This is a genomic window from Psychrobacter sp. ANT_H3, assembly GCF_027919975.1.
GTDB lineage: Bacteria > Pseudomonadota > Gammaproteobacteria > Pseudomonadales > Moraxellaceae > Psychrobacter > Psychrobacter maritimus.
In genome coordinates this window covers 57,672-145,925 of the sequence record NZ_JAQISM010000005.1, presented here as the reverse complement: position 1 = coordinate 145,925, position 88,254 = coordinate 57,672, and the positions used below count along the sequence as shown (strand labels likewise).

The window sequence follows — 88,254 nt, the reverse complement described above, 5'->3', positions numbered from 1 at the left end:
GTTTGAGTAGCTTATCTATGTTTGGCATGGTTCCTAAAAAGTTATGAGCGTCTTCTTATTTTAATTCCCTTTGCTACTTTTGCAAGAGGTCTATTGTCTTTAGACTTTTGAGGATAGTGATCCGTCAAGAACAAGATAAAATAAGTTGGACACCCAGTATCATCCGCCTAGATAAACCAAAATGCTTACCTTATTTTGCTATCACTATACTAGGGTTACGCGCTTTTATTTCTTGGTAAAATAATCGTTTGTCTTTTAACGATATTAATACCTTTTTATTTTTATAGTCTACCTCAAGTCTATCTAACGACAGAGCTGGTGCAGAAACCATATTTCGGGTTGGAGCAATATAAGTAATGTCTGTAAGCTCAATACGCTGCGTAGAAAAACCATTATTTATAAGAAGATGACCGTCTGATAACGTATATTTCGTACCAAAAAACGGCATAAGCATTAATACTATAAAAGGTAAGAAAATAAATGCCAAAAAAATAGCTTTAGCTAACGAGCCGTTTTCACTTTTCTTCCATTGCCAAAATGGAATGCCAATCATCATAAAACTACCTCCCAAGAGCGTAAATCCAATCCAGAAATCAATTTTAGATGTAAATACAATGTCTGTCATAAAATACTCTATAGTTAGCTAAAGCGGATTTAAGTCTAGCAATAATAATCAATCTTATCTTTAACTAAGATAAATTTTAAATGAATCCCTAGCTGCAAACCTGCCCTTTTCTCGTTACAATACCTGCCATAGTATATTAACCTTCTATTTATTAAATAATCCGAGAATCCCATGAGCCATAGACCCCCTGCTGACCTGTTAAAAAGCGCCGAACACTGGCGTGAAGATATCAACTTTCGCCAAGATGTGCTGGGCAAGCCGTTTGATTTTGCGACCACATGGGGTATATTCTCGCCGCAAAAGCTCGATGATGGCAGTTTGATGCTGCTTGATTATGTGGATTTTCAAGCGGATGATGATTCGATAGATTTGGGCTGTGGCTATGGCGTGCTTGGTATGACGGCGGCGCGTGAATGTCCGAATGGACTGCATACCTTGATTGATAAAGATTTTATGGCGGTAGAATATGCGCGCCGTAATTGCGAGAAAAACGGTCTGAAAAATGTTGATGTGCATTTGTCTAACGGCTTTAATCATGTGGCAAAAGACAAAGACTTTAGCCTTGTGATGTCGAACTTGCCAGCCAAAGTAGGTAAAGAGCAGCATTATTTATACTTCCTTGATGCCTATGCGCGCATGCGTCAAGGTGGGCGTTTTTATGTGGTGACGATTAATGGCTTGCGTCAATTTATGAAGCGCTCATTTACCGAAGTGTTTGGTAATAGCGAAAAGGTTAAACAAGGTAAAACTTATACCATTACCATGGCGACCAAAGACTAAGCTTAAGCAACTTAAAAACTGAGCAAACAAAAATCCCGCTAACAAGATGATGTCTTAGCGGGATTTTTTATGGCTAAATTTTTAGAACTAAATTTTTAGAACTATATTTTTAAAGTTATATTTTTACAATTACATTTTTAAGGTTACATTTGCCGCTTCAACAAATAACCACCCAATATCGCACTGGCGATAATCGGTAATAACACCATTAATAATGGCGAGAATCCAGTCGCGAGCGAAACAAAGCCAACCAAGTCTTGCACATAACTAAACAGCAAGCCAAATAGCAATGCCACCACGATGCGTAAGCCCAAGCTATGCGTACGTAGTGAGCCAAAAACGAATGAGCAAGCGACAATTACCAGCGATAAAATCGATAATGGTGACAGCAGCTTTTGCCAAAAGGCCAGCTCATGACTTAACGAGCGCGTGCCTTGCTGGCGCATAAATTGGCGATGCTCGTATAACTGGGTCAATGATAAATCTTCGGCCTTACGAGTGAGTAAATACACCGACTCAGGGGCAAAAGGCAAACTCAAGGTATCTGACGGTGCGATAGCTTGGCTACTCTCAAAGCCCTGACCAATCATCAGCTTGGTCATATTATTCAGCTGCCACTCGTAACGGTATTGCTCGCTCGGCTTGCTGCTATCGGTATCTATCGGTTCGCGGCCGATATATTTGCCGCCCTCAGCATGAATAGCAGATTGCAGATTGCCATTATTATCCAAATGCCAACGTTTAACTTCGCCGATATTGCCTTGCACATCGGCATAATCGATATATAAAATATCGCTGCCATCTGGCTTGGCACTGCCGTCTTTTGCACTCTCAAAGCGTGGCTGTACCGTCCAATAACCGCGTACCGAGGTGACAAGCGAGCTGTTATCTTCATCGTTAATCTCTTGCGCCAACTGATTCGAATGCGGTAGGACAAACTGATTAATCACCAATGCCAATAGCACAAAAATCAAGGCAGGCTGCAACACCCAGCCGACGATACGATAAACACTGACGCCAGCAGCGCGCATGACGACCAGCTCGCTTTTATTGGCCAATAAACCCAAACCGACCACGGCGCCAAGTAACGCGCCCGTTGGGATAAATTGCTCTAAAAAGTAAGGCGAGCGATAAAAGATATATTTAATCGCCTCGCCCATCGTATAGTTATCATCTAACGAATCTAGCTCAGACAAATAAGAAAATACCAGCTGCAATGCCCACAAGCCTATAACCGCGCCGATGATGGCAAGCAAAGCGTTTAGTTTAACGTAACGGCTCAGCACTTTTAGATTGGTTGGTTTAGGCGCAAATTTCAGTTTGGCTTTTGGCGAATTTGGCTTTGATGAATTAGACGATGATGATTTAGAGAATAAAGCGCTCATTAGGATTGTCCTCCTTGTGAGCCATTGCTTTTTTGGTCAATATTGCCTTGATGCTCGCTAACGGTTAACAGCTCATCTGGTTTGCGAAAGCGCAAACGATGTTGGACGCGGCTGCCCCAATTCATATAGAGCGCCAATGCCATAAAGCCTAATACCAACCATGCATACGCCCAAACGCTAACACTGCCTTTACTCACCGCATTTTTGAGGGAAATAATACCCAGCGCACAGCTGACAAATAATAAAATCGATGGGAACAAGCGCAGCCAGCGACCTTGACGCGGACGTACTTGCGCCAGTGGCACGGCCAGCATCGGTGCAATAATCATCAGCCAAGGCAAAGCAAGACGATAGCCAAGCTCCCCTTGTGCCGCTCGTAATGCTTTTTCGCTATTCACTGCTGTACTGCCTGTTGCGGCTTGCCATAATGGACCAATCGCTTGGGTTTCGATATTGGCTTCGGTGATGACTTCTTTAGAGGATTCGGTCAAGGTGATACGGTAGCGATCAAAGCCCACTTGATTGTATTTTAAACTGCCCGCGCCGACTTCATAGCGGCGACCTTGGAATAAGTCCAATTGGGTGACGCCGCTACTGCCGGTATCTACTTGCTGAGCGCGTTTGGCAAGGGTAATGGTATCTTTACTGATACTATTCTTGCCTATAAGGGCTTTTGGTAGCTCTGGAATATTGAGCTGCTCAGCAGTTTCTGGGTCGATATTATTATTTACATCAGCGGCCGCGTTTTTTGCTGCATTGCCTTTAGGCTTAGGCTCAGATTGTATCAATATCACATCTTGCAATTGCTTTTTATCATCACTCAAGCTGCCGACGTACAAATGATAATTGCCACTACTGATAAACTGATTGGGGCGAATCAAATCAAAAGCGCTGGTCAATGCCTGTTGCTGCCAAACACTTTCCGATGAGCGTACGCCCCACGGTTTTCCAACAATAGATAAGGCCGCCTCTCCAACAAATAATGCCAATATCAATGGCGTCATCAAACGTCCAAGCTTACCGCGCGACACGCCGCTGGCATTAATCACCGCCATTTCTTGGTCAACATACAAGCGCCCAAATACCAGCATTAAGGCAATAAAAAATGCCAATGGCAGGATAAGCTCTAAAAAGTAAGGCAAATTATAACCAATGATGGTAAATAATAAGCTGATGTCCAGATTGCCTTCTGCGGCAATGCCAAAGTAACGGATTAAGCGGCCGCCAAGCATCATCACCACTAAAAACCCCAAGACCAAGGCGGTCGTTGAGGCAACTTGTTGAGTCATATAGCGGCGTAATATCACAATAGGCACTCTTTAGAAAAAGGTTGGTATGCGCACAATTTATCGCCGTTTGACTGACGATACTCTATAAATAGTAGCGATAAAGATAACCGTTAATCCTAGCATATTTTGCTCAAAAATGGCTGTGAAATGTGTTGGAAAACATTGCCTCTATCTTGCTATAACGCTAGATTATTTAGTGGATAATAGCTAAAACCAAAAAGGCGTATAGTGTATATGAGTTATAAGCCTCACTTAATATCAGAGCAACTCTATTAAGTATTTGTCCTATATTTTTACTTTATGTCATTTAGAAAAGTTTGTTTGTCCTTGGTATCCTTGTTCGCCTATCTTTAAATTTCATTGCTAGACTGAATACCTGCAAATTTATACTTATAACGCTCAACGGAGAATACTAATGACAAACAAACTCAACTCTACACCTTCTACTTTACTTGAACTTGCTGGTGGTCAATTTGATGCACTTGATTGGTCAAATTGCGCTATCGTCTTTATTGACTATCAAAACGAATACGTCGATGGGGCGATGCCATTGGGGCAAGCTGGTGCTAACGCCATTAAAAATGCGCGTCTGTTATTAGATAAAGCCCGCGCGCAAGACATTCCTATTGTCCATATCGCCCATCACGGCGCCGATAATGATAAAGTTTTTGATCCTTTATCATCAAATGTCGATATTGTCGCTGAATTACAACCAAAGACGGGTGAAACCGTCATCGTCAAAAAACATCCTAATGCCTTTTATGATACCAAGCTACAAACGCTAATAGCAGGCACGCAAAAGCAGCAAATTATTTTCGCAGGTTTTATGAGTCATATGTGTGTCAGCTCAAGCGTCAGAGCTGCGTTTGATTTGGGCTTTGACAGTTTTGTCTGCCATGATGCCTGTGCCACTCGTGCCTTGCCGAATGATAAAAAAGAAGCCATAAGTGCAGAAGTGATGCACGAGACTGCGATGGCCGCATTACAAGATAGATTTGCCGCTTTAGTCACGACCGCTGAATTGGTTGGTGAGTAAATTACTACTCTATAAAGACATAAAACAATTACTTAAATAATTATCGCAAAATTGTGCAAATATATTACCTAAGCCTTGCTCACTGCTCACTGCTCACTGCGCACTCGCCTTGCAATATGCTACACTATTGCGATGGCTCATTAGCCCAAACGATTTAACAGGTATAAGCAATTTAAATAAAACCTGCCGTTTTTATCATGCTAATTTCATAACTCTAATAAGGATAATTATATGAATATTAAATTAACCCAAACCCTACCAAAGACGCATACGCAAAAAATTCTTAAAAAAGAAGCCAAAAGTAAAGACGCGGCCTGCCTTGTGGTGCTTATCGATGATAAGAAAAACATCTTAGCTGAAGCCGCATTAAGCGATTATCAAACGCGCATTAAGCAGTTGATGGAAGTATCACATTTTAATGGTAAAGCCTGCGAGACTGTCGCTGATTATGCCTTAGCTGGTGATAAAAAAACGGCGAAAGAAAATCCAGTACAGCTGTTATTGGTCGGTGTTGGTAATATTGATAAGCTTGGTCATAGCGTATTGCAAAAAATTGCCAATACCATTTATCAAAGCACGCAAAAACGCGTCGATTCTATTACCGTCGCCCTAGGTGATGCATTAGAAAAAAATCACTTCGGTCAGTTTGCTTTGAATTTACTAGCAGCAAGCTACCGTTTCGATAAATATAAATCTGAGCAAACCACGCCAGTTTTAACCGATATCTATTTATTGGCTGACGAGTCATTAAAAGCTGCATTAACATTTGCTGAAGCGGTATTCGCCGGTCAAAGCTTAACCCGTGATGTCGCTAATGAGCCGGGTAACATCTGCTTCCCCGCTTATATGGCTGAACAAGCACAAGAATTGGCCACAACCTATCCTGACCTATTAAAAGTCACCGTATTGGGTGAAGATGAGATGTCGGCGCTTGGCATGGGTTGCTTCTTAGCCGTTGCACAGGGTTCTGCTAAAGAAGGCAAATTGGTACTCATGGAATACCGTGGTAAATCAAACTTCAGCGCTAACGCTAATAAAGGCAGCACTAACAGCGCCAAAGTCGCGGGCGGTCTAAAAGCCTTGGCGGATAAACTACCAACCAAACTGCCTAAGAAATCATCTAAAAACGCTGATACAAATAACGACTTACAAGTTGCCAATGATGACGCGCCTATCGTCTTAGTCGGTAAAGGCGTCACCTTTGATTCAGGTGGTATCTCAATCAAACCGGGTGCGGCAATGGATGAGATGAAGTTTGATATGGGCGGTTCAGCATCGGTACTCGGTACGATTAAAGCTTTATGTGAAGCGCGTCTACCGATTAACGTCGTTGGTGCCCTTGCTTGTGCAGAAAACATGCCATCAGGTGATGCTACGCGCCCTGGTGATATCGTGAAAGCCATGAACGGCAAATCGGTTGAAATTTTAAATACCGATGCGGAAGGTCGTTTGGTATTGGCTGATACCTTATGCTACGTACAACGCTATAATCCAAAAGCGATTATCGATGTGGCAACTTTGACCGGCGCTTGTGTGGTTGCCTTAGGTCACGTACGCTCAGCGGTATTTAGTAATGATGAAGACGTCTTGTTTGAATTAGAAAACGCCAGTCACTTATCGGGCGATTTAATCTGGCATATGCCAATGGATGACGACTATCAAGCGCAGCTTGACTCGCCTATTGCTGATATGCAAAACATCGGTGGTAAAGGCGCTGGTGCTGTGACTGCGGCTTGCTTCTTATCGCGCTTCGTCGAAGAAGGTCAAGCATGGGCGCATTTGGATATCGCTGGTACGGCATGGAATTCAGGTAAAGACAAAGCGGCAACTGGTCGTCCTGTACCATTGTTTATGCAATACCTCAAAAACAGCGCAAACATGGCTTAATCAGTTGTGAATAATTCATTGATGAAGACCAGTTTATGAAAGTTAGTTTTTATGTGTTAAGTGAGAGTAAAGCCCAAGATTTCTTGGGCTTTATTTGTCAGTTGACCCAAACGGCGCTTAATAAAAGCAGCCAGTCGTTACTGATTCTTATCGACAAACAAGATGCATTGCTATCGACGCTTGATGAAGCGCTATGGGCACATGATGCCACAAGCTTTATACCGCATCAGCGGCTTTTAGATTCTAATATTGGTGACGGTGCTGATACTGATACTAGCTATAGCAAAAATACGGCTATTAACCCTATCAACAGTCAACCGTTAGCACCCGTTTTATTGGCCAGCTATATGCCAGCCGATTTTAAAGGTATTGTCCTGAATACCACCATCCATCCTGTTAATGACTTTATGGCAGCAACCAATAATGCCCAGCCTACTCGGGTACTTGAGCTGATAAAACCTGATGCCAATAGCGTGCAAGAAGGTCGTCATAAGTATAAGAGTTATAAACAATTAGGCTATGAGCTCACGCACTTTAAAGTTTAATTTATTGATTTTTATCTTTATTTTCTCACCTTGCTAGCGCCCTTTATTTACCTACCGTGCCACGCTTTTTTGCTACCCTATAACCCCATGTCTACGTGGGTGAGAGGTAGGCGCTTATCGCAAAAAATGCTACCATCCTTCGATTACTTTTCCGTTCTATTATAAATTTTATATTTATTGACAAAGTCGAGGGTGTATAGATGCGTTCATTGATTGCGATGTATCAGCGTATAGGGCTGGTGCCGCTCATTATTATTGGTTTAATATTGGGGGTTTTGATTGGCTGGCTGGCACCAAATATTGGTATGGCGTTAGGATTACTAGGGACGCTATTTGTCGGGGCGCTAAAAGCGGTCGCGCCGATACTGGTATTTATCTTGGTCATGGCAGCCATTAGCCAACACCGTAGCGGCAATGAAGTGTATGTCAAACCCGTGCTTATTATGTATATGTTCGGCACTTTTTTGGCTGCATTAACGGCGGTTGCGGCAAGTTTTTTATTCCCGACAGAGCTGATATTGGTCAATGCCACCATTGAGCAAGTACCACCTGCCAACCTTCAGGAAGTATTGACCAACTTGCTGATGAATTTGGTCGCCAACCCCGTTCAGGCCATCGCTGAAGCCAATTATATTGGTATCTTAGCATGGGCAATTATCATTGGTTTTGCCCTACGTCAAGCAAGCGATACCGCGCGTACCGTGGTCAGCGATTTTTCTGACGCCATCTCACAAGTGGTCAAATGGGTCATCGCCCTAGCGCCTTTTGGTATTTTAGGCTTGGTTGCCAATACCGTTGCTGAGACAGGCTTTGCTGCGTTGGCGGGCTATGCTCATATCTTGATGGTATTGGTCGGTTGTATGCTATTTATCGCTTTAATCGTCAACCCGCTGATTGTATTGGTTAAAACCGGTAAAAATCCTTATCCGTTGGTATTTGCCTGCTTACGTGAGTCAGGGATTACGGCATTCTTTACCCGTAGTTCAGCGGCCAATATTCCCGTCAATATGAACCTTGCGCGCAAATTGGGTCTACACGAAGACACTTATTCGGTTACCATTCCACTCGGTGCAACCATTAACATGGCAGGCGCTGCTATCACGATTAACGTCTTAACCCTTGCTGCAGCGCATACGCTTGGCATCGAAGTGTCGTTTGCATCAGCGCTATTATTAAGTTTGGTCGCGACGATTAGTGCTTGCGGCGCCTCAGGTGTTGCTGGTGGCTCATTACTCTTGATTCCATTAGCAGCAAGCCTATTTAGTATTCCAAACGATATTGCTATGCAAGTGGTGGCACTTGGCTTTATCATCGGTGTGGTACAGGACTCTGCAGAAACTGCCTTGAACTCATCAACCGACGTTTTATTCACTGCCGCTGCTGATCCAAAATATGCGCGCTAGTTTTTAAAACGATACTTGCAAATAATAAAGGGTCTCATAATAGAGACCCTTTTTTTATATGTTAAATAATCAATTACCTATTATTTTAAATGATCGACATCTACTTCAATCACTGGTGTCTGCATGTCTAGCTGGCGTTTAAATTGACGCAATTGTTCCACCTCATCTAATAGCTCAAGTATCAGTCCAATTGCCGGTACGCTCGCTTCAAAGTCGCGGCTAAGGCGTGAGGCACGGCGCACGGTGGTCAACTGATAACCGGTAAATTGCTGACGCTCTGGCACATCATATTCGATGATATTTTCTTCAATCAATTCGACGACCCATTGGCGCTCTTGACCACAGGCAGATACAAGCTCATCTAAGCTCAAGATAATGTCGGTAAATTCAGGCGAGTGTTTCATGGCGATTATCCTCGTTTGCTCTTTATTTTATCGTTATCGTATGGTCTTCATCTCTGCTGTTTTCTTTGTTATATTGCTGCTACTTGCGTAGCTTTTGGCATTTTTAAACGTATTTTTTAACGGCTGATATTGGTCTCAGCAAAGGCTTCTTTAAGCTGCTCGTAGGCTTTGGTAGCGGACTCACTGCTGATATCAGGGTTAACGATGTTTAAGGTTAAATATAAATCGCCCGCTTGCTTAGCAGGAATACCTTTACCCCTTAAACGTAAATTGCTCCCCGATTTACTGTTTTTAGGAATCGTCACGCCAAGCGTTCCTGCTGGGGTACTGACGTTAATTTTTTCGCCCAGTGCCGCTTCCCATGGCGCTACATTGACCGTCTGATAGACATCAGCGCCTTCGATACGGATATTATCCGCATGACGGATTTTCACCTTTAAAAACAAATCACCGTTTTTACCGCCACCAATACCGGCCGCACCTTGCCCTGCTAAACGAATTTGCTTGCCATCAGTAATGCCTTTTGGAATTTTAATCTTCAGGGTTTTATTTTCGTAATCGACGCTGCCATTTGGCTGGCGAACGGGAACGTTTAATTTAATACTGTAGTCATCGCCACTGTACACCGAGGACAAATCAACGGTAATCTCTGCATGTTGGTCTTGACCTTGGCTACTTTGCGACCTAAAACCACCTTGCTGCGATTGTCCGCGCGCGCCGCCGCCACCAAAAGCAGAGAAAATATCATCGAAGCGAAAACCGCCATCGCCATAAGCTTGACCTTCGCCAAACTGATCTTTGATATCTTCCCAGCGGAAACCACCCTGACCACCGCTCGCTGATTGCCCACCGAAGCCACCTGCACCGCCCTGACCGGCAAAGGGATTGTTGAGCATGGCATCGTATTCCGCCCGCTTATCTTTATCTCTAATGGTTTCGTAAGCGTTGTTAATTTCCGCGATTTTATTATCAGCGTCTGGATCGTCGCTGACATCAGGGTGGTATTGCCGCACAAGCTTACGATATTTCTTTTTAATCTCAGCATCTGTGGCGTCTTTTTTGACCCCTAAAATGTCATAGTAATTTTTCTCTGCCATGTTATTTTTCCTTCTTATAGTATTTAATTACTGATCATTTACTTAATACATAATATGGGGGCAATGAATAAATATTTCATTTTTAGCATACGGCTGTCATCATCAAAGTTTGAACAGTAATGATGCCAAACGATACTAGCATTTATATTATCTGCATTGCTTAAAGCATCGTTATTAGCGTGCGTCACTGTAGTAGCGTGCGTCACTATATCAGCGTGCGTTACTCTGATTCTGGCATCATTATTCTTTGACAGCTGTTGCCGTAATGTCATTTTAGTACAAACAATAGAAGCACAGACAGTCTTCTCGTTTAGCGGCAACATGAGATAACTCAGCACTTTGTTTGTCACGCTTAGCGCAAACCAAACTTGATGGCTTTATTTGTATGTTTATCTGTATGTCTATCTGCATATTGTTCTTGATTCATAAACCGTCACATTTACCATAGCATAGCTAAGTATGTGCTTGCTAAACTTTGCGCGCGCCTGCCTAAACATAAGAGCTATAACAATCTTCTAAATGGTTAACTATTTACAAACCTATTACTCCAACAAAACGCCAAATACTGCGGTTTCTTCAGAAATAGTAAGAATATAGCAAGATTTTATTACATTATTTTCAATTTTATCTCATTTTACTTTTTTAAATATTAAAATTATTAAATATAAGCCTTTAGCCCTTATATAGTGCATCTTTCCAATAATCCTAACTACATAGGCAGAATTAGTTTTTACATTTACTGAAGCACTATGACTAACTTTTTTGATGTAAAAACCACTTTATCAGCACTGGCAGTGTTTATCTATTCACTTAGCCTACTAAACAAGTTTCACAGAACTGCTCATATATACCAAGGTCTACAGGATTGGTAGCAAGACTCACTGATGATTATAAAAACGTCTTTTACGTCTCTATTATGAAGGATTTGAACTGGGGCGTTTTTTACAGAGCCGTAAGAACAAAGTAAGCTCCTTATTGTAAAATACCCATATTATTCAAGCTGATAGGGGCATGGATAACATAGGCAAGAGTATCTGTCTATCTCATCAATAGAAAAAAGGTATTAAATGTCTTATTTAATCAAGTCTTTAGTCATCACTTTATCGCTGCTGCTCAGTACCACTGTTTTTGCCGGCAACACCAGTTACTATGGTAGTAAGTTTCACGGCAAACGTACCGCAAGTGGCAGTATCTTCAATATGAACTCCCTCACCGCCGCGCATAAGACGCTGCCGTTTGGTACGAAGGTGCAAGTGACCAATAAAAAGACAAAGCAGAGCGTGATCGTAAAAATTACCGATAGAGGACCTTTTATTAGAGGTCGCATTTTGGATTTATCGAAAGCCGCTGCTGGTAAAATAAACTGTGAACTTTGTACCACCACTATGAAGATACTATCTTATGGTGATGGTAAATACCGTATGGAATAATGTAATAAAAAAGGGAGAGCTCACGCTCTCCCTTTTTTATGCTCGATGATTTTAAAACACTGGTTTGTATCGCTGAATAATTCTTCAATAGCTTATATAGTCAGTTTAAAATAAAAAGTTACGGCAGAAATAGTATTCTGCTGGTATAAACTTTCCTCGCTTGCTGTGTGCTTTGCACTCCAGAGGCTACGGAAAATTCATACCAGCAGTGTGTCCTTTTAAAGTGAATCTACTACTTCAAAATAATTAATATTTGCCAACTGACTGCCGCCTATTTAACAGCCGCTTCCATTTCTTCTAGCGTCGTCATCGCGAGCAACAACTTCTCTTCATTATCGCTATGCTGCTGTTGTAGTGCCGTCTGTTCATTGAGCAACACCAGCAAATCAGCCTTACGGCTTTCTTCATATAGCTCAGTATCAGCAAGCTTGGCCTCTAAACTGGCCAATTTATCAGTAATCTTAGCCAAGGCTTTTTCTGTGTCTTCAATCTCACGGCGAACAGGTGCGGTAAGTTTGCGTTGCTCAGCGGCCAATTTGCGTTGTTCTTCTTTGCTAAGCGCAGGCTGAGCAGCTTTTGCTGGGGCAGTAGCAGCTTTACTACTAATTTGATTACTAGCTAAACTGGTATTTGTTTCACGTGAAACAAACTTCTTATTGTCCTTTTTGCTCTTTTTCTTACTATTGCTTTTATCGGGCGTATTTTCTTGCTTACGCTTTTCAGCAAGCCACTTACCATAGTCGCTGATATCACCGTCGAACTCTTCGATTATACCGTCATGGACCAAAAACAGCTCGTCACAGACGTTGGCAATCAGCTCGCGGTCATGCGATACCAGTACCACTGCTCCTTCAAAACCTTGCAAAGCGATGGTCAAAGCTTGACGCATTTGTAAGTCTAAATGGTTGGTTGGCTCATCGAGTACCAGCACGTTTGGACGCTGCCAGACGATTAATGCCAAAGTTAAACGTGCACGCTCGCCACCAGAAAATAGCTCACTTGGCGTGTCGATGCGCTCACCGCGAAAGTCAAAACTGCCGAGGAACGAGCGCAACTCTGCATCAGAAGTCTTGCCCGCTAGGCGGCGTAGCATTTGCATCGGCGTTGCTGCTGCATCCAAAGCATCCATTTGATGCTGGTTAAAGTAGCCAAGCTTTAGGGTATCAGAAACGCGATAGCTGCCTGATAAAATACCAAGCTCGCCAACCAAGGCTTTAATCAAGGTCGATTTACCAGCGCCATTCATCCCAAGCAAACCGATGCGCGTATCCGGCGTCACTTGGATATTGGCATTATGCAGTAGCGCGGTATCGGTATAACCAATATCGGCATTGCTCAGCTCAATCAATGGTGAGCTCATATTTGCTGGCTCATAAAAGCGGAATGAGAACGGGTTGTCCGCCATCATCGGTGACAGCTCTGCCATACGCTCAAGCTGCTTAATACGGCTCTGTGCCTGTTTGGCTTTACTGGCCTTGGCACGGAAACGACGAATAAAGTCATCCAAATGCGCTTTGGTCGCTTGCTGCTTTTCAAACGCTTGCTGCTGCTGCGCCATGCGCTCATGACGGGTACGAATAAACTGCTGATAGTTACCGGTATAAAGGGTGATTTTTTGTTGTTCGACGTGCAAGATATGCCCGACGGTGGCGTCCAAAAACGCTTGGTCATGCGAGATGACGATAACCAAACCGCTAAAAGCATTAATCCACGTTTCAAGCCAAAGAATGGCATCCAAATCCAAATGGTTGGTTGGCTCATCAAGCAGCATTAAATCTGCGCGGCTCATCAAGGTTTTGGCGAGGTTTAAACGCATACGCCAACCACCCGAAAAGCCTTCTACGGGTAGCTCATGCTGGCTGGTATTAAAACCAAGACCCGCCATGATTTGTGCCGCTTTGGTCGGAGTACGATAGCCATCAATCTCATCAAACTGCTGATGCAATACGCCAATTTGGTCGTCACTGACGCTGCTCAAATCATTTAACGCCGCATTAATCTCATACCACTGCTCATCGCCACTTAAGACATAATCAATCGCCGTTTGGGTACTGGCGCCCACTTCCTGCGCCATATGCGCCACATGCCAGCTATCAGGAATACTGATTTCGCCTTTATCAAGCGTCACTTCGGTATCACCGGTGCCCATACGCGTCAATAATAAGGCAAACAAGGTTGATTTGCCTGTGCCGTTATTGCCCGTTAAGCCAACTTTATGGCCCGGATGTAGCTGGAAGCTTGCCCCTGCAAACAACTCACGACCATCACGGCGAACACCAACGTCTTTAAATTCGATCATATAATTTCTTCATCTCAACAATAATGTAAAACATAAGGCAATAAAAAACACACGTCTGGCATGTTTACTGGCGGCTATTATTTCAAACGCTTGGCGCATAGGCAAACAATTAAATAAGTATTTTAAATTCAAACCTTTATACTGCTAAAAACCGCTTGTTATGATAATGACAGGTAGACTATTTAAAAGTTTGCAGTTTCAATCACTTTTTTAGTCGTGAACGCTGTTGTTACCCTTGACAAATCAATCATTAGCCCAATTATGCTATACTAGTAAAACACTATTGACATCATGAACTTAAGTGGTAATAGCCATGATAGTATGGGCTTCAGCGTATGCCACTATGACAGCTCGATATGAGCGTCTAAAGTCTTAAGCCAAATATGCATACCCCAAACTATGAGTGTCTATATGAAAGTCAAATAGTGACCCAATCTCATTAATGTTACCGTAGCCTATGCGTATCAGCCGCTACGGATCAGTCGCCCTATCCAGTATAAATAGACGACCTCGCATCAATAAAAAACAATATCATTTGATTTTAGCAACTGAGGTAGATATGAACGAATCAACCAACCAATTTAACCCAAGCGCCAGCCAGCCCGTCGACCCGACTGCCTTGAGCTTAACTGACAGTGCTGCACAAAAAGTACGTCGTCTGCGTGAAGAAGAAGGTGACAGCGAGCTTATGCTACGCGTCTATGTGACCGGCGGCGGCTGTTCTGGCTTCTCTTACGGATTTAGATTTGACAGTGACTTAGGCGAAGACGATGCCAACTTTGATAATGGTGATGTGACTTTAGTGGTCGATTCGCTGAGCTATCAGTATCTACAAGGCTCTACGGTTGACTATACCGAAGGCTTAGAAGGTGCGCGCTTTGTGGTCGCCAACCCCAATGCCACCACTTCTTGTGGTTGTGGTTCATCGTTTTCTATCTAAATCACTGTTTTTTAAATCAATGATTTTTCTTCATTTTATTAAGGCACCTATCTTATCGTTAGGTGCTTTTTAGTCTACCGCTTTATGAGTAATAGATAATATTAGATAGTTTGATATTGATAAAGCGGTCATGACGCACCATACAAGCTATAAGAAAGTAAAGCCCAAGAAGTACAACCGACCCTCTTTATCTTAAGTTTTTGCGGCTATTTTATCGCCAGTTTTTGCATCAAAACTGCTCGAATTGAACACCGGCAAAGCTTACTGTATTTGTAATTGCACGTGGTTTTTAGGGTCGCTTTGGGCTAAACTGACCTGATTCTCTAACCCCTTTTTGCGGTCGGACCGCCTGTGTTTCGACCGAACATAACTAATAACAACAGATGACTATTATGAGTAATTTTGCGAGCAGCTTTGTCGATTTTGAAATTCCAAACTGGTTTGACAGTCAGCACCTAGCGGGTATGCTCCGCGGTATCGAAAAAGAAGGGCTGCGTGTTAAACCTGATGGTTATTTGGCACAAACGCCGCATCCTACTAAGCTTGGCTCCAAACTTACCCATCCGTTTATCACCACGGATTATTCAGAAAGCCTGCTTGAGCTTATCACTGACCCCAAGACCTCGCCAAAAGAAACCTTAAATATGCTGCGCCAATTGCATTTATTGGTCTATCAAGGTATGCCTGAAGGTGAGCTGATGTGGCCACTATCGATGCCGTGTATGCTGTCATCCAATGATGAAGATATCCCACTGGCCGATTATGGCAGCTCTAATACCGGTAAGCTGAAAACGCTATATCGTAGTGGACTTGGTATTCGTTATGGTCGCCGTATGCAGACGATTGCTGGTTTACATTATAACCTATCGTTTGGCGATGATTTATTTGCCGCGTGGCAAGCGCAAACGCCAAACGCACAAGACCTGACCCTGACAGAATTTAGAAACGATAAGTATCTGGGATTGATTCGTAACTTTAAACGTCTGACCAGTTTGGTGCTGTATTTATTGGGCGCCAGTCCCAGTGTTTGCCCTTGCTTTGTGTCAGGGGTTGAGCATGACCTTGAGCTGCTCAATGATTCGACCTATTATAAGCCGACTGCAACCAGCCTGCGCATGGGCAAGCTTGGTTATACCAACAGCGTGCAAGAATATCTCGATATCCGCTATAACAATTTACCCGAGTATATCAAGGGGCTACGCCGCGCGATTCAAACCCCGCATGCCAGCTTTGAGAAACTGGGTTTAAATGATGCCGATGGCAACCCGATTCAAATCAATGATCATATTCTACAAATAGAAAATGAATACTATAGCCCTATCCGCCCAAAACAAATCGCTGAAAGTGGCGAGAGCCCAACCGAAGCGCTTGAGCGTCGCGGCATTGCTTACGTTGAGTTTCGCGCCATTGACCTTGACCCTTATAGCGATATTGGTATTCGCTTATCTAGCGCCTGCTTTTTAGAAGTGATGGCGCTATATTGCTTGCTGAGTGATTCGCCAGAGCTGCTGCCTGCAGAGGAAGAAGCCTTGGCTGTTAATCTTGAGCGCGTGGTCAATGAAGGTCGCCGTGAAAACTTACAGATTATCAATAACGGCGCTGAGCAAACCCTAGAAAGCTGGATGCTCACCCATTTAAGCCGGATGCAACCATTGGCAGCACTGCTTGATGCACATTATGGTGGTAATGACTATCGGGCGGCGGTTGCATTGATGCAAGGTAAAGCAGGACACTCTGAGTCAACCATCTCAGCGCAGGTTAATTCTGATAGTAAGCGTTTGGGCAGTTTATGGCAGCTTGGCTTTACTTTAGCGCAGCAGCATCGTGAGTCGTTATTACAGCAGACTTTGAGTCCAAACACGCAAGCCAAATATGAAGTACTTGCCGAAAAATCTATCTTGCAGCAAGCTGAGCTTGAAGCCGCTGAAACCGAAGATTTTATGGATTTCTTACAGCAATATCGCTAAATTTTTATAATTTCACCCTTCATCAATAAGCACTTTATAAGAGTATGCGCCCCATGCGACAGCTGACCACTTACCATAATCTGCAAGTGTTTTTAGTGATAATGACCGTAATAGGTATGAGTTTTGCGTTGTTTTTTCTACAGCGTTATATGGGGTTTTCGCCTTGTCCGCTGTGTATCTTTCAGCGTATTGGGCTGATGGTGATGGGCGGCTTTGCGCTCATCGCGGCGGTATTTAATCCAAAATCAATGGTGACACGCTTGCTACTATGGCTGGGTAGCTTGGCAGGTATTGGCTGGGCCGCGACAGTAGCAGGGCGTCATGTCTGGCTACAGCATCTACCGGCTGACCAAGTGCCGTCATGTGGCCCAGGTTTAGATTACTGGCTCGATACCCTCCCTATGCAGCAAGTATTAAAAGAAGTGTTTGCTGGTTCTGGTGAATGTGCTTCTATCGACTGGACGTTTATGGGGCTAAGTATTCCAGAGCAATCTTTGATTTTATTTAGTATTCTGATATTAACGCATGTGCTGATATTGTGGCGCATTGTTCGTCCTGCGCGTCCTGTGCGCTAGAGTACTCATGAGCCATTTTGCTTTAGCTATTTGCTTTAATGAATAACCAACTAAAACCGTCATGCTTAATCACGCTGACGGTTTTTATTTTTGCGCTTTTTTATATCTTATTTTACAGCTGATAAAGGCATTTATTCGCCCTTATGATTATAGAGTTTACCTAAAGAGCCTCCTTAGTCACTTTTACACTTTGATATCTTTGCAGGGTTTATTTACCCTATTGGAATAAGAGACGGCTTTATAACGCTTTAATCGTATATAGAAAGTATTTATCGTACGGTTTTTGTGGCGCCTAAATGCGCTACTATTTATCTACTCGCTTACTCTTCTCACATAAATTAACGAAGTCAAGGTCGCACACTTTAGCTATTGCCGTTAAGCTTGTTGTTCTTATCTTCTTTGATTTCTCTCAAAGCTTTAGCTCATTTATCATACTGATAGCGTCTGACCATACTATTTAAAAAACTGTTTTTGGTAATACTATGATAACTTTTTGGTCTACTTCCTTCTCTGCTATTACGGCTATCAGACGCTGTATGCGCCCATTATTGGCGTTACCCGTCTGTTTGCTGCTGATAAGCTGTAACAGTGCGTCCTCATCTACCAATAATAAAACGACGCAAGGTGCGCCGATTAACGCTACGCAGCAAGCTGAGGTGCCAAACGATGAGTCTCAAAAGAGTAGTGCGAACAAGGTAGCAGATAAGGCAAATAGCGAAGAAGGCAACTCGCTTATTGCGGCGGCCAATATAAATGATAATGCTCGTCGTACGCCGATGATTTCTGCATCAAATAACGAAAGCACGCTACAGGCAACCTTAATGGGTGATTATGGCGGCATCGTGCCATGCGAATCTTGCGCTAATATCGACATTACCCTAAATCTGTTTTCTGATGGCTCCGTACTAAAAACCAGTATCTTTAATCACGCAGAACCTGCGCGCGCGCCTTTGCTAGAATCTGGCGTCTATCGCCAAGATGACGATATGATTACGATTGTTTATGAGAGAAAAAATATCGAAACCTACCATATCAAAGACAACCTTTTGATTAAGTTGGACGCAGATAAAAACCCTGATGATGACTATAGCTTGGCGCGCAAATAAACGCGTCAATGGATAAGCACATAACGCCTACTTGCTAGGCGTTTTTTATTGGTCATCTTCTGGTGTTTACTTTACAATAAGCCTTTGTCTATTGAGCTGTCTACCGAACTGTCTGCTGCACTAATATGTGTTGCCTGATATTCAAGCTCAATTCCCTTTTTCAAGCTCGTACGGAACGTCTATGCATATTCATATTCTTGGTATTTGTGGTACTTTTATGGGCTCGCTGGCATTATTGGCGCGTGCGCTCGGGCATACGGTCACGGGCTCTGATGCCAATGTCTATCCGCCGATGTCCACCCAACTTGAAAATGCAGGCGTCACGATTGCCGAAGGCTATTTGGTCGAACATTTGCAGCCAGCGCCTGATTTGGTGGTGGTTGGTAATGCGATGAAACGTGGCATGGATGTCATTGAGTATATGCTAGATAGCGGCCTGCGCTACACCTCAGGCCCACAATTTTTATCTGAGCAAGTGCTGCAATCGCGCCACGTCATCGCGGTGGCAGGTACGCATGGTAAGACCACAACGACGACCATGCTGGCATGGATACTACATTATGCAGGTATTGATGCAGGGTTCTTGATTGGCGGCGTGCCATTGGTCGATACCACTGATGCGCACTTACAGCAAGTCTTTGCCCATAGCAGCTACTTGGGTGCTGAAAAAAACAATGATGACGCAGAAAAAACGGGTTACTTTGTTATCGAAGCCGATGAATACGATTCAGCGTTTTTTGATAAGCGCTCAAAGTTCGTCCATTATCGTCCGCGTACGGCGATTTTGAATAACCTTGAATTTGATCATGCTGATATCTTCGCCGACCTAAACGCCATCCAAACCCAGTTTCACCATATGGTGCGCATGATTCCAAGCACGGGCAAAATTATCATGCCAGCGGCGACTATCAGTTTAGAAGACACCTTGGCAAAAGGCGTTTGGACACCGATTTGGCGGACAGCTGTGCTGGATTCAGCGGCACATAATACCAATACAGAAGAGCAGGCGTTAAAAAATAACAGCGACTGGCAAGCTGAGCTTATCAGCGCCGATGGCGGTCAATTCAATATTAGTTTCACGGCTGATAAAGAAGCAACAGGAGTCGTCAATTGGTCAATGAGCGGCATTCATAACGTCAATAATGCCTTGGTTGCGGTCGCCGCCGCTTATAATGTTGGTGTTGACGTCAAAACCGCCTGCGCTGCATTGTCAGCCTTTGCCGGTATCAAACGCCGTATGGAGCTGATTGGCGATGTAAATGACATATTAGTATTTGATGATTTTGCCCATCATCCGACCGCCATTACCACCACCTTAGATGGTGCAAAAAAGAAACTGGCAGACAGACGCATTTGGGCGATTATTGAGCCGCGCAGCAACACCATGAAAATGGGCATCCATCAAGACAGCTTGGCTGAGTCCGCTGCCCTCGCCGACCATACGTTATGGTATGAGCCTACGGGACTTGAATGGGGCTTAAGAGAAGTCATCGAAAATGCCAATATAGTAAATCCAAATATGGGTAACCAACAGGTACTTTCTAGCGTCGATACTATTATCGAGCATATCAGCACCCATGCCAAAGCGGGTGATGCTATTGTGATTATGTCCAATGGTGGTTTTGAGGGTATCCATCAGCGTCTATTAACAGCTTTACGCACCCAATAAGACTTTGTCGAAAAACTAAACATATTAACAATGCTTAAAAGCGCGGTTCGTTAAACGAGCGGCGCTTTTTTTATATCTGATTATCTCCAATAAAAATCCTACCTCGCGTCTATCACTTCTATCGCTTAATTTTCCCTAACTTGTCCCCCTAACTTGCCTATGTTACTGCGTTCCATTAAATAAAACCTCCCTCTTAGAACGCTGTACATTAGCACTACTAACTATTAAGTCTGTTAGCGACTTTACTACCTTTGTAACCTACTGTTTACCTATCTCATCTGCTTAATAGCAAATATGGCTTTTTCCTCACATAGCCCGTACACAGATAACATTTTGTCCTTACTTTTTGGTTTCAGGAATGACTACAATGAATTCATTAAAAGAAAGCAATATAAATAAGTAACACATTATAAATGACAACATAAATGGCAACATATTAGGAGAATAAAATGAGCTTTATTTGGATGATTATTGTAGGTCTGGTCGCAGGTTTATTGGCACGTGCTATCAAGCCAGGTAGCGACCCTATGGGTTGGATTATGACCATCGTTTTGGGTATCGTTGGTGCGATGCTAGGTGGTTTCGTTGCAGGCTTAATCGGTATCAATGCTGATGGCGGCTTTATCGGTCTTATCTTCTCAGTAATCGGCGCGATTATCTTACTGTTTATCTATGAGATGATTATGAGTAAGCGCAACGTATAATATTATTTTAGTTTTGATGTATTTCAATTTAAATGGATTTTAATTTAGATGTCAGCTGACTTAGCTATCAATTTAATTGAGCATTTAACAAGCTCCATCATAAAGAAATAATAAATAAAAGGTCTTGCTCGATGCAGGACCTTTTTTATGGCGCGGGTTTTATTTTTACATTCTGTCTTAACGATTAATCATAAGTTTTGCTTATGTTATCAACCAAAGATATAAAGCGTCGTGTATTGATAAGCATTACTTTTGTCCCCATTTATCTTATAATATCAGACCTATTTTATCTTTATCATTGAGGTGAGCCCTATGGCGTTACTCCCTATTTTAAGTTATCCCGACCCGCGCTTGCGCACGATTGCCAAGCCTGTCAAGGAAGTCACGGCTGAAATCAAAACCTTAATCGCCGATATGATTGAGACGATGTATGATGCCCAAGGTATTGGTTTGGCAGCAAGCCAAGTCGATCGCCATATTCAGCTTATCGTGATGGATTTATCTGAAGATAAAGACAGCCCAAGGGTATTTATTAATCCTAAAGTCACGCCATTGGTAGAAGAAAAGCAGCCGTACGAAGAGGGTTGTTTGTCGGTACCTGAAGTCTATGATAAGGTTGAGCGTCCTAATAAGGTGCGTATCGAAGCCTTAGATGAGAATGGCAATAAGATTGATGAAGAAGTCGAAGGCTTACTTGCCGTTTGCATTCAACATGAAATGGACCACTTAAATGGGGTCATCTTCGTCGATTATTTATCGCGTCTTAAGCAAACTCGTGCGCGTGATAAAGTCCGTAAAGTGCTTAAAATACGTGAAAAACAGGGTGAACAAATCGCGGATAAACAGCCGCAAACGATTAGCTCTTAATTTATTCATTTTTTAAGCCGTGTTTGCTGTTATTTTATTATCATTAAGAAATATCGTTAATAAAGTACGATGGTCGTTAAGCGTCATTAATAACAAGACTTACGATAATAAGCTTATGACGTTGATATTGGCTTTTACTCTCTGACGTTTTTATCCTCTGACATCTAGTGTCTTCATTAAAGGTTTCCAACCATGACCATGATCAAAATTGACCAATATTTTGACCCTGCCGGCTGGCAGAAATTCACCAAAGCTGCCGAAGGTCGCGAAACCCCGTTTTTGGTCGTCGACCTTAGCCGTATTAAAACCAAATATGCGGAAATGGTCGGTTTTTTCCCGAAGGCGAAAATTCATTATGCAATGAAGGCAAGCCCTGCGGTTGAAGTCATTAACTTGCTTGCTGAGCTTGGTTCAAACTTTGACTGTGCGTCAATCTACGAGCTTGACCGTGTGCTCGATTGCGGCGTTGAGCCATCACGTATCTCTTATGGCAATACCATTAAAAAAGCGCAGCATGTGAAGTATGCTTTTGAGAAAGGTATTGATTTATATGCGACCGACTCAGAAGCGGATTTAAAAAATATCGCTAAGCACGCGCCTGGTTCAAGAATATTTGTGCGCATCTTAGTACAAGGGTCTGAAACCGCTGAATGGCCGCTGTCACGCAAATTTGGTTGCCATCCAAATATGGCAATTGACCTATTGATTCAAGCGCGCGATTTAGGCTTGGTGCCGTATGGCATCTCGTTCCACGTCGGTAGCCAGCAAAAAGACGTTGCTGCTTGGGATGATGCGCTTGCCAAGGTCAAATATATGTTTGACTGGATGAAGAACGAAGAAGGCATTAAGCTGCAAATGATTAATTTGGGCGGCGGCTTTCCAGCGAACTATATCAGCGAAGTCAATCCGGTAAAAGTTTATGCGGAAGAGATTACCCGTTATCTGACCGATGATTATAATGAAGATGAAATGCCTGATATTATTTTAGAACCCGGTCGCTCATTGGTTGGTGGTTCGGGTGTATTGGTCAGTGATGTGGTACTTATCTCACGTAAATCGGATACGGATTTGACACGCTGGGTCTATACCGATGTAGGCTTATTCCAAGGCTTAATCGAGACTTTGGGTGAAGCCATCAAATATCCTGTTTATACGCCTAAAATGGAAACGTCAACCAGCGAAGGCACGGTTGTATTAGCCGGTCCAACTTGCGACTCAACCGATATCATGTATGAAGAAGCCGGCTATCAGTTGCCAGAAGAGCTTGAGATTGGCGATAAGATCTTTTGGTTGACTACGGGTGCATATACCAACTCGTATTCGTCGGTTGAGTTCAATGGTTTCCCGCCGTTAGAAGTGATTTATATTGATTAGTTTTTAAACAATCAATGTCAATAAAAAAGCGCGGTACTGTGATAAACAGTGCCGCGCTTTTTTATGTCTATTTTAATATGTCCAGCGAGGTGGCATTAGTAAGAACCAGCTACTGTACCAATAGCGAGATAGGCACACTATTGCTGCTATTTATCGCGCGGTTACTGCCATAACCCGAGCTTTGGCTTTGGCCTTGATTGTTTTGTGAAATTTGTCCAATATTAACCCATTGCCCGCGTGGCACGATGATGGTGCTATGTAATCTTTGCCCTTGCACGCTATTATTATAACCATAGCGATTATAAGAAGGATTAGCGCGCACGAGCTGCTCTTCTACTTGGGCTAATGTTACTTCTACTTGCCCATTTGGCAATAGCCTTGGCGTAACGGCAATCCCTTGGGTCGTTGGTAATAATACTTGCTGCTGAATAATAATTTGCCCCGACGGGCCATGATAAATCGGATAGGCTGGATAATTTGAATAACTATTAGCAATATAGGTTTGATTCAGCGAATACAGCGTGCCTGTACTGATACTTGCAGCACTGCCAGACAACGTTTGTACTTGATATAAATTATTGCCTTGTTGCTGACTGCTACGTTGGTTAATTACACCTGTGCCCTGAATACCGCGATTGCTAATAATGACCTGACCTTGCTGGATATTACCTTGGGACTGACTACTATTACCCACACGTACTGCAACGGTCAACGCTTGTGGTTGACCATCAATTTGGCTAAGTAATTGTTTTACGGCTTGATAATTAGCAGTAGTGATATGCAATACTAATTTATCTTGATAAGTCGATACCGTGCCGCCGTCGCGACTGGCATTTAACTGCTGACGAACGGCTGGTAATAACGCCTCACCGCCATAGGTATGAATGACATAGGTTTGATAAACAGCTGCTTGCACGACTATTGGCACTACGGTCAAACTTAGGGTAAATGCTATCGGGCGCGCATAACTGATGGTTTTGGCCGTTTTGATATTTTTAATAGTGTTAAGTATAGCCACTGTGCGACCAAAACACGCTATTAGATTTTCACTAAACTTATTCATAACTGACCTCTAGCAATAGTTAAACGCTATTAAAAGCCATGTCAAGCAGCCATTAGGCAACAAGCAAAAAAACTTAGTAATTCAAATCTTTCTGGTTTAAAACCTTCATTTAGAAACTAGTCATTTAATCCTAAAACATCTTGCATATTATATTGACCAACTTCCTGCTTAATAACCCAAGTTGCCGCACGTACCGCACCAGCGGCAAAGGTCATACGTGCACGCGCACGGTGGGTAATTTCAACGACTTCACCATCAGCGATAAACATCACGGTATGATCACCGATGATTTCACCACCACGTATCGCATGAATACCAATGCTACCGGCTTTACGCTCGCCGGTCTGCCCTTCACGGCCATAAACGGCAACGTCCTTTAGGTTTTGCCCACGCGCCTCTGCGACCGCTTCTGCCATCATGTAAGCGGTACCCGATGGCGCATCGATTTTATGCTTATGATGGGCTTCGATGACTTCTACATCAGCATCATTGCCAAAGGCTTTCGCTGCCATACCGAGCAATTTTAAGGACAGATTGACGCCTGTTGAATAATTACCGGCATAGACGATAGCGATTTGCTTACTTGCTTCTGCCAGCACCTGCTCTTGCTGCTCATTAAAGCCTGTGGTGCCAATCACCATCGCAACCTTATTCGCCGCGCAGATTTGCATATTTTGTTCGGTCGCATCAGGCAAGCTAAAATCAATCAGCACATCAATGTCATTAATAACGGCTTTTAAATCATCGACAATCTGCACATCTAGACGACCAATTGCTGCAACTTCGCCAGCATCGGCGCCAACGAGACTTGAACCTTGACGTTCAATCGCCGCGTTTAGTGTTGTTTGCGGGTTTTCCTGTACCGCCTCGATAAGCATACGTCCCATACGACCACCAGCACCAATAACGCCGACGTTAATACTTTGTTTATTTTCTTGCTGACTCATATAACTACCCTAGATATTTTATTTTTGATAGATTGGTTTTTAAATTTATGAGGTTAAGTTTAGCAAATATAATGTATAAATGGTTTTTTATAGCATCAACAAAAAGGCCTATTGTTTCACGTGAAACAATAGGCCTTAAATTACGTAAACAGTCGAGCTTAGCTATCAATCAAATAAATCGCCAATCTTTTTAAAGAATGATTTTTTATGTGGTGACTGCTGATGCTTGCTGTCGCCATCAAGTGTATCTTGGAATTGACGCAACAGGTCTTTTTGCTCGCGCGTCAAATTCACTGGGGTTTCAATGACCACGCGGCAAATCAAATCACCTTTCATCGTCGTACGTACTGGCGTCACCCCTTTACCGCGTACACGCAACAATTTACCACTTTGCGTCCCTTCGGCAACCTTGATTTTGACCTTGCCATCTAGGGTTGGGATTTCAACTTCTTTACCGAGTGCCGCATCGGTGATGCTCACTGGCACGTCCATATAAAGGTCGGCGCCTTGACGGGTAAAGACATCATGCGGTTTCACGCGTACTTCGACGTATAAATCGCCGTTCTGTACACCAGCGCCACCTGCCTCGCCTTCACCTGCTAGGCGGACGCGGTCACCATCATCGACGCCCGCTGGAATAGACACTTCAAGCGTACGTGATTTGTCCTTAACGCCATTACCATGACAGTCAGAGCAAGGATTTTTAATCTGTTTACCAGAGCCGCCACAATGTGGGCACGCTTGCTGTACGGCAAAGAAGCCTTGCTGCATACGTACTTGACCTTGACCATGACAGGTCTGACAAGTGACGATATCAGAGGCATCTTTGGCGCCCTTACCATCACAGGTATCGCAAGGCGCAGGAGCCGTAAAGCTGATTTCTTTTTTGCAGCCACGTACCGCTTCTTCTAGCGTCAGCTCAATGACATAACGCAGGTCTGAGCCGCGACGTGAACGTCCACCGCCGCCACGCGACTGACCAAAGATATCGCCAAAGTTGCCAAAGATATCGCCAAAAATATCTTGGAAATTGCCACCACCGCCGCCGAAACCACCACCGCCCATGCCGTTTTCAAACGCGGCATGACCCATACGGTCATAAGCTGAGCGTTTTTCTTCGTTGCTCAGTACTTCATAAGCCATTGATGCTTCTTTGAACTTATCTTCAGCATCAGGATCTTCAGAGTTACGGTCTGGATGGTATTTCATGGCCAGCTTGCGGTAGGCTCGCTTAATTTCCTTGCTATCAGCAGTCTTACTGACACCTAATACTTCATAAAAATCGCGCTTACTCATGGGCTCTCCTATCGTCTTCACAGTCCACCGGTCGGTCGATTCATCAACCCGAGTCAATCACCCTACTTATCATTCTACCTACACTCGCACTAAAAGGTTTCACATGAAACATAGCAAAATACGTGGCGGCAAAGAGGATGATTTATGAATCTTGCAAGCGAATACGGCGGGATGCTGCTTAGCCAAATCAATTTATTAAAAGTTTGCGCTATTTATGGAGATGCCAACACGATTTATCAAGCGCTTGGATGCTGAAATTCTCACTTATGAGGTTTTAAGCCTGCTAAAAAAGGTTTTATTAAGAATTGAGCAAAGGTTTTTATACCTTTATAAAGGCCGGCCATGCTAATATTTAGCGCCATATTGATGGGGTTTTAAATCCTATTTTTGAGATTTACCGCCATTCCGTTTGCGCTAAGGTAGCAATTTTTATGAAAAAGCTGATTGTTTTATTGATTGTCATTGCAGTCGCTGTCTATGGCGGCTCGCCTTACTATAGCGCCTATCAGCTGAAAAATGCCTATGATGCTAAAGATGGCGCGACTATCGCGGCGGCGATTGATTATGAACAGGTACGTCCAAGTATCCAAAATCAGCTGACCAGCCAGTTTGCGCTAACCATGACCAAATATCCATTGGTTGCGGAACTTGGCGGCGCGCCATTAACGGATGCAGCCAACGGTTTTATCACCCAAGCAGTCGATGGTGCTATTACGCCGCAAAATATCGAAAAACTGATTAATACCCAAGGTCAGGCCAATACCGCGACCAAGGAGCTTGCCGCCGCATGGGCAATCGCCAGTAATCAAGTCGATTTAAAAAACCTGATTCAAAACTTAATCATCAATCGCGGCGACGTTAATGCAGTCGTCAAAAACCAGATGCAGCAAATCATGCAAAAGCAAGCGGCGGAACTGGAACAACAAGCAGCGCAAGGTACGGATAGCGATAAGCCAACACTGAGCTATTGCGGTATTAATTGCTTTACTATCAGCGGTCAGGTTAAAGGTTATCCGCTTACTATAGAGATGCAGCGAGATGGTTTGATAAATTGGCAAATCGTTGATATCGTCTTGCCGAAATAGCTGTTGCCACAATAGGTTGGCTAGAACCAATTATTAATTGCAATAAGAAAAACTGCCCTATGAACATAGCTCATAGGGCAGTTTTTTAATATTTATTTATCATGCAATAGAATTTTTAATAATCAGAATTCTTAATAATTTACTCTACGCCCAAAAATTCTAAAAACTCAGGGCTCTCAAAGCTTGCTTGATACAGCACACCATCTTCACGATAAATAGCAGGCGTTGCCATTACCGCAAGCCCTGCCGCTTTTTCACGATTAGGAGTCACATAATCGACGTTACAACTTGCTGGTGCAGCGGTCATCTCTCCCTTTAACATTGCCTTATCAAAAGCGCTGCGACGTCTGTCTTCATTGCCCTGACACCAGATAGCGCGCATTTGCTTAGGCGACTGCTCATATATCGGATAACCGATGGTTTTTACCGTCACACCTTTGGCATTGAGCATGGGCAGCTGTTGATGCAAGCGGCGGCAGTAAGGACAATTGACATCATTGGCCACATAAATGACCGCTTTTTCAGGGCCGGTCGCTGGATAATTAATCAGCTGGCTTTCATCTAAGGTCGCAAATACCGACTGATTTTTACGCTTTTCAAACTCTTGATCGAGCCCGATAAACTGACCGTTTTCAATCACGGATATCTCACCATCAGTAATATACTGCGCATCATCTGATAATAAAAAAGGCACGCCCTCCAGCGTTGCGCCCCAAATGACACCCGGTACGGCGGTATAAAAGAACGGCGTCTTGGCACTCATGTTTTTTAGCGCATCCATATTGGCGAGGATGGCAGATTTGACGCTGGCACTAACCGGTTTACCAACTTGTGCACTGCTGCTACGCGCTGGCGTTTTGGTCACTACGCGTTTGCTTGGGTTCTTTTGCAGCTCGCCTTGAATGACATATTTGCCATCTTCGGTAATATGTAGCGGCGGCTGTCCTGCCAAATTCACCTGATACATATTGGGCAATTTAGATACTACGATAGAATTGATTTGCGTTTTGATACCAGCTTTAGTCAGCAGTTGGCGTAATTGACTATCGACAGCTTTGGTTATGCTGCCAGCCGCTTGGGCGGTCTGAGGCGCTTGGCTGGTATTTTTCTTGATAGCATCAGTGGCGCTTGGCTGCGCACAAGCGGTGGTCGTCAGCAATATGGCGCTGATTAAGCTGGCAGATTTTAATACAGGTAATTTCACAGAGACAGTCCTATTGGTTTTTAATAATAGTTGCGTAGTAATCTAAAAAGAAGAACCGCTATATTTAATAATAAGGATTTTCAAATTCACCTTATTAATAAAGACAACCATATTATGTAAAAACATAGATTAAAAATAATAAACAGACTGTAGCACATGGGATGATTTTGCAAAGCCTTAAGCTGTCAATTTTGCAAAACTGCTACTGAGCTTTAAGAGATAGGCAACACAGACAGCTAGCAGAAATAACCATGGCAAACGACAAGCAGCAAAAAGCAGCACACTTTTCAGTGGCTGCTCTTTTTAGAAAAATATTTTAATAATTCATTTTAATGATTTAACAAAGCTTAAATTTAGAATTTAGCCACTTCTTCTGGCGTTAGGAAGCGACTGTCGCCTTTATCCAAACCGTCTAAAGTGATATGACCAATACTGGCGCGATGCAGCTCGGTGACTCTGTTGCCAAAGTAACCCATCATACGTTTTACTTGGTGATATTTACCCTGCTCTAAGGTTAAACGCGCATGGGTTTCATCGATGAACTCAAGAATCGCAGGCTTGGTTTCTTCGTGCTCGCCTTCTAATAAGATACCTTCAGACACTTCTTTAACAGCATTGGCTTGAGCGTCGCTGTCCATCGCTTCAGCTAGTGTCAGCTCATAAATTTTGGCATGCTCATGTTTAGGGCTGGTGACACGGTGCAACCATTTGCCATCATCACTGATTAACAACGCACCCGTGGTATCGACATCGAGGCGACCCGCAATACGTAAGCTGCCAAGCTCTGGTACGGCAATCAGCTCAGTGACGATAGGATGTTCTTTAACCTTTAAGGTACATTCAAAGCCTTCAGGCTTATGCAGGAGGATATAACGATTGCCAGCCGCAACTGACAATGGCTCGCCTGCCCACATCACTTCATCATTGACGATATCGACGTGCAACCCCGGGTCTTTGACCACAGTATCATTTACCGTCACTTCACCGGCGTGCAGAATCTTTTTTGATTCTTTACGCGACAGCTCAGTGGCTTTACTCAGAAATTTATCTAGACGCATACTATTTACTACCATCCGTTTTATGTGACCCACCCTAAATCAGAAGCCAACGTCATTAGCATTCAAGCGTGACCTGCTCGTTATCTTCACTGGTTAGAAATGGTACTATAATAAAAAATTAATGAACACTGTGCCAAATACGGACCACAGTGAAAGTCAGACCAGTTTACCATATCCAACCTAAGCCTGATGAAATATGAGCTATCAAACGCTAAAACATGCCGTCACTACTCGTTTGGAAATTAAAAAATCCGACTTTATTACTTATGCTTATCCTGTGACCTCGCGTGAGCAGGCGATGTTTCACGTGGAACAACTACGTCAGCAATATGCCGATGCCCGCCATCACTGCTGGGCGTATATCATCGGTGACCCTAATAATACCACCAGTGCCGGCTTTGACGACGATGGCGAGCCCAATGGCACCGCAGGAAGACCGATATTAAATGTCTTACAGCATAAATCTATCGGTAACGTCATTATCATCGTGGTGCGTTATTTTGGTGGTATCAAACTCGGTGCCGGCGGCCTAACCCGTGCTTATGCCGGCTCAGCGCAAGCGGCCGTCGATGAGATGGTTTTGCTGCCTTATGTGCCGATGATACAAGTACAAATATTGGCAGAATTTGCCACCGAAGCCCAGTGCCGCTATGTAGTAGAAAGTTTAAATGGCAGTATCGATGATGTGACTTATAGTAAGCAAGTGACATTAACCGTGAAACTTGCTGAGGCAGATATTGACAGTTTAAAAGAACGTCTTGCCATGGATGGGCGTGTCTTGGATAAGCCATAAGAAATGCATATTTTGAATTAACTGTTTTTAACGAACTATTTTGAGTGGCATTGTTTTGAATAATATTGTTTTGAGTAACCATGCGTTCACTGAAAATCATTGGTTTTAACCTTGGCAGTCGGTATGATAAGTCACTGTTTTTTATAACAACTCATATAAGACTGTCCTATGCCAATCTCAAAACCAACCAAACCTTTCTCGCCCGCGCCGTTTAAACCACCCTTTTGGCTGAGCAACCCGCATTTGCAAAGCATCTTGCCGAAGTTTTTTGCGCCTAAGACGCCAAGCTACCGCCGTGTGATTAAGCAAGATTCATTGTGTGAAACTGATATCGCTTATGACTTTTATGATGGCCATCCTGTTCAAGTTTTAGAATATTCAGAAAACGGCAAACGTGAGCAAACACCATTAATCGTGTTATTTCATGGTATGGAAGGCAGCAGCGACAGTCATTATGCGCGCGCTTTGGCGTATCAGATGCATGCGCAAGGCTGGCATTTTGTCGTGGCGCACTTTCGCAGTTGTGGCGGCATTCCTGCTAACGGTCGTGTATTTTATAACGCTGGCGACACGGGCGAGGTGCATCATATGTTAGAGAACTTGCGCGAAAATTACGCGCATATTTATGCGGTAGGCGTGTCACTTGGCGGCAATGCGTTGGCAAAATATATGGGTGAATATGGCGATAACGCGCTATGCGAGGGTGCAGTCGTGATTTCTGCGCCGGTCGATATGTCGTCCGCTGCGATTACCATGCATAGCTTTTTGAGCCACCGGATTTATACGCCGTATTTGCTCAATCCCATCATCAAAAAAGCACTGGCTAATGATTTAAGCCAAGACGAAATTAACTCTATCAAAGCGGCCAATCGCATCAGTGATTTTGACGATATTTTCACCGCCCCGCGTCATGGCTATCGCTCTAAAAACGACTATTATCACTCATCCTCTGCCTTGCCATATCTAAGGAATGTCACGCGCCCGCTACTACTCATTAGCGCCAAAGATGACCCCTTTATTGGTTTTACTGCCACGCCAAATGATGTCTCGGATAGTGTCACTATTTTAGATACCGAACACGGTGGTCATATCGGTTATTTGCGTTATCGTTCAGACAGTCAGGCAAAAAACGCCCAATCAACTAATGCCCGATCAACTAATGATAATGCTAAAACCAAGCAAGCGGGCAGCAATGGTAAAAAAGCAAAAACCTCAAAATTCGATATCAATTGGATACCCGAAACCGTCAGTGCTTATTTTAAGCATATTGGTGTAGCCTCTAAGACTTATAATAACGATTGATAATCTGGCAAACTGCAATTCTATTATTTAAACTTTAACCCTTTGAGACTGTGCTATGTATCCATTTATCCGTTATGCCAGCACCATCGCCCATGCCGCGCTGCAAGTAAAAAAAGGCAATACCTTAACGTTTAAAGATACCAGCGAGATTACTTTTCGCTGTCGTTTGACGGACATTGATAATTTTTTAGAGATGAATAATGGACGCGTGCTGACCCTTTATGATTTGGGGCGTACCGACTTTGCGGTACGGAGCGGGCTTGGTAGCCAACTGCTCAAGCAGCGTTGGGGTTTGGTCGTTGCTGGTAGCACCATCCAATATCGCAAACGCATTCGCGCCTTGGATAAAGTAACGATGAAAACTCATATCGTCGGTTTCGATGAGCGCTGGATATATATCGAGCAGTCGATGTGGGTAAAGGGCAAGCCTTGCTCATCGGCCCTACTGCGTACCGGCGTCACTGAAGGCGGCAAAGTCATTGAGACCTCGCGTATCTTAGCGGCGTTAGATCAAGCGGATTGGCAGCTACCGCCGAGCGGCTATGTGGCAGAATGGATAGTCAGTGATGCCGACCGCCCGTGGCCACCACAAGGTTAGAGCCAATTTTGTAATGATACTTATAAATCACAAGCAGCTCGTCACAACTAAGTAACCTTATAACTACTGTATAGCTACTATTTTCTAACAAGACATTATATAAATACATATAGTATATGTTAGGATAGTAGTGAGTTCCCTACTCAACTGAATACTTTTTAATTAAAAAACAGTCTAATAAGGAAAATAACATGGTTAATAATACGGATTATGTCGGCACGCTCTTTGATAATAGTGACTTAAACCCAAGTAAAATCACCTTAGCCTTTACCATGGCAGGTGTCGCGCTTAAAAAAGGTCACTCTGCCTCAGTAATATTGATGGTAGACGCGGTACATTTGGCATTACCCAACGCTTTAGATAACGTCAATATTGGCGCGCCATTTGAACCTGCGGGCGAGTTGCTAGAAGCTTTTATTGAAAAAGGTGGTCAAGTATTGGTCTGCGGCGCGTGTATGAAACACAATGGCGTAGAAGAATCTGCCATTGATAAACGCTTTACGGTCATCAGTGGTGATGATGTGGTTGAGCTGCTGATGAATGCGAAAGGCTCTTTACAGTTGAATTAAACTGTAGCTTTATAAAAATGGGTTAGTTTTCTTAATCATCTTAATAAGGGTTATCAACATCAAACTGATAACCTTTGTTGGTTTATTCTGCTGTCAACTCACTTGGTAAGTGTTTCAGTAAATGCTGATGACTATCTTGATTAAACTGTAAGTAATTAATAGCTCTATCTTGAAAGTTACCTATATTAAAGTTTCTATTAGCTATTACTTTTAAGCCTTTATCATTGATAACGCGTAATGCTCTGTCGTAATCCTTACTACTTATAATATCTTGTAGTTCAGATTCACGAGTATCATGCCACTCATCGATATTTATATTGTCTGTAAAATTAGCATAATGAGTTTTAACATTTTCTCGTGTATTTCCTTTAGAGACATGAGAGCTTTTAAAATAGTAATTTATTTTGGCAGATATATAGTTTGCGACTTGTAGTTCTTTAATATTATCTAGTTTAGCTATTACCTCACTTTTTATAGTAGAAACTACATCTTCATCACACATCATCTGCTTACTAAAACCCTTCAAAAAACCTTCATCAAATAGCAAGTTTTCAACTTCTGACACGTTCAAGGAAAACACATTTTGAGCTTTTAGGCTTAATAGCCTATCAGTTTCATGATGGTCTGAATCAATCAAGCCAAATGCTTCCGTTGTCGTATTAGGCAACTCGTTAAACGCTTTCGTATAATTAATAACATCAAAGCATGTTTTAACTGGCGTAATAGTAAAGTCCGGTAATAAAAGATTGTAAATCTTCTCGTCAATTTTACCGCTTTCACCTTCACAGAATAGGATACGCTTGCGACTGCCTAAAAGTTTTAAAAGCAAAGCTTCAGGAAGCACATTACTCGGTATATCTTCTATCTCCCATTTGTCAGGATGATTGAAAGACTTTATCCATACTTTTTTAGCAGTATTTCGGCTGGTGGCAAACTCTAAATCATGAGTAAGATAGATAAATATACAATCCTCTCGCTCTGTTTCTAAAATATCCCATAACTTACTTAAAAGTGTTTTATGGAGATACATTTCTGGTTCATCAACAATAATAAAACCATCTTGAGGCGCTTGTAATACATGAGCTATGTAATATAGAACAACTTTTTCACCATCACTCATCTGATAAGCAGGATAAATACTTTCGTCACCTTTAGTCTTCAAGGTGATATTAATACCATCAGAACATTCTAAGATTCTATGCTCAATAAGTGAATTCCATATTTCTATAGCTTTAAATAGCTTAGACTCTGGAACATTGCATTTTTCTCCATTCCTCACCGAATGAACATATTTGTTATTTAGAGTATTATTTTCCGATAATAAATTACTTAATAGAACTTTAAACTCGTGTTTGATTAAATCAGTTTCTGGAGAATAATTAGAATCTGATACTGACTTAAATCTAGTAGATTTTTCATGAGATTGTGACTCTTGTAAGTCTTTTATAGTGTCAATAGGATTAGTGACATTCTTAAAAACAGGAATAATAAGTAATTTTTGAGCCGAAATTATCATTGCCGAATCTGGTAAATAATCTCTTAATTTTGCTGATAAAGTAGATTTGCCACTACCATTTGCTCCTATAGCTACAATATTATTGTTAAAAAAGTTAAATTTATTAAATAGTTCTAAGTTGAAACTTCCTATCTCTAAAGCCCTATCAAGGTTAATAAGTTGACTAAGATAGTGCTCTTTAACAAATAGCTTTTGCCCCTCTTCAATAATATTTATATCTAGACCAAGCACTGGTTCAAAAGACTCTATAATCCCTACATAATCATTAATAACTTGATTTCTATAATTTATTTTCGATGAACCAAGTTCGGTTATTAAACTCTTTATCTTAATAAAATACTGTTCAACCTCATTAAATAGCATAGACTCTACACCACAGTAAGAAGCTAATTTTTCATGTTCTAAGATTTTTAAATGTAATTTATTAAATACTTCAAGTAATGCATTGGCATCAGACATTTTTAGTTCCTAAACTATATGTACCAACACTTTATCAGCTTCAAAAGAATAGTAAAATACATAATTCTTTTAACTACAAAACCGTAGTCAAATCTCTTAACTACAATTTTGTAGTCAAAGCCACCCTTCCTATTCAGCAACTAAATACACATTATCTCACACGTAATCCCTTCAGCTTTGCTAAAGTAAGTCATGCCAACTTTCTCATAAAACAACAAGGACGCCGGTCATGACCTTACTAAGTACCTTTGATTTAACCTATCCTATCGTGCAAGCGCCGATGGCAGGTGCCACCACGCCTGAGCTGGCAGCAACAGTCAGTAACTTTGGTGGACTAGGGTCATTGGGAAGTGGCACGACGGCGCCAGATGTTTTAAATGAACATATTAATACTCTCAAATCGCTCACCAACCGCCCTTTTATGATTAATCTGATGGTGTTATCCGAGCATGACTCTAATACCTTGGACAGTCCAATCCCTGCTTGGCTAACTAAGTACTATCAAGAACAAAATATCGAAATGGCGTTACCTAAACGTCCTGCGCTAAGCTTTGTAGAACAACTACAGGTGCTGTATGACAATCCGGTTCCTGTCGCTAGCTTCACCTTTGGTATTATCAGCGCCGAGCAAGTTCAGGGCTTAAAGGATTTAGGCACGCGCGTCATTGGTACTGCCAATCATCCATTAGAAGCAAAAGCATGGGCGGAGATTGGCGTCGATGCGGTATGTGTACAAGGCTCGGAAGCTGGCGGCCATCGCGGTGGCTGGTTGCCACAAAGCGCAAACGATCCAATGGGATTATTGACACTGATTAGTCAAACGCGGGCTTGTACCGATATTCCGTTAATCGCGGCTGGCGGAATTATGACTGGGCAAGCTATCAAGGCAATTCAAACAGCAGGTGCTGAGCTGGCGCAAATAGGCACGGCATTTTTAACCACAGATAAATGTGGCATCAATGATATTTATAAACAAGCGCTACTCGATGCCAGTCAAGATAAGCGCAGTAGCGAGACACGTTTAACGCGGCTGTTTTCAGGTAAGCAAGCACGCGGACTATTAAACGATTATCTGCGTGACTTTGGCCAGTTTGAAAGCGAGCATGAGCTACCGCCCTACCCGCAATTAAATGCCATGACCAAAGACTTGCGTGCTCATGCGAAAAACAACCTTGATGCAGAACACCAGTCTTTATGGGCAGGACAAGGGGTAGCTTTGGTCAGGCAAGAGAGCACGATTGAATTACTAGAGCGACTGGTAAAAGATTTATAATTTAATTAAGGTAGGCTAAGTTTCTAACCTACCTTAATTAAACCAACTTATTCAATCGAGATTATTACTTATTAAGCTTTTCACGAAACGCTTTATAGTCATCCGCAGTCTTATCAAGTGCTTCGACCATCGGTACATGACCGACTTCTGGCATCATAATCACTTCTGATTGCGGGATGATTTCTTTTATCAGATTGACCGTTTCGGGCTTGATGATCTGATCTTTTTCGCCCCATACCACTAGCGTCGGAATCTTATATTGTGCGATGATTTTGGCGCGCTCTTCGACATTATCGGTGACGATTTGCTCGAGGATTTTGGCGTGCAGTTCTTTATTAGCGATACGTTCTTGGGCAAATACCGCTTTGACCGACTTAGGCAGATATGGCGGCTTATACATGACAAAATCGTACATTTTATAGAAGTCTTCATTACTATTAATCAATAGCGGATTGTTCTCTAACGTTGCGCCTGCCAGTGCTTCGTGAACACCTGCTGACCAAAATCCTGCGCTATCGACCAGCCATAAGCTTTTGACCTCACTAGGATACTTCGCGGCGTAAGCAACACTGATAGCGCCGCCCATCGAGTTGCCACCGACATGAATATCTGATGCTAAGCCTTTAGCTTGTAGCAGCTCATGCAAGCGCGTTGCTTGGGCCTCCGAGCGATAATCGGCGCTCATCGGTTTGCTCGACTCACCAAAACCAAGCAAATCAGGAATGATCAGATGATAGCCTCCTAACTGACGCGCAATACGGGTAAAGTTGTCTTTATTACCGCCGAAGCCATGAATCAGTAATAAAGGCTCGCCAGTAACGTTGCTGTTTTCTGCATAGACCATCTTATCGCCAGAGGCTAGCGTTAGCGATTTGATTCCTAAATCAGACTTTGAGCGCTCATATTGAATAATCTTTTGGGTGGTATTAACCGCTAAGGTATTGGGCGCGGTGGTACAACCGACCATAGAAAAACTAAAAAGCGCGGCAAGGGCTAGGCGTTTTAATAGCATCGAAACATCCTTGTGATAATTGGTAGATAAAAAAGGGCTAATGGCTTAAAAAACATCAATCCAAAACCACTTATTTTAAGTGTAAGCAATCATAGCAATTATCCTCATCTCTAAACTGTATGACAATCATATAAAAAATGACAGTTAAATAATCATAGAGTTTGCCGAGGGTTTACAGCTCTCATACAGCTCTAGTAAAGAAGGCACAAGCTTTCTGGTTTATGATAAGCATTTTCGTTCAGTCAGCCCTAAATAACGCAAAAGGATCAACTTTGAGTAAAACAACTACCTCCACTGGTAAACAGCGCGACCTCACCGAAGGGTCAATTGCCAAAACGATACTGCTGTTTGCCTTGCCAACACTTGGATCATCAGCCCTCCAGTCGTTAAACGGCTCGATTAATGCCGTCTGGGTGGGCCGGTTTTTAGGTGAAGAGGCGTTGGCCGCGACGGCGAACGGCAATATCTTGATGTTTATCCTGATCTCCTTCGTTTTTGGTTTCGGTATGGCCTCTACTATTTTGATTGGGCAGGCCATGGGCAGTCGTGACGATGCCATCGTCAAGAAAACCATGGGAACGGCGCTGGGTAGCATTATTCCGATAAGTATATTGGTGTCGGCAGGAGGATGGATATTTGCCCCGCTGCTTCTTGATCTGCTTGGTACGCCGCCAAGTGCGCTAGACCTTGCCCTGACCTATCTGCGGATGATTTTCATTGCCATGCCCGTCACCCTGACCTTTACGCTGATAATGATGGCACTGCGCGGGACGGGCGATTCTACAACGCCGCTTTGGTTTATCATTATATCGGTGATTATTGACCTGATTTTGACGCCGGTACTGATTTTGGGTATAGGCCCGTTTCCCGAATGGGGCATATTTGGCTCGGCATTCGCAACCGCCGTCGCCAACACGCTAGCGCTGATTGGCATGGTCGTTACTATGTACCTGCGGGGCTCTGTGCTGACACTTAAGTTGCCAGAGCTGCGCTTTTTGCGTGCAGACAGAGATATCCTAAAGTCAATGTTTTCAAAGGGTTTGCCAATGGGTCTACAGATGATCGTCATCTCATCAGCAGCGTTGACGATGCTATCGTTAATCAACCGCGAAGGTGTGCAAACGACGGCGGCTTATAGCGCGACCCAGCAGCTTTGGACCTACGTGCAGATGCCTGCAATGGCGCTAAGTGCCGCGGCCAGTGCGATGGTCGCACAGAACATCGGTGCCAATCAATGGCATAGGGTTGCAGGTATCACGCGTTGGGGGCTTATTTTTAACGTGATATTGACGGGCGCTATGATTGGAGTGCTGAGCATTTTTGATGAAACTATATTGGGGCTTTTCCTCGGTAGTGACAGCGCAGCGGTGCCGATTGGGCGACATATCCAATTAATGGCGACATGGGGCTTTGTCTTTTTTGGCATAGCGCAAGTGCTGTTCGGTACCATGCGTGCCAACGGCTATGTAATTTGGCCGCTGATCGTTATGGTGATTTCAATGTATCCGGTGCGTCTTGGCTTTGCGTTCGGGCTTTATTCCCTACTCGGCACCGATGCGCTTTGGCTGTCATTTCCAGCAGGTATGGTAGCAACCGCTGTGATGGGAGCGGGACTATATCTGTATGGCGGCTGGCGCAAAGGCAAACACTTGGCCGCAGAGGAAGCCGCGCAAAGGTCTGAGGAGTTTCGCGCACATACCGGCACCAGTGCATCGTTTCGTGATATCTTACCGACCACGGTGTGGAAACTGGCACCTATACGCCGTATCACAAGGTTGCATCGTCGACTACAAAAACGCCTGCAAAAACACCGTATGAGAAGAAAGCATAAACGCTCATCGCGTGGTTTATAGATAGTAAATTCAATTGGTTTAAGCTCAAGTGTTTTAAAATCAATGACTGAGTAAAAAATCCACCGCCGCCGCCGCATGAATAGCGGTGGTATCAAATACGGCTATTGGGCTGTCTGCTTGCTGAATAAGCAGTCCAATTTCGGTACAACCTAAAATGACGCCTTCTGCACCTTTATTGGCTAAGTCTTTAATGACTTGGCTATAATAATGGCGTGAGCTATCAAGAAATTGCCCTTGGCACAGCTCATCATAGATAATCCGATGCACCTCTGCCCGCGCATCATTTTCTGGTATCAAAACTTGCAAACCAGCGTCAATAAGGCGCTGCTTATAAAAGTCTTGCGTCATGGTGAACTGCGTACCCAAGAGCGCAATCTTAGTCAAACCTTGCGCTTGAATAGCTTTAGCTGTGGCATCTGCAATATGAATAATCGGCAGATTGGTCGCGGCTTGGACGTCATCGATGACTTTATGCATGGTGTTAGTGGCAATTAATAAGCCTTGCGCGCCAGCAGCTTGCAGACGTTTGCCACTATTGGCTAATATCGCGCCCATCTCATCCCACGCGCCTTGTGCTTGCAGCTCGCCAATCGGCGCAAAGTCGACGCTATGAATCAGCAAATCCGCTGAATGCAGGTTACCCAGCTCAGCCTTGATGCCCTCATTAATCAGTCGATAATAACTTTCAGTGCTCTCCCAACTCATCCCGCCGATGATACCTAACGTTCGCTGTTTTTTAGCTGCCATTTCATTGTCCCATTTATTTTTTAATCTTATTTATCGTAGCAAAACCAAACCTCTTTAGTTTGCTGTTTTTCGAATATTATTCTTTTTAAAAACAGCAGAGTCGTCGTTAAGATATAACGAATCTTATTATTTATAATAACCATTTTACCTCGCCCCCATCACGCGATATCATAGTCGCTGACAAGCACTAGCAATGCTACACTTCATCCTTTCTCATCGCAACACATCACGTTTACAATACTATTTAAGCGTGGCTCTCATCATGCAGGACAACAGAACGTTATGGCAAAATTCCCAACCGTCAGAATACGCACGCGGCGCAAATACTATCGGCTGATTTTCACCTTTTTAATGGCGCTGATGATGTCGACAATTATCTCGACGGCGTTGCTACTGATTAACGTAGGATTTGTCGAAGGTTTCTTTACTACGCTGTTTCATTCATGGAAGTATGCCTTTATGGTTGCTTGGCCGAGCGCTTATATCTGTGCCTACTTAATCCAAGAGCACCTGCTAAGCCGCATTGAATTTTATTAACGCCTTTATAAAGGTTAGTAAGTTATAAAAGATGCTAAGTTATAAACTTTAGTACATTATGCCAGCGTAAAAACAGCTAAGATAAGCGACAAACTGTTTTTATTCAGAGGCGACTATGAGCCAAGCACGGCGTACTATCGAGCAGTTACTACATCAAGGTCTTCTTCCCCTTAAAAATACCGAGGCGGCAGCAACGCACCTAGAAGTCTATCCTAGCAAACGTACTTGGCTGATGTTTTTTGATAAAGCGCTGCTGATTATTGGGACGGTAGCGCTGGTACTATCCCTTGTGTTTTTTATCGCCTATAACTGGCAAAATATCGGCAAGATGGGTAAATTTGCGTTGGTTGAAGGGGCACTGGTGATTACCATCGCGCTTTACGTAGCACTGTCTTTTAGGCAACTTAGACAACGATTTCAGCTGATTCGGCAGTTATTATTGCTCATTGCTAGCATTATCACCGGTAGCTTATTGGCGCTATTTGGGCAAGTTTATCAAACGGGCGCTGATACCTGGCAGCTGTTTTTTGGCTGGGCGCTATTGATTACGCCTTGGGTTTTGATTGCACGTTTCGCTGCGCTTTGGCTGCTGTGGTTAGGGTTAGTCAATGCCTGTTTGCTACTCTATTTGGATGTCGCAAATCTGCAATTTATCAACCATCGCCTGCAAAACGTCTCTCAAGTAGCCATCCTTGCGCTATTTAATTTTATTGCCTTTTATAGTTGGCTTATTAGCTATGATAATAAAAAACCTTTCTCTGCTAGCAAGTTCTTCAATCGTATTAATCCTAAAAAGTCCACTGCTGATATAACCGATAATGACAAACATCCTCTAAATAACTCTAAAACAAACAGCTCACCAACCAAATCCAGCTTGCACTGGAGTACTTATGTCGTCGGTTTATTAAGTACGTTTTTTATGACGTATCTGGCGATTGTCACGGTCTTTGATAATGGCAATATCTGGGCAACACTCATCGCTATCATAGTGTGGTTAGGTTGGTGCGGCTTTATGTTTTGGCAATTTTATCAGCGCCGTATTGATTTACTGATGCTGACTTATTTGTCATTTTCTATCATTACTGTGGTGATGTTTTGGGTCGGTAAATGGCTGTTGGATGGTTTTGACGCAGGTGGGTTTTTGATATTAGCCTTGCTACTTATTGGCATGAGCTCGTCGGCAGTTATGTGGCTACGTAAAATTACCCGTATCAACAACGTTGACACTGCTCCTCATACTATAATAAAGGGGAACAGCGATGAATAATAACATCAACCATAACGAGCAAAATCGTGACCTTTTGCTATTACAACAGCAGGGACTCATCGACGTGCAAAACGTCAATTATAAGCTTTTAAATAGTGCAGCATCTGAAGCGCGCAGCCCGTGGTTTATCAGCTTACTTTTTGGTATGAGTGGTATTTTAGCCAGTCTGTTTTTTATAGGGTTTTTAACCTTGTTATTAGATAACACCGGTTTGCTGGATAGTACGCTAGCGGTATTTATTATTGGCGCACTACTAACTGTCATTGGCGGGTTTCTATTTTATAACGCGCGCATACGCCATAGCCCTTTTTGGAATAGCTTAGCCTTTGCAATTACGCTAGCAGGTCAAGGTTATATCGCCTATGCTTTACTGGCGAGTGAGATTGCAGAGCCACTCAATATAGGGCTATTGCTCCTTGTGCAACTGTTGATGACTGTTGCTATACCCAATTTTATCTATCGTTTATTGAGCGCCACCTTAGCCTTAAGCTGCCTGTTTTACTTATTAAATTATTATCATTTATCCGAAGTAAGCTTAGGATTATTGGCATTAATCACTAGCGTGACTCATTTACAACGCTATAGTCTAACTGCTTTTATCCCGACCAAATGGCGAATGAACGCTCTAGAAATTACCAATGCTATTGGCTATGCGAGCGCCTATGTTTTGCTCAGTGTTTCCGTCTATTTTATCGCTGCTGAATATGGCAATAGCTTTGATAGCCTTGATAGTTACGGTGAAGCCTTTAGCTATAACTACTACCTAGCACAAGGGCTACTAACGCTTGCCAGCCTTTATGCCGCTTATCTCATTTTAAAGCGCTATCACATCAAATTATTATCAGCAGCAGGACTACTCATTAGCGCTGCGATTGTACTACTTGGGATAATGTCTATTTATGTCGCAGGCTTATTGGCCACCAGTTTGATTATCATTATCGCCACTGCCAATAGCCAACGCGTGCTCTTAGGACTGGGCGTTATCGCCTTGGTCGGTTATATATTTTGGTATTACTATCAGCTCGATACTTCTTTATTGGTCAAATCCGCTTCCATGCTGGTCATCGGTATCGCGCTATTACTGCTGCGCTGGGTGCTTATCAAAGGCTATTTTGCGCATATAAAGCCGAGTGCTAACGACAATCAGGAGCGGCTGTCATGAATAATAAAATTTTGACCAAGCGCTTGATTAAGGACACATCAAAAACGCATTGGCTACAAAAACCGGCAGTTACGATTATTATTGCCCTTCTTGGATTGGCGCTCGTATTGGTGGTGATGACGAGGAATATCGCAAAGTATGAAAACCATCTTGCGACTGGCGATACGGTCTTATTAGCGCTTGCACCCGTTGACCCGCGCGGCTTTATGCAGGGCGACTATATGACGCTTAGCTATGCGCTAGAGCGTGACGTATTTGCCGCCTTAAATAGAGACCCCGGTAGCTATCCTACTAATGAAGATGGCTATGTCATTGTTGCCTTAGATAACAATAAAGTCGCACAGTTTGTGCACTTAGCGGCTAATCAGCCTAAAAATCTAGCGACTAATGAGATGGCGATTCACTATCGTATCCGTAATGGCGCAATGCAGCTTGCGACCAATGCTTTTTTCTTCCAAGAAGGTCATGGCGAGGCTTTTGAGGCGGCAGAATATGGGCTATTTCGGGTTAATGATAAAGGCGAGCCGCTACTGACCAATTTAGTCAACGATGATTTTGCAGTGATTAGTCCAAAAAATGATTAGTCCAAAAAGGGATTAGTCCAAAAAGGGATTAGTCCAAAAAGGGATTAATCTAAAGTAGCCTAATATAGTTGATTCAAGTCAAAAAGAATACAGGGCTGTTTTTAACGTGCCTTTTTTATATTGAACTAACCATACAGCGCAAACTGCTAATAACTCAAAATCAATTCTGCTGTAAACGCATCCGATTGTCTCACTGAAAACTTTATAACTGTCAATCGATGACAACCCTGCTTTACCAAAGTGATATTGCGATAAGTCAGCAGGGTTTGTTACTGTTGATGGCTGCAAATTCACTAGCTTATTAAAAAACATTTGAAAAAACTTAAAAATTAAAAAAGGATTTATCATGCGTAGTGCAACTTATAACGAATTTGGCAAACCCACAGAAGTACTAAGCCTCGGCGACCGCCCTATCCCAGAGCCCAAGGCTAATGAAGTGCGCGTCAAAACCATTCTCGCCTCCATTCATAACCATGATCTGCTTACCATTCGTGGTAAATATGGCTTTAAGCCTGAGATGCCGGCTATCGGCGGTAGCGAAGCGTTAGGTATCATCGATGCCGTTGGTAGCGACGTTAAAGACTTAAAAGTCGGACAGCGCGTGGCTGCTGCCAGTGTGCAAGCAACGTGGGCAGAGTACTTTGTCGCATCCGCCGATATGGTCTTTGCTGTCCCTGATAGTTTAAAAGATGAAATGGCCGCGCAGCTGATTGCTATGCCGCTCAGTGCTTTAATGCTGCTGGAATTCTTAGAAGTAGAAAGCGGTCAATGGGTTATCCATAATGCCGCCAATGGTGCCGTTGGTAAATCACTTGCGATGCTGGCTGCCGCGCGCGGCGTTAATACCATTAATCTGGTACGCAGTAGCGATGCGATTAAAGAGTTAGACGCCCTTGGTATCAAAAATAACATCAATGTCGAAGATGACGATTGGAAAGAACAAGTCCGTCAAATCATCGGTGATGATAGCATTAGCGCAGCGGTCGACTCTGTCGGCGGAGAAGCAAGCGGTGACTTATTATCGTTGCTCGGTCATGGTGGCACTTTGGCATCTTTTGGCATCATGTCAGGTCAGCCAATGGTACTTAATCCGACGCATCTAATCTTTAAACAAGCCATCGTGAAAGGCTTTTGGGGCAGTAAAATTAGCCAAGAGATGAGTGTCGAAAATAAACAGCGCTTAATCGATGAGCTTATCGAACGGGCAACCAGTGACAAATTGCATTTGCCTGTCGAAGCCGTATTTGATTTAGCTGATATCACCAAAGCTGTCGATGGCAAATTGCAGTCAGGCAAAAAAGGTAAGGTATTACTAAAACCTTAAATTATTATTCATTTATCATTTAGCCAGCCTTCGTTTTATTGATAATGGCAGCGTTCTTTCTAATAAGAACGCTGCCATTTTTTATGGCTTATTTTGCGGTTATAACTCTGCACCTTCTTCAGCTTGCACTTTTTTATAACATTTTACCGTTCTAAACAGCGGGCAACGTTCATTTACCAAAGTCAGGTTGCGGGCATGAAGGCCAGCTTGTTAAGGTTGATGAGTGATTAATCATCATCGTTTCAAAATGAACAATCAACGATATTTATCTAACAATAAAAAAGGATATAAAGATGCGCAGCGTAACCTATAACGAATTTGGCAAACCGTCAGACGTACTCACCATCACTGATAGCCCGATGCCAGAGCCAAAGGACAACGAAGTCCGTATCAAAACCATTCTATCTTCTATCCATAACCACGACCTCATCACTATTCAAGGCCAATATGGCACCAAGCCAAAACTGCCCTCACTCGCTGGCAGCGAAGCCGTGGGTACTATTGAGGCTATCGGCGCTGGCGTCAAAGGTATGGAAGCGGGTCAGCGTGTGGTGGTCACCGGTGTCGAAGGCACGTGGGCCGAGTACTTCACCGCCCCTGCTAGCAGCGTCATCCCTATACCGGACGCCATCGACGATGAAATGGCCGCGCAGCTTATCGCCATGCCGATGAGCGCCTTGATGCTCATTGAGTTTTTAGAGCTAGAAAAAGGGCAATGGGTCATCCAAAACGCCGCCAATGGCGCAGTTGGCGAATCGCTTGCGATGTTGGCTGCTGAGCGCGGCATCCATACCATCAATGTCGTGCGTAGTAAAGAGTCAGCAAACGAGCTGACCGAGATTGGTATCACCGAAAACAACGTGGTGAGCGATGATGACGACTGGAAAGATCAAGTCCGTCAAATTATCGGTGATGCAAAAATCAGCGGCGCAGTCGACTCTGTCGGCGGTCAATCTGGCGGCGACTTACTAAGCTTACTCGGTCATGGCGGTATTATGGCAGCGGTAGGCGGGATGTCTGGTCAGCCACTCGCGCTCAATCCGACTCATCTCATCTTTAAGCAAGCGACACTCAAGGGGTTTTGGGGCGGTGCATTGATGCAAAAGATGAATTCGGATAATAAAAGCCGTTTAATAAAAGAGCTTATCGAGCGCGCTGCCAGTGGTAAATTAAAGCTACCAACAGGCGGCATCTATACGCTGGACAATATCAAAGAAGCAGTATCCGGTAAGGTGCAATCTGGCAAAAAAGGCAAAGTATTGTTAAAACCTTAATATAGTTCGTTATAAATCCACTCAAATAAAAGAGCAATACAAAAGGATTGAGATAATGTCGAATAACAAAACCTTTAAAGCCTTAATAGTCGAAGAAACCAGCGACGGTAAGTTCGATAAAAGCATCCAAACGCGTAACGTCAGTGATTTGCCTAAAAATGATTTATTAATCGAAGTGCATTACTCATCGTTAAACTTCAAAGATGCCATGTCAGCCTCGGGAAATAAAAGAATCACCAAAAATTATCCGCACACTCCTGGCATTGATGCCGCAGGCGTGGTGGTAAGCGATAAGTCTGGCACGTTTTCTGAAGGCCAAGAAGTCGTGGTCTTTGGCTATGATTTGGGCATGGATACCGATGGCGGTCTCAGCCAGATGATATCTATCCCTGCCGATTGGGCGGTCGAATGTCCGTCATCGCTCACACTAAAAGAAGCGATGATATATGGTACGGGCGGCTTGACCGCCGCATTAAGTGTGCAAAAATTAGAGAAAATGGGCGCAAAACCTAAAGACGGTCCAGTTGCGGTCACGGGTGCAACGGGCGGCGTCGGTAGTATCAGTATCGCGATATTAAGTCAGCTTGGCTATGAGGTCATCGCCTTCTCCGGTAAGCCTGAGCAAAGCGACTATCTAAAAGAGCTTGGCGCAAGCGAAGTCCGTCATCGCGATACCATTAACGAGGTCGGCGATAAACCCGTCGGTCGTGAGCTATGGGCAAACGCTATTGATACCATCGGCGGCGACTATTTGGCAAACTTACTCAAACAAACCAAAGCGGGCGGCGCGGTCACCAGTTGTGGCTTAGCGGGCGGTGCTGAGTTTACGATGACGGTATTGCCGTTTATCACCCGCGCAGTGTCCCTACTCGGTATCGATTCGGTCTATATTCCACTGGCTGATAAAAAGGCTATTTGGCAGCGTGTCGCTACCGATATGAAATTGCCTAATTTAGAGAATTACTGCGAAGAGATTACGCTTGAGCAGACGCCGGAATACTTAGATCGCTTTATGGCGAGTCAAACGGTTGGTCGTTATGTGGTGAATGTGCGGGGTTAGAGTTTTGCTTTAAAAAATTAGGATTGATAGAAAAGCAGCGCTCCTTTCGGGGTGCTGCTTTTTGTTCCCTTTAAAATAAATGGATTTTATGGTAAACCCCAAGTGCAGAAGAAAAAATATCTACGGCTTGAGCGAGCTTGCAGAAACTTTAAACGTCTCACACTGATTTAAAAGAAAAATTTAATGACGACACTAACCAATCTAGGGTAAGTATCGTCATTAAGTACGTTGTACTTATCCTTCTGATAGGCAAGGCGTAGGTGACAGCCCTCGACCTCTATTAGCATCAATTTTGGATCGAACCTGAGATTCGGAAATTACAACATGCATAGATATGTCTCGGACTGAGTAATCATTATCATATAGATGTTGAAGATATTTTTTCTTATCTCCATCAGGCATCTGATTGTAATGAAAATTATTTGTGTAATCCTGCATAGTGGAAATTGGTTTAGGGAATTTTTTAAAAAAATTACTCATAATATCTCTCCTTGACTCTCATTCTTCTAGAGTCGGTTGATTTCAGAAAAAGGAAGAGCGATTCCACCGATATTGTTTGCTCTCGCGTTCAGCTTCAATTCTTTGCATTATCGTTTCTTCACTATAGATGTTAAAACAATAACAGTATGAAAACTTGGGGATAATCTTGGTAATGAAATTAACCGATACCGCACAGGCTAAAAATTTAGAGCAGCTACGCTCACTTAAGCGAAAAAAACTGGTGGAGCGTCATAAGGGCGTATACGTTGCAACTTGCTATCCAGAAAACCACCTACTTCCATTTGAAAGCAAGCTGCGTTCCCTAGAAAAAACATCAGGAGAGTTCACCAACTGCTCAGAATTTGATTTTCTGTACCAAGGGAAGCCAGAAACCCCGTTATCAAAGAAGGGACTTAGGGGAGCTTGTGAAGCCCTTTATACAGACAGTGATAAGGGAGAGGATTATTTCTCTTACGCCAAGGAGACTATTTCTAAACATATAAAAACTATCACGGGTAAATCACTTGCTGAGTGGCTTGAGGATAAAGAGTTTGATCAAGATGCATTTAAGACTGCCTACTTGCTTTATGATTTGCACCTTGCAACTCCTAGTGGGTTGGAAATGCTGACCAAAAAAGCTGACCCGCGATTTGCAGAGGTAGAGTTGTTTACAGGTCATCATCAGCCTAAAAATCGCAATACCAAATCAGAAGAGGATCAAGTCATAGTACTCAGTGCTTGGTTGAAGGAATTTTTTTCAAAAACACTGTTCCACCGAAGTGAAATAGAACGCGGCATGGCCAAAAACTTAGATATGATCTTTACTGGCTATCACAGCGTCTATCAATACGTTGACGGGTGTAACGAGCAACTTCGAGCGAAATTGCATTCAGCGGTCTTTGATGAGCAGATATTGGCCAGAAAGTTGAAACCGAGAGAGCCATTAAGCACCGAGCTCATGCGTGCGTGGCAGGGCAATGTCAAGTATCACAACTTAAGTAATTGTGCTCAGATTGAAATTCAGAATTGTTTTTTGAAAGCCGGTAAACAAAAAGAAAAACAGCGCACAATAACTGCTAAAGTAGATGATGTGCTGTTGTTAGGCGCGCGATTATTTAGTTGGTTATTTCTACAAGACACAGTGAAAGTGACTTTCCATCAACTTAGCGATTCAAATTATCAACAGCTCCTAAATATTACGACGAGAAGAGAGAAGCTTATCTACGCGCACTTCACTAATGATTACCAGAACGGCGTAAAACTTAGTGTTAAGGGGATTGGGGAAGACAGTAAGAGAACGTCACTGTTTAACTCGCTAGAAGGATTTGTAGATAGCAATCGAAGCCTGCTAACAGTCAACATGGATCCGTTTGCTATAATTAAACTCGATAACAACTGCGAAACCCATCACAACTACCTTCGTTTGCGAGCCATATTTGCCTGTCAAGAAGAAAGTATTTCTGCTCAAGAATTCTTGTCTCGCAACCAGCGAGTAAGCATTCAATACAACAACACAGTTGTTGAGTACGTAGAAAATTACATCAACTCTATGACTCTGGATGAACTCAACTCTGATATCAATAGGATTAATAAAGTACTTTCTAAGCACATTGGATCAGAATTTATGTTGTTGCCAACTGCGAGCGAAAAAGAGCTCCTAAATCAGGGCTTTTCGTAAAAGCATGTGACTTCACAAAAAATAGGATCAAGCAACATGGTATCAGCTACTACTCATGGCTTTATATCTCGATAACACCGCTTTGGATACCACACTCAAACGGTGCTTCCCGCTGCCATTAGTTGGCAAACACTATCAGACACAAAAAAGCCCACGCTATCGTGGGCTTTTTTTATGACTAACAGCGCTACTTAAGGAAGAATTATTCCCACTCAATAGTAGCAGGTGGCTTGCTCGACACATCATAAGTCACGCGTGAAACTTCAGCGATTTCATTCATAATGCGATTCGATACCGTCTCAATCAAATCATACGGCAGATGCGCAAAGCGCGCGGTCATAAAGTCTACCGTCTCAACCGCACGTAGCGCAATCACCCACGCATAGCGGCGACCATCGCCAACCACGCCGACTGATTTGATTGGTTGGAATACCGCAAACGCTTGCGCAGTCTTGTCATACCAGCCTGATTTTTCTAACTCTGCCATAAAGATTGCATCGGCTTGACGTAAGATATCAGCATATTCCTTTTTCACTTCACCCAAGATACGCACGCCCAAACCTGGACCTGGGAACGGATGACGATAAATCATTTTTGCTGGTAGACCCAAGGTGATACCGAGTTTACGCACTTCATCTTTGAACAAATCGCGTAATGGCTCGACCAACTCAAACGCCAAATCATCTGGCAGACCGCCGACGTTATGATGGCTCTTAATCACGTGTGCCTTGCCTTGATGCGACTTCGCTGATTCGATGACATCAGGATAAATCGTACCTTGTGCCAAGAACTCAATGACTTTACCATCGCTTTGCTCGCTGATTTCACGGGCGCTATTGGCAAACACATCGATAAAGGTTTTACCGATGATTTTACGCTTGGCTTCTGGATCAGACTCGCCTGCTAAGGCGTTTAAGAATAAATCTTCGGCATCGACACGGATGACTTTTACGCCCATGTTTTCAGCAAAGATTTGCATCACTTGATCGCCTTCATGCAGACGCAGCAGACCATTATCAACGAACACACACGTTAGCTGATCACCAATCGCTTTATGCAATAGCGCGGCAACCACTGAGCTATCGACGCCGCCTGATAGACCAAGCAATACTTGCTTGTCACCGATTTGCTCTTTTAACTGTGCCACACGCATATCGACGATATTGTCTGGCGTCCAATCACCCGCACAGTCGCAAATTTGATGTACGAAACGACCCAATAACGCTTGACCTTGTAAGGTGTGCGTCACTTCAGGATGGAACTGTAGACCATAGTACTGTTTGGCATCATCGGCCATAATCGCAATCGGACAGCTTGGTGTACTGGCGATAATATCGAAACCTTGTGGCGCTTCAATGACCTTGTCGCCATGACTCATCCACACATCTAGCTTAGCGGTGTTGTTTTCCGTCACGCTATCTTCAATACCATCAGTGAGCTGCGACTGACCATTAACTTCAATCGTCGCTGCGCCAAACTCATGGATATCACTGGCATGAACCTGCCCACCGAAACGATCCGCCATCGCCTGCATACCGTAGCAAATGCCCAGTACTGGTACACCAAGCTCAAATACCGCATCGTTGATACGTGGGCTATTCTCAGCATGAACGCTCTCAGGGCCGCCCGATAGGATGACACCTTTGGCACCAAAATCATGGATACGCTGAGTATCGATATCATAAGGGAACATCTCACAGAAAACGCCAGAATCGCGCACACGGCGAGCGATTAACTGGCTGTACTGCGAGCCAAAATCGAGAATGAGGATGCGGTCTTCTTTGATAGTAGGCATAGTAGGTAATGCAGAAGTGGCAGCGGCAGTGGTCATAAATCGATGTCCATCAAGAAAAAATTAGTGCCCTATTTTAACAAGTTTGTGCCCATTAATGGCTATTAGATGGTTAATTATTCACGTTTTTTGCGAGATAGTACGCCTTGATAAGAATAATACGCCAGAGCGAACCCTAATATTGCCGCTACTAAATAAAAACCATGAATTTTTATTATACAAATGACGAGTCTATATGAAATATTTGTTTATATTGTGCTATGCTCAAACGATAAATAGGTTCGCTTTAGAATTACCTGCTTGGCATAAGCGCTTAATATTGTATGGTTTTTACGATAACACTGAGCTAATCATTCACCTATGCTGAGCAGACAAGCTAAACCTCCCTTAACCGAATCCTTTAGTATAAAAACCGTAATAACGAATCGACAGGTATGTCCCTATGAGCAAAATCAAATCTCTTATTCGTAAAACCACTAGCCTTTCTGCTACCAAAAACAACGATAATAATAATTTAGACCCTATTCAAAAAAATAATACACCCGCCAGCACCCCTATTGAGCAGACGCGCTGGAACGGTTGGGGCAATGTCAGTATCAATAAAAAAGTCTCGCCGCATGGCGCAAAACTGATCAAATCACATATCGGCAAAACCAAAAAACTCTCCTCTGTTAGCTTACAACAGGTACTCAAAACTGTGCCAAAATCGCGCTTACCTGCTGCTATAACTAGTCTGGATACGGTATCTATCGATAAAGAAGTGAGACTCAGACACGCGCGCGGTCAAAGCTTCCCAGATTGGATAGCCATGCACAGCGGCGCTTTTGAAGTGTTCCCTGACGGTGTTGCTTTTCCCGAATCGACCGCTGACGTCGAGAATTTATTAACACTAGCCAGTGAGCACGACCTAATTGTCATTCCGTTTGGTGGCGGCACCTCAGTCGTTGGACATATCAATCCGCAAAAGGGCTCACGCCCGGTACTCACCATTGCCATGAGCAAGATGGATCAGCTTCTCGACTTAGATACCGAGAGCCAAATTGCTACCTTTGGCGCGGGTACACAAGGGCCAGCGGTTGAAGCACAGTTGGACGCACAGGGTTACCGCTTAGGGCATTATCCGCAGTCTTGGGAGCTATCAACGCTTGGCGGTTGGATTGCCGCGCGCTCTAGTGGTCAGCAGTCATTGGGCTACGGGCGTATCGAGCAGATGTTTGCGGGCGGTACGCTGGTCACTCCGCAGGGTGTACTTAATATCGCTGATATTCCGGCGTCATCAGCAGGGCCTGATTTGCGCGAGATGATGATGGGCACCGAAGGTCGTGCTGGTATTTTTACCGAAGTCAAAATGCGCGTACAGCCGCAGCCTGAGGAAGAACTGTTTAAAGTGGCTTTCCTGCCCAATTGGGAAGCTGGTAAAGAAGTCCTTAGACAAGCCGTGCAAAAAAATGTTCGCTTGTCCATGCTACGTTTAAGTAATGCGGTCGAGACCGATGCGCATCTACATTTAGGCACGTCACCAAGCCAATTTTTAGCCATTAACACCTATCTAAAAGCTCGCGGGCTGAGCTCAGATAAGGTTATGCTCACTTACGGCGTATCAGGTGATAAGGCGCAGAATAAATTGGCGCTAACGCAGTTTAATAAGCTGTTGAAGCAGCACGGTAGTGTCACTGGTAAAATCACCGATATTATGGGTAGCGTGTGGGCGCATGGACGCTTTAAATTCCCTTACTTGCGTGGCACCTTATGGGACAAAGGCATCATGGTCGATACCTTTGAGACGGCAACCAACTGGAACAACATCGACGAGCAGATGCAGCAGATGCAAGAAGCGGTGAGAACTTCTTTAACAGATGAAGGCGAGGAGGTCATGGCCTTTACCCATATCTCGCACGTCTATAAGCAAGGTGCCAGCCTTTATACTACCTATTTCTTTAGAGCAGCTAAAGACCACGCTACAACCTTAAAACGCTGGCAAAAAATCAAACAGGCGGCCAGTTTAAGTTTGGCCAATGGTACAGCGACGATATCGCATCAGCATGGCGTTGGCCGTGATCATGCACCTTATCTAGCGGCTGAAAAAGGGAAGCTTGGCATTCAAGTGACTCATGATATGCTCAAAAGCCTAGACCCTGAACAGCGTATGAATCCGGGCGTTTTAATCGAAGATTAAAAGGTAGCCTTAGTACCATTAAATGACTTACGCATTTTATGTCATTGATTCTTTTAAATGTCATGTGAGATAGACCGTTTATGAACCCTACTAAGCAACATCAGCAACATCAGCAACGTCAGCAAGCACTAGCGCCTTTATCTCATCGCTCGTCTCAAGTAGAAACGTGGGATATGCTGATTATCGGTGGCGGTATCACAGGTGCTGGCATTGCGCGCGAAGCGGCACGGCGCGGTTTAGCAGTATTATTAATTGAGCAAAAAGACTTTGCTTGGGGCACGTCCAGCCGCTCTAGTAAAATGGTACATGGCGGATTGCGCTATATTGCCTCGGGTGATTACAAAACCACATTACTTAGCGTACGCGAGCGTGAACGTATGCTCAGTGAAGCAAGCGGCCTTGTGAATGAGATGCACTATGTCATGCCGCATTATAAAGGCAAGTTTCCACCGCCATGGATATTTAATACCTTGCTACGAGTTTACGATAGGCTTGCTGGTAAGCGTTATTTTACCTACTTTAAAAGAGAGGCTTTTTTAAGCCTAAATCCGCATATCAAGAAAGATAAGTTTTTGGGAGCCAGTCAATTTAGTGATGCGGTGACCGATGACTCGCGGCTGGTGATGCGCGTACTTGATGAGGCAATTAACGACGGCGCGCAGGCAATTAATTACCTAAAAGCAGAATCGTTGATTACCAATGAGCAAGGATTGGTGGTAGGCGCAACACTCAAAGATACTTCTTCTGAAGACAATGCTCATGGTAATGCTCAAAATTACGATGTTTACGCCAAAGTGGTAGTCAGTGCGACTGGCGCTTGGGCGGATACCTTGAGGATGCAGGCCAGCAAGCAAACTGAACAAAGCTTTCATAAGCAAATCCGTCCGTCACGCGGTAGTCACTTGGTCGTAAGCAAAGAGCGTTTGCCAATTAAGCAAGCCTATACCTTTTTACATCCTGTCGATAAAAGAGCGGTCTTTGTCTTCCCATGGGAAAACCGTACCGTCCTTGGCACCACCGATTTGGATCATCCACCCTTGGACGATAGTGAAGTTGGTATTACTAACGAAGAAGTCGATTATCTATTAACTGCAACCAACACGCTGTTTAACGATGCTCATCTAAACCGAGAGGATGTCATTAGTACGTGGGCAGGCGTGCGTCCGCTGATATCTGACGGCGGCGATGGCAAGCGCGTGAGCCCTAGCAAAGAAAAGCGCGACCATAGCGTGTGGCTCGATAATAATCTCGTCACCGTCAGCGGCGGCAAATTAACAACCTTTCGCCTTATTGCTTTAGATGTCCTTGAAAAGTGTCAAGAAGTGCTCGCGCTCGATAAATCTGTCATTCAAAACCAAACCATAGATGGCGATCACGTCTTTAGCGATACCACGCCAACCAATCCCAAGTTTTCAACCCTAACGCCACCCTTGCAGCAACGTTTACAAGGGTTTTACGGCTTACAGCTCGATACCTTACTTGAACTAGCGCATGACGAAGATTTAGCTTATATCACCGACAGCAACACCATTTGGGCAGAGATTCGTTTTGCCGCGCGCCATGAGCAGGTCATTCATTTAGATGATTTACTACTGCGACGTACACGCTTGGGTTTAATCCTGCCGCATGGCGCAATGACGCCGCTTATCAGCACAAGACTAAAGCAAATATGTCAGCAAGAGCTCGGCTGGGATGAGCAAAAATGGCAACAAGAAGTTGTTCGCTATCAGGACTTGTGGCAGCGCTACTATCATTTGCCTGCAGCTTAATTTTTATGATTACATAGTTAAGGACGACTATGACCACTACCTTTGATGCACCTATTTATTTCTTAGCCATTGATAATGGTACGCAAAGTGTCAGAGCGCTTATCTTTGATCAGTTTGGCACTGAGATAGCCAAAGCTCGTGTCCCTATTGAACCCTATTTTTCTACTCAGCCCAATTTTGCCGAGCAACATGCCGATTATTATTGGCAAAAGCTAAGCGAGGCTTGTCAGCAACTGTGGCGCACCAGCGCTATAAGCCCTGAGCAAATCGCAGGCGTCAGTCTCGCCACCCAGCGCTATACTATGATTTGCCTCGATAAAAACAAGCAGCCACTTCGCCCTGCTATTGTATGGATGGATTTGCGCCGCGGCGAAACCAACGATATTGGTTTGCTAAGCCCATTAACTAAAATTATCGGTATGGGCGAACTGGTACAAGAGGCACAGCAAAAAGCCCGCTGTAATTGGCTTGCATACCATGAACCAGAGCTGTGGGCAAAAACCGCTCATTACGTCAATCTATCTGCTTACCTGACCTATCAGCTCACAGGCGAATTAGCCGATTCCAATGGTCATGCCCTAGGCTATCTGCCTTATGACTATAAGGCGCAAACATGGCTAAAACCTAAAGATTTTAAATGGCGCTTATTCAGCTGCCGACCTGAGCAAATGCCTAAGATTGTACCGCCAGGTCAGTCACTTGGTCATATCAGCGCAAAAGCGGCTAAAGCCACGGGGATTTTAGAAGGTACGCCGATGATTGCTGCCGCTAGTGATAAAGCTTGCGAAGCGTTGGGCTCTGCCGGTCTGGCAGCAGATACCGCTTGTTTAAGTTTTGGCACTACTGCGACTATCAATACCACCTCGAGCAATTACGTCGAAATCCTTAAGCATATGCCCGCCTACACTGCTGCCGCGCCGCACTACTACAATCATGAGTATATGATTTATCGCGGATTTTGGATGGTTAGCTGGTTTAAAGAGCAGTTTGCTCACTATGAAGAGCAGCTAGCAAAGACGCAAGGCATCGATACCGAAAAACTCCTCGATCAGGCAGTCAAAGATATTCCGGCCGGTTGTATGGGGCTGATGATGCAGCCGTATTGGTCACCCGGCGTCCGTCATCCGGGACTTGAAGGTAAAGGCGCGCTCATTGGTTTTGGCGATGTGCACACGCGGGCGCATGTTTATCGCGCTATCTTGGAAGGACTGGCTTATGAGCTAAAACTGGGCTTTGATACCATTGAAAAGCGCACAGGAAAAACTATCAAGCACTTACGTGTCTCAGGCGGCGGCTCTCAAAGTGACTCAGCGATGCAGCTTACTGCCGATATCTTTGGTATGCCCGCTTATCGCCCCCACACTTATGAGGCTTCAGGCTTGGGCGCTGCCATCAACTGCGCAGTCGGAATCGGCGTCTATCGCGATCATGCGGTTGCAAGTGAGGCAATGATCCATTTAGGCGATGAATTCATCCCTATTGAGGCCAATGTCCAGCTCTACAAGCGCCTCTATAATGAGGTTTATCTAAAAATGTATGAGCGCCTAAAACCTTTATATCAAAGCATTCAAGATATTACCGGTTATCCTGCAAAGTGAATAAAGCCTCTAAGTTAATTTTATTACTTCTATAGACTCAAGCTTAAGATAATAATAACGGAGACTAAGCTATGACTACACCAAAGTCTGCACTCAAAAACACTCAGCATTACGTCCTAACCAAATCCAATATTGAAAACACTCCTGCAACCAAACACGTCCATCAGTTTAACGACAATGCCATTCGCCATACGGTTTCATTAAGTGATATTGTCGGTCTTACCAAATTCGGGCTGCATCTCGTACGTGTTGAGTCGGGTGATGAAACCACGCAACACCACTATCATGAAAATTCAGACGAGTTCATTTATATGCTATCTGGCGAGCTTTCACTACATTATGGCGATGAAGTTTATCAACTACATGCAGGAGATTTTGTCGGTTTCCCCGCACACGGTGCAGCGCATTCTATGCGTAATAATAGTGATACGGACGCTACCTATTTAATGGGAGGCAACAGAACAGCGTTTGATATCTGTAATTATCCAGACATCAAACGCAGAATGTATACTATCCATGGCAAAAAGGAGTTTGTAGACTTAGAGAATTTAGGTCAAATAGAGCCTTGAGAACATTAAATCTCGTCTCGCTTTATAAAGCCTTATTAACCACTAAACGCCGCAGAAACTCGATTTAATCCCTCGCGCAGCAGTGCCTCAGGACACGCCACATTTAGGCGCATTTTAAGATGTCCCTCCGCGCCATATTTAACCCCCGCATTGAGCTCAACCTTCGCCTCTCTTAACTTATCATAGAGCTTCTGATTATCTTGTGCATAAGCCGAACAATCCAGCCAAATTAAATACGAGGCTTCTGGGCGCATAATCTTAATATCGGGCAAATGCTCCTCTAAAAAGGTAATGGTTAACTCTATATTGGCTTCGATATAAGTTAGTGCCTGCTCAAGCCATTCATCGCCCTCTTCATAAGCGCTACGAATGACCTCATAAGCAAATAAATTCAGCTCATACTCGTCATTTAACTGCTGTTGCTGACTGATTTTTTTGATTAATGCATCGTCTTTAGCAAATATCATCGAGCCTTTAATACCTGCTACGTTAAAGGTTTTGGTCATTGAGGTCAGGCTGACGACTTTATGCTCGTAACCTTTTGCTAGGGTTAAAAGAGGTGTAAAAGTATAACCACTTAAGGTTAAATCTTGATGAATCTCATCACTAACAATCGCCACGTCATGCTTTTTGCAAAGTGCCAGTAACGCTTCAAGCTCCTGCCTCGTCCACACGCGCCCGCCCGGATTGTGCGGATTGCATAATAAATATAACTTAACCTTATGCTCGATTATCTTAGCTTCGATATCAGCTAAATCTAACTGATATTTACCGTCGAATTCTTTTAACGCTGACATCACAAGCACGCGACCATTTTGCTCAACCTTAGTCATAAAAGGTGTATAAATGGGGTCATTAACCAGTACCGCATCCCCTACCTCGGTAAAGACATTCATCATCAGTGCCAAACTCGGCACAACACCAGGCGAGAACAAGATGTTTTCTCTATCTAGCTGTAAATTATAACGACTGCCATGCCAGCCAATAATCGCCTCGTACAATACCTCAGTCGGTTTGGTATAGCCCAATATGCCATGCTGCGCAACTTGCTCAATCGCGTTTAAGATAGGCTGGGCGGACTTAAAGTCCATGTCCGCCACCCACAGCGGGATGGTATCATCGCTATAATGCCATTTGACTGACCCCGTATCACGTCTATCTATTATCTCATCGAAGTTGTATTGCACTATCAGTCTCCTAAATTAGGAAAAAAATTATTTTAGAGTAAATGTAGTCATCTCCAATTATTTTATGACGTTTGCATAGATGCGCTATGGGATTGATTCTGTGAAATACTATAAATGTAGTCTAGACATTTGATTATATCTAAGTAAATAGCCAATCTTGGTATCCGCTATTACTGTTTAACCTATAGATTCTTTAGCGTATGAGATTAAATAGGCGTTATTACTCTAACAATCATAGCCTCTATCATTGATAACAACATCAACTGCAAAAAATTCAGAAAAAATGTCCGCATATTTATTTAATTGATTAACATCTATTACTTGATAAATACGAATACTACTTTTAAATCCCTCTATTTTAATCTGCATCCAACAACCACCCCAACCTTTTGCTGGATGTAAGTTATCAATCTGAATACTTTCAATTTTATTAGGTAATATCAAACAAAAATTATCACCCTTAAAGCCTATTACCTCATTTATACTATCAATCCAAATGATATTATCTTCATCATACTTGAGTAAAGCCGTAACAAAGCTTGGTACAGGTTTTATGCAGTAATCATAATAGTGATGATATTGCTCTATTTTAAGCCCATAGCTCATATAATGAATTTTACTAACAGTGCCTTGATGCTGATAATTACTATCTATTAAAATAGGATAAGCATAATCTCTCTTATTATAAATATCTAGGCGAGTACATTTGTCAGGTATCGAATAATTAAGAGCATAAAAAATATCTTTTACGGACAAATTGAAAGAGCCTTCATCCATAATCGTATTATCGGTAATTTTTTGCGCGTACGTCTCATATTTAGAGAGTATTCCTAATAGCCTTGAATAAGTGTCTGTATGTCTTATACCCTCTCTAATATCGACTATATAATGCTGGATTGGTGACGCTAATGACGTAGAGTTCCATAAAATCTTTGCATGATTAAATTTGATATGACCCACTATAATAGGTATATCAAAATGATAAAACTGTACACCATTTATATCTATTTCTAGATGTCCTAAATTAAGTGCTAACAGTTCTGAATACGTCGTATTCCATGATATACAATATGAGGAGTTTTTATCTACAGTGAAGAAATATAGAATATCTGGAGAGATATAAGATGAAAGCTCTTCAAAGTCTGGTTGCCAACTTTTTGAAATTTTTAAAAAACACTTAGTCCATATTGCAATTATTTTTTGCTTCCACATAAATTAGACCTTATATTTCACTTACCCTGAAACTCAGCTTCCCGTCTCTCTACCATCGCCATCGCACCCTCTTTCGCATCTTCTGAATGAAATAAATGCGGCAAATAGCTATGAATATTAGCCAATGCAGCGGCAGTTCCACTACGACTGACATCTTGTGCTGAGGACAGTAACCCTTGTACGCCAAGCGGTGCAGCTTTACAAATATCTTTTGCAATAGTCATTGCTCGTTCGTATTCTTCGCCATTCGCCACTACTTCACTGACCAGATTTAACCTATCAGCAGTTTGCGCGTCAAAAGCTTTACCAGTCAGCAAATATGGCATAGCTTTTTGCCAACCTGCTGCTGCGATGAAACGTACCGTTGCACCGCCAAACGGCATGATACCGCGCTGTACCTCCATTTGTGCAAAGTTGCAGTTATCACTTGCGATGACCACATCACTATTCAGCATTAATTCAATCCCCGCGGTAAAGCACGTTCCTTGTACCGCGACGACGACAGGTTTGCTGCGTAATTTACCACCGATTCCCCATGGGTCAATCTCGTCATCGTTAAAATCAAACGCACCTTTATCCCATTTATCTTGTAGCTCCATCAAATCAAGCCCTGCGGTAAAGTGCTCGCCATGGGCAAATATGAGCGCACAGCGTAAGTTATCGTCGCTTTCATAACACGTCAGTGCTGCAGACAACTGCTTAATCATATGACTATCAAAGGCGTTGCGTTTATCGATACGATTGAGCCCAATCAGGCAGATATAGCCGTCGCTTTCATAGGTGATGCGGTTATCGCTGCTGTGATTATTACTTTCCGTTGTCATATTTTTATCCTTTTAAAGGTATTATTGTCATCTGCTGCGCTTATAAAATAGCCGCTTTATGTTCATTTGGCTTAGTTTCAATATAGACACCCCTATGCTATAACGCAAGGACAGATATAAGCGCACAGGCAGATTGCTATTTTTTATTCGCTATAGGTAATTCGGTCGCAATGGATAAACAGATAGAGGGACGCGAAATCTGCTAAACTGGATGATTATATTCAAACATTGCAGTCCGAAACTATGACCAGTAAGCCCATCACCAATACATCAAACGCCCGTAGAGCAAATGCTAATAATCATCGCAATCGCTCACCTGAGACCGCCAAAAAACTCGGCAAGCTACATCCGCGCAATCCGCATCAAGGTCGCTATGACTTTGCGCTATTGACCCGTGCCCTGCCCGAATTGGCTAAGCACACCATCACCAACCCGAATGGCGAGCCAACCATTAACTTCTCTGATAGTGAAGCGGTACGCGTCCTGAATCAGGCGTTACTCGCTCATTATTATGGTGTTAAATTTTGGGATATTCCAGAAGGCTATCTCTGCCCGCCGATACCGGGTCGCGCAGATTACATCCATTATATTGCTGATTTACTTGCGCAAACCACGCACGTTAATGACGACAATACACCGCCGACTGGTAAAGAAATTCACGCCCTTGATATTGGTACCGGTGCCAGTGCCATTTATCCAATTATCGGTAGCCAAAGCTATGGCTGGCGCTTTACCGCGAGTGATATAGACCCTATTTCGGTCAATACCGCCGCGCTTATTTGCGAGTCTAACCCCAAGCTAAAAAGCGCCGTTAAAGTAAAGCTGCAACCTGAGCCTAAGTTTATCTTTAAAAACATTATCGGTCGTCAAGATTACTTTGATGTGGTTATTTGCAACCCTCCGTTTCATGCGTCATTAGAAGAAGCGATGCAAGCCAATACTCGCAAGCAGCATAATTTGCAACGACATCGCGGTAAGAATGCAAACGAGCAAATCAGCCGCCATTCAACCAAGGCTGGAAATGCTGCGCAAAATCTAAACTTTGGCGGTCAGCATAAAGAGCTGTGGAGTGAGGGCGGCGAGATTGCCTTTTTGACCAAAATGATGAAAGAAAGCCAAGATTTTGCCGAGCACGTTGGCTGGTTTACCAGCTTAGTGTCAAAGTCAGAAAACGTGAAACCGTTACAACTCTTATTAAAACAGCTTGATGTTGCCCAAATGCGCATCATCGAGATGAGCCAAGGACAAAAGAATACCCGTGTTCTAGCGTGGCGCTTTAATACTGACGACGCGTAATTAATAAAAAATGACTGTCTAAAAAACATTTATTTAAAGTTTCACGTGAAACAAAAAAACACCGTTTTGATTACCAAAGCGGTGTTTTTTTATAGAGTAAAAGGTAAAGATTAATAAACTAGCTAAAGAACATCACCTTTAAGCCAATAAGTATAAGTACTAATCCACCTAGCGCTTCCGCCTTATCTTCAAGGTAGGTACCTGATTTCTTACCCAAATACACACCTAAGACGCTAAAAATAGCAGTGATAATAGCGATAATTAAACAGGCTAACCACGCATTAAGCGCCAACAAATTCAGCGTAAAGCCAGCTGCCATGGCATCAATACTGGTGGCAATCGCAAGGGTAAACATGGTGCGATGATTGATATTTTTCTTTAGGCTGTCATTTACAGACACCGCCTCACTATTTATATGCAGCGCTTTATCTACCGCCTCTTCTCCATCTCCTAAAAACACTTCATAAAGCATTTTGCTACCAAGACCGATAAGAATAAATCCACCAATCCAAGGTGCAGCCGCAGCCAACCAGCCTAATAAAGCTGCGCCCAATAAATAACCAATCAGTGGCATCACGCCCTGCGCAATACCAAAATACAAACCCGCATAAATCGCCAAACGCAGCACATAATGACGATGCTGTTTTTGTGATTTCGCCCCTAGCCCAATCGCAACAGCAAACGCATCCATTGCAAGAGCAATGGCAAGTAATACAACTTCAATCATTTTATTCTTCGCTTATTTCTGCTTATTGTCATAAGTTTCACGTGAAACAACTCTAACATTAAAAAACCACCGCCTTGATTGCCAAGGCGGTGGTTTTTATTAATCAATTAATAGTCATTAAGCAACTTTTTATAGCCTATTTAGATATCTAAATTAGATACTGTCAACGCATTCTCTTCAATAAAGATACGGCGTGGCTCGACATGATCGCCCATCAGACAGGTAAACATATGGTCAGCAGCAATCGCATCTTCAATCGTAACGCGTAACATACGACGGTTTTCAGGATCCATCGTGGTATCCCACAGCTGATCAGCGTTCATCTCACCCAGCCCTTTATAGCGCTGAATCGCCAGACCACGACGCGCATCAAGCATCATCTGTTGCCAGAGATAATCAAAGTCACGTACTGGGATGTCTTTAGTGGTACCTGCGGTGGCTTCACGGCGGATAAAGGCATCTTCTGCAAGTAACGTATTCCACTCAGCTGATAAGCGCAGCAGCTTGGTATACTCGCCTGAATTGATAAAGCTGGCATCTAGCAAATAATGATGCGCCAATTGATGCACATAAACGGTGATACGTGGCAACCATTGGGCTTTAGCAGGCTGTGCTTCACCGTCACTATCTAACGTAGCGCCCGCTTCAGGCTCAATGACAGGTTTCATACCCAATAAATCAGCAGCAGCGGCATCCATGTTTTTTGGTTGCGGCGCATGGATATTGACCAGTTCAATCTCAGGATTTAAATCACTGCCGAAGTGCTCAAGCTGCGTCTGTAAAGACGCCTTCCACACTTCCATCGCCGACTTATCATAGGTCATATCAGTGCTAAGCTTTGGCGTATGGGTCAGCGCATCCAATAACACCGCAGGATAACGAATCTGCAAACGCGCTTTGATAAGCTGGGTTTGGTTATAGTCGTTTAACAACGTCTCTAGCGCATGACCAGTAATGGCAGGCGCATCGGCACTGATATGCAGCCTGGTATTATCAATCGTTGATGATAATAAATACGCTTTTAAGGCTTCATCGTCTTTTAGATACAGCTCTTGACGACCTTTTTTCACCTTGTAAAGTGGTGGCTGAGCAATATAAATATAACCACGCTCAATCAGCTCAGGCGTTTGACGGAAGAAGAAGGTTAACAGCAACGTACGAATGTGCGAGCCATCAACGTCCGCATCGGTCATGATAATAATTTTATGATAGCGTACTTTATCAGGATTATATTCATCCGGACCAATGCCGCAACCAAGCGCCGTAATCAAGTTACCAACTTCCGCAGAAGACAGCATTTTGTCAAAACGAGCGCGCTCAACGTTAAGAATCTTACCTTTTAGTGGCAAAATTGCTTGGGTCTTACGGCTACGACCTTGCTTTGCTGAACCACCTGCAGAGTCACCTTCCACAATATAAAGCTCTGACAATGCGGGATCTTTTTCTTGGCAATCTGCCAATTTACCCGGTAGACCTGCGATATCTAACGTGGTCTTACGACGGGTCATTTCACGAGCTTTACGCGCCGCATCACGGGCACGGGCGGCATCGATAATTTTACTGGCAATAGCTTTACCAGTACTTGGATTTTCTAATAAATAATCGTTAAACTTATCGTGCATCGCTGATTCAACAGCAGATTTTACTTCACTTGAAACCAGCTTGTCTTTGGTCTGACTTGAAAACTTAGGGTCAGGCACTTTCACAGAAACAATCGCCGTCAACCCTTCACGCGCATCATCACCAGTGGCAACGACTTTTTCTTTTTTAAATAAGTTTTCACGGTCCATATAGCTATTTAGGCCACGCGTCAATGCTGAGCGGAAACCAGATAAATGCGTGCCGCCATCGCGCTGCGGGATGTTATTGGTAAAGCACAATACTTTTTCGTTATAAGTATCCGTCCACTGTAGCGCCACTTCGACACTGATGCCATCATCTTGCTCACTGACAAAATGAAAGACATCATTAATGCCATCTTTACCAGCATTGATGTAGCTGACAAATTCTGACAAACCGCCTTTATGTTCGAACTCATGACGCTTATCGATACGCTCATCCGTTAAGACGATGCGCACACCTGAGTTTAAGAAAGACAGCTCACGTAAGCGTTTGGCTAAAATATCGTACTCAAAGATAGTACCGGTAAAGACATCCTTACTTGGGTAAAAACGAATTTGCGTACCGGTTTTATCCGTCGCTTCCATCTGCTGGATATCGCCGTCTGGTACACCATCGGTATAAGTTTGATGATAATGATAACCTTCACGCCAGATATTCATCTCAAGCGTTTTAGATAAGGCGTTAACAACAGAAACACCGACGCCGTGTAGACCACCCGATACTTTATAGCTGTTGTCATCGAATTTACCACCCGCGTGCAGTACGGTCATAATAACCTGTGCTGCCGACACCCCTTCTTCTGGATGGATATCCACAGGGACACCGCGGCCGTTATCCATGACACTAACAGATTCATCTTCATGAATAATGATGTCAATTTGGTCACAATGACCGGCCAACGCCTCATCAATCGAGTTATCCACCACCTCAAAGACCATGTGGTGCAAGCCGGTACCATCGTCGGTATCACCGATATACATACCAGGACGTACGCGCACCGCTTCTAACCCGCGCAATACACGAATATCTTTGGAGCTATAATCAGAGGGTAATCCTTCAGGGGCGGCAGCGGGGGCAATAGTATCTAGAGCGTTGTCTGGCATCATTTGCTCGTGGTCGGTAGGTAATGAATCACTCATGTGCATTCCTTAATCTAGCCATCATCAGCTATTTGTCATCAGCTCACCACGACGGCGATACTGAATGACGTTATCTTAGAGTTAACGTTTAGGGTTAAAATATTTAGTTATAGTATTCGCTAAAACGTTATCAGATGTCGTTTAAAGGCTTATAAAACAGGGTTAAAAAAGCAGCTCTAAACATAGCCTGTTTTTCAATCACTGTTTTTCATATTCGCTTCTACTTTTTTTACCCATCATTAAAGCGGAGTAAAATTAAGCGTATAATTATCAAACACTTATATTCTTATAAGTGTTTAGCAACCTTTAAAAAATACTGATAAAAATTTGTAAGATAACTTGCTGAGAATAGGACAAAAATAAAGCTCTATTTTAGCATTTTTTCGTCGCTAAGTCACTGTTTACTGACAGTTTTATCGATATTGAGCAAGTATTTTGGGATGGTCATTACTTTGCTAAAAATATAAGCAATATAATGATAATTGAGGGGAAATATAAGTAACATGCGCTAAGAGTTAAGCGCAAATTCAGCTGATATTGGTCATTGAAAACGACTTTTTATCAATTGTTGTTTATAAAATTGTCAAACTTCCTTGTTTCACATGAAACATCTTAGGTTCTGACCAATACTCATGCACCAACGGTAGAATATCTTCGGTTAAGCTGGTCATAAACACCTGACATGGCAGCTGCGCTAACGTCGACAATAAAATATCTATCGCCCTATCATCTAGCTCTGCCGTGATATCGTCTAGCAGCACCACTGGCGTGGCTCTTGATTTAATATGGCTGTTGGGCACGTTGGGTACGGTATCACTATTACCGTCCTTTTCTATAGCAAGAGGGGGCTTTTCGTCATTAAGCAATAACGGCAATTGTGATAAACGTAAGGCGGTGATTAACAGCTTTTTCTCACCGCGAGACAATACATTAGCCGCTTGTTCTTTTAAAATTGGTAGTTTGGTATTGAGGTCTGTGTTTGCGGTGGGACTCGAATTAGCGTCCTTTTTATCGTCACTGGTCGTTTCTGATATATCGATAGAGCGCCAATGCACATGAATATCAGCGCGGTGGTTACCGATACGCGTATAACCCAGTTGTAAATCTTGTTCTAAGCGCTCGTTAAGCTGCACCTCAAGCGCCACACTGGTGTCATAGCCGGCATTATAGCTCAGACTTAATTGCTCAGCGTAGGCAGGCAATAATTGCGCGATACTCTCAGCAAAGTAAGGCTGCCATTCTGTAAAGATACGCTCACGATAATGATGAATAAGCGCAGCATGGTTACTGAGTCCTTTATCCCATGATTTTAGCTCAGCAAGCTGTACTTGGGTTAAATGGCGACTCTTTTTTAGTAAACTATTGCGCTGTTTTAGCAGGCGTTGGTAAGCCACCCATTGGGGATGAAACCCTTGTTTCATGTGAAACACTAGCCAATCTAAGAGCTGCCGGCGACTGGCACTACCCTGCTCTAACATATCCATCGTCGATGGATCTATCAGTAGCGTGGGTAGCTGTTCAGTTAAAATGCTTTGGTTATAAACCGTGGTTTGATTCAGACGTAGAACCGTTGTCGCATCGGCTTGCTTTTGGATAGCTAAGGTACTGCTATCATTGAGCCTAGCATGCACTGTTACTGCATTTTGATGGTGTTGGATATAGCGTTTAGGCTGATGATGACGAAAACTTTTACCTCTTGATAGCAAAAATATCGCTTCAAGTAAGGAGGTTTTGCCACTACCATTTGCGCCAATAATGACGTTGCAAGCAGCAGACTGCAGACTCACTTGGGTTAGATTACGCAGGTGTGAGATTTGTAGACGTTCAATCATAACAGTGACAGCCGCCTATATTACCACCTATTAATTAGTAGGCAAAAGTTTATTGATTAACACTTATAATAATATCAAACTATATACGCATTGGCATAATGACATACTGGTGGAACTCATCGTTGAGCTGATTAACCAGTACCGAGGCATTTGATTGGCTCATATGCATTTGCAAATCACCTTGAATCACACCTAAGACATCTTGCAGATAAGCGGCATTAAAAGACAGCTCCATCGGCTCGCCTTGATACTTCGCTTGTATCATCTCGACTGCTTCATCTTGTTCAGCGTTATTGGCGCGTACTTCTACCATACCATCGCTAGCAAAGTTAAATACTACGCCGCGAGACTTTTCATTACTCAAAATCGCTACACGGCGCAGCACATCGGTCATTTTTTCTTGGTTAAACAACGCCAATTTATCGGTATTACTTGGCATAACGCGGCGATAATCCGGGAATTTGCCATCGATAAGACGCGCGGTAAAGGTCACCATTAAGTTATCACTCACCTGCCCTGTACTATCGACATCACCAAACGGCAAGCTTACTTGCAAGAACTCACGACCGAAGCTTAGTGTGACTGCGTTGTCTTTATCACCCAGCATCTTACCAAGCTCAGAAGCCAAGCGCTCAAGCTCAATCACAGCTTTACGCGGTAAAATCGCCTGCATATTTAAATCAGCACTAACGTCAATAACGCTACGCGCTAACGCCAATCTATGGCCGTCGGTGGCAACCGTAGTCAGCTGCTGCTGTGAAACATCAAACAACATACCCGTTAGATAGTAACGAACATCTTGAATCGCCATTGCAAACTGAGTTTTATGAATCAAATCCGTCAAACGGCTACGGCTAATGATTAAAGGTGTGATATTTTCAGGATTACCAAGACTTGGATAGTCTTCGCTAGGTAATGTCCCTAACGTGAAACGACTTTTGCCACTGGTCAACAAGCAACGCTCGTTTTCTTGCGTGGTAAGATTGACTTGCGCTTGCGACGGCAGTGATTTGCAAATATCTTTAAGCTTAGTCGCAGGTAACGTCGTTGTACCGGATTCAATACAAGCACCGGCAGGCAATTTCAACGTCGATGTCAGCTCTACTTCTAAATCAGATGCGGTCAAAATCAGCGCTGATTCAGACAACTGTAGCTTAATATTACCCAAGATAACCATATTATGGCGCTTATCAGCAGCCTTGGCGATCAAGTTAATAGCTTTTAGTAACGACTCTCGATTAATCGATAATTGCATGCTTAGTTACTCTTGTTTATTAGTTGCTCTTATTAAAAGGATTTTTTATGGTTTTAAATTATATAATTTTAAAATAATGGCTTAATAATACCCTGTCTACTAACGATAATCCATACAGCTTGTGTCTACTGATACTCAAAGTATTATAAACCATATCTGCTTATGACAACATTGCGATAGCACAAGCCTCTAACCCGCTTGCAGCATCAAAGCCAAGGTTTTGTAATCCTTATCAAACGCCGGATCGGCAGCGCGTAGCTCATTTACTTTATCACAAGCATGCATCACGGTCGTATGGTCGCGTCCACCAAATGACTGTCCAATCTCAGGAAAGCTCTCACTCGTTAGCTCGCGTGACAATGCCATCGCTATTTGACGCGGTCTTGCGATACTGCGCGTACGTTTGCGTCCCATCATATCTTTGATTGTAATATCGTAATATTCAGCAACCACTTTACGAATATTGTCCATATTTACGGCTTGCACGCGCATCGCAACGATATCTTTTAGCGCGTATTGCACCATCTCAAGCGTAATGGGCGCGCCCGTAAGATTGGCATTGGCAAATACCTGATTGAGCGCACCTTCTAAACGCCTGACGTTAGAAACCACATTTTGAGCAATAAATAAGGCACATTCTTTAGGGAGACTCATTCCGTACGATGCCGCTTTTCTCTGTAAGATTTGTACACGTGTATCAATCTCAGGAGGATCAACCGCAACCGTCAAACCCCACGAAAAACGCGACCTAAAACGTTCATCAAACTCCGTCATCTGTGATGGATGGCGATCTGATGCCAAAATCAGCTGTTTATCACCACTGGTAAAATCTGCAAATAATGTCAAAAACTCATTACTACTTTTTGTCTTTCCTGCTAATACGTGAATATCATCTACAATTAATAAATCTACTTTTTTTATTTTCTTTTTAAAATCTTCTATTTTATTATTTCTTAATGAATAAACTAATTGATTAATAAATTTTTCAGAAGTGAAATAATAAAAACTTAGATTATTTTTTAAATAGCGATGCGCTACAGAATGCATTAAATGCGTTTTTCCCAAACCAGAAGGTCCGTATATGAATAAAGGATTGTGCCGATTTTTTGATTGGCGTTTTCCAAGTTCATAACAGGCCTTGTAAGCCAGGTTATTGGACTTACCAGTGACAAAGGTTTCAAAGGTGAAGTCAGGATTTAGATAGCTTAATGATTTGGCATCGGCAGACTCGATCAGTTCTGCATGACGCATATTGGCATCAATATCTGCTCTAGCAATATTATTATGCGTGGTTTGAAAACTGTGATCTGCCGGGGGAGGGGAGGGCTTATCGTCTTCAAACAATGAGCCTGACTGTGATTGATGGCTGTCATCCATGTCACGACCCGCATTATCAACACGAACAATCACCTCTTCGATACTACCTTGGCTATGTTTAGCGACCAGCTGTTGGATATCTTGCAGATGATTCTTTTTAATGTAGGTCACAAAGTAATCATTAGGAGCAAGAATAATCAAGCTATTGGCTTCTTGATGCGCCGATAATGGTCTTAACCACATCGTAAAGACGTTGTCTTTAACGTGATAACGTAAGTCATTTAGGCATTTATCCCAAATAGTTGCTGTATCAATCATGAAAAGTACTAACCCCATAGTCCAAAATAATTGGTCAAAAGAACAACTTTTTTATTGTTAAAATCACTGAATCTTTACCTATAGAGTGAATCGTTTCTTACCTAAGAGACTCTATGGTGAGATTACTTAAAACCATACATCAGCTAGGGGGCTAATCTAACACAAACGGCCTGTGGATAACACCTTGTTTTTTGTGGATAAGACTGTGGATAGTTTTGTGGATAAGTAAACAACACGAGTTATCCATATTTCACCCACAGGTTATCCACAACCTTACCCATAGTCTAATATTTTGATATTAAAGGAAAAAACTGAGTTAGCCACAGATAATACAGCTCCCAATAACAACAATACTTATATATATTAATAGTTAATTATTATAGAGACTGACAAAAATTGTGGATAACTTTTAAAATTCAATTATCAAAATAGATGTTTTCAGTAGGTAGATTGGTATTAGAAATCAGTGTTTTTTAACAATGAATCATTGAAAAGACTATTTTCTCTGTTATAAAACTTATCTGTATAAACACAGACTTAATTAGTTTATTGACCAAGATACTATGCGGTGGTATAATCCTCCGTTATTACGAATTTAGTCCATTATTTTGATAGGTGAGTTATGAAACGTACATTCCAACCAAGCGTGATCAAGCGTAAACGTACTCACGGTTTCCGTGCTCGTATGGCAACTAAAAAAGGCCGTCAGGTCTTAGCTCGTCGCCGCGCTAAAGGACGTCATCGCCTTACTGTATAATCAGTAGATTGCGATAAGCATGGCTCATAGTGCTTGTTGTGTTTCTATTATTTATAGATTGCGATCGTCAATCATCACAACTGACACTTAGCCATATATTAAAAGCGCCCACATCGGCGCTTTTTTTGTCTCTATACTTTATGATTATTTCTACGCTACTATTTCTGCTATTGTTATCAGTTCTTATACTAGGTTGTACTATGTCTAATACTGTTTCAGCGCCACCTAATGCTCGCTTCACCAAAGCGCAGCGCTTACTCACGCCTGCAGCCTTTCGTGAGGTGTTTGATGCACCTGAGCGTAAGCTTCATCAGAGCCATCTAATGGCGTTTGTGCGTACCAATACCCATGAGCAGCCTCGAGTCGGTATGGCCATTACTAAACGTAAAGTGCCTACTGCTGTTGCGCGAAATTTAATTAAACGTCAAGTACGTGAACAGTTTCGCGTAAAAGCTAGTAACTTAGAAAATAAAGATATTGTTTTTATTGTTAAACAATCTATAAAAGGTCTAAGTAATAAAGAGTTGATTAATGAGATTAATAATATATTTAAAAAAATAGAAAAAAAATAAAATGAATTATTTATTAAAAATAATAAATAAGATTTTCTATAATTTGTTTTATTGTTTTATTATATTTTATCAAAAGATAATTAGTCCTATATTACCTGCTCGCTGTCGTTATTATCCAACTTGCTCAAATTACGGTAAACAAGCTTTAGCATGGCATGGCGTTTGGTCAGGTAGTTGGCTGTTATTAAAACGTATTGGTCGCTGTCATCCTTTGGGCGGACATGGCATTGATTTTGTGCCGTTACCTTTATCCACTTATTATTATCAATATTCAGCCCCTATCGCACTTGCTGACGTCAGAGGGCAAGGTTTATATGTTTTTAGAGATACGACAAGCTATGTTTCGCGCCTAAATCATATGATGAAACGGGCCTAAATCTTATTAGCGACAGGGCTGTTGTGGATATCTATTTAGTTACCCACAAGTTATCCACACTCTTGGTATCATTTAGAGTGGTTTTTTAGTAAAATGATGAACATTTTATGTGATTGACTGCTGATATTGCCGCTAGGAATACGGGTTAATACTGTGTGGTGGTCATGACACATGCCTGATTTTTCATTCCCTAATTTTTTAATCTAGGAAAGGTTTATGCAAAAGATATTTCGGGTGATGATCATCATTGCGATGCTAATCACCGCTTATCTGCTGATTTTGGCATGGCGAGATGATTATGCCGATGCGCCAGCTGTAGACACGGTGCCAAAAACTGCAACATCGGTAGGAGCGGATATTCCTTCGACCAGCGGCGCAGCAGGCGACATTCCGGTACAAACGTTACCAGTAGATACGGGTGCGGTAGCAGCAACGCCTGCTGCTAATACCGGTCTTATCACGGTAACTACCGATCGCTATGACATCAAAATCAATCCAGAAGGCGGCGATATCGTTTATGCTGCACTAAAGCAGTATGATGCGACGCTCGATAGTGATAAGCCTTTTGTGTTGTTAGAAAATAATAGCAATCGCGTTTATGTCGCACAGTCTGGTCTGATTGGTCAAAATGGTATCGATACCGCAGAAGGCCGCGCTAAATACAGCCACACTGCTAACAACTATGTGATGGAGAAAGGTCAGCAAACGCTGTCAGTACCGCTTACGTATAAAAAAGACGGCGTAACGGTTACTAAGACCTTTACCTTTACCCAAGACAAATATCCGATTGATATCAGCTATCAAATTCAAAACGCTTCTGCCAATGCCTGGCAAGGGCAGATGTTTGCACAGTTAAAACGTGATGATAGTAAAGATCCTGGGATGTCTGATAAAGGCGCGCTAAGCATGGCGACTTATTTGGGCGGCGCTTGGGGCACACCTGATGACCCTTATAATAAGCTAAAATTCGGCAAGTTTAATGATGGTGAATTGACCACGACCAGCGATAAAGGTTGGGTTGGCATCGTACAGCATTACTTCGTATCTGCTTGGACGCCGGAAAACTTTACGGGTAAATTCTTTAGCCGCGAAACGGGTGATGAGTATTTTATTGGCTTTAACAGCCAACCTGTCAATGTTGCGCCAAATAAGCAAGTGACTTTGAATGCAACCTTATATGCTGGTCCAAAAGTACAGTCTGAGCTCAAAGAAGTCGCGGTAGGCTTGAATCAAACCGTCGATTATGGCTTGTTATGGCCAATATCGAAGATATTATTTGCCGTTTTGGATGGTATTCATAAGGTTATCGGCAACTGGGGTTGGTCAATTATTTTACTGACTATCTTAGTGAAAATTGCCCTAATGTGGTTCTCGAATAAGAGCTACTATTCAATGGCAAAAATGCGTGCTATCGCGCCACGACTAGCGGCATTGAAAGAAGAGCATGGCGACGATCGCATGAAAATGTCGCAAGAAATGATGGCAATTTATAAAGAAGAAAAGGTCAATCCGATGGCGGGTTGTTTGCCAATTCTGATGCAAATGCCAATTTTCTTAGCGCTATATTGGGTGTTGGTTGAAAGTGTTGAGCTGCGTCATGCGCCTTGGATTTTATGGATTCGAGATTTATCAGCGATGGATCCGTGGTTCATTTTACCATTGCTCATGGGTGCGTCGATGTTTGTACAGCAGCAGCTAAACCCGCAGCCAGCTGATCCAATGCAAGCGAAAGTGATGAAGTTTTTACCGATTATCTTCACCGCATTTATGTTGTTCTTCCCAGCAGGTTTGGTTCTATACTGGACTGTGAATAACTTATTCAGTATGACGCAGCAGTACTTAATCAACCGCAAAGTTGAAGAAGAGCAAAAACGTCGTACTGTTAAAGTTCTGGACTAAGCAGCTTATTGATTGATAAAAACCATCGCTCCGGCGGTGGTTTTTTTTGTGCTAAAAAATGGCGTTTTACTCCATTGATAACCGAGGAAAATAGGCATGCGTCACGGTTTTGAAAATTGCTCATTCAAGTTTGCTTTGTCAGTGTGCATCAAGCCGTCTATAATGGGGTTTTTGCTTATTGAGAGTGATTGTGGATTCTTTAGAGATGGCACTAGCCGCCGATAATTTAGATGAGTCACCTAAAAAGTCTAATTTATCTGGCCTTCCAACCATTGCGGCGATTGCCACACCGCTTGGGCGAGGTGGGGTCGGGGTTATTCGTCTGTCGGGCGCACGTGCCTATGATATTGCTTGTCAGCTTACGGGTAAGTCGGCTTTTACACCGCGTATGGCCAGTTTTTGCCGTTTTTATCAAGCTGATGGTACGACCATTGATGAAGGTTTGGTGCTTTATTTCAAAGGTCCGCACTCGTTTACCGGTGAAGACGTCATTGAGTTACAAGGTCATGGCGGCATGATTTTGCAAAATCAGCTGTTAGCGCGGGTGTTTGAATTGGGCGCAAAACAAGCGGGCGCAGGGGAGTTCTCTTACCGTGCTTTTGATAACGATAAATTGGATTTGGTGCAAGCAGAAGCTATCGCTGATGCTATTGATGCCACCAGCGCCGCCGCTGCCAGTAGTGCGATTCGCTCGCTTAGCGGTGAGTTTTCACAAAAAATTAATCAGTTACTTGAACAGTTGATTCATCTGCGCTTGCACGTTGAAGCAGCGATTGATTTTCCCGATGAAGAAGACGTTGATTTTTTATCTGATGGGGTTATCCAAGATAAGCTTGAGCAGACGCAAGCTAAAATACAGCAGGTATTAGCGACTGCCAAGCAAGGTCAGCTATTACGCGATGGCATTCATGTAGTCCTTGCTGGTAGACCCAATGCCGGTAAATCAAGCTTGCTGAATCGCTTAGCAGGGCAAGAGCGTGCTATCGTTACCGACGTTGCTGGGACAACGCGCGATACCCTACAAGAAACCGTCGTGCTGAACGGTTTGACGCTGCATTTGACCGATACCGCAGGTTTGCGTGAGACTGAAGATACGGTCGAGCGTATCGGTATTGAACGTGCCCGTACCGCTATCACGCAGGCTGATATGCTGCTGATGGTTTATGATGTGACTCGTGACCTTGAAAGCCACAGCACACCATTACAGTTGGCTGAACAGCTATTTGGTGAGTTGCCAGAAGCCAAGCGCTTACTGATTATTGCCAATAAAAGCGATTTATTAAACGATAGCAGCAGTAATGAGATAACTTCTATTTCGCAAGCAGAAATCAAGAGTCGCGGCTACGAACAGGTCAATGTTTCATGTGAAACAGGCGCGGGTATTGATGACTTAGTCGAAACCTTATGTGCTAAAGTAGGTTTTCATCCGCCAGAAAATAGCTTAATCGCCCGTACGCGTCATTTAGATGCGTTAAGAAGAACGGCTGAATATTTAGCAGAAGCTCATGAGCAGCTGACAGTTTTTAAAGCCGGAGAGTTAGTCGCAGAAAGCTTACGCCAAGCGCAGCATAGTTTGGGTGAGATTACGGGTGAATTTAGCGCTGATGATTTATTAGGTAAGATTTTTGGTAGCTTCTGTATTGGTAAATGATGTCATTATTTATGTCTTTAAGTTGCTTAGCCTCAAATTGCTTAGCCTTAAATATGTTTCATATCAATCATTAAATCTATTGTTCAGATACCATTGTTTATGCCGTAATTTCTCCTATAGCGCTTAATATTAAGACAAGGAATAGAGTATGCATTGCCCCTATTGTAATGCGTCAGATACCAAGGTTATCGACTCACGGCTGGCTGCTGAAGGCGCGCAGGTGCGTCGCCGCCGCTCATGTAATAGCTGTCAGGAACGCTTTACGACCTTTGAGGTGGTAGAAGTGGTGATGCCGCGTATTATCAAATCGAGTGGCAAAATCGAACCTTATGATAATGATAAATTGCGCCGCTCGATTTTATTACCCTTACAAAAACGCCCGATTACCATTGATGAACAAGAAGCGATGATTAGCCGTATTGAAAAACGCGTACGGCAAATGGGCGAGCGCGAAGTGAGCAGCAAAGTGTTGGGTGAGATTATCATGAGTGAGCTTAAAACCCTCGATGATGTCGCTTATGTGCGCTTTGCCAGTGTCTATCGTGACTTTCAAGATATCGACGCTTTTCATCAAGAGATTGCCAATATCCGTCCTAATGAAAAATAAGCATGACTCATGCTAAGTGTTTAGCCTGCTTGCAAGTTTATATTTCTTACTCGCTCTACTCTATAAAATCTTTAATAATAATTATCAATCATTGATTAAGTCCACCTTTATGCCAAACTCAAATCATTCTAAAGATGCCAAAGACCGCTATTTTATGATGCTTGCCATTGAGCAGGCCAAGCGTGGTTTGTATACGACGCGTCCCAATCCGGCTGTCGGCTGTGTGATTGTGCAAGTAGACGAGGTAGTGGGTCAAGGTTTTCATCCTAAAGCGGGGCAGCCGCATGCTGAGGTTTTCGCCCTAAAAGATGCCGGTACGCGAGCCATGGGTGCAACTGCTTATGTGACTTTAGAGCCTTGTAGTCATACTGGGCGCACACCGCCTTGCGCGCGTGCACTTATTGAATCCGGTGTAAAACGTGTCGTCATCGCTGGTCTTGACCCTAATCCTCAAGTGGCTGGTCGCGGTGTGAAACTGTTAGAAGAAGCGGGCATAGCCGTAACCGTTGGCGTGCTAACCGCGCAAGCAGAAGCCTTAAATAAAGGCTTTTTAAAGGCGATGCGCAGCCAAATGCCTTATGTCAGGCTTAAGATTGCCACCAGTATTGACGGTCGTACGGCCATGGCGTCTGGAGAGTCGAAATGGATTACGGGCACGGCTGCGCGTGAAGATGTACAGAAACTACGCGCCCAAAGTGGCGCTATTATCACGGGTAGCGAAACGGTCATCGTTGATAATCCGCAATTAAACGTACGCTCAAACCAGTTGGGTGTCGCGCCTGAGCAAGTGCCGCCGCCTAAAGTAGTGATACTAGATAGGCGAGGGCGACTAAAACACGATTTGCAATCTGACTATCAGCTATGCCGTCGCCCAGATACATTATATTGGCGGGAAGAGAATTTAATCGAATTATTAAAAAGCCTAGTGCGTGACTATCAATGTTATGACGTACTGGTAGAGGCAGGGGCAAGTGTCGCTGGTAGTTTTTTACAACAGCAACTGGTAGATGAGCTCATTGTCTATCAAGCGCCTTGCTTATTAGGCACGCAAGCACGACCTATGGTTGCTATCAATCCGTTATCGTTAGCGCAGCAACTACGTTTCGATATTCACTGTCATGAGCAATTGGGCGCTGACCTTAAGCTTACCCTATACCCTTTATAAACCTTCTGACAGATACTCTTGTTTTTCAATGTTTTATCCACAAGATTAGACCTATTGATAGGGTATGTGGATAAACATAGTGGTTTAATAAAGGTTTCACATGAAACTGTGTATAACTTTGTTTCACATGGAACTTATTAGTGGTTATTGACAATAGTGTTTATAATTAATTTATTTTAAATCAATAACTTAGGTTTTATTTTCATCTTTAACGAATAATTAGTAAGAAATAAACTTTCTGTGGATAACTCTTTAAATACCAAGGTTTTAACCCTGCTATATCCTGAATTATCCTTAGTTATCCACAACTTATCCCATGATTCTTCTTATTCTCGCTAGGTTTATAATAAACGTCATAGCTAGCATAAAGTCTAATAGTTGCCATTATTGACGGATTGATTCACATGAAACAATAGGCTTAAATAATATATTCTGCCTTTAACGGCAATAAAAAATGAAAAGAGGTTGATATGTTTACCGGAATTATAGAAAGTGTCGGCAAAGTAAAGTCTATGCAGCCGACTGGCGGTGATATCCGTCTAACGATAGAATCTGACGGTTTGGATTTTAGTGATGTAAAACTGGGAGATTCGATTGCTTCTAATGGCATCTGTTTGACCGTGGTCGAGTTTGGTAGTAATTACTACTCTGTTGATGTTTCACGTGAAACGATTGCTCGTACGGCTTTAGCGGAATTAAAGCCAGGTCATATCGTGAACCTAGAGAAAGCAATGTTACCGACCACCCGTTTTGGCGGGCATATCGTCGCCGGTCACGTCGATGGCGTAGGCGTGGTTAGTAAGCTGCAAAAAGATGCGCGCTCTATTTATATCGAAGTTGAGATACCACACGAGCTGGCGCATTATACGGCGACCAAAGGTTCTATTACCCTTGATGGTATCAGCCTAACCACCAATTTAGTACGTGACAATATCGTTGCGCTGAACATCATTCCGCATACCGCGCAAGTGACCAATATAGCGCAGCATTGGTTGCTAGGAGCTAAGGTCAATGTAGAAGTGGATATCGTGGCGCGCTATTTAGAGCGCTTGTTGAATAAATCGCAAGCAGATAGCTCAAATACAAGCAGTCCACAGAGCAAGATTACCGAGGCGTTTTTGGCAGATAATGGTTTTATGAAATAACGGCTAAAGTCTAAATTTATAACTGTCCTTCTGGTGATTTAGCTGTGATGCTGCTTTAATAAGGCTGGCAAATATTGCAAACGCATACTAGAGCGTGTCTTCAATTTAATCGATGGACATCTAAATGGTCTAAAAATGGCCAAACTTCGTCAAATAGCTGGGTAATATCCCGATATTAACTGCACTATTTTCCTTGTTTGGCTACAATTTATCTCATTTTTATCACCGTTTTTAAAATGAGGACACGCCCTAGCTTTTAATAAACGTTTGCAAAATCTCTTGTAGTTTAAGTTTATTAATAGGCTTGGCTAAAAACTCATCCATGCCAACTTGCAAGCAGGCGCTGCGATCCTCTTCGGTATTATTTGCCGTCAGTGCCACGATAGGAATATCATCCCCTTGCGCACGAATCGCTTGGGTCGCTTGTAGTCCATCCATCACTGGCATTCGGCAGTCCATCAAAATAAGCGCAATTTCTTGGCGTTGTTCTTTTAACTTATCTAACGCTTGCTGCCCATCTTCTGCGACCACACTACGATAGCCAAGTTTCGCCAATATTTTACAGGCTATTTTTTGGTTGGTTAAACTGTCTTCTACCACTAAAATTAATGGCGCCAGAGTTTCGCTGTTAGCTTCATCTACAGCTGTGACTAATTGGCTACTATTTTCTTGGGTATTTTCTTTAGTGTCCTCTTCAATATTTTCTGGTTGTATCAAGGTTTGCCTAACATCCAAGGTCAAACGCAGTAATTCAGAGAGTAACAATGCCACATCGATTGGCTTGTTTAAAAAGCCGTCACACCTATCTAATAGCATAGACGGAATACGGCGTTCAGCTTTCATGCTAACCAATATCTTGGGCAACGTAGTATCGGCAAGCAAACTGTTTAAAGCCTGTTGTCTATCGATATAAACAGACAGTTCATCTTCCGCTTTTTTATGCAAAGCTGCTATATTTTCTGTGTTTATGATTTTTATTTTTTCAAAGTTTATATCTTTATCACTGGCTAAGGCTTGATTGGAAAGCGCGATATTTACCTCTTCATAGTATTCATAATCTAGCAGCAAGATAGGGGCGAGGCTCTGCTTCTCTTTTGCTAACCTCTCTCTCAGTTGCTGTAGCGTGCTTCTGTCTATAAAAGTCGAGATGGTGGCTGGTATCGATAAATAGGCACATAAGCGGCGCAGATAGTCAGCTCGCAGCGGTTGTTTGATTACAGCAAGCAGATGAATCTGGGTCAGATGGGGATTAAGGTGGTAGACCGGCTGATAATTTGGCCGCTTGCAAGGCAGGTAAAGATTAAAAGTACTGCCTTTAGCTACCGTGCTTTTTATTTCAATAAAACCACCCAATAAGCGCGCAAAACTATTGGCATTATTTAACCCGAGCCCTTTTTCAGTGCTGTTATTTCGAATGTAGTTAAGATTCTGGCTTTTGCTTGGGTTATTGGCTTGGTTGCTATTTTGGCTTTGGCGGTTATTTTGATTATTGTTCTGATTAAGATAAGTCAATAGTTGGTGTTGCTTTGCTATATCGATGCCTATACCGCTGTCTTTTATACTAAATCGAACCCAATCATGTGCGGCATGACTGGCGTTTTCTTTATTAATTTCAGTGTTTTCAGGCGTGTTAGTATCTTTATTTATGTCTATCAAAGTTCGGTTTTTGATGGACAATACTTCTGTATTGCTCACCGTATCAATGGTCAATGCCACGTAGCCAGCCGTGGTGAATTTGACCGCATTGTCTAGTAAATTTCGTAATATTTGTTGCAGGCGTTTATGGTCGGTATCAATGCAACGCGGGCTGTCCGGTATAAAAAAGTAAAGCAGCTCTAGCCCTTGGTTTTTCGTCCTTTCTACGACTGATTGACTGACTTCTTGCCCAAGTTTATACAGGTCAACCGCCTCAATATTTAGGCGGGTTTTCCGCACCTCTATCTCACCGATATCTAGCATGTCATTAAGCATGGTAAGCATCGAATGACTGGTTTGAATTAAAATTGTGACAGTTTTATTTTGTTTAGCGGTTAAGGTGCTAGGGTCAATCGGCTCTAAGGTGTCAATCATCGCCTCTAACGGCAGGCGTAAATCATGGCCCATCGTCGATTTAAGGGTATTAAACTCATCAAGTTGGCGTTGTAGCTGCTGGTTTCGTTGTTGTAAGTCCGCGCTTTGATTGACCATCTCATTGATATTATTCAGCAGTACCGTAAAGCCATGTACTTGCCCGTGCTCACCAAACCACGGGGTAATATGCAATTGATAGGCTTTTTTATTATGTAATCCATACACCAATAAGGTACGAGTGACACGCAGCTCTACCAGTTTATATAATAGTGCCTGAGTTGTTTCGTCTTCTGCAAAGACAAAATCCGTCAATTGATAATTGCTATCGCTTTGAAAGGGCGTTGCAAATACTTGCTCAAAACGCTGATTAAAAAAGCTGATTTGACCATGTCTCATAATCATCAGCATGGGCAGCGGCGCATGATCAACCAAACGCTCGAGACGATGTTTTAGGGTGGTAATGCGTCGGTGATTATTATGCAGCTGATAACTGATGCGGCTAAGTGCGTGCCCTAAGCGTAAAAACTCAGCCGTGGTTTTCTTTTCAATAAACGGCGGCGTGATGTAGGCATCTTTGGCATGGCTGCTTAACTCATCGGTATAAACGAGGAGCTGTTCCCAGTTAGCACGGCGTTTGAGCGTATAGAGTAATGCCATGGTAAAAAACATAATGGCTATCATTAAAGGCAGCCAATAGCGATACGATATCCAATTGATATCGAGCGGCTTATGACGCAAGATGGTATAAATCTTATGACTACTTTCAAGCTCAATGGTGCCGATTAAGGCATTATTGTTTACCGTAGAGGCACTATAATGATTGCTACTAGAAGGCAGTGAAGCGATGACCTTGGGAAAGGTAATACCCCTAAACTCACGCTCATTAGGACGGGTATGACGATGTATATAAGTCTGTCCAGATGGCATCATAAAAATCAGCTGATAGCTGATGTCTTTTAAAAACGGCTTTTTTAAAACCTTTTTAATATCAGTATTGTCAGGGTTGGTAAGCTCAGAAATCTCATACTGCAATGCATAAAAGCTCTCTATGCTGTCTTGCTTATTATCCTGCCTTATCTCATAAAACATGGTGAAGTAATACACTGACAACATCGCCAATAATGTCAGCGTATAAAAAATCAGCAAGCGTTGTAGAGACTGGAACTGTTGCATAAAAGCATGACCCTAAATCGACCGTAAGTCGGTGTGATGGCGCATCGTAAAATAATGATAAATCTGACAGATTTGCTTGGTGTGGCTTATTTGATGAATAAGTAGCTGAGCCTGCTTACTATTATAGAGATAAATAGCACCATTAATAGCGCTGGATGGCTGCTATTACAATCATGGCACAACACCACAAACTCACCTATAATAGGCAAATTAACCATAAATAATGCCTGACTATGACCACACTTGCTGCACAATCTGATATATCTATTGACGCCAATCAAGCTGAGCAAAGCGCCGTAACCGAAATACCAACAGTCGCTAAGCCGCTAAGAGTAATATTTGCCGGTACACCTGAGTTTGCTGCTGTCAGCCTTGAAGCGCTTATCAAGCAGCAAGATGCGTTGAATATAGATATCGTTGCAGTCTATACCCAGCCTGATCGCAAAGCAGGGCGCGGGCAAAAGTTATCAGCATCTGCCGTCAAGCAAGTGGCATTGGCAAATGACATCGCGGTTGAGCAGCCTCTCACCTTTAAAAAATCCAGCACAGAAGGCATGGCAGCACGTGAGAATTTACGTACTTATCAGCCAGATGTGATGATTGTTGCGGCTTATGGTCTGATATTACCGATTGGCGTATTGACCACGCCTACTTATGGCTGTCTAAATATTCATGCTTCACTGTTGCCACGTTGGCGCGGTGCGGCGCCTATTCATCGTGCATTACTGGCGGGCGATTCTGAGACTGGTATTACCATTATGCAGATGGATAAGGGGCTCGATACCGGTGATATGCTCCACAAGGTTAGCGCGCCTATTGAAGCCAATGATACGGCTGCGAGCCTACATGATAAAATGGCTGAGCTTGGCGCTGCGGCAATTAGTACGGTATTAAAAGACTTAACGTATTATCAAGCGCAGGCAGTAGCCCAAGATGACAGCCAAGCCAATTATGCTGAAAAATTGGTCAAAACCGAAGGCGAAATCGACTGGACACAGTCTGCTATTAAGATTGAACGACAAATTCGTGGGCTGACGCCATGGCCAGGTGCTTATACTTTTTTAGCAGGGCAGCGGGTTAAAATTTTAGCCAGCTTGCCTGTGAACCCATCACAGCAAACCAATGAGCCTGCTGGCACTGTCATCAGCGTCGGCCGCAAAGCGATACTGGTCGCTTGTGGCAAAGAAGATGAGACCAAACAAAAAAGCAATGAAGAATCAGCCAGTACTTTGGCTATTACTGATTTGCAGTTCGCTGGTGGCAAGCCGATGACTGCTGAGCAAATTTGCCATGGTAATCAGTTAAATGATGGCGACCAGTTTACGACCGATTCGAAATAATCTACGCCAAATTAGTACTGCAATTATTAGAATTTAACTCGGTATATTTTAATATCGGTAATTTAATACCAAATAATCCAACTTTTATCAGACGCGATCGACCAGACGTCAAGGAAATTCAATTTAATGAGACAAACCAACACTGCGCCAAGAAACAATAAGCTTAAACCATCAAGCAACCTGATTATGAATGGTAGCGTACGTGTACGGGTCATTCGCACTTTACTGGCCATTCAAAACGGTCAGTCGCTTGCCAGCGTTCTTGATCCGTTACTCAACAGTCTACATGATGGCGATAAAGGTTTTGCCCATGCGCTACTACTAACGACATTACGTCAGTGGCATGCGCTGGCGCGTTTGCTCGATACCTTAGCTGACAACCCTATCGATGAAGTTGAAGTTCGTACCACCATTCAAGTAGGTTTAGTGCAGTTGCTGTATTTAGAAGTCGCTGACCATGCGGCAATTCACGAAACGGTTGAAGCGGCAAAAGAAATCGAGTTTTCACATGCAACAGGTTTAATCAATGCTATCTTGCGTAAAGTGGCTAAGAATCCAAGCAAATTTCGTAAGAAGTGCGATAAAAAGCATAGTCTACCGAATTGGCTCGCTTATCAGCTTAAGCAAGACTGGAGTGAGCAGTATGATGAGCTGACCCAAGGTTTGCGCCACGCGGCACCGATGTTTTTACGCGTAAACTCAGCTGTTAGCTCAGTAGAGGATTATCAGCAAGCACTTGATGGGGCAGAAATTGATGCAGACATCGTTGAGCTAACGACTGGTTTCAACTTAATGAACTCTTCAGATACAGCTATGGCAACAACGTTATCAACCAAAGGTCTCCGGCTACATCAAAGCACAGCCGTGAACGCTTTGCCTGATTTTGCGCTAGGAGCTGCCAGCGTACAAGACATGCATGCCCAACTTGCTGCACCCATTATTAATAAAGCATTGATGGCTAAAATTAATACTGAAGTGACCGACACTGACGGTGACATTGCTGAAAATAATAACAACGAGATACACATTCTAGATGCTTGCGCGGCACCTGGTGGTAAGCTTGCTCACTGGTTGGAGCTTATAAGCGCTAATGACCAGTCGTCACTGTTTCACGTGAAACAAGACGATGCTAAATCGACGCCTGCGACCGCTGATATCAAGGTAACGGCTATTGATAATGAAGCGCCGCGTATTGAGCGTATCCGTGAGAACTTACAGCGCTTAAATTTAAGTCAGCACGATTTGCAGCAAGCAGAGAAAAGTGTCGCACTGAATATTGTCTGTGCTGATGCCACCAGATGGCAGCATGGAAAAAATAAAAAAGCGGCTACCAATGAGCCGGTATTTGATGCAATATTACTCGATTCCCCTTGTACTGCGACAGGCGTGATTCGTCGTCACCCCGATATCAGTATTTTGCGTACCGAAGAAGACGTTGAGCAAACCGCATTGTTGCAAGCCGATATTTTGCATAACTTGTGGCCACAATTGAAAGCGGGTGGTTATCTATTGTATGTAACCTGTTCTATCTTAAAGCAAGAAAACGTCGAGCAAATGCAGGATTTTATCAGTCATCATAATGATGCGGTAGCGATTGAATTTACCGAAGATTGCAATTGGGGCATCGAGCAAACAATCGGGCGTCAGTGCTTGCCGATTGATAGCGAGAGTGGTGATGGGTTTTATTATGCGTTACTTCATAAGACAATGGCATAAAACTGCTGAATAAACCGTTTTAAATATTGAATAACCTCATTATAGACAGGACAATCTAATGAAATATATCAGTACCCGTGGTCAGACAGCGCCGATGGATTTTAGTGATGTACTATTGATGGGGCTTGCGCCAGATGGCGGTTTAATGCTGCCTGAGCACTATCCAAATATTGATAGCACGACCCTTGATGAATGGCGTACGCTCAGCTATCCACAGCTTGCCATGGCGATTATGCAGCGCTTTGCCACTGATATTCCTGTGGCTGATTTGCAAGATATCATCGAGCGTACTTATACTGCTGAGATATTTGGTTCTGATGAGATTGTCCCTGTCCGTAAGCTTGAGGATAACTTATATATTTTAGGATTATCGAACGGTCCGACATTGGCATTTAAAGATGTGGCGATGCAGTTCTTGGGCAATGCCTTTGAATACGTGCTGAAAAAAAAGGACGCTCGCATTACTATTATTGGTGCGACCAGTGGTGACACGGGCAGCGCAGCAGAATATGCCCTACGTGGTAAAGACAATATCGAAGTCTTTATGCTGTCACCGCACGGCAAAATGAGCGAATTTCAGCGTGCGCAAATGTATAGTCTGACCGATGATAATATCCATAATATCGCCATCGACGGTATGTTTGATGATTGCCAAGATATTGTCAAAGCGCTGCAACAAGATGCTGAATTTAAAGCGGCTTATAACCTCGGTACAGTTAACTCTATCAACTGGGGTCGTATCCTTGCGCAAATCGTTTATTACTTTAAAGCCTATTTTGCCATCACTACGAGCAACGACGAAAAAGTCAGCTTTAGCGTCCCATCAGGTAACTTTGGTAATATTTGCGCTGGTCATATTGCTCGCGAAATGGGACTGCCAGTTGACCGTTTAATCGTCGCGACCAATGAAAACGATGTGCTCAACGACTTCTTTAATCAAGGTGCTTATCAGCCGCGTCCGACCGATAAAACTTACGTAACGTCCAGCCCGTCAATGGATATCTCTAAGGCTTCTAACTTTGAGCGCTTTGTCTATCTACTACTCGACAAAGACAGCGCCCGTGTCAGCGAGTTATTTGAAGGGGTGAAATCCGGTCAAGGTTTTGATTTGTCTGACTTGATGGAGGCGGTTAATACGCGTTATGGCTTTGCTGCAGGTAAATCGACCCATAGCGACCGCTTACAAACGATTAAAGCGCTTTATGAGCAGCATGGTGAGTTGGTGGATCCGCACACAGCCGACGGTATTAAAGTCGCTAAAGAATTACAGCGCGCAGGTGAAGTGATTATTTGTGCCGAAACGGCTTTACCGGTTAAGTTTGCCGATACGATTGTCGAAGCTATTGGTCCAATAGAGATTACTCGCCCTGCCCATACCGAAGGCTTAGAGGACTTACCACAACATGTGGTGGTACTAGATAACAAGGCTGAACTGGTCGCTGAGCAAATCCGTCAGCACGTGAAGCCAAATCTTGCGTAGGTAGCTTATTTATATAAAGTATTCATTGAAATTAATATCCAATTAAAGGTTACGCTATTGTAATAAAGTGTTTATGATTGTGTTATGGTAGATATAATTGTAATATTAGAAACAGCGTCGGCGAGTCATCATCATGCTCGGCGCTTTTTTAGCAATCAAACCCGTCAATCATATCAGTCGACAACACTGAACAGCTGCTCTAGAAGCTTTATGATGGTGATACTTAAGCCTTTTATGTTTTTATTTTCTAATCGTTATTTAATGACTAGAATGAGATTTTGAACCTAATTAATAGACTTAAGTAGACCAGATTCGACGCTAATAGCGCTACATATTGTGGATATAACAATGAAGATGAGCTTAAAAAATATAGCAAAAGCACTATTGGTGACGACATTTAGTGGTGCAATGCTGATGACCACTGCCCACGCTAATAATCCACCGCCGACCATCAAAGCGGACGCACCCAATCGCTATATCGTCAAAAAAGGCGATACCTTATGGGATATCTCAGGGCGTTATTTAGACAGTCCATGGCGCTGGAAAGAGATTTGGGCGACCAATAAGCAAATCAAAAATCCCAACCTTATTTATCCTAATGACATTCTTATTTTATGTGTGATTCAAGGTAAGACTTTAATTGGCGTTGATACAGGCGAGGGCTGTGCGGGCGTTGAAAAGCAGTTGACGGGCAATGTAGTGTCTAGCACAGTTTCGGTCACTTCGACCGCTAATAGTATTCCGCCTATTCCATGGTCTGCGATTCAGCATTGGCTCGATAAGACCATCATTGTTAATCCAGCAGATTTTAATACCACGCCCTATATTTTAGCTTCTAAAAAAGGCAATTTAATTACCGCAAGCGGCGATAAAGTCTATGCCAAAGGCGTACCACTTATCGTTGGACAGCGTTATGGTATTTACCGTGAAGGCGAGAAATATGTCGAGCCTAAAACGCAAAAAATCATCGGTTTAGAAGTCACCCAAGTTGCTACCGGTTTGGTCACGTCTACAGAAACCAATGGTGTGACTAGCTTACAGCTGATTGACAGTTATGGCAAAGAAGTCCGTGAAGGCGATCGCGTTTTTGTAGAATTAAACAATTCTATCCCGCCGGTATTTTATCCAACGCCTGCCACCGTCAACCGTGGCGGTATGATTGTCCGCGTCATGGACTCTATCAGCTCAGCTGCTAAAGGCAGTGTGGTTGCTATCAATTTAGGTAGCACGCACGGCGCTAAACCTGGTGATGTGTTGACCGTTTATCAAAAAGGCGCGGTCATACGCGATATCAAGGACAACGATACCCCGGTACGTTTGCCAAGTGAGCCTAGTGGTATGGTGATGGTGTTTAATACCTTTGATAATATCAGTTATGCGTATGTGCTTGACTCTGAGCTACCACTTAACGTCGGTGATCAGCTCTTACCACCGCCTTACTTATAATTGACTTGAGCCTCTATTGAGTCATCATCCCCGTCAGTTACTATGAGTTAAGCGCTTATGACCGTGACCGCAGTCTCCTCTCTTTTATCCGATGAGCAGCGCGCAGTATTGGCGCTGTGGACTGAGGTGAATGCGTCATTATCGGCTTATCATAAGCTGGTTACTTCTTTTGGTAATGCCGAGCTTGCTTGGTGTGCCAAAGTAGAGGCATGGCGGCAGCTTGGCATTCATAGTACACATCTTAAGCGTCACGAACAGCCACAGCAAACGCAAGCCACTATCGATACCATCCAACAGGCATTGCTAGATAACAAATACGGTTTGCTATTTGCCGATCAGTCCGATTATCCTCCGCAGTTACTAGACATCTATGACCCACCGCCTTTATTGTTTTATCGTGGCGATAAAGCACGTTTGCAACAAGCGCAAATAGCTATCGTTGGGAGCCGAAAACCTACCACTCATGCCCAAAAAATCACCTTTGATATGGCGCAATATTTAGCGCAAGCCGGTTATATCATCACCAGTGGTCTTGCTATGGGTGTCGATAAGCGTGCACATTTAGGTGCTTTGGCTCAAGTTGATGCGGAATATCAAGGTCGTACGGTCGGCGTGATGGGTACAGGGATTGATGTCAATTATCCCAATCATCATGACAAGTTATTTAGCCAGATTATCGAGCAAGGTGGCTGTATCATCA

Annotated in this window: 72 protein-coding genes (1 of these 72 cut by a window edge); 47 read left to right on the top strand and 25 right to left on the bottom strand. The window is 43.2% G+C overall.

Going from position 1 to position 88,254, the window contains the following annotated elements:
* Positions 1 to 190 precede the first annotated feature (190 nt).
* On the bottom strand, positions 191 to 625 hold the full coding sequence (locus tag PG901_RS04935) for a PH domain-containing protein (protein ID WP_271133723.1): 435 nt from the start codon (positions 623 to 625) through the stop codon (positions 191 to 193).
* A 171-nt stretch (positions 626 to 796) separates the two neighbouring features.
* Here PG901_RS04935 and PG901_RS04930 point away from each other — a divergent pair, with 171 nt between their 5' ends.
* A complete protein-coding gene (locus tag PG901_RS04930) occupies positions 797 to 1,405 on the top strand; it encodes a class I SAM-dependent methyltransferase (protein WP_068407352.1) in 609 nt (202 codons plus the stop codon).
* Positions 1,406 to 1,548: 143 nt separating this feature from the next.
* Here PG901_RS04930 and lptG read toward each other — a convergent pair whose 3' ends face one another.
* Entirely contained in the window at positions 1,549 to 2,790 is a 1,242-nt protein-coding gene (gene lptG / locus PG901_RS04925; protein WP_068407349.1) for an LPS export ABC transporter permease LptG, read from the bottom strand.
* Positions 2,790 to 4,079, bottom strand: a complete 1,290-nt coding sequence (locus PG901_RS04920) for an LPS export ABC transporter permease LptF (protein WP_068407346.1) — start codon at positions 4,077 to 4,079, stop codon at positions 2,790 to 2,792. The genes lptG and PG901_RS04920 overlap by 1 nt, the downstream gene beginning before the upstream one ends.
* A gap of 415 nt (positions 4,080 to 4,494) precedes the next feature.
* Between PG901_RS04920 and PG901_RS04915 the strand changes: the two genes are divergently transcribed.
* The 4 genes from PG901_RS04915 to sstT all read left to right on the top strand — a co-directional run bounded on the left by PG901_RS04915 (position 4,495) and on the right by sstT (position 8,950).
* The gene (locus PG901_RS04915) at positions 4,495 to 5,115 is read left to right on the top strand and encodes a cysteine hydrolase family protein (RefSeq protein ID WP_271133722.1); all 621 of its coding nucleotides are present in this window, start codon (positions 4,495 to 4,497) and stop codon (positions 5,113 to 5,115) included.
* 231 nt (positions 5,116 to 5,346) lie between these two features.
* Entirely contained in the window at positions 5,347 to 7,002 is a 1,656-nt protein-coding gene (locus PG901_RS04910) for a leucyl aminopeptidase (protein ID WP_271133721.1), read from the top strand.
* A 35-nt stretch (positions 7,003 to 7,037) separates the two neighbouring features.
* Positions 7,038 to 7,547, top strand: coding sequence for a DNA polymerase III subunit chi (locus tag PG901_RS04905; RefSeq protein ID WP_271133720.1), 510 nt, complete (start codon positions 7,038 to 7,040; stop codon positions 7,545 to 7,547).
* A 200-nt stretch (positions 7,548 to 7,747) separates the two neighbouring features.
* Positions 7,748 to 8,950: a serine/threonine transporter SstT gene (gene sstT, locus PG901_RS04900; protein WP_271133719.1), complete on the top strand. Its 1,203-nt coding sequence runs from the start codon at positions 7,748 to 7,750 to the stop codon at positions 8,948 to 8,950.
* An 80-nt stretch (positions 8,951 to 9,030) separates the two neighbouring features.
* On the opposite strand, the gene PG901_RS04895 is transcribed toward sstT, so the two are convergent.
* Entirely contained in the window at positions 9,031 to 9,354 is a 324-nt protein-coding gene (locus PG901_RS04895) for a chaperone modulator CbpM (protein ID WP_271133718.1), read from the bottom strand.
* Between the two features lie 116 nt (positions 9,355 to 9,470).
* Complete coding sequence (locus PG901_RS04890) at positions 9,471 to 10,451, bottom strand: DnaJ C-terminal domain-containing protein (protein WP_271133717.1); 981 nt, start codon at positions 10,449 to 10,451, stop codon at positions 9,471 to 9,473.
* A gap of 1,067 nt (positions 10,452 to 11,518) precedes the next feature.
* Here PG901_RS04890 and PG901_RS04885 point away from each other — a divergent pair.
* Positions 11,519 to 11,881 (top strand): septal ring lytic transglycosylase RlpA family protein, encoded by a 363-nt coding sequence (locus PG901_RS04885; protein WP_201564246.1) that lies wholly within the window; start codon positions 11,519 to 11,521, stop codon positions 11,879 to 11,881.
* Between the two features lie 271 nt (positions 11,882 to 12,152).
* Here PG901_RS04885 and PG901_RS04880 read toward each other — a convergent pair whose 3' ends face one another.
* The gene (locus tag PG901_RS04880) at positions 12,153 to 14,180 is read right to left on the bottom strand and encodes an ATP-binding cassette domain-containing protein (protein WP_271133716.1); all 2,028 of its coding nucleotides are present in this window, start codon (positions 14,178 to 14,180) and stop codon (positions 12,153 to 12,155) included.
* Between the two features lie 559 nt (positions 14,181 to 14,739).
* On the opposite strand from PG901_RS04880, the gene erpA reads away from it, so the two are divergent.
* The 8 genes from erpA (at position 14,740) to PG901_RS04840 (ending at position 23,382) form a co-directional block, all read left to right on the top strand.
* The gene (erpA, locus tag PG901_RS04875) at positions 14,740 to 15,120 is read left to right on the top strand and encodes an iron-sulfur cluster insertion protein ErpA (RefSeq protein ID WP_201564242.1); all 381 of its coding nucleotides are present in this window, start codon (positions 14,740 to 14,742) and stop codon (positions 15,118 to 15,120) included.
* Positions 15,121 to 15,512: 392 nt separating this feature from the next.
* A complete protein-coding gene (gshA, locus tag PG901_RS04870) occupies positions 15,513 to 17,087 on the top strand; it encodes a glutamate--cysteine ligase (RefSeq protein ID WP_271133715.1) in 1,575 nt (524 codons plus the stop codon).
* Positions 17,088 to 17,140: 53 nt separating this feature from the next.
* On the top strand, positions 17,141 to 17,662 hold the full coding sequence (locus tag PG901_RS04865) for a disulfide bond formation protein B (protein ID WP_271133714.1): 522 nt from the start codon (positions 17,141 to 17,143) through the stop codon (positions 17,660 to 17,662).
* A gap of 482 nt (positions 17,663 to 18,144) precedes the next feature.
* The gene (locus PG901_RS04860; protein WP_271133713.1) at positions 18,145 to 18,768 is read left to right on the top strand and encodes a copper resistance protein NlpE N-terminal domain-containing protein; all 624 of its coding nucleotides are present in this window, start codon (positions 18,145 to 18,147) and stop codon (positions 18,766 to 18,768) included.
* Between the two features lie 181 nt (positions 18,769 to 18,949).
* The gene (gene mpl, locus PG901_RS04855) at positions 18,950 to 20,437 is read left to right on the top strand and encodes a UDP-N-acetylmuramate:L-alanyl-gamma-D-glutamyl-meso-diaminopimelate ligase (protein WP_271133712.1); all 1,488 of its coding nucleotides are present in this window, start codon (positions 18,950 to 18,952) and stop codon (positions 20,435 to 20,437) included.
* Positions 20,438 to 20,886: 449 nt separating this feature from the next.
* A complete protein-coding gene (locus tag PG901_RS04850; RefSeq protein WP_201564232.1) occupies positions 20,887 to 21,141 on the top strand; it encodes a GlsB/YeaQ/YmgE family stress response membrane protein in 255 nt (84 codons plus the stop codon).
* Between the two features lie 312 nt (positions 21,142 to 21,453).
* The gene (gene def / locus PG901_RS04845) at positions 21,454 to 22,008 is read left to right on the top strand and encodes a peptide deformylase (protein ID WP_271133711.1); all 555 of its coding nucleotides are present in this window, start codon (positions 21,454 to 21,456) and stop codon (positions 22,006 to 22,008) included.
* Positions 22,009 to 22,206: 198 nt separating this feature from the next.
* Positions 22,207 to 23,382, top strand: a complete 1,176-nt coding sequence (locus PG901_RS04840) for a type III PLP-dependent enzyme (protein WP_201620081.1) — start codon at positions 22,207 to 22,209, stop codon at positions 23,380 to 23,382.
* Between the two features lie 109 nt (positions 23,383 to 23,491).
* On the opposite strand, the gene PG901_RS04835 is transcribed toward PG901_RS04840, so the two are convergent.
* The 3 genes from PG901_RS04835 to dnaJ all read right to left on the bottom strand — a co-directional run bounded on the left by PG901_RS04835 (position 23,492) and on the right by dnaJ (position 26,688).
* Positions 23,492 to 24,445, bottom strand: coding sequence for a hypothetical protein (locus tag PG901_RS04835; protein ID WP_271133710.1), 954 nt, complete (start codon positions 24,443 to 24,445; stop codon positions 23,492 to 23,494).
* A gap of 116 nt (positions 24,446 to 24,561) precedes the next feature.
* Positions 24,562 to 25,392, bottom strand: coding sequence for a 4-hydroxy-tetrahydrodipicolinate reductase (gene dapB / locus PG901_RS04830; protein ID WP_271133709.1), 831 nt, complete (start codon positions 25,390 to 25,392; stop codon positions 24,562 to 24,564).
* Between the two features lie 165 nt (positions 25,393 to 25,557).
* On the bottom strand, positions 25,558 to 26,688 hold the full coding sequence (gene dnaJ / locus PG901_RS04825; RefSeq protein ID WP_271133708.1) for a molecular chaperone DnaJ: 1,131 nt from the start codon (positions 26,686 to 26,688) through the stop codon (positions 25,558 to 25,560).
* A gap of 431 nt (positions 26,689 to 27,119) precedes the next feature.
* On the opposite strand from dnaJ, the gene PG901_RS04820 reads away from it, so the two are divergent.
* Positions 27,120 to 27,773: a DUF2939 domain-containing protein gene (locus tag PG901_RS04820; RefSeq protein ID WP_271133707.1), complete on the top strand. Its 654-nt coding sequence runs from the start codon at positions 27,120 to 27,122 to the stop codon at positions 27,771 to 27,773.
* 139 nt (positions 27,774 to 27,912) lie between these two features.
* Here the strand turns inward: PG901_RS04820 and PG901_RS04815 are convergent, their stop codons facing one another.
* The gene (locus PG901_RS04815; protein ID WP_271133706.1) at positions 27,913 to 28,977 is read right to left on the bottom strand and encodes a disulfide isomerase DsbC N-terminal domain-containing protein; all 1,065 of its coding nucleotides are present in this window, start codon (positions 28,975 to 28,977) and stop codon (positions 27,913 to 27,915) included.
* Between the two features lie 353 nt (positions 28,978 to 29,330).
* Positions 29,331 to 30,035, bottom strand: a complete 705-nt coding sequence (locus PG901_RS04810) for a pseudouridine synthase (protein WP_271133705.1) — start codon at positions 30,033 to 30,035, stop codon at positions 29,331 to 29,333.
* Positions 30,036 to 30,231: 196 nt separating this feature from the next.
* Between PG901_RS04810 and PG901_RS04805 the strand changes: the two genes are divergently transcribed.
* The 4 genes from PG901_RS04805 to PG901_RS04790 all read left to right on the top strand — a co-directional run bounded on the left by PG901_RS04805 (position 30,232) and on the right by PG901_RS04790 (position 33,297).
* Positions 30,232 to 30,828 (top strand): YigZ family protein, encoded by a 597-nt coding sequence (locus PG901_RS04805; RefSeq protein ID WP_271133704.1) that lies wholly within the window; start codon positions 30,232 to 30,234, stop codon positions 30,826 to 30,828.
* 168 nt (positions 30,829 to 30,996) lie between these two features.
* Positions 30,997 to 32,130 carry a YheT family hydrolase gene (locus tag PG901_RS04800; RefSeq protein WP_271133703.1) on the top strand — a complete coding sequence of 378 codons (1,134 nt, stop codon included), beginning with the start codon at positions 30,997 to 30,999 and terminating at the stop codon, positions 32,128 to 32,130.
* 55 nt (positions 32,131 to 32,185) lie between these two features.
* A complete protein-coding gene (locus tag PG901_RS04795; RefSeq protein WP_271133702.1) occupies positions 32,186 to 32,728 on the top strand; it encodes an acyl-CoA thioesterase in 543 nt (180 codons plus the stop codon).
* Positions 32,729 to 32,919: 191 nt separating this feature from the next.
* Positions 32,920 to 33,297: a DsrE family protein gene (locus PG901_RS04790; RefSeq protein WP_271133701.1), complete on the top strand. Its 378-nt coding sequence runs from the start codon at positions 32,920 to 32,922 to the stop codon at positions 33,295 to 33,297.
* 82 nt (positions 33,298 to 33,379) lie between these two features.
* Here PG901_RS04790 and PG901_RS04785 read toward each other — a convergent pair whose 3' ends face one another.
* Entirely contained in the window at positions 33,380 to 35,272 is a 1,893-nt protein-coding gene (locus PG901_RS04785; protein ID WP_271133700.1) for an AAA family ATPase, read from the bottom strand.
* A 229-nt stretch (positions 35,273 to 35,501) separates the two neighbouring features.
* Here PG901_RS04785 and PG901_RS04780 point away from each other — a divergent pair, with 229 nt between their 5' ends.
* Positions 35,502 to 36,545 (top strand): NAD(P)H-dependent flavin oxidoreductase, encoded by a 1,044-nt coding sequence (locus PG901_RS04780; protein ID WP_271133699.1) that lies wholly within the window; start codon positions 35,502 to 35,504, stop codon positions 36,543 to 36,545.
* A 64-nt stretch (positions 36,546 to 36,609) separates the two neighbouring features.
* Here PG901_RS04780 and PG901_RS04775 read toward each other — a convergent pair whose 3' ends face one another.
* Complete coding sequence (locus PG901_RS04775; RefSeq protein WP_271133698.1) at positions 36,610 to 37,557, bottom strand: alpha/beta hydrolase; 948 nt, start codon at positions 37,555 to 37,557, stop codon at positions 36,610 to 36,612.
* A gap of 272 nt (positions 37,558 to 37,829) precedes the next feature.
* Between PG901_RS04775 and PG901_RS04770 the strand changes: the two genes are divergently transcribed.
* Positions 37,830 to 39,410 (top strand): MATE family efflux transporter, encoded by a 1,581-nt coding sequence (locus tag PG901_RS04770; protein WP_271133697.1) that lies wholly within the window; start codon positions 37,830 to 37,832, stop codon positions 39,408 to 39,410.
* A 39-nt stretch (positions 39,411 to 39,449) separates the two neighbouring features.
* Here PG901_RS04770 and PG901_RS04765 read toward each other — a convergent pair whose 3' ends face one another.
* A complete protein-coding gene (locus tag PG901_RS04765; protein WP_271133696.1) occupies positions 39,450 to 40,157 on the bottom strand; it encodes an aspartate/glutamate racemase family protein in 708 nt (235 codons plus the stop codon).
* A 282-nt stretch (positions 40,158 to 40,439) separates the two neighbouring features.
* Here PG901_RS04765 and PG901_RS04760 point away from each other — a divergent pair, with 282 nt between their 5' ends.
* The 7 genes from PG901_RS04760 (at position 40,440) to PG901_RS04730 (ending at position 47,365) form a co-directional block, all read left to right on the top strand.
* Positions 40,440 to 40,694 (top strand): DUF2798 domain-containing protein, encoded by a 255-nt coding sequence (locus tag PG901_RS04760; protein WP_149490298.1) that lies wholly within the window; start codon positions 40,440 to 40,442, stop codon positions 40,692 to 40,694.
* 115 nt (positions 40,695 to 40,809) lie between these two features.
* Complete coding sequence (locus tag PG901_RS04755) at positions 40,810 to 41,961, top strand: DUF2157 domain-containing protein (protein WP_271133695.1); 1,152 nt, start codon at positions 40,810 to 40,812, stop codon at positions 41,959 to 41,961.
* Positions 41,954 to 43,123 carry a DUF4401 domain-containing protein gene (locus PG901_RS04750; RefSeq protein ID WP_271133694.1) on the top strand — a complete coding sequence of 390 codons (1,170 nt, stop codon included), beginning with the start codon at positions 41,954 to 41,956 and terminating at the stop codon, positions 43,121 to 43,123. Before PG901_RS04755 ends, PG901_RS04750 begins: the two co-directional genes overlap by 8 nt.
* Positions 43,120 to 43,707 (top strand): GDYXXLXY domain-containing protein, encoded by a 588-nt coding sequence (locus tag PG901_RS04745; RefSeq protein WP_271133693.1) that lies wholly within the window; start codon positions 43,120 to 43,122, stop codon positions 43,705 to 43,707. The genes PG901_RS04750 and PG901_RS04745 overlap by 4 nt, the downstream gene beginning before the upstream one ends.
* Positions 43,708 to 44,053: 346 nt before the next feature.
* The gene (locus PG901_RS04740; RefSeq protein ID WP_271133692.1) at positions 44,054 to 45,031 is read left to right on the top strand and encodes a zinc-binding dehydrogenase; all 978 of its coding nucleotides are present in this window, start codon (positions 44,054 to 44,056) and stop codon (positions 45,029 to 45,031) included.
* Positions 45,032 to 45,324: 293 nt separating this feature from the next.
* Positions 45,325 to 46,305, top strand: a complete 981-nt coding sequence (locus tag PG901_RS04735; protein WP_271133691.1) for a zinc-binding dehydrogenase — start codon at positions 45,325 to 45,327, stop codon at positions 46,303 to 46,305.
* Between the two features lie 55 nt (positions 46,306 to 46,360).
* Positions 46,361 to 47,365 (top strand): oxidoreductase, encoded by a 1,005-nt coding sequence (locus PG901_RS04730; RefSeq protein ID WP_271133690.1) that lies wholly within the window; start codon positions 46,361 to 46,363, stop codon positions 47,363 to 47,365.
* Positions 47,366 to 47,599: 234 nt separating this feature from the next.
* Here the strand turns inward: PG901_RS04730 and PG901_RS04725 are convergent, their stop codons facing one another.
* Positions 47,600 to 47,845: a hypothetical protein gene (locus PG901_RS04725; protein ID WP_271133689.1), complete on the bottom strand. Its 246-nt coding sequence runs from the start codon at positions 47,843 to 47,845 to the stop codon at positions 47,600 to 47,602.
* 172 nt (positions 47,846 to 48,017) lie between these two features.
* Between PG901_RS04725 and PG901_RS04720 the strand changes: the two genes are divergently transcribed.
* Positions 48,018 to 49,523, top strand: a complete 1,506-nt coding sequence (locus tag PG901_RS04720) for a hypothetical protein (protein ID WP_271133688.1) — start codon at positions 48,018 to 48,020, stop codon at positions 49,521 to 49,523.
* 202 nt (positions 49,524 to 49,725) lie between these two features.
* Here PG901_RS04720 and guaA read toward each other — a convergent pair whose 3' ends face one another.
* On the bottom strand, positions 49,726 to 51,354 hold the full coding sequence (gene guaA / locus PG901_RS04715; protein ID WP_413786571.1) for a glutamine-hydrolyzing GMP synthase: 1,629 nt from the start codon (positions 51,352 to 51,354) through the stop codon (positions 49,726 to 49,728).
* A 403-nt stretch (positions 51,355 to 51,757) separates the two neighbouring features.
* Between guaA and PG901_RS04710 the strand changes: the two genes are divergently transcribed.
* The 4 genes from PG901_RS04710 to PG901_RS04695 all read left to right on the top strand — a co-directional run bounded on the left by PG901_RS04710 (position 51,758) and on the right by PG901_RS04695 (position 57,427).
* Positions 51,758 to 53,491 carry an FAD-binding oxidoreductase gene (locus tag PG901_RS04710; protein WP_271133687.1) on the top strand — a complete coding sequence of 578 codons (1,734 nt, stop codon included), beginning with the start codon at positions 51,758 to 51,760 and terminating at the stop codon, positions 53,489 to 53,491.
* An 80-nt stretch (positions 53,492 to 53,571) separates the two neighbouring features.
* The gene (locus PG901_RS04705; RefSeq protein WP_271133686.1) at positions 53,572 to 55,260 is read left to right on the top strand and encodes a glycerol-3-phosphate dehydrogenase/oxidase; all 1,689 of its coding nucleotides are present in this window, start codon (positions 53,572 to 53,574) and stop codon (positions 55,258 to 55,260) included.
* Positions 55,261 to 55,289: 29 nt separating this feature from the next.
* Positions 55,290 to 56,858 carry an FGGY-family carbohydrate kinase gene (locus tag PG901_RS04700; RefSeq protein ID WP_271133685.1) on the top strand — a complete coding sequence of 523 codons (1,569 nt, stop codon included), beginning with the start codon at positions 55,290 to 55,292 and terminating at the stop codon, positions 56,856 to 56,858.
* Between the two features lie 71 nt (positions 56,859 to 56,929).
* The gene (locus tag PG901_RS04695) at positions 56,930 to 57,427 is read left to right on the top strand and encodes a cupin domain-containing protein (RefSeq protein ID WP_271133684.1); all 498 of its coding nucleotides are present in this window, start codon (positions 56,930 to 56,932) and stop codon (positions 57,425 to 57,427) included.
* 35 nt (positions 57,428 to 57,462) lie between these two features.
* Here PG901_RS04695 and PG901_RS04690 read toward each other — a convergent pair whose 3' ends face one another.
* From PG901_RS04690 to PG901_RS04680, 3 genes are all read right to left on the bottom strand, one after another.
* A complete protein-coding gene (locus tag PG901_RS04690) occupies positions 57,463 to 58,620 on the bottom strand; it encodes a MalY/PatB family protein (protein ID WP_271133726.1) in 1,158 nt (385 codons plus the stop codon).
* Between the two features lie 219 nt (positions 58,621 to 58,839).
* Positions 58,840 to 59,826: a hypothetical protein gene (locus PG901_RS04685; RefSeq protein WP_271133683.1), complete on the bottom strand. Its 987-nt coding sequence runs from the start codon at positions 59,824 to 59,826 to the stop codon at positions 58,840 to 58,842.
* A 17-nt stretch (positions 59,827 to 59,843) separates the two neighbouring features.
* Positions 59,844 to 60,650, bottom strand: coding sequence for a crotonase/enoyl-CoA hydratase family protein (locus PG901_RS04680; RefSeq protein ID WP_271133682.1), 807 nt, complete (start codon positions 60,648 to 60,650; stop codon positions 59,844 to 59,846).
* A 243-nt stretch (positions 60,651 to 60,893) separates the two neighbouring features.
* Between PG901_RS04680 and rlmF the strand changes: the two genes are divergently transcribed.
* Positions 60,894 to 61,946: a 23S rRNA (adenine(1618)-N(6))-methyltransferase RlmF gene (rlmF, locus tag PG901_RS04675; protein WP_271133681.1), complete on the top strand. Its 1,053-nt coding sequence runs from the start codon at positions 60,894 to 60,896 to the stop codon at positions 61,944 to 61,946.
* 118 nt (positions 61,947 to 62,064) lie between these two features.
* Here rlmF and PG901_RS04670 read toward each other — a convergent pair whose 3' ends face one another.
* The 5 genes from PG901_RS04670 to dnaA form a co-directional block, all read right to left on the bottom strand.
* Positions 62,065 to 62,673 carry a manganese efflux pump MntP gene (locus tag PG901_RS04670; protein ID WP_271133680.1) on the bottom strand — a complete coding sequence of 203 codons (609 nt, stop codon included), beginning with the start codon at positions 62,671 to 62,673 and terminating at the stop codon, positions 62,065 to 62,067.
* Positions 62,674 to 62,813: 140 nt separating this feature from the next.
* Complete coding sequence (gene gyrB / locus PG901_RS04665) at positions 62,814 to 65,399, bottom strand: DNA topoisomerase (ATP-hydrolyzing) subunit B (protein ID WP_442966851.1); 2,586 nt, start codon at positions 65,397 to 65,399, stop codon at positions 62,814 to 62,816.
* A 608-nt stretch (positions 65,400 to 66,007) separates the two neighbouring features.
* Positions 66,008 to 67,267: a DNA replication/repair protein RecF gene (gene recF, locus PG901_RS04660; RefSeq protein ID WP_271133678.1), complete on the bottom strand. Its 1,260-nt coding sequence runs from the start codon at positions 67,265 to 67,267 to the stop codon at positions 66,008 to 66,010.
* A 79-nt stretch (positions 67,268 to 67,346) separates the two neighbouring features.
* The gene (dnaN, locus tag PG901_RS04655) at positions 67,347 to 68,522 is read right to left on the bottom strand and encodes a DNA polymerase III subunit beta (RefSeq protein WP_271133677.1); all 1,176 of its coding nucleotides are present in this window, start codon (positions 68,520 to 68,522) and stop codon (positions 67,347 to 67,349) included.
* A 189-nt stretch (positions 68,523 to 68,711) separates the two neighbouring features.
* A complete protein-coding gene (dnaA, locus tag PG901_RS04650) occupies positions 68,712 to 70,157 on the bottom strand; it encodes a chromosomal replication initiator protein DnaA (RefSeq protein WP_201563823.1) in 1,446 nt (481 codons plus the stop codon).
* Between the two features lie 622 nt (positions 70,158 to 70,779).
* On the opposite strand from dnaA, the gene rpmH reads away from it, so the two are divergent.
* The 8 genes from rpmH to PG901_RS04610 all read left to right on the top strand — a co-directional run bounded on the left by rpmH (position 70,780) and on the right by PG901_RS04610 (position 78,329).
* Positions 70,780 to 70,914 carry a 50S ribosomal protein L34 gene (rpmH, locus tag PG901_RS04645; protein WP_007394757.1) on the top strand — a complete coding sequence of 45 codons (135 nt, stop codon included), beginning with the start codon at positions 70,780 to 70,782 and terminating at the stop codon, positions 70,912 to 70,914.
* A gap of 200 nt (positions 70,915 to 71,114) precedes the next feature.
* Positions 71,115 to 71,486, top strand: coding sequence for a ribonuclease P protein component (rnpA, locus tag PG901_RS04640; protein ID WP_201620258.1), 372 nt, complete (start codon positions 71,115 to 71,117; stop codon positions 71,484 to 71,486).
* A gap of 1 nt (position 71,487) precedes the next feature.
* Positions 71,488 to 71,862 (top strand): membrane protein insertion efficiency factor YidD, encoded by a 375-nt coding sequence (yidD, locus tag PG901_RS04635; RefSeq protein ID WP_271133676.1) that lies wholly within the window; start codon positions 71,488 to 71,490, stop codon positions 71,860 to 71,862.
* 216 nt (positions 71,863 to 72,078) lie between these two features.
* Positions 72,079 to 73,761, top strand: coding sequence for a membrane protein insertase YidC (gene yidC, locus PG901_RS04630; protein ID WP_201563830.1), 1,683 nt, complete (start codon positions 72,079 to 72,081; stop codon positions 73,759 to 73,761).
* A gap of 205 nt (positions 73,762 to 73,966) precedes the next feature.
* Positions 73,967 to 75,412, top strand: a complete 1,446-nt coding sequence (mnmE, locus tag PG901_RS04625) for a tRNA uridine-5-carboxymethylaminomethyl(34) synthesis GTPase MnmE (RefSeq protein WP_271133725.1) — start codon at positions 73,967 to 73,969, stop codon at positions 75,410 to 75,412.
* Between the two features lie 148 nt (positions 75,413 to 75,560).
* A complete protein-coding gene (nrdR, locus tag PG901_RS04620) occupies positions 75,561 to 76,019 on the top strand; it encodes a transcriptional regulator NrdR (protein ID WP_149490272.1) in 459 nt (152 codons plus the stop codon).
* A gap of 109 nt (positions 76,020 to 76,128) precedes the next feature.
* Positions 76,129 to 77,184: a bifunctional diaminohydroxyphosphoribosylaminopyrimidine deaminase/5-amino-6-(5-phosphoribosylamino)uracil reductase RibD gene (gene ribD, locus PG901_RS04615; RefSeq protein WP_271133675.1), complete on the top strand. Its 1,056-nt coding sequence runs from the start codon at positions 76,129 to 76,131 to the stop codon at positions 77,182 to 77,184.
* Positions 77,185 to 77,654: 470 nt separating this feature from the next.
* Positions 77,655 to 78,329 carry a riboflavin synthase gene (locus PG901_RS04610; protein ID WP_201563835.1) on the top strand — a complete coding sequence of 225 codons (675 nt, stop codon included), beginning with the start codon at positions 77,655 to 77,657 and terminating at the stop codon, positions 78,327 to 78,329.
* Between the two features lie 249 nt (positions 78,330 to 78,578).
* Here PG901_RS04610 and PG901_RS04605 read toward each other — a convergent pair whose 3' ends face one another.
* Entirely contained in the window at positions 78,579 to 81,572 is a 2,994-nt protein-coding gene (locus PG901_RS04605) for a response regulator (protein WP_271133674.1), read from the bottom strand.
* A 233-nt stretch (positions 81,573 to 81,805) separates the two neighbouring features.
* On the opposite strand from PG901_RS04605, the gene fmt reads away from it, so the two are divergent.
* From fmt to dprA, 5 genes are all read left to right on the top strand, one after another.
* The gene (gene fmt, locus PG901_RS04600) at positions 81,806 to 82,912 is read left to right on the top strand and encodes a methionyl-tRNA formyltransferase (RefSeq protein WP_271133673.1); all 1,107 of its coding nucleotides are present in this window, start codon (positions 81,806 to 81,808) and stop codon (positions 82,910 to 82,912) included.
* A 126-nt stretch (positions 82,913 to 83,038) separates the two neighbouring features.
* Positions 83,039 to 84,628, top strand: coding sequence for a transcription antitermination factor NusB (locus PG901_RS04595; RefSeq protein ID WP_271133672.1), 1,590 nt, complete (start codon positions 83,039 to 83,041; stop codon positions 84,626 to 84,628).
* A gap of 58 nt (positions 84,629 to 84,686) precedes the next feature.
* Entirely contained in the window at positions 84,687 to 86,108 is a 1,422-nt protein-coding gene (thrC, locus tag PG901_RS04590) for a threonine synthase (RefSeq protein WP_271133671.1), read from the top strand.
* 348 nt (positions 86,109 to 86,456) lie between these two features.
* Positions 86,457 to 87,554, top strand: coding sequence for a LysM peptidoglycan-binding domain-containing protein (locus PG901_RS04585; protein ID WP_201563847.1), 1,098 nt, complete (start codon positions 86,457 to 86,459; stop codon positions 87,552 to 87,554).
* Between the two features lie 57 nt (positions 87,555 to 87,611).
* Positions 87,612 to 88,254, top strand: the 5' portion of a protein-coding gene (gene dprA, locus PG901_RS04580) for a DNA-processing protein DprA (protein WP_271133670.1). 614 nt of this gene lie beyond the right edge of the window; 643 of the gene's 1,257 nt are visible here — the first part of the coding sequence; its start codon is at positions 87,612 to 87,614; its stop codon lies off the right edge, out of view.

What these genes read in the sequence shown, in the direction of transcription:
- PG901_RS04935 (WP_271133723.1), bottom strand. Translation starts at nt 625, where the DNA reads ATGACAGACATTGTATTTACATCTAAAATTGATTTCTGGATTGGATTT.
- PG901_RS04930 (WP_068407352.1), top strand. Translation starts at nt 797, where the DNA reads ATGAGCCATAGACCCCCTGCTGACCTGTTAAAAAGCGCCGAACACTGG.
- lptG (WP_068407349.1), bottom strand. Translation starts at nt 2,790, where the DNA reads ATGAGCGCTTTATTCTCTAAATCATCATCGTCTAATTCATCAAAGCCA.
- PG901_RS04920 (WP_068407346.1), bottom strand. Translation starts at nt 4,079, where the DNA reads ATGACTCAACAAGTTGCCTCAACGACCGCCTTGGTCTTGGGGTTTTTA.
- PG901_RS04915 (WP_271133722.1), top strand. Translation starts at nt 4,495, where the DNA reads ATGACAAACAAACTCAACTCTACACCTTCTACTTTACTTGAACTTGCT.
- PG901_RS04910 (WP_271133721.1), top strand. Translation starts at nt 5,347, where the DNA reads ATGAATATTAAATTAACCCAAACCCTACCAAAGACGCATACGCAAAAA.
- PG901_RS04905 (WP_271133720.1), top strand. Translation starts at nt 7,038, where the DNA reads ATGAAAGTTAGTTTTTATGTGTTAAGTGAGAGTAAAGCCCAAGATTTC.
- sstT (WP_271133719.1), top strand. Translation starts at nt 7,748, where the DNA reads ATGCGTTCATTGATTGCGATGTATCAGCGTATAGGGCTGGTGCCGCTC.
- PG901_RS04895 (WP_271133718.1), bottom strand. Translation starts at nt 9,354, where the DNA reads ATGAAACACTCGCCTGAATTTACCGACATTATCTTGAGCTTAGATGAG.
- PG901_RS04890 (WP_271133717.1), bottom strand. Translation starts at nt 10,451, where the DNA reads ATGGCAGAGAAAAATTACTATGACATTTTAGGGGTCAAAAAAGACGCC.
- PG901_RS04885 (WP_201564246.1), top strand. Translation starts at nt 11,519, where the DNA reads ATGTCTTATTTAATCAAGTCTTTAGTCATCACTTTATCGCTGCTGCTC.
- PG901_RS04880 (WP_271133716.1), bottom strand. Translation starts at nt 14,180, where the DNA reads ATGATCGAATTTAAAGACGTTGGTGTTCGCCGTGATGGTCGTGAGTTG.
- erpA (WP_201564242.1), top strand. Translation starts at nt 14,740, where the DNA reads ATGAACGAATCAACCAACCAATTTAACCCAAGCGCCAGCCAGCCCGTC.
- gshA (WP_271133715.1), top strand. Translation starts at nt 15,513, where the DNA reads ATGAGTAATTTTGCGAGCAGCTTTGTCGATTTTGAAATTCCAAACTGG.
- PG901_RS04865 (WP_271133714.1), top strand. Translation starts at nt 17,141, where the DNA reads ATGCGACAGCTGACCACTTACCATAATCTGCAAGTGTTTTTAGTGATA.
- PG901_RS04860 (WP_271133713.1), top strand. Translation starts at nt 18,145, where the DNA reads ATGATAACTTTTTGGTCTACTTCCTTCTCTGCTATTACGGCTATCAGA.
- mpl (WP_271133712.1), top strand. Translation starts at nt 18,950, where the DNA reads ATGCATATTCATATTCTTGGTATTTGTGGTACTTTTATGGGCTCGCTG.
- PG901_RS04850 (WP_201564232.1), top strand. Translation starts at nt 20,887, where the DNA reads ATGAGCTTTATTTGGATGATTATTGTAGGTCTGGTCGCAGGTTTATTG.
- def (WP_271133711.1), top strand. Translation starts at nt 21,454, where the DNA reads ATGGCGTTACTCCCTATTTTAAGTTATCCCGACCCGCGCTTGCGCACG.
- PG901_RS04840 (WP_201620081.1), top strand. Translation starts at nt 22,207, where the DNA reads ATGATCAAAATTGACCAATATTTTGACCCTGCCGGCTGGCAGAAATTC.
- PG901_RS04835 (WP_271133710.1), bottom strand. Translation starts at nt 24,445, where the DNA reads ATGAATAAGTTTAGTGAAAATCTAATAGCGTGTTTTGGTCGCACAGTG.
- dapB (WP_271133709.1), bottom strand. Translation starts at nt 25,392, where the DNA reads ATGAGTCAGCAAGAAAATAAACAAAGTATTAACGTCGGCGTTATTGGT.
- dnaJ (WP_271133708.1), bottom strand. Translation starts at nt 26,688, where the DNA reads ATGAGTAAGCGCGATTTTTATGAAGTATTAGGTGTCAGTAAGACTGCT.
- PG901_RS04820 (WP_271133707.1), top strand. Translation starts at nt 27,120, where the DNA reads ATGAAAAAGCTGATTGTTTTATTGATTGTCATTGCAGTCGCTGTCTAT.
- PG901_RS04810 (WP_271133705.1), bottom strand. Translation starts at nt 30,035, where the DNA reads ATGCGTCTAGATAAATTTCTGAGTAAAGCCACTGAGCTGTCGCGTAAA.
- PG901_RS04805 (WP_271133704.1), top strand. Translation starts at nt 30,232, where the DNA reads ATGAGCTATCAAACGCTAAAACATGCCGTCACTACTCGTTTGGAAATT.
- PG901_RS04800 (WP_271133703.1), top strand. Translation starts at nt 30,997, where the DNA reads ATGCCAATCTCAAAACCAACCAAACCTTTCTCGCCCGCGCCGTTTAAA.
- PG901_RS04795 (WP_271133702.1), top strand. Translation starts at nt 32,186, where the DNA reads ATGTATCCATTTATCCGTTATGCCAGCACCATCGCCCATGCCGCGCTG.
- PG901_RS04790 (WP_271133701.1), top strand. Translation starts at nt 32,920, where the DNA reads ATGGTTAATAATACGGATTATGTCGGCACGCTCTTTGATAATAGTGAC.
- PG901_RS04785 (WP_271133700.1), bottom strand. Translation starts at nt 35,272, where the DNA reads ATGTCTGATGCCAATGCATTACTTGAAGTATTTAATAAATTACATTTA.
- PG901_RS04780 (WP_271133699.1), top strand. Translation starts at nt 35,502, where the DNA reads ATGACCTTACTAAGTACCTTTGATTTAACCTATCCTATCGTGCAAGCG.
- PG901_RS04775 (WP_271133698.1), bottom strand. Translation starts at nt 37,557, where the DNA reads ATGCTATTAAAACGCCTAGCCCTTGCCGCGCTTTTTAGTTTTTCTATG.
- PG901_RS04765 (WP_271133696.1), bottom strand. Translation starts at nt 40,157, where the DNA reads ATGGCAGCTAAAAAACAGCGAACGTTAGGTATCATCGGCGGGATGAGT.
- PG901_RS04760 (WP_149490298.1), top strand. Translation starts at nt 40,440, where the DNA reads ATGGCAAAATTCCCAACCGTCAGAATACGCACGCGGCGCAAATACTAT.
- PG901_RS04755 (WP_271133695.1), top strand. Translation starts at nt 40,810, where the DNA reads ATGAGCCAAGCACGGCGTACTATCGAGCAGTTACTACATCAAGGTCTT.
- PG901_RS04750 (WP_271133694.1), top strand. Translation starts at nt 41,954, where the DNA reads ATGAATAATAACATCAACCATAACGAGCAAAATCGTGACCTTTTGCTA.
- PG901_RS04745 (WP_271133693.1), top strand. Translation starts at nt 43,120, where the DNA reads ATGAATAATAAAATTTTGACCAAGCGCTTGATTAAGGACACATCAAAA.
- PG901_RS04740 (WP_271133692.1), top strand. Translation starts at nt 44,054, where the DNA reads ATGCGTAGTGCAACTTATAACGAATTTGGCAAACCCACAGAAGTACTA.
- PG901_RS04735 (WP_271133691.1), top strand. Translation starts at nt 45,325, where the DNA reads ATGCGCAGCGTAACCTATAACGAATTTGGCAAACCGTCAGACGTACTC.
- PG901_RS04730 (WP_271133690.1), top strand. Translation starts at nt 46,361, where the DNA reads ATGTCGAATAACAAAACCTTTAAAGCCTTAATAGTCGAAGAAACCAGC.
- PG901_RS04725 (WP_271133689.1), bottom strand. Translation starts at nt 47,845, where the DNA reads ATGAGTAATTTTTTTAAAAAATTCCCTAAACCAATTTCCACTATGCAG.
- PG901_RS04720 (WP_271133688.1), top strand. Translation starts at nt 48,018, where the DNA reads ATGAAATTAACCGATACCGCACAGGCTAAAAATTTAGAGCAGCTACGC.
- guaA (WP_413786571.1), bottom strand. Translation starts at nt 51,354, where the DNA reads ATGACCACTGCCGCTGCCACTTCTGCATTACCTACTATGCCTACTATC.
- PG901_RS04710 (WP_271133687.1), top strand. Translation starts at nt 51,758, where the DNA reads ATGAGCAAAATCAAATCTCTTATTCGTAAAACCACTAGCCTTTCTGCT.
- PG901_RS04705 (WP_271133686.1), top strand. Translation starts at nt 53,572, where the DNA reads ATGAACCCTACTAAGCAACATCAGCAACATCAGCAACGTCAGCAAGCA.
- PG901_RS04700 (WP_271133685.1), top strand. Translation starts at nt 55,290, where the DNA reads ATGACCACTACCTTTGATGCACCTATTTATTTCTTAGCCATTGATAAT.
- PG901_RS04695 (WP_271133684.1), top strand. Translation starts at nt 56,930, where the DNA reads ATGACTACACCAAAGTCTGCACTCAAAAACACTCAGCATTACGTCCTA.
- PG901_RS04685 (WP_271133683.1), bottom strand. Translation starts at nt 59,826, where the DNA reads ATGTGGAAGCAAAAAATAATTGCAATATGGACTAAGTGTTTTTTAAAA.
- PG901_RS04680 (WP_271133682.1), bottom strand. Translation starts at nt 60,650, where the DNA reads ATGACAACGGAAAGTAATAATCACAGCAGCGATAACCGCATCACCTAT.
- rlmF (WP_271133681.1), top strand. Translation starts at nt 60,894, where the DNA reads ATGACCAGTAAGCCCATCACCAATACATCAAACGCCCGTAGAGCAAAT.
- PG901_RS04670 (WP_271133680.1), bottom strand. Translation starts at nt 62,673, where the DNA reads ATGATTGAAGTTGTATTACTTGCCATTGCTCTTGCAATGGATGCGTTT.
- gyrB (WP_442966851.1), bottom strand. Translation starts at nt 65,399, where the DNA reads ATGCCAGACAACGCTCTAGATACTATTGCCCCCGCTGCCGCCCCTGAA.
- recF (WP_271133678.1), bottom strand. Translation starts at nt 67,267, where the DNA reads ATGATTGAACGTCTACAAATCTCACACCTGCGTAATCTAACCCAAGTG.
- dnaN (WP_271133677.1), bottom strand. Translation starts at nt 68,522, where the DNA reads ATGCAATTATCGATTAATCGAGAGTCGTTACTAAAAGCTATTAACTTG.
- dnaA (WP_201563823.1), bottom strand. Translation starts at nt 70,157, where the DNA reads ATGATTGATACAGCAACTATTTGGGATAAATGCCTAAATGACTTACGT.
- rpmH (WP_007394757.1), top strand. Translation starts at nt 70,780, where the DNA reads ATGAAACGTACATTCCAACCAAGCGTGATCAAGCGTAAACGTACTCAC.
- rnpA (WP_201620258.1), top strand. Translation starts at nt 71,115, where the DNA reads ATGTCTAATACTGTTTCAGCGCCACCTAATGCTCGCTTCACCAAAGCG.
- yidD (WP_271133676.1), top strand. Translation starts at nt 71,488, where the DNA reads ATGAATTATTTATTAAAAATAATAAATAAGATTTTCTATAATTTGTTT.
- yidC (WP_201563830.1), top strand. Translation starts at nt 72,079, where the DNA reads ATGCAAAAGATATTTCGGGTGATGATCATCATTGCGATGCTAATCACC.
- mnmE (WP_271133725.1), top strand. Translation starts at nt 73,967, where the DNA reads ATGGCACTAGCCGCCGATAATTTAGATGAGTCACCTAAAAAGTCTAAT.
- nrdR (WP_149490272.1), top strand. Translation starts at nt 75,561, where the DNA reads ATGCATTGCCCCTATTGTAATGCGTCAGATACCAAGGTTATCGACTCA.
- ribD (WP_271133675.1), top strand. Translation starts at nt 76,129, where the DNA reads ATGCCAAACTCAAATCATTCTAAAGATGCCAAAGACCGCTATTTTATG.
- PG901_RS04610 (WP_201563835.1), top strand. Translation starts at nt 77,655, where the DNA reads ATGTTTACCGGAATTATAGAAAGTGTCGGCAAAGTAAAGTCTATGCAG.
- PG901_RS04605 (WP_271133674.1), bottom strand. Translation starts at nt 81,572, where the DNA reads ATGCAACAGTTCCAGTCTCTACAACGCTTGCTGATTTTTTATACGCTG.
- fmt (WP_271133673.1), top strand. Translation starts at nt 81,806, where the DNA reads ATGACCACACTTGCTGCACAATCTGATATATCTATTGACGCCAATCAA.
- PG901_RS04595 (WP_271133672.1), top strand. Translation starts at nt 83,039, where the DNA reads ATGAGACAAACCAACACTGCGCCAAGAAACAATAAGCTTAAACCATCA.
- thrC (WP_271133671.1), top strand. Translation starts at nt 84,687, where the DNA reads ATGAAATATATCAGTACCCGTGGTCAGACAGCGCCGATGGATTTTAGT.
- PG901_RS04585 (WP_201563847.1), top strand. Translation starts at nt 86,457, where the DNA reads ATGAAGATGAGCTTAAAAAATATAGCAAAAGCACTATTGGTGACGACA.